Origin of the sequence: Mesorhizobium sp. ORS 3428 (genome assembly GCF_001854785.1) — a bacterium.
Lineage (GTDB): Bacteria > Pseudomonadota > Alphaproteobacteria > Rhizobiales > Rhizobiaceae > Mesorhizobium.
Window position 1 is genome coordinate 1 of sequence record NZ_MDFL01000104.1, and the last position, 115343, is coordinate 115343.

The 115343-nt window shown below is 63.6% G+C and carries 102 protein-coding genes, 4 tRNA genes, 4 pseudogenes and 1 riboswitch (1 of these 111 running past the window's edge); of the genes and pseudogenes, 62 read left to right on the plus strand and 48 right to left on the minus strand.

Features of this window, described 5'->3' with window-relative positions; genetic code table 11:
* The 3 genes and pseudogenes from ORS3428_RS08940 to ORS3428_RS08950 all read right to left on the minus strand — a co-directional run.
* Positions 1-1298: pseudogene (locus tag ORS3428_RS08940) on the minus strand (hypothetical protein); the annotation flags it as partial.
* 510 nt (positions 1299-1808) lie between these two features.
* Entirely contained in the window at positions 1809-2264 is a 456-nt protein-coding gene (locus ORS3428_RS08945) for a class I SAM-dependent methyltransferase (protein WP_131802869.1), read from the minus strand.
* A gap of 415 nt (positions 2265-2679) precedes the next feature.
* Positions 2680-2754: transfer RNA gene (locus ORS3428_RS08950), tRNA-Asn, on the minus strand.
* 215 nt (positions 2755-2969) lie between these two features.
* On the opposite strand from ORS3428_RS08950, the gene ORS3428_RS08955 reads away from it, so the two are divergent.
* From ORS3428_RS08955 to ORS3428_RS08995, 9 genes and pseudogenes are all read left to right on the plus strand, one after another.
* Positions 2970-3230 carry a hypothetical protein gene (locus ORS3428_RS08955; RefSeq protein WP_071096576.1) on the plus strand — a complete coding sequence of 87 codons (261 nt, stop codon included), beginning with the start codon at positions 2970-2972 and terminating at the stop codon, positions 3228-3230.
* A gap of 175 nt (positions 3231-3405) precedes the next feature.
* Positions 3406-3479, plus strand: a tRNA-Cys gene (locus ORS3428_RS08960).
* A gap of 89 nt (positions 3480-3568) precedes the next feature.
* Positions 3569-4243, plus strand: a complete 675-nt coding sequence (locus ORS3428_RS08965) for a protein-L-isoaspartate O-methyltransferase family protein (RefSeq protein WP_071096578.1) — start codon at positions 3569-3571, stop codon at positions 4241-4243.
* A 185-nt stretch (positions 4244-4428) separates the two neighbouring features.
* Positions 4429-5823, plus strand: a complete 1395-nt coding sequence (locus tag ORS3428_RS08970) for a TolC family outer membrane protein (protein ID WP_071096580.1) — start codon at positions 4429-4431, stop codon at positions 5821-5823.
* A gap of 237 nt (positions 5824-6060) precedes the next feature.
* The gene (locus tag ORS3428_RS08975) at positions 6061-6867 is read left to right on the plus strand and encodes a PopZ family protein (protein WP_071096582.1); all 807 of its coding nucleotides are present in this window, start codon (positions 6061-6063) and stop codon (positions 6865-6867) included.
* Between the two features lie 218 nt (positions 6868-7085).
* Complete coding sequence (locus tag ORS3428_RS08980) at positions 7086-9869, plus strand: valine--tRNA ligase (RefSeq protein ID WP_071096584.1); 2784 nt, start codon at positions 7086-7088, stop codon at positions 9867-9869.
* A 360-nt stretch (positions 9870-10229) separates the two neighbouring features.
* On the plus strand, positions 10230-11468 hold the full coding sequence (locus tag ORS3428_RS08985; RefSeq protein ID WP_071096586.1) for an OmpP1/FadL family transporter: 1239 nt from the start codon (positions 10230-10232) through the stop codon (positions 11466-11468).
* 372 nt (positions 11469-11840) lie between these two features.
* A pseudogene (locus ORS3428_RS08990) lies at positions 11841-12161 on the plus strand (dihydroxy-acid dehydratase); the annotation flags it as partial.
* A gap of 31 nt (positions 12162-12192) precedes the next feature.
* Complete coding sequence (locus tag ORS3428_RS08995) at positions 12193-13020, plus strand: tetratricopeptide repeat protein (RefSeq protein WP_071096590.1); 828 nt, start codon at positions 12193-12195, stop codon at positions 13018-13020.
* A gap of 15 nt (positions 13021-13035) precedes the next feature.
* Here ORS3428_RS08995 and ORS3428_RS09000 read toward each other — a convergent pair whose 3' ends face one another.
* From ORS3428_RS09000 to erpA, 4 genes and pseudogenes are all read right to left on the minus strand, one after another.
* Positions 13036-13329, minus strand: a complete 294-nt coding sequence (locus ORS3428_RS09000; RefSeq protein ID WP_108723024.1) for a hypothetical protein — start codon at positions 13327-13329, stop codon at positions 13036-13038.
* Positions 13330-13401: 72 nt separating this feature from the next.
* Positions 13402-14196, minus strand: a complete 795-nt coding sequence (xth, locus tag ORS3428_RS09005) for an exodeoxyribonuclease III (RefSeq protein ID WP_071096595.1) — start codon at positions 14194-14196, stop codon at positions 13402-13404.
* A gap of 7 nt (positions 14197-14203) precedes the next feature.
* A pseudogene (locus tag ORS3428_RS31390) lies at positions 14204-14418 on the minus strand (VOC family protein).
* Between the two features lie 10 nt (positions 14419-14428).
* Complete coding sequence (erpA, locus tag ORS3428_RS09010) at positions 14429-14776, minus strand: iron-sulfur cluster insertion protein ErpA (RefSeq protein ID WP_071096597.1); 348 nt, start codon at positions 14774-14776, stop codon at positions 14429-14431.
* Between the two features lie 69 nt (positions 14777-14845).
* Between erpA and ORS3428_RS09015 the strand changes: the two genes are divergently transcribed.
* From ORS3428_RS09015 to ORS3428_RS09075, 13 genes are all read left to right on the plus strand, one after another.
* Positions 14846-16063, plus strand: a complete 1218-nt coding sequence (locus tag ORS3428_RS09015) for a deoxyguanosinetriphosphate triphosphohydrolase (protein WP_071096600.1) — start codon at positions 14846-14848, stop codon at positions 16061-16063.
* Positions 16064-16125: 62 nt separating this feature from the next.
* Positions 16126-17883 (plus strand): arginine--tRNA ligase, encoded by a 1758-nt coding sequence (argS, locus tag ORS3428_RS09020; RefSeq protein ID WP_071096602.1) that lies wholly within the window; start codon positions 16126-16128, stop codon positions 17881-17883.
* A gap of 103 nt (positions 17884-17986) precedes the next feature.
* Positions 17987-21553, plus strand: coding sequence for an SPOR domain-containing protein (locus ORS3428_RS09025; RefSeq protein ID WP_071096604.1), 3567 nt, complete (start codon positions 17987-17989; stop codon positions 21551-21553).
* Positions 21554-21687: 134 nt separating this feature from the next.
* Positions 21688-22707, plus strand: coding sequence for a beta-N-acetylhexosaminidase (gene nagZ, locus ORS3428_RS09030; RefSeq protein WP_071096607.1), 1020 nt, complete (start codon positions 21688-21690; stop codon positions 22705-22707).
* A 63-nt stretch (positions 22708-22770) separates the two neighbouring features.
* A complete protein-coding gene (locus ORS3428_RS09035; protein WP_071096609.1) occupies positions 22771-23571 on the plus strand; it encodes a segregation and condensation protein A in 801 nt (266 codons plus the stop codon).
* On the plus strand, positions 23568-24323 hold the full coding sequence (gene scpB, locus ORS3428_RS09040) for an SMC-Scp complex subunit ScpB (protein WP_071096611.1): 756 nt from the start codon (positions 23568-23570) through the stop codon (positions 24321-24323). The genes ORS3428_RS09035 and scpB overlap by 4 nt, the downstream gene beginning before the upstream one ends.
* Positions 24324-24503: 180 nt before the next feature.
* A complete protein-coding gene (locus ORS3428_RS09045) occupies positions 24504-24722 on the plus strand; it encodes a twin-arginine translocase TatA/TatE family subunit (RefSeq protein WP_071096613.1) in 219 nt (72 codons plus the stop codon).
* A 29-nt stretch (positions 24723-24751) separates the two neighbouring features.
* On the plus strand, positions 24752-25480 hold the full coding sequence (gene tatB, locus ORS3428_RS09050) for a Sec-independent protein translocase protein TatB (protein WP_071096615.1): 729 nt from the start codon (positions 24752-24754) through the stop codon (positions 25478-25480).
* Complete coding sequence (gene tatC / locus ORS3428_RS09055; protein ID WP_071096617.1) at positions 25477-26340, plus strand: twin-arginine translocase subunit TatC; 864 nt, start codon at positions 25477-25479, stop codon at positions 26338-26340. The genes tatB and tatC overlap by 4 nt, the downstream gene beginning before the upstream one ends.
* A gap of 109 nt (positions 26341-26449) precedes the next feature.
* Complete coding sequence (gene serS, locus ORS3428_RS09060) at positions 26450-27754, plus strand: serine--tRNA ligase (RefSeq protein ID WP_071096619.1); 1305 nt, start codon at positions 26450-26452, stop codon at positions 27752-27754.
* A 4-nt stretch (positions 27755-27758) separates the two neighbouring features.
* Positions 27759-28517 (plus strand): 5'/3'-nucleotidase SurE, encoded by a 759-nt coding sequence (surE, locus tag ORS3428_RS09065; protein WP_071096621.1) that lies wholly within the window; start codon positions 27759-27761, stop codon positions 28515-28517.
* Positions 28514-29161, plus strand: a complete 648-nt coding sequence (locus ORS3428_RS09070) for a protein-L-isoaspartate(D-aspartate) O-methyltransferase (protein WP_071096623.1) — start codon at positions 28514-28516, stop codon at positions 29159-29161. The genes surE and ORS3428_RS09070 overlap by 4 nt, the downstream gene beginning before the upstream one ends.
* Positions 29162-29420: 259 nt before the next feature.
* The gene (locus tag ORS3428_RS09075; protein ID WP_071096625.1) at positions 29421-30941 is read left to right on the plus strand and encodes a peptidoglycan DD-metalloendopeptidase family protein; all 1521 of its coding nucleotides are present in this window, start codon (positions 29421-29423) and stop codon (positions 30939-30941) included.
* A gap of 94 nt (positions 30942-31035) precedes the next feature.
* Here the strand turns inward: ORS3428_RS09075 and ORS3428_RS09080 are convergent, their stop codons facing one another.
* Entirely contained in the window at positions 31036-31908 is an 873-nt protein-coding gene (locus ORS3428_RS09080; RefSeq protein WP_071096627.1) for an ATP-binding protein, read from the minus strand.
* Between the two features lie 264 nt (positions 31909-32172).
* On the opposite strand from ORS3428_RS09080, the gene yajC reads away from it, so the two are divergent.
* The 4 genes from yajC (at position 32173) to ORS3428_RS09100 (ending at position 36479) form a co-directional block, all read left to right on the plus strand.
* Positions 32173-32511, plus strand: coding sequence for a preprotein translocase subunit YajC (yajC, locus tag ORS3428_RS09085; protein WP_067000009.1), 339 nt, complete (start codon positions 32173-32175; stop codon positions 32509-32511).
* Positions 32512-32566: 55 nt separating this feature from the next.
* The gene (gene secDF / locus ORS3428_RS09090) at positions 32567-35116 is read left to right on the plus strand and encodes a protein translocase subunit SecDF (protein ID WP_071096629.1); all 2550 of its coding nucleotides are present in this window, start codon (positions 32567-32569) and stop codon (positions 35114-35116) included.
* A 127-nt stretch (positions 35117-35243) separates the two neighbouring features.
* Positions 35244-35633 carry an Mth938-like domain-containing protein gene (locus ORS3428_RS09095; protein ID WP_071096631.1) on the plus strand — a complete coding sequence of 130 codons (390 nt, stop codon included), beginning with the start codon at positions 35244-35246 and terminating at the stop codon, positions 35631-35633.
* Positions 35634-36479 (plus strand): phytoene/squalene synthase family protein, encoded by an 846-nt coding sequence (locus ORS3428_RS09100; RefSeq protein ID WP_071096633.1) that lies wholly within the window; start codon positions 35634-35636, stop codon positions 36477-36479.
* A gap of 128 nt (positions 36480-36607) precedes the next feature.
* Here the strand turns inward: ORS3428_RS09100 and trmFO are convergent, their stop codons facing one another.
* From trmFO to ORS3428_RS09115, 3 genes are all read right to left on the minus strand, one after another.
* A complete protein-coding gene (gene trmFO, locus ORS3428_RS09105; RefSeq protein WP_071096635.1) occupies positions 36608-38017 on the minus strand; it encodes a methylenetetrahydrofolate--tRNA-(uracil(54)-C(5))-methyltransferase (FADH(2)-oxidizing) TrmFO in 1410 nt (469 codons plus the stop codon).
* A gap of 357 nt (positions 38018-38374) precedes the next feature.
* The gene (locus ORS3428_RS09110) at positions 38375-38515 is read right to left on the minus strand and encodes a DUF1127 domain-containing protein (protein ID WP_071096637.1); all 141 of its coding nucleotides are present in this window, start codon (positions 38513-38515) and stop codon (positions 38375-38377) included.
* A gap of 49 nt (positions 38516-38564) precedes the next feature.
* Positions 38565-38705: a DUF1127 domain-containing protein gene (locus ORS3428_RS09115; protein WP_071096639.1), complete on the minus strand. Its 141-nt coding sequence runs from the start codon at positions 38703-38705 to the stop codon at positions 38565-38567.
* Between the two features lie 234 nt (positions 38706-38939).
* Between ORS3428_RS09115 and ORS3428_RS09120 the strand changes: the two genes are divergently transcribed.
* Together ORS3428_RS09120 and ORS3428_RS09125 are read left to right on the plus strand one after the other, a co-directional pair.
* Positions 38940-40055, plus strand: coding sequence for a DUF2157 domain-containing protein (locus tag ORS3428_RS09120; protein ID WP_071096641.1), 1116 nt, complete (start codon positions 38940-38942; stop codon positions 40053-40055).
* On the plus strand, positions 40052-40633 hold the full coding sequence (locus ORS3428_RS09125) for a GDYXXLXY domain-containing protein (RefSeq protein ID WP_071096643.1): 582 nt from the start codon (positions 40052-40054) through the stop codon (positions 40631-40633). The genes ORS3428_RS09120 and ORS3428_RS09125 overlap by 4 nt, the downstream gene beginning before the upstream one ends.
* 53 nt (positions 40634-40686) lie before the next feature.
* Here the strand turns inward: ORS3428_RS09125 and ORS3428_RS09130 are convergent, their stop codons facing one another.
* Together ORS3428_RS09130 and ORS3428_RS09135 are read right to left on the minus strand one after the other, a co-directional pair.
* A complete protein-coding gene (locus ORS3428_RS09130; RefSeq protein ID WP_071096645.1) occupies positions 40687-41619 on the minus strand; it encodes a hypothetical protein in 933 nt (310 codons plus the stop codon).
* 329 nt (positions 41620-41948) lie between these two features.
* A tRNA-Leu gene (locus tag ORS3428_RS09135) sits at positions 41949-42033 on the minus strand.
* A gap of 344 nt (positions 42034-42377) precedes the next feature.
* Between ORS3428_RS09135 and tig the strand changes: the two genes are divergently transcribed.
* The 4 genes from tig (at position 42378) to ORS3428_RS09155 (ending at position 46680) form a co-directional block, all read left to right on the plus strand.
* Entirely contained in the window at positions 42378-43865 is a 1488-nt protein-coding gene (tig, locus tag ORS3428_RS09140) for a trigger factor (protein WP_071096647.1), read from the plus strand.
* A gap of 195 nt (positions 43866-44060) precedes the next feature.
* Positions 44061-44570, plus strand: a complete 510-nt coding sequence (locus tag ORS3428_RS09145; protein ID WP_071096649.1) for a hypothetical protein — start codon at positions 44061-44063, stop codon at positions 44568-44570.
* Between the two features lie 315 nt (positions 44571-44885).
* A complete protein-coding gene (locus ORS3428_RS09150; RefSeq protein ID WP_071096651.1) occupies positions 44886-45266 on the plus strand; it encodes a c-type cytochrome in 381 nt (126 codons plus the stop codon).
* Positions 45267-45861: 595 nt separating this feature from the next.
* Positions 45862-46680 (plus strand): DUF2189 domain-containing protein, encoded by an 819-nt coding sequence (locus ORS3428_RS09155; RefSeq protein ID WP_071096797.1) that lies wholly within the window; start codon positions 45862-45864, stop codon positions 46678-46680.
* A 41-nt stretch (positions 46681-46721) separates the two neighbouring features.
* Here the strand turns inward: ORS3428_RS09155 and ORS3428_RS09160 are convergent, their stop codons facing one another.
* The 8 genes from ORS3428_RS09160 to map form a co-directional block, all read right to left on the minus strand.
* Positions 46722-47195, minus strand: a complete 474-nt coding sequence (locus tag ORS3428_RS09160) for an aminoacyl-tRNA deacylase (RefSeq protein WP_071096653.1) — start codon at positions 47193-47195, stop codon at positions 46722-46724.
* A gap of 121 nt (positions 47196-47316) precedes the next feature.
* Positions 47317-47709 carry a cytochrome C oxidase subunit IV family protein gene (locus tag ORS3428_RS09165; protein WP_071096655.1) on the minus strand — a complete coding sequence of 131 codons (393 nt, stop codon included), beginning with the start codon at positions 47707-47709 and terminating at the stop codon, positions 47317-47319.
* A gap of 9 nt (positions 47710-47718) precedes the next feature.
* Positions 47719-48438, minus strand: a complete 720-nt coding sequence (locus ORS3428_RS09170) for a heme-copper oxidase subunit III family protein (RefSeq protein ID WP_071096657.1) — start codon at positions 48436-48438, stop codon at positions 47719-47721.
* A gap of 10 nt (positions 48439-48448) precedes the next feature.
* Positions 48449-49153: a cytochrome c oxidase subunit 3 gene (locus tag ORS3428_RS09175; protein WP_071096659.1), complete on the minus strand. Its 705-nt coding sequence runs from the start codon at positions 49151-49153 to the stop codon at positions 48449-48451.
* Complete coding sequence (locus ORS3428_RS09180) at positions 49150-50925, minus strand: cbb3-type cytochrome c oxidase subunit I (RefSeq protein WP_071096661.1); 1776 nt, start codon at positions 50923-50925, stop codon at positions 49150-49152. Before ORS3428_RS09180 ends, ORS3428_RS09175 begins: the two co-directional genes overlap by 4 nt.
* Before the next feature lie 21 nt (positions 50926-50946).
* Positions 50947-51831, minus strand: coding sequence for a cytochrome c oxidase subunit II (locus ORS3428_RS09185; protein ID WP_071096663.1), 885 nt, complete (start codon positions 51829-51831; stop codon positions 50947-50949).
* Positions 51832-51980: 149 nt separating this feature from the next.
* Positions 51981-52742, minus strand: a complete 762-nt coding sequence (gene radC / locus ORS3428_RS09190) for a RadC family protein (RefSeq protein WP_071096665.1) — start codon at positions 52740-52742, stop codon at positions 51981-51983.
* Between the two features lie 32 nt (positions 52743-52774).
* The gene (gene map, locus ORS3428_RS09195; protein WP_071096667.1) at positions 52775-53602 is read right to left on the minus strand and encodes a type I methionyl aminopeptidase; all 828 of its coding nucleotides are present in this window, start codon (positions 53600-53602) and stop codon (positions 52775-52777) included.
* A 219-nt stretch (positions 53603-53821) separates the two neighbouring features.
* On the opposite strand from map, the gene ORS3428_RS09200 reads away from it, so the two are divergent.
* From ORS3428_RS09200 to ORS3428_RS09210, 3 genes are all read left to right on the plus strand, one after another.
* Positions 53822-54217 (plus strand): hypothetical protein, encoded by a 396-nt coding sequence (locus tag ORS3428_RS09200; protein ID WP_244507901.1) that lies wholly within the window; start codon positions 53822-53824, stop codon positions 54215-54217.
* Between the two features lie 114 nt (positions 54218-54331).
* On the plus strand, positions 54332-54568 hold the full coding sequence (locus ORS3428_RS09205; protein WP_071096671.1) for a hypothetical protein: 237 nt from the start codon (positions 54332-54334) through the stop codon (positions 54566-54568).
* A gap of 225 nt (positions 54569-54793) precedes the next feature.
* Positions 54794-55099, plus strand: coding sequence for a DUF982 domain-containing protein (locus ORS3428_RS09210; protein WP_071096674.1), 306 nt, complete (start codon positions 54794-54796; stop codon positions 55097-55099).
* Positions 55100-55101: 2 nt separating this feature from the next.
* On the opposite strand, the gene ORS3428_RS09215 is transcribed toward ORS3428_RS09210, so the two are convergent.
* The 8 genes from ORS3428_RS09215 to ORS3428_RS09250 all read right to left on the minus strand — a co-directional run bounded on the left by ORS3428_RS09215 (position 55102) and on the right by ORS3428_RS09250 (position 67090).
* Positions 55102-55788: an aspartyl/asparaginyl beta-hydroxylase domain-containing protein gene (locus ORS3428_RS09215; RefSeq protein ID WP_071096676.1), complete on the minus strand. Its 687-nt coding sequence runs from the start codon at positions 55786-55788 to the stop codon at positions 55102-55104.
* A 98-nt stretch (positions 55789-55886) separates the two neighbouring features.
* On the minus strand, positions 55887-57374 hold the full coding sequence (locus tag ORS3428_RS09220; protein ID WP_071096678.1) for an efflux transporter outer membrane subunit: 1488 nt from the start codon (positions 57372-57374) through the stop codon (positions 55887-55889).
* 11 nt (positions 57375-57385) lie between these two features.
* Positions 57386-60541, minus strand: coding sequence for an efflux RND transporter permease subunit (locus ORS3428_RS09225; RefSeq protein ID WP_071096680.1), 3156 nt, complete (start codon positions 60539-60541; stop codon positions 57386-57388).
* Positions 60542-60545: 4 nt separating this feature from the next.
* Positions 60546-61841 (minus strand): efflux RND transporter periplasmic adaptor subunit, encoded by a 1296-nt coding sequence (locus ORS3428_RS09230; RefSeq protein ID WP_071096682.1) that lies wholly within the window; start codon positions 61839-61841, stop codon positions 60546-60548.
* Positions 61825-64971, minus strand: coding sequence for an efflux RND transporter permease subunit (locus ORS3428_RS09235; protein ID WP_071096684.1), 3147 nt, complete (start codon positions 64969-64971; stop codon positions 61825-61827). Before ORS3428_RS09235 ends, ORS3428_RS09230 begins: the two co-directional genes overlap by 17 nt.
* Positions 64968-66125, minus strand: a complete 1158-nt coding sequence (locus ORS3428_RS09240; RefSeq protein WP_083355070.1) for an efflux RND transporter periplasmic adaptor subunit — start codon at positions 66123-66125, stop codon at positions 64968-64970. The genes ORS3428_RS09235 and ORS3428_RS09240 overlap by 4 nt, the downstream gene beginning before the upstream one ends.
* On the minus strand, positions 66106-66291 hold the full coding sequence (locus ORS3428_RS09245; protein ID WP_244507902.1) for a hypothetical protein: 186 nt from the start codon (positions 66289-66291) through the stop codon (positions 66106-66108). Before ORS3428_RS09245 ends, ORS3428_RS09240 begins: the two co-directional genes overlap by 20 nt.
* 124 nt (positions 66292-66415) lie before the next feature.
* The gene (locus ORS3428_RS09250; protein WP_071096800.1) at positions 66416-67090 is read right to left on the minus strand and encodes a hypothetical protein; all 675 of its coding nucleotides are present in this window, start codon (positions 67088-67090) and stop codon (positions 66416-66418) included.
* A 212-nt stretch (positions 67091-67302) separates the two neighbouring features.
* On the opposite strand from ORS3428_RS09250, the gene ORS3428_RS09255 reads away from it, so the two are divergent.
* The 3 genes from ORS3428_RS09255 (at position 67303) to ORS3428_RS09265 (ending at position 70138) form a co-directional block, all read left to right on the plus strand.
* A complete protein-coding gene (locus ORS3428_RS09255; RefSeq protein WP_071096801.1) occupies positions 67303-68028 on the plus strand; it encodes a response regulator in 726 nt (241 codons plus the stop codon).
* Positions 68025-69272, plus strand: a complete 1248-nt coding sequence (locus tag ORS3428_RS09260) for an ATP-binding protein (RefSeq protein WP_071096689.1) — start codon at positions 68025-68027, stop codon at positions 69270-69272. The genes ORS3428_RS09255 and ORS3428_RS09260 overlap by 4 nt, the downstream gene beginning before the upstream one ends.
* Positions 69273-69478: 206 nt before the next feature.
* Entirely contained in the window at positions 69479-70138 is a 660-nt protein-coding gene (locus ORS3428_RS09265; RefSeq protein WP_071096691.1) for an outer membrane protein, read from the plus strand.
* Positions 70139-70150: 12 nt separating this feature from the next.
* On the opposite strand, the gene ORS3428_RS31395 is transcribed toward ORS3428_RS09265, so the two are convergent.
* From ORS3428_RS31395 to phaC, 4 genes are all read right to left on the minus strand, one after another.
* Entirely contained in the window at positions 70151-70843 is a 693-nt protein-coding gene (locus ORS3428_RS31395) for a GNAT family N-acetyltransferase (RefSeq protein WP_172833673.1), read from the minus strand.
* Positions 70844-71086: 243 nt separating this feature from the next.
* Positions 71087-71161: transfer RNA gene (locus tag ORS3428_RS09275), tRNA-Glu, on the minus strand.
* A 439-nt stretch (positions 71162-71600) separates the two neighbouring features.
* Positions 71601-72893, minus strand: coding sequence for a YcbK family protein (locus tag ORS3428_RS09280; RefSeq protein WP_083355072.1), 1293 nt, complete (start codon positions 72891-72893; stop codon positions 71601-71603).
* A 201-nt stretch (positions 72894-73094) separates the two neighbouring features.
* Positions 73095-74930, minus strand: a complete 1836-nt coding sequence (gene phaC, locus ORS3428_RS09285; RefSeq protein WP_071096695.1) for a class I poly(R)-hydroxyalkanoic acid synthase — start codon at positions 74928-74930, stop codon at positions 73095-73097.
* Between the two features lie 97 nt (positions 74931-75027).
* Between phaC and ORS3428_RS09290 the strand changes: the two genes are divergently transcribed.
* The 5 genes from ORS3428_RS09290 to recJ all read left to right on the plus strand — a co-directional run bounded on the left by ORS3428_RS09290 (position 75028) and on the right by recJ (position 81113).
* Positions 75028-75438: a hypothetical protein gene (locus tag ORS3428_RS09290; protein WP_071096698.1), complete on the plus strand. Its 411-nt coding sequence runs from the start codon at positions 75028-75030 to the stop codon at positions 75436-75438.
* Positions 75439-75481: 43 nt separating this feature from the next.
* Positions 75482-76699: an LL-diaminopimelate aminotransferase gene (locus ORS3428_RS09295; RefSeq protein ID WP_071096700.1), complete on the plus strand. Its 1218-nt coding sequence runs from the start codon at positions 75482-75484 to the stop codon at positions 76697-76699.
* 47 nt (positions 76700-76746) lie between these two features.
* The gene (locus ORS3428_RS09300; protein WP_071096703.1) at positions 76747-78060 is read left to right on the plus strand and encodes a homoserine dehydrogenase; all 1314 of its coding nucleotides are present in this window, start codon (positions 76747-76749) and stop codon (positions 78058-78060) included.
* A gap of 141 nt (positions 78061-78201) precedes the next feature.
* The gene (glpX, locus tag ORS3428_RS09305; protein WP_083355073.1) at positions 78202-79185 is read left to right on the plus strand and encodes a class II fructose-bisphosphatase; all 984 of its coding nucleotides are present in this window, start codon (positions 78202-78204) and stop codon (positions 79183-79185) included.
* Positions 79186-79328: 143 nt separating this feature from the next.
* Positions 79329-81113: a single-stranded-DNA-specific exonuclease RecJ gene (gene recJ / locus ORS3428_RS09310; protein ID WP_071096705.1), complete on the plus strand. Its 1785-nt coding sequence runs from the start codon at positions 79329-79331 to the stop codon at positions 81111-81113.
* A 15-nt stretch (positions 81114-81128) separates the two neighbouring features.
* Here the strand turns inward: recJ and ORS3428_RS09315 are convergent, their stop codons facing one another.
* The 3 genes from ORS3428_RS09315 to folE form a co-directional block, all read right to left on the minus strand.
* Entirely contained in the window at positions 81129-82067 is a 939-nt protein-coding gene (locus tag ORS3428_RS09315) for a patatin family protein (protein ID WP_071096805.1), read from the minus strand.
* Between the two features lie 85 nt (positions 82068-82152).
* The gene (gene hisI / locus ORS3428_RS09320) at positions 82153-82611 is read right to left on the minus strand and encodes a phosphoribosyl-AMP cyclohydrolase (RefSeq protein WP_071096707.1); all 459 of its coding nucleotides are present in this window, start codon (positions 82609-82611) and stop codon (positions 82153-82155) included.
* A gap of 41 nt (positions 82612-82652) precedes the next feature.
* Positions 82653-83279, minus strand: coding sequence for a GTP cyclohydrolase I FolE (gene folE / locus ORS3428_RS09325; protein WP_071096709.1), 627 nt, complete (start codon positions 83277-83279; stop codon positions 82653-82655).
* 236 nt (positions 83280-83515) lie between these two features.
* Here folE and ORS3428_RS09330 point away from each other — a divergent pair, with 236 nt between their 5' ends.
* From ORS3428_RS09330 to ORS3428_RS09350, 5 genes and pseudogenes are all read left to right on the plus strand, one after another.
* Positions 83516-83962 (plus strand): iron-sulfur cluster assembly scaffold protein, encoded by a 447-nt coding sequence (locus ORS3428_RS09330; protein WP_071096711.1) that lies wholly within the window; start codon positions 83516-83518, stop codon positions 83960-83962.
* A gap of 90 nt (positions 83963-84052) precedes the next feature.
* Positions 84053-84427: a membrane protein insertion efficiency factor YidD gene (yidD, locus tag ORS3428_RS09335; protein ID WP_071096713.1), complete on the plus strand. Its 375-nt coding sequence runs from the start codon at positions 84053-84055 to the stop codon at positions 84425-84427.
* A 140-nt stretch (positions 84428-84567) separates the two neighbouring features.
* Positions 84568-85377 (plus strand): annotated as a pseudogene (blaOXA, locus tag ORS3428_RS09340) (class D beta-lactamase).
* A gap of 327 nt (positions 85378-85704) precedes the next feature.
* A complete protein-coding gene (gene thrS / locus ORS3428_RS09345) occupies positions 85705-87678 on the plus strand; it encodes a threonine--tRNA ligase (protein WP_071096715.1) in 1974 nt (657 codons plus the stop codon).
* 173 nt (positions 87679-87851) lie between these two features.
* Positions 87852-88793, plus strand: a complete 942-nt coding sequence (locus ORS3428_RS09350) for a lysophospholipid acyltransferase family protein (protein ID WP_071096717.1) — start codon at positions 87852-87854, stop codon at positions 88791-88793.
* A gap of 9 nt (positions 88794-88802) precedes the next feature.
* Here ORS3428_RS09350 and ORS3428_RS09355 read toward each other — a convergent pair whose 3' ends face one another.
* Positions 88803-89768: a hypothetical protein gene (locus tag ORS3428_RS09355; RefSeq protein ID WP_071096719.1), complete on the minus strand. Its 966-nt coding sequence runs from the start codon at positions 89766-89768 to the stop codon at positions 88803-88805.
* Between the two features lie 164 nt (positions 89769-89932).
* Here ORS3428_RS09355 and ORS3428_RS09360 point away from each other — a divergent pair, with 164 nt between their 5' ends.
* The 3 genes from ORS3428_RS09360 to ORS3428_RS09370 are packed head-to-tail and all read left to right on the plus strand — an operon-like array spanning position 89933 to position 91829.
* Positions 89933-90517, plus strand: a complete 585-nt coding sequence (locus ORS3428_RS09360) for a nitroreductase family protein (protein WP_071096721.1) — start codon at positions 89933-89935, stop codon at positions 90515-90517.
* A gap of 1 nt (position 90518) precedes the next feature.
* Positions 90519-91127, plus strand: coding sequence for a flavin reductase family protein (locus ORS3428_RS09365; protein WP_071096723.1), 609 nt, complete (start codon positions 90519-90521; stop codon positions 91125-91127).
* Positions 91128-91154: 27 nt separating this feature from the next.
* On the plus strand, positions 91155-91829 hold the full coding sequence (locus ORS3428_RS09370) for a methyltransferase family protein (RefSeq protein WP_071096725.1): 675 nt from the start codon (positions 91155-91157) through the stop codon (positions 91827-91829).
* Positions 91830-91833: 4 nt separating this feature from the next.
* Here ORS3428_RS09370 and ORS3428_RS09375 read toward each other — a convergent pair whose 3' ends face one another.
* Positions 91834-92715: an HpcH/HpaI aldolase/citrate lyase family protein gene (locus ORS3428_RS09375; protein ID WP_071096810.1), complete on the minus strand. Its 882-nt coding sequence runs from the start codon at positions 92713-92715 to the stop codon at positions 91834-91836.
* On the minus strand, positions 92715-93167 hold the full coding sequence (locus ORS3428_RS09380; protein ID WP_071096808.1) for a MaoC family dehydratase: 453 nt from the start codon (positions 93165-93167) through the stop codon (positions 92715-92717). Before ORS3428_RS09380 ends, ORS3428_RS09375 begins: the two co-directional genes overlap by 1 nt.
* A gap of 155 nt (positions 93168-93322) precedes the next feature.
* Here ORS3428_RS09380 and ORS3428_RS09385 point away from each other — a divergent pair, with 155 nt between their 5' ends.
* Positions 93323-94444, plus strand: coding sequence for a DUF2336 domain-containing protein (locus ORS3428_RS09385; RefSeq protein WP_071096727.1), 1122 nt, complete (start codon positions 93323-93325; stop codon positions 94442-94444).
* A gap of 3 nt (positions 94445-94447) precedes the next feature.
* Here the strand turns inward: ORS3428_RS09385 and ORS3428_RS09390 are convergent, their stop codons facing one another.
* A complete protein-coding gene (locus ORS3428_RS09390) occupies positions 94448-96514 on the minus strand; it encodes an FUSC family protein (protein ID WP_071096811.1) in 2067 nt (688 codons plus the stop codon).
* 131 nt (positions 96515-96645) lie between these two features.
* Positions 96646-98700 (minus strand): DNA topoisomerase IV subunit B, encoded by a 2055-nt coding sequence (gene parE, locus ORS3428_RS09395; protein WP_071096812.1) that lies wholly within the window; start codon positions 98698-98700, stop codon positions 96646-96648.
* A gap of 257 nt (positions 98701-98957) precedes the next feature.
* Here parE and cpaB point away from each other — a divergent pair, with 257 nt between their 5' ends.
* The 9 genes from cpaB (at position 98958) to ORS3428_RS09440 (ending at position 108385) form a co-directional block, all read left to right on the plus strand.
* Positions 98958-99893, plus strand: a complete 936-nt coding sequence (gene cpaB / locus ORS3428_RS09400; protein ID WP_071096729.1) for a Flp pilus assembly protein CpaB — start codon at positions 98958-98960, stop codon at positions 99891-99893.
* 115 nt (positions 99894-100008) lie between these two features.
* The gene (locus tag ORS3428_RS09405; protein WP_244507908.1) at positions 100009-101370 is read left to right on the plus strand and encodes a type II and III secretion system protein family protein; all 1362 of its coding nucleotides are present in this window, start codon (positions 100009-100011) and stop codon (positions 101368-101370) included.
* Positions 101371-101373: 3 nt separating this feature from the next.
* Positions 101374-101649: a hypothetical protein gene (locus tag ORS3428_RS09410; RefSeq protein WP_071096733.1), complete on the plus strand. Its 276-nt coding sequence runs from the start codon at positions 101374-101376 to the stop codon at positions 101647-101649.
* A 13-nt stretch (positions 101650-101662) separates the two neighbouring features.
* Entirely contained in the window at positions 101663-102877 is a 1215-nt protein-coding gene (locus ORS3428_RS09415) for an AAA family ATPase (protein WP_071096735.1), read from the plus strand.
* On the plus strand, positions 102874-104295 hold the full coding sequence (locus ORS3428_RS09420) for a CpaF family protein (RefSeq protein WP_071096737.1): 1422 nt from the start codon (positions 102874-102876) through the stop codon (positions 104293-104295). Before ORS3428_RS09415 ends, ORS3428_RS09420 begins: the two co-directional genes overlap by 4 nt.
* Before the next feature lie 3 nt (positions 104296-104298).
* Positions 104299-105264: a type II secretion system F family protein gene (locus ORS3428_RS09425; RefSeq protein ID WP_071096739.1), complete on the plus strand. Its 966-nt coding sequence runs from the start codon at positions 104299-104301 to the stop codon at positions 105262-105264.
* A 1-nt stretch (position 105265) separates the two neighbouring features.
* On the plus strand, positions 105266-106231 hold the full coding sequence (locus ORS3428_RS09430; RefSeq protein WP_071096741.1) for a type II secretion system F family protein: 966 nt from the start codon (positions 105266-105268) through the stop codon (positions 106229-106231).
* A 343-nt stretch (positions 106232-106574) separates the two neighbouring features.
* Positions 106575-107045 carry a tetratricopeptide repeat protein gene (locus ORS3428_RS09435; RefSeq protein ID WP_071096742.1) on the plus strand — a complete coding sequence of 157 codons (471 nt, stop codon included), beginning with the start codon at positions 106575-106577 and terminating at the stop codon, positions 107043-107045.
* Between the two features lie 167 nt (positions 107046-107212).
* A complete protein-coding gene (locus ORS3428_RS09440; protein WP_071096743.1) occupies positions 107213-108385 on the plus strand; it encodes a GGDEF domain-containing protein in 1173 nt (390 codons plus the stop codon).
* A 13-nt stretch (positions 108386-108398) separates the two neighbouring features.
* Here ORS3428_RS09440 and gcvP read toward each other — a convergent pair whose 3' ends face one another.
* The 5 genes from gcvP to ORS3428_RS09460 all read right to left on the minus strand — a co-directional run bounded on the left by gcvP (position 108399) and on the right by ORS3428_RS09460 (position 113967).
* Positions 108399-111209, minus strand: coding sequence for an aminomethyl-transferring glycine dehydrogenase (gcvP, locus tag ORS3428_RS09445; protein WP_071096744.1), 2811 nt, complete (start codon positions 111207-111209; stop codon positions 108399-108401).
* Between the two features lie 16 nt (positions 111210-111225).
* Positions 111226-111594, minus strand: a complete 369-nt coding sequence (gcvH, locus tag ORS3428_RS09450; protein WP_071096747.1) for a glycine cleavage system protein GcvH — start codon at positions 111592-111594, stop codon at positions 111226-111228.
* Between the two features lie 7 nt (positions 111595-111601).
* Complete coding sequence (gcvT, locus tag ORS3428_RS09455) at positions 111602-112702, minus strand: glycine cleavage system aminomethyltransferase GcvT (protein WP_071096749.1); 1101 nt, start codon at positions 112700-112702, stop codon at positions 111602-111604.
* A 149-nt stretch (positions 112703-112851) separates the two neighbouring features.
* A riboswitch (glycine riboswitch) is annotated at positions 112852-112938 on the minus strand.
* Between the two features lie 124 nt (positions 112939-113062).
* A complete protein-coding gene (locus ORS3428_RS33245) occupies positions 113063-113224 on the minus strand; it encodes a hypothetical protein (RefSeq protein ID WP_157895943.1) in 162 nt (53 codons plus the stop codon).
* Positions 113221-113967, minus strand: a complete 747-nt coding sequence (locus ORS3428_RS09460; RefSeq protein WP_157895944.1) for a glycosyltransferase family 25 protein — start codon at positions 113965-113967, stop codon at positions 113221-113223. The genes ORS3428_RS33245 and ORS3428_RS09460 overlap by 4 nt, the downstream gene beginning before the upstream one ends.
* Positions 113968-114031: 64 nt before the next feature.
* Between ORS3428_RS09460 and ORS3428_RS33250 the strand changes: the two genes are divergently transcribed.
* The gene (locus ORS3428_RS33250; protein ID WP_157895945.1) at positions 114032-114187 is read left to right on the plus strand and encodes a hypothetical protein; all 156 of its coding nucleotides are present in this window, start codon (positions 114032-114034) and stop codon (positions 114185-114187) included.
* On the opposite strand, the gene ORS3428_RS09465 is transcribed toward ORS3428_RS33250, so the two are convergent.
* Positions 114163-114972 (minus strand): molybdopterin-binding protein, encoded by an 810-nt coding sequence (locus ORS3428_RS09465; protein WP_071096753.1) that lies wholly within the window; start codon positions 114970-114972, stop codon positions 114163-114165. The two genes, ORS3428_RS33250 and ORS3428_RS09465, sit on opposite strands and share 25 nt — an antisense overlap.
* Position 114973: 1 nt before the next feature.
* A protein-coding gene (locus ORS3428_RS09470) for a cytochrome b/b6 domain-containing protein (RefSeq protein WP_071096755.1) crosses the window boundary here: on the minus strand, positions 114974-115343 show its end. The gene runs 503 nt beyond the window's last position; 370 of the gene's 873 nt are visible here — the last part of the coding sequence; its start codon lies beyond the right edge, outside the window; it ends in the stop codon at positions 114974-114976.

The following is a 115343-nucleotide window of genomic DNA, read 5'->3' on the forward strand; positions in this document are numbered from 1 at the left end:
GCGTCGCGTTCGAGCCGGGCTTTGTCGAGGTCCTCTCGGGTCGAAGCTGTAGAAGCGCGTTCTTGTTCCAGTGCCCGCGCCGTCTCGGCTGCGGTCTGTTCCACTCGCTCTCTCGCTGTGGCTGCACCGGTCCGCTCCCGGTCAGCCGTGTCCGCGATCGCGGTCTTGGACATTTCCATTGCAGCGAGGTCGCTACGAAGGCCCTCCGACTTCCGGCGCTCATCGTCAAGCATCGCACTCGCTTGCGCCAGCGAAGCCTTGGCCTTGGCGCGGTCCTCGGCAGCCTCGGCCTCAAGCTGTGCAACCTGCGCCCGCGCCTGGGATAGGTCGCGCGCCATCCGTTCGGTTCGCTGACGCTCCTGATAAGCAGCGGGCATCTGTGTAAAGACATAGTTGACGGTTTCGCCCATCAGCGCGCGGGCGTTTCCTGCAATGCGCCGCAATACGTCGCGCGTGCGGGCGCCCGCGAGTTCATTGCGAAAACGCTCCTCGCGTGCCTTGTCAGCGGCTGCCACGCTTGTCCTCAGCGCGTCGATCTGATTGCGCGACTCTGAGAGCGCGCTCTGCAGAGAGGCGCTCCTGGCGCGCTCCCCTTCCAGTGCTCGATGCTCCTGGCCGACCAATTTCCGCGCATCGGATGCCTGAGCACGAGCTGCCTCAATTTGTGCCTTGGCAGCCGCGAGAGCCGGGCTAAGCAATTCGACACTGTTGCGCGCGTCTCCCTGGGCGGGTGGACGCATATCCAATGCAGCACTCGCCCGAACCTCGAAAGATCGCGAAAGATCGGGATCGCCCTGGACCTGCGAAACGGCGGGGGCGTTTTCGACCCAGTTTTGTTTCGTCATCGCAAGACCGAGCGGCACAGCCAGGCAGATTATGGTGACACCCAAGCGTGTCACGAGGCCGATCGGCCTGCGAACGCGAGGCGATGAGGCCGCAGTTGTGGAAGCAAGGGCACCGGGCGAGCCGCCTCCCGGCGGGCTCTCGGAAGTTTCGGAGATCGCGTCGAAATGCTCTTCCAACAGGCGATAGTTGGCATCCTGAGGCCGGACGTTCGGGTCTGCCGGGTCAGAGGGCATGGCAGTCTGGGAAGAAGCAGGCTCGGTTGCAAGGTCGACCGGGCGTTCCCAAACCCAAGGAACCTCATCGAGCGGTTTAAGCCTGTATTCGCTCAGGTAGGGATTTGGTTTCAGGCGTCGCCGTTGAACTGCGATAAGAATACGCCGGAGCACAAGATAGACGCCCAGCAATACAAGTAACGTCATCCCGCCCAGGATAGCGAGATCTGCGTTGTTCATGTAAATTCCGGCAAGATTTGGCATCGCCGTACCTGTGCGGTCTTCGGTGTATTTTTTAAGCTTGTGAAGCGGTGTCTGACCTTCGCCTTAGTGCCGGCTAATGGCACAGACTGCTCTCTAGGCCGTCACTGCTTCGGGGGCCTCCAGTGTGTGAATTTGTTGTTGCATGGCGAAGCGCCTGCGGTACGCCGACAGGCAAGCCGGCGCCGGTGGTTTTTGCTTGAAACGAAACTCGAAGATGTCATGGCCGCCGGTTGTCGGCCGCCAAAAGCGCGCAGGCTCCGAAAAGCCGGCTCACACCTCTCCATCCTCAACGTCTCAAAAGTCATCCCACGGTGTGTGCCAATCCGCCATTTCGGAGTCTGGACGGTCCATTGTGAGCGTAAGCTAGGTCACGGACCTCCGCGGTCAACCATTTCGGCAGCACTTTGGCCGTGGGAAAGCGGCCATTGCAGTGCCCGCTCTCACATCGGAGCAGATCGACAAGTTCTTCGTGGATTCGTCGGCGCTTCAGTGCTGCCGTTCGTACACGAGCAGCGTACTGCCCCTCGGCGAGTGGTGGGTCGCTCCAAGGCAGAAGCCGGCGCGCTCCAATTCGGTCTGCAGCTTGCCGTCCTCAACATTCGGGACCCTTGCCACGACGGTAGAACAACGGCTGACGATGTGGGCGAGCGCTCCTTTCGCGCGTTCTTCGCCAAGCGACCTGACCATATGATGATACACCGCGAGTAGCAGCGCGATGTCATATTCGGGGGCGAGCAAGGAAGGCAACTTGCGGCTTCCAAGGTTGATGCGATCGAAACGGCTTTCGACCGCTGACCCTTGGAATAGTCGGCGCGCAACAGTGATATGCGGATGCAAGACGTCCAGGCCGTGTATTGATTTTGGACGCAGTTTCGCAATTTCGTATGCAATCACGCCCATATTGCACCCAACGTCTATGATGCGTTTATCGGCGTAATCCACTCCGCAATCGAACAGCCCGTMCAGCCTGTCTTCCCAGGTTCCAGCGAATTTCTTCTTACTCGAGAACCGCAACATTAGTCGCAACTAAAATTCATGATTGCTGTTGGACTGTCGGCATAGACACAAAACAGCACCAACGGCAATCCGGAATCCACAGGGTACCACGACTTACACAGCCCAGAGCTCTGTCCATGGCCGCTTTGAGATTGACCGTCCTCCAGGCTCACAGCTTTGCCCCGCTGCCTCACGGTGGCGGTGGACCTCCATTCTGGCAGGCATCGCCTCGATATGGTGGCCAATTCGGACATACCGTTCGTGCGCGTCGATCTGGCGGGGAAGCATTCAATGTTGCCCCCGGGAGGAGTTTTGGGCAACTTGGCTGCTGTGGAGGAAACTCTCAAAGCCTTGGAAAATTTGGCTCCCCGGGCCGGATTCGAACCAGCGACCAACCGGTTAACAGCCGGTTGCTCTACCACTGAGCTACCGGGGAACAGCTGCTCTGATGTGAGTGGCGCTGCCTATAGCAAACCCGTTTCGGCTTTGCAAAGAAGCAATTCGCAATTTTTCTCCAGTTTTTTGTGCGGCCATTTGTGGCATCGTTCCGCCGTACCCACATATGAGCGGCTTCGCACCTGGTTCGGAACCAAGCGGCTGCTATCGAATTTTGGTACCCTGATGGCTTGGCCGCGCAAATGAGATCTTTGAATGACGGCAACGAATGAGGATGACGCCCCGGCGCGGAAGATCACAGTCTTCGGCCGTGAGTTTACCATGCCGCGCTCGCGGGGAACTCGGATCGCGATCGGCATGCTGCTCACCATCGGCGGCATTCTGGGCTTCCTGCCGATTCTCGGCTTCTGGATGATTCCCCTGGGCTTGCTGGTCCTGTCTTACGAATTCGCGCTGGTCCGGCGCCATAGGCGACGCTTCGTCGTCTGGTGGGAGCGCCGGCGCCGACCGGACTGAGAGCTTGCCGCCAGAGGTCGGGCAAGCCCTGAATGCGCTGCCAGGAAGGGGCCACAGGCGGTTGGCAAGCCGTTTTTGATGACGCATGGGAAAGCGCCAGGAATGATCTGCCGGCGCTTGACGACCTTTCACCGCCAACATAATGAGTTCGYCTGGAACGCCGGGAGCATTACGAGGCCTCGTGGCGGAGTGGTTACGCAGAGGACTGCAAATCCTTGCACCCCGGTTCGATTCCGGGCGAGGCCTCCAACGCCCGGGCTCCAGCGCCACCGCGCCGGAGCGAACGTTCCAGTCGAAGTTTGACCGCGCATCCAGCGCGGCAGCGGATTGGTTGGGACATGAGCGCTGATTTCTCCGAACGCCGCGTGAAGATGGTCGATGGCCAGATCCGCACCACCGACGTGACCAGCGCGCCGCTCATCGAAGCCATGCTGTCGGTGCCGCGCGAAGCCTTTGTCGGAACTGGGCAGCGGGATCTGGCCTATATCGACGAGGACATCCGCATTTCCGGCGGCGTCAATGGCGGCGGCGCCCGCTACCTGATGGAGCCGTCGCCGCTCGCCAAGCTGCTGCAGCTGGCCGAGATCGGCGACAGCGATTCTGTTCTCGATGTCGGCTGCGGCACCGGCTATTCGGCCGCCCTCCTGTCCCGAATCGCTAAATCTGTGGTTGCATTGGAAAGCGACCCGGCCCTGGCGGAGACCGCGAATACGACGCTTTCGGCCCTGGGCTGCCAGAACGTCACGGTGGTGACCGGGCCGCTGCCGCAAGGTCATGCAGCCAAGGCGCCCTACGACGTCATCTTCATTGACGGCAGCGTCGAAGAGGTGCCGGCGGCGTTGCTCGACCAGCTCGCGGAGGAAGGCCGCCTCGTCGCCGTCGAAGGGCAGGGGAATTCGGGCGTTGCCAGATTGTTCTTCAAAGCCGGGGGCGTTGTAACCGGAAGACGCGCGTTTAATGCGGCAATTAAGCCACTACCGGGCTTCGAACGTATCCACGCCTTCGAATTTTAAGCGTTTTTACCTTGCAGCGAAGGCGCTGTCATGATCGCTTGCGCTTGAACAATCGTTGCTGATTTGCTGACCGGGCATTTTCGGGGGCTGTCAGCGGGGGAACGATAAAAAGCGCGGCGTTGGCAGATCCGAGTGGGTGGGCTGGCGCGGCGTGGTTCCCATGCAGAACGAATGAGGGAAATAACGTGCCGTCCGTACGCAAAACTGTTTTAGCAGCTATGCTTGTTTCCGCGACCGCGCTTTCGCCGCTGGCCGCATCGGCAGAAACCATCACCGGCGCACTCGCCAAAGCCTACCAATACAATTCCCAGCTGAACTCCGCCCGGGCCGGCACCCGTGTCACAGACGAGGGAGTGGCCATCGCCAAGTCGGGCTACCGCCCGACGATCAAGGGATCGGCCAGCATCGATTACACGAGCAGCCATAACAACAACCTGGGCAAAACCCTCAACATAACGACAGGCAACTTTGGGGTCGAGATCGACCAGACGCTGTTCGACGGCTTTCAGACCAAGAACAATGTCGCCTCCGCCRAATCAAAGGTGAAGGCTTCGGTCGAGAGCCTGCGCAACACCGAAGAGAATATCCTGTTCAACGCGGTAAGCGCCTATATGGACGTGATTCGCGATCGCCAGATCGCGGCGCTGACCGAACAGAACCTGCAGTTCCTGACCGAGCAGGCGCGCGCTGCACGGTCGCGCTTCGAGGTCGGCGAGGGCACCCGCACCGACGTCGCGCAGGCCGACGCCTCGCGCGCCACGGCGGTGGCGCAACTTGCCTCCGCCCGCGCGACGGCGCTGGCGAGCGCTGCGACCTACCACCAGATCATCGGTGACGAACCGGGCAAGCTCAAGGCAGCCGCGCCGGTTGGCAAGCTGTTGCCGTCAAGCCTGGAATCGGCCTTCACCGTTGCCGCCGCCGAGCATCCGGCCATCCTTGCCACCGAGCATCTGGTCGACGCCGCGGCGTTTTCGGTGAAGTCGGCCGAAGGGGCGCTTTTGCCTCAGCTTTCTGCAAGCGCTGGGATTTCGAGCCAGTACCGCAACACCTCGCCCGGCAGTTTTGCGTCGGCGGGGTCCGAAGGGACGACCAATTCGGCCAATATCGGCGCAACGCTTACTGTGCCGATCTATTCGGGCGGCCGCACCTCGGCGCTGGTTCGCCAATCGAAGGAATCGCTCAGCCAGGCCCGCATCGAGGTCGATGTCAGCCGCGACCAGGTGCGCCAGGCGGTGGCCTCGGCGTGGACGCAATATACCGCGGCCCGCGAAAACGTGGATGCCAACAGGCAGGTGATCGCCGCCGCGCAACTGGCGCTCAACGGCGTCATCGAGGAGCGCAACGTCGGCCAGCGCACCACGCTCGACGTGCTCAACGCGCAGAACGCCGTCATTACCGCCAAGATCAACCAGGCCAGCTCCGAGCGCGATGTCGTCGTGGCGAGCTACGCCATACTGTCGGCTATCGGCCGCCTGTCGGTCGACCGGCTCGGCCTGGCGGTCACGAAATACAGGCCGGAAGAGCACTACAACGCCGTCAAGGACAAGTGGATCGGGCTGCGCACGCCGGACGGCCGCTGATCCCTTTCATGAGGTTCCGAGAGCGCCGCGTGTCCAATGGATGCGCGGCGCTTTTGCGTCGGAAAAACAGCCGATCGACCGCTGGTCTCGGGGCGAGCTAATCTGTTGAAATCCAACGTCATCCCAGAATGGGGATTCTCGGATGACGATCAGTCGGTTACGCTCTCATCATTGATTCGAATTCCGGCCGGACCGGAACAGAATCTGCAACGGGTCACAAGGGCGGCGGATGTGACGATGGCGACGGCAAGCAGCGCGCAGCGCGAACCTTCCATGGAAGAGATTCTGGCTTCCATCCGAAGGATCATCGAAGACAGCGACACCGGCCGCAAGCAGCCGGCCGCCGATGCCGGTGACGTGCGCCAGGACCTGGAGCCGAAGCCTGTGGCTCCGGCAGCCGAAGTCGATGCCTTCCGTTCCGAGCTGAATGAGGAATCCGCCCCGAGGAAGCCGGTGTCGCCGGCCGAGGTACAGGCCCAGCTTGCGGCGTCCGATCCGGCGGTCGCGCGCGCCGAGACGCGTCCCGAACCGGTGAAGACGGCGTCTTCGCCCACCACCTTGGCTGAGGTCGGAGCCCGGGTCGCCGCCGAGCCTGCTGCGGGGACTGTGGCAGGCGCGCCGCAAACCGCCGATACCATCGTCGCCGATTGGCGGCGCGAGATCGCCGCAGCCGGCGGAAGCTCCGTCAAGGCCAAGGCGGCAATGCGCCCGCCGGAGGCGGAGCCCGAAGTCGTGATCGACGAGGACGACCTTGCCCCGCCGGCCGTCGAAACCGCGGCACCCGGTAAGGTTTCGAGGACGCCCTCGGCCGACCTGCCGCCGGCCCGGCCGGCGATCCTGTCCGAGCGTGCGGGCCGTCAGGTCGCGGCGGCGTTCGGCGAGCTCTCCGATGCCTTCGCCAGCCGCAGCAAGAAGAGCTTCGACGAGATGGCCGAGGAGATGCTGCGCCCGATGCTGCAGGACTGGCTCGACAACAACCTGCCGACGCTGGTCGAGCGGCTGGTGCGCGAGGAGATCGAGCGCGTCGCGCGCGGCGCGCAGTGATTTTGCCTGGCCGTCCAAGGTAAATGCGCCGCCAGCGGGGCGGCGCGTCTGTTTCGGGAAATGCAGCGAAGGCTGGTCCGCGACGACGGATGGGATTGCCGTAGCCTTTGGCAAGCCTATCTGGCGGGAAGGCGAGCCTATCCTTCTCGCGATTGACTCGGCCTACAGCTTCCGATTTACACCGGACGCACAAAATCCCGACAGCTCGGACTTCCTCCATGCTTGATAAAACCTACGACGCAAAGACCGTCGAGCCGAAGATCGCCAAAATCTGGGAAGAGGCCGACGCGTTTCGCGCCGGCGCCGGCGCGGAGGAAGGGGCCGAGGCCTTCACCATCGTCATCCCGCCGCCGAACGTCACCGGCTCGCTGCATATGGGCCATGCGCTCAACAACACGCTGCAGGACATCCTGGTGCGGTTTGAGCGCATGCGGGGCAAGAACGTGCTCTGGCAGCCCGGCATGGACCATGCCGGCATCGCCACGCAGATGGTGGTCGAACGCCAGCTGATGGAGAGGCAGATCCATCGCCGCGACCTGACGCGCGAGGAGTTCATCGACAAGGTCTGGGAGTGGAAGGCCGAATCCGGCGGAGCAATCCTCAACCAGCTGAAGCGGCTCGGCGCCTCGGCCGACTGGAGCAGAGAGCGCTTCACCATGGACGAGGGCCTGTCCAAGGCGGTGCTGGAGGTGTTCGTCACCCTTTRCAAGCAAGGGCTGATCTACAAGGACAAGCGCCTTGTGAATTGGGATCCGAAGCTGCTGACGGCCATTTCCGACCTTGAGGTCGAGCAGCATGAGGTCAACGGCAACCTCTGGCACTTCCGCTACCCGGTCGAAGGCGAGGTGTTCGACCCCGAGAATCCGAAGACATTCGTCACCGTCGCCACGACCCGTCCCGAAACGATGCTTGGCGACACGGCGGTAGCGGTGCATCCCGACGATGAGCGGTTCCGCGATCTGGTCGGCAAGAACGTCATCCTGCCGATCGTCGGCCGCAAGATACCTGTGGTGGCGGACGGGTATTCGGACCCGGAGAAGGGCTCCGGCGCGGTCAAGATCACGCCGGCGCATGACTTCAACGACTTCGAGGTCGGCAAGCGCCACAAGCTGCCGGCGATCAACATCCTGACCGTCGAAGCCGCGGTAAAGCTCAAGGACAATGAGGACTTCCTCGCCGGTCTTGAGGTGACGCCGGAGCGTCAGGCCGTCTGGGACGAGCTCGACGGGCTCGACCGCTTCGCCGCGCGCAAGAAGGTCGTGGAACTGATGGAAGCGGGCGGCTTCCTGGAAAAGGTCGAGCCGCATCGCCACACCGTGCCGCATGGCGACCGCGGCGGCGTGCCGATCGAGCCGTTCCTGACCGACCAGTGGTACGTCAACGCTGCCGAACTCGCGAAGCCCGCCATCGCCTCGGTGCGCGAGGGCCGCACGAACTTCGTGCCGAAGAACTGGGAAAAGACCTATTTCGACTGGATGGAAAACATCCAGCCCTGGTGCATCTCACGCCAGCTGTGGTGGGGCCACCAGATTCCGGCCTGGTACGGGCCGGACGGCCGCGTCTTCGTCGAGAAGACCGAGGAGGAGGTGCTCGCCTCGGCGATCGAATACTATCTGGCGCTGGAAGGGCCGTGGAAGGCCTGGGTCGAGGACAAGCTGGAGAATTTCAAGYCGGGCGAGATCCTGACCCGCGACGAGGACGTCCTCGACACCTGGTTCTCCTCGGCGCTGTGGCCGTTCTCGACGCTTGGCTGGCCTGATCAGACACCGGAACTCAAGACCTATTACCAGACCGACGTGYTGGTGACCGGCTTCGACATCATCTTCTTCTGGGYGGCCCGCATGATGATGATGGGCCTGCATTTCATGGATGAGGAGCCGTTCCACACGGTCTATGTCCATGCGCTGGTGCGCGACAAGAACGGGCAGAAGATGTCGAAGTCGAAAGGCAACGTCATCGACCCGCTCAACCTGATCGACGAGTATGGCGCCGACGCGCTGCGTTTCACCTTGGCCGTCATGGCGGCGCAGGGACGCGACGTGAAGCTCGATCCGGCGCGCATTGCCGGCTATCGCAATTTCGGCACCAAGCTCTGGAACGCGACGCGCTTTGCCGAAATGAACGAGGTCGCCAGGAACGACGATTTCTGGCTGAACGATGCCAAGCTTGCGGTCAACCGTTGGATCCTGACCGAACTCACAAGGGCGGCGCGCGCGATCACCGAGGGCATCACCACTTATCGCTTCAACGAGGCGGCGGGGGCCGCCTACCGCTTCGTGTGGAACCTGTTCTGCGACTGGTATCTGGAGCTGTTGAAGCCGGTGTTCATGGGCACGGATGAGGCGRCCAAGGCGGAAAGCCGGGCCTGCGTCGCATTCGTGCTCGACGAGATTTACAAGCTCTTGCATCCGATGATGCCGTTCATGACCGAGGAGCTCTGGGCGCAGACGGCGGGCGAGGGCAAGGAACGCGAGTCGCTGCTTTGCCACGCTGCCTGGCCGTCGCCGGATTTCGAGGATGACGATGCCGCCGCCGACATCAACTGGCTGGTCGAGCTTGTCTCGGGCATTCGTTCGGTGCGCTCGGAGATGAACGTGCCGCCGGCGGCGATCGCGCCGCTGATGGTGATCGGGGCCAACACCCTCACGCAAGAAAGGCTGGAGCGCCACGCCCAGGCCATCAAGCGGCTGGCGCGTGTCGGCGACATCGCGCTGGTCGACTCGCCGCCCAAGGGCTCGGCCCAGATCGTCCTCAACGAGGCGACCGTCAGCCTGCCGCTCGGCAGCCTGATCGATCTTAAGGCCGAAGCCGTGCGGCTGCAGAAGGAATTGGCCAAGGTGACCGAGGAGATCGCCCGCCTGCACAAGAAGCTTTCGAACGAGAAGTTCGTTGCCAACGCCCCGGAAGAGGTGGTCGAGGCCGAGCGCGAAAAGCTTGCCGAATATCGCGAAGCACAAGAAAAGCTTTCGGTCGCTCTGACCAGGGTTCGCGACGCCGGCTGAACGCCAAGATTCGCCCTCGCAGGAGGGCTGCTTTCCGGGTGCGTCAAGCGCCACGAGAAGATGCATGCCGTTGCGTAATTTTGACGTAAACGGAAACTTTGAGCCCCATTGTTGCCATAATGTAACAATGGGGCGATTTCCTGCAAAATGACCCGTTTTTGGGCCTGATTGTAAGGTTTTTGCAGCTTTTTCCTGTCATTCGATGCCTGTTAAGCCGCGATCAGGCTCGATTTCGCGGCCGGGCACCATGGCGAAAATGCGTGCTGTCAAGATGTACGCGTACAACTCTTGATTTCGCGGTTGCGCCGTTAGCCCGAATTGGCTCTAGCTTCGTCCCGCGTATTTCGGGGAGGGATTTCCATGAACATTCTGCGTCTAAAGGCGCTGCTCGGGGCGGGGTGCTTTTCGCTGGCCTTGGTCGGGACGGCGATGCACCCGGCGCATGCAGGCGGCCTGGAGCGCGGCGGCTACGACATCGATCTTCTGTTCGATCCGGCGCCGTTCGCGACGGAGGCGGAAGCCACCTATGTGATGCCGGATCGYAAGTACAAGAATGCCCGCGGTCCGGGAGGGTTCGACCTCGGCTTTGGCACCACGGCCCAGGGCTCTGAGGATTATTGGGTGCCGCGCATCGGCGCCAAGGTTCAAGTTGTTCAAGGCGTCGACTGCATGGTCGACTACTCGCAGCCTTGGGGCGCGCATACTGCGCCGGGCATCTGGAATGGCGCGTTTTCCAACATGGAAACCGACATCAAGAGCGACAACTACGCGGCAACCTGTTCCTATAAGATGGATGCCGGCAAGGGTCAGCTCCGCTTCATCGGCGGTGTTTTCTATCAGAAGGTTTACGGCTTCAAGGAAAGCCTGGTGTCGCCGCTGGTGCCCGATTTCGGAGGGACCGGTCGTGTTGACCTGACCAGCAATGGCTGGGGCTGGCGCGCCGGCGTAGCCTACGAGATCCCCGACATCGCGTTGCGCGCGAGCCTCGTCTACAATTCGAAAGTCAAGCTCGACAACATCTCGGGCACGCTGGATCTGACAAATGTCGGTGGCGTCGTAATCCCGATCTACGGCTCGACGCAGCACATGCCGGATGTGGTGGAATTGAAGCTGCAGTCGGGCATCGCGCCCGGGTGGCTCGCCTTCGGTTCGATCAAGTGGGTCAATTGGAGCGTTCTGCAGAGTGTGCCGATCTGTGCCGTGGGTACTCCTTCCGCGCTATGCATCACGGGGGACGACGCTCACTCAGCTCAGATAACCTCGCTCGACCTGATGTACCGCGACGGTTGGACTGTGTCGGGAGGTATCGGCCACAAATTCAACGACCAGTGGAGCGCCGCTGGTCAGCTTTCCTGGGATCGCGGCACCTCGCACGGTTATGGTGCTCAGACCGACACTTGGACATTGGGCGGCGGCGTCGCTTACACACCGCGGCCAAACATCGAGGTTCGCTTGGCCGGTGCGATCGGTGTGTTAACGAGTGGTCATTCAGGCACAGTGGCTGGAGAGAATGGCTATGTGGCCGGCACCGACGCCAGCTACGACTTCGGCAATGATCTGGTCACCGCGATATCGGGCGGCGTGAAGATCAAGTTCTAAGTTGCCAATATAGCGAATTGGCAAAAAGGCCGGGCACTGCCCGGCCTTTTTTTGTTGCGCAATCAATGGGCTGGCTCGGCTTGTCCACCCGATGTTGCAGATTCGCCGCATAACCGGCGTCCTTCGCGATTGTGACGTTTCGGCAACAGTTTATGAACAACCCCTGCGCTAGAAGTCAGGCCGAGGAAATTGCCCATTTCCCGCCATAAACCCGGCGCACCCCGAATAGGTCTCGGGATGCGTGCCAGGTTGGCCCGGCGATGGGGCGAGCCGCATTGAGGGGCGRCAAGGACGAGTATGGACGCCAGGGTTGTCTCCAAGGCCAAGCTGCCCAGCCGCTACGTGACCGAAGGTCCGGCGCGCGCCCCTTATGGCGATTCAGTGGCGGCGATCGGCCGCACTTTGGCCGGAAATCCGGAGCATATTGCCTGGAATGACAGCAAGGTCCGACCCGTCAGCCAGCCAATCGTCGGGACAGGCAACGTTGTGGGCTTCAAGGGAAACCTTGCCCCCAAAGGTGCGATCGTGAAGGTCGCGGGCATGTCGGAACTGAAACTCATTAGTCCGGCGCGCTGCTTCGATTTGGAAGGCTTCGAAGCGGTCACGCAGCGCAATCAAAGGGAAGGCGAGGTCCTCGTCACCCGCTACCAGGGGCCGCGCAGCGCTCCGGGCTTGCGGGAAATACCATCGACCCAGCCGGGCGGCVCCAAAGAAACACACTGCTATGCGGGCATTTGAAGTGTTCAGGTCATTTGTCTTGCCGGCACTGGTCGCTGTCGCGACCTTGGGTGCCGTCGGGCAGGCCATGGCCTTCGACGACAAGGTGTTCGACGACAAGACAGGGGTGAAGCCGCAGTCGAGCCCTTGGGCGGTGTTCCAGTTCGGCTTTTCCGCTTACAAGAAGGGCCACAAGGACCAGGCGGTCGAGGCCTATAAATATGCCGCCGAGAACGGCCAGATCGGCGCCACCTGGAAGCTTGCGCGCATGTATGCCGAAGGCGACGGCGTGGCGCGCGACGACTATGCGGCCTTCAAGTTCTTCTCGGAGATCGTCGACCAGGATGTCGAGCCCGGCTCGCCCGAGGAAAGCTATGTCTCGGATGCGCTTGTCGCGCTCGGCGACTATCTGCGCAAGGGCATCCCGGGCAGCCCGGTGACGGAAAACGAGGTCGCCGCGCAGGAATATTACATGCGCGCCGCCGCCAACTACCGCAATCCGAACGCCCAGTTCGAGATCGGCCAGATGTTCCTGAAGGGCGAGGGCGGCGTGAAGGCCAGCGTCAAGCAGGCCGGGCGCTGGCTCCAACTGGCGGCCGAGAAGGGCCATGCCGGGGCCCAGGCGACGCTCGGCAATCTGCTGTTCCAGAGCGGCAAGGTCGTGCGCGGCCTGGCGATGATGACGGCCGCGCTTGAGCGTGCTCCGCCGGCTGACCAGCCCTGGATACGCAGCATGCAGGAAGAAGCCTTCGCCGCCGCCGGCGAGGCCGACCGCCGCACGGCGATTTCGCTCGCCGACGACATCCTGACCAAAGGCAACAACGGCGACCAGTAAGCGGCGGCTTCAGCGTCAGTTTTCGGTAGGCTCGGTCGGCACCGAATTTGGCGCCGGCGTCGAGATCGGGTGCAATTTCGGCGCCTGGTTCTCGCCGGGACAGATGTCGCTGACCTTCGTCCAGGACGTGTTGTTGAGAACCATGTCGCAGCGGGCGAGGTGGCTTTGTCCGGCAACAGTCAGGCAGGCCGTCTCACCGACCTTGAACGATTTCCCGTTGGCGAGGCAGGCTTGGTCGGCGAGCACCGGCGCGGGCGCGGCAACAAGCAGCGCAATGCCAATCGAGCAAAGAACAAATCGGTTCGCCATCAACCCACCCCGCAACATTCGCATCAAGCGCGCGATTTGTGGCGATATCAKGGATTGGTGAGAGTTACGCTCTCAGGCAGGCTGCAAGCCGAGCTCGATCGCCACCGGCACATGGTCGGAGGGTTTTTCCCAAGCGCGCACATGCTTCTCGACCGAGGCCGAGGAAAAGCGGTTGGCCGCCTCGGGTGACAGCAATAGGTGATCGATGCGGATGCCGTTGTTCTTCTGCCAGGCGCCGGCCTGATAGTCCCAGAAAGTGTAGACATCGGACGAGTCGGTAACGGCCCGTACGGCTTCCGTGAAGCCGATGTTCTTGAGGCGGCGGAAGGCCTGCCGCGTCTCCGGCTGGAACAGCGCGTCGCCTCGCCAGTTCTCGGGGAACCGGGCGTCGGCCGGCTCGGGGATGACATTGTAGTCGCCGGCCAGCACCAGCGCTTCCTCGAGCCTCAGCCGTTCCTCCGCCCAGCGCTCGAGCCGTTCCATCCATGACAGTTTGTAGGAAAACTTCCGCTCATCGTCGACCGGATTGCCGTTCGGCAAGTAGAGCGAGGCGACGCGCAAGGCCCCTTTGTCGGTCGAGAAGACGCCTTCGATGAAGCGCGCGTGATCGTCGGCGTCGTCGCCCGGCAGGCCGCGATTGACCTCGTCGAAACGCAGCTTCGACAGGATGGCGACGCCGTTGAAGCTCTTCTGGCCGTTGGTCTCGACATTGTAGCCCAGCGCCTCGATCTCGGCGCGCGGGAACTGATCGTCGAGGGTCTTGATCTCCTGCAGGCAGACGATGTCCGGCGCGCTCTCGGTCAGCCAATGGGTGAGGTTGCCGATGCGGGCGCGAACGCCGTTGATGTTCCAGGTGACGATCTTCATGTGGGCCTCAAAGCTGTTCCGGCGCCAGGCGCTCGACGAGACCGATGGTATTGCCTGCGCCGTCCTTTAGAAAGGCCATCCACTCGCTTTCCCCCGCCGGACCGAAACGGCCCTCGGTGTCGCGGATGCCCATGCCGAGCACATCGCGCCAAAAGGCCAGCGCCGCATCGAGATCGCGCCCGGCGACAGCGCGACCTAACGGGCCGCGCTTATCGCAGGCATCGGAATTCGGTCAGATGGAGAAGCTGGTGCCGCAGCCGCAGGAGGCGACGGCGTTCGGGTTCCTGATCTGGAAGGACTGGCCCATCAGGTCGTCGACGAAGTCGATCACCGAGCCGCCCATATAGATCAGGGAGAGGTCGTCGATCAGGATCGTCGCGCCATCTTTCTCGATGGCGACGTCGYCGTCGTTGGCCGCTTCGACCAGATCGAACTTGTAGGAGAAGCCAGAGCAGCCGCCGCCCTCGACGGCAACGCGCAGGGCAATCTTGCCCGGTTCGGCGGACAGGATCTTGGCAATCCGCTTCGCGGCAGCGTCGGTCATCTCGACCTTCATGGCAGTCTTGGCATCCGCGCCCATCGGCGTCACCTTGCTTTCGGTTTCCCATGATAGGTATGAAGCGGGCGGGGCCAAGTCAACTGGTGGTAAATGGGCAAGGATGTTCTTGGCGATATCGGATTCGGCTACCGGCCGCGCGCCATCTATGCAAGCGACCCGGCGCATTCGCGCGGCCGGCTGTTCGATGAGCCCGAGAGCCCGACCCGCACGCCGTTCCAGCGCGACCGCGACCGCATTATCCACTCCACCGCCTTTCGCCGGCTCAAGCATAAGACGCAGGTGTTCGTCGCGCATGAGGGCGATCACTACCGCACCAGGCTAACGCATTCGATCGAGGTGGCGCAGATCGCCCGCGCCCTGGCGCGCGCGCTGCTTGGCGACGAGGATCTGGCGGAGGCGGTCGCCCTGGTGCACGATTTCGGCCACACGCCCTTCGGCCATACCGGCGAGGAGGCGCTGAACGAGAAGATGGCCGCCTGGGGCGGCTTCGACCACAACGCGCAGTCGCTGCGCGTCGTCACGCGGCTCGAGCGGCGCTATGCCGAATTCGACGGATTGAACCTCACCTGGGAGACGCTGGAGGGGCTGGTCAAGCACAATGGGCCGCTGACCGACGCGAGCGGGAAGGGGCTGAAGGGCAGGGTGCCGCAGGCGATCCGCGACTATTCCGAACTGCATGACTTGGAACTCGACCGCTTCGCCGGCATCGAGGCGCAATGCGCTGCGATCGCCGACGACATCGCCTACAACAGCCATGACATCGACGACGGCCTGCGCTCCGGCTTGCTCACGCTGGACATGCTCGAGGACGTCGGCCTGCCGGGCTCGATCCTGAAGAGCGTGCGCGCCCGCTATCGGCATCTCGACGACGTACGCACCGGCCACGAGCTGATGCGCCGGCAGATCACGTTGATGGTCGAGGATGTCATCACATCGACCAAAGCCAACATCGACCGGCTCAAGCCGGACAGCGCCGATGCGGTGAGGGCGGCGGGCGAGACGATGGTGACCTTCTCCGCCGATATGGCCGCTGCCGAGAAGGAATTGAAAGCCTTCCTCTACAAGCATCTCTACCGGCATGCCGAGGTGATGCGCGTGCGCGCGGATGCCGAACAGGTCGTCCGCGAGCTGTTCGATGCCTATTTCGCCGACCCACGCGCCATGCCTGACGGCTGGCGCGAAGGACTGGACAGGGCGCAGGATCGCATCAAGGCGCGCAGCGTCGCGGATTTCCTGGCGGGCATGACCGACACCTATGCGCTCAAGGAGCATAGGCGATTGTTTGACCACACGCCGGATTTGAGCTAGGGCGGGCCACGATCTTGCCGGCCAAGCAGCCGGTCGTCTCTTTAAAGCCCAGAGCATACCCAATGAATATCTTCGCCGATTTCAACGCGCGGATCGTAAAAGCTGTCGAAGCCCTTGACCTGAAAGAGAAGGAAGGCGGCGTGCTGGACCTGTCGCGCATCGCGGTCGAGCCGCCGCGCGACGCCAGCCACGGCGACCTTGCCACGAATGCGGCGATGGTGCTGGCGAAGCCGACCGGCCAGAACCCACGCGCGCTGGCCGAGAAACTGACCGAGGCGCTGCGCGCGGATGCCGATATCGCGTCGGCCACGGTCGCCGGGCCGGGCTTCGTCAATCTCAGGCTGAAGGACGGGTTCTGGCAGGCGCATCTTGCCACGCTGCTCGGCGAGGGTCGCAACTATGGCCGCTCGAAGATCGGCGGCGGGCGCAAGGCCAATGTCGAATATGTCTCGGCCAATCCGACCGGGCCGATGCATGTCGGCCATTGCCGCGGCGCTGTCGTCGGCGACACGCTCGCCAACCTGATGGCCTTCGCCGGCTACGATGTGACCAAGGAATATGTCATCAACGATGCYGGTTCGCAGATCGACGTGCTCGGCCGCTCGGCCATGCTGCGCTATCGCGAGGCGCTTGGCGAAGCCATCGGCGAGATCCCACCCGGCCTCTATCCGGGTGACTATCTGATCCCCGTCGGCCAGGCACTGGCCAAGGAGTTCGGCCGCGGCCTGCTGGAGATGCCGGAAGACGAGTCGCTGGCGATCGTCAAGGATCGCACCGTCGATGCGATGATGGCGATGATCCGCGAGGATCTGGCGCAGCTCAACGTGCATCACGACGTCTTCTTCTCCGAGCGCACGCTGCATGCGGACAACGCCAGGAAGATCCGCTCGGCGATCGCCGACCTGACGCTCAAGGGCCATATCTACAAGGGCAAGCTGCCGCCGCCTAAGGGCGAGAAGCCGGACGATTGGGAAGACCGCGAGCAGACGCTGTTCCGTTCGACCGCGGTCGGCGACGACATGGACCGGCCGCTGGTCAAGTCGGACGGCTCGTTCACTTATTTCGCCGCCGACGTCGCCTATCTCAAGGACAAGGTCGAGCGCGGTTTTGTCGACCTCATCTATGTGCTGGGCGCCGACCATGGCGGCTATGTCAAGCGGCTGGAAGCGCTGGCGCGCGCGGTCGCGGGTGACGAGGTCAAGCTCACTGTCCTGCTCTGCCAGTTGGTGAAGCTGTTCCGAGACGGTGAGCCCGTGCGCATGTCGAAACGGTCGGGCGATTTCGTCACACTGCGCGACGTGGTGGAGGAAGTCGGCCGCGACCCGATCCGGTTCATGATGCTCTACCGGAAGAACGATGCGCCGCTCGATTTCGACTTCGCCAAGGTCACCGAGCAGTCCAAGGACAATCCGGTGTTCTATGTGCAATACGCTTCCGCGCGCTRCCACTCCGTGTTCCGCCAGGCGAGCGAGCAATTGGGCGAGGCRAATTTCGACCGCAACCGCCTGGTGGCCTCCGTCGCCTCGCTGACCGACGAGGGCGAGATCGGCCTGATCCGGAAGCTGGCTGAATATCCACGGTTGATTGAATCCGCGGCACTTGCGCTGGAACCCCACCGGCTGGCATTCTACCTCTACGATTTGGCGTCAGCCTTCCACGCACACTGGAATCGGGGCACCGACAACCCAGACTTACGTTTTGTTAAGGTTAACGACCCACAATTGACGTATGCCAGACTAGGGCTGGTGCAGGCTGTTTTGGATGTTTTGACCTCCGGCCTGACGCTGATAGGGGCTGATGCGCCTACYGAAATGCGTTAGGTTTGACTAAAAAACCTGTCACCTTTTGCCCACATTGCGCTGGTAAGGGCCAACCCTGCGCGACGTCCATGGCGTCCGACTGTGTGCGAGTTCGGGAACAATAATGGCAGACAGAACCCAGCTGAAAGTAGCCGAAAACAACGACATCGCCGCCGACGATCCGTTCGCGGAACTGACCAGGATCATGGGTTTCGACCCGCGTCAGCCGGTGAGGCCGCAGACGCCGGTGGTCGCAAAGGCTGCGCCCACAAACCAGGCCGCGGAAGCGCCCGACTTCGACATCGACCTCGAAAAGGAGTTGATGGGCGACTTCGGCGAGGAGAGCGCGCAGGCCACACAGCAGGCTGCCGCCTACCAGCCGGCTTACCAGGCGACCACCGACGACGAGCTTGCCGCTTCCTTGGAGCAGGATTTCGTCTTTGACGACGCGGCCGATCACGCCCACTTTGCCCCGGTGCAGGCGCCGGAACCGGTCGCCGACGTTGCCTTCGACGACGATTTCGACAAGGCGGTCGCGAATTCCTTGGAAGTCTCGCCCCTGGAGGACGACCTTTCGATCGATCAGGAAATGGCAGCCTCGCTGGATCGAGACTTCCATCCTCGCCATCGCGAGGCCGATACCGGTCATGGCGCCATTGCCGCGGTCGARCCTGCTGTTGCTGAGCCCGCGGCCGAGCCGGCTTTCGATGCCATTCAGGGGGCGATCGAGGACGAACTGGCGTTCGATGACCGTGAGATCGAGCAGAACGAGGCCGCAGACGTTCAGCCGATCGAGGCTCACGTCGCTGCTGCCGACCAGCCGATCGCCGACGAAGATTTCGATGGACAATTCAATCAGGCCCAGTTCGATGAGGCCCAATTCGATGAGGCAATGGCCGATATCGATATGGACCTCGATCACCAGCAGGATCTGACCCTGGAGCAGGAGCTGGCGGTCGATGACGAGCAGCCGCCGGCTGTCGAGGCGCCTGCCGAAGCCGTCCATTTCGCCGCCGATCCCGAGCCGGTTCTCGATTCCGAACCCGCTGCCGATCATGAGGCCGCGGCCGATCAGGTCCTCGAAGACGATTTCGAGCTCAGCTTCCGTGACGCCCTTGCCGAAGAGCCGGAAGCTCCGGCTGTCGATCCTGAACCCGTTGCCGATCACGCGACTGCGGCCGATGAGGTACTCGAAGACGATTTCGAACTCAGCTTCGGTGACGCTCTCTCCGAACCACCGGAAGTTCCAGACGTCGAGCCCGTTGCCGCGGCCGAGCCTTCGTTTGCGGAGCCCGCGCCGGCCGTGACGGTACCGGCTCGACCGGTTGCGGCAGTCGAGCCGGTCAAGCCGGYCGTGGCCGCCGGCGAGCGGAGCCTGGAAGACGAACTCAACGCACTGCTCGGCGCCATGACGGCGCGGCCCGTTCCGGTCGCGCCGGCTCCGGTCATTCCTATTCCGGCCGCTGCCCCCATTCCGGTCGCCGAGGAACCTGCTCCGGCACAGCAACCGGTCGTTCCGCCGGCCAGCCATAGCGACCAGAAGGCTGCCGCGGCCGAGGAACTCGATTGGGATATCGATGAGCGGAGCGAGGAGAACGCCCGGCCAGCCGATGCCGACCTCGACGCGCTGCTCGCCGACGAACTCGAACGGCAGGGCTTTGAAGGCGCGGCTTCCGAGCCGGACGCCGAACCGAGCATCGATTTCGATGACGAGGCTTTCGATGCCGCCTTCGCGAAGGGCATCGAGACGCACGCGCAGGTCGCGCCCGAGCCGTCCCGCTCGTGGAGCCGCGTGACGCCGGTTGCCGCGCCAGCGCAGGCGTCGTTCGCGGCGCAGCCGGCGGCTGCGGCCCCGCAGACGGCGGCATCTGGCTATCGTGTCGAGACGGCGACGGACTATTCCGCCTACGCCAAGCCGGCGCAGCCGATGTCGGCGCCCGCCTATCGTGACGAGCCGGCGAATGACTATTCCGCCTATGTCAAGCCGACCCCCGAGCCGCAGTCTCGCCACGATGAAGAAATGCCGGATGTCGAGACGGTCGATGTGCCGGAGCGCGTGGTGGCGCTGGCCGACGACCTCGATATTCCGGAACTCAGCTTCGAGGAGGATCAGCCGGCGGCTCCCGCCTATGACGATCTCGATACCGAGTTCGCGACCCTGCTTACCGAGATGAACGCGACCGAGATCGCCCAGGCGCCGGTGCAGGGCCGGGGCTATGACGACGATTCCTACAATGCGGGCTTCAAGACCGGCTATGATCGCCGCGAGTTGCGCGCCGAGACGACTGCTGCTCCGAAGGCCGCATCCTACGCCGCGGCGGCCAGCGACTTCGACGCCGACGATTTGCCGGGCAGCCGGCCGGTATCGCTGGCGGACGATCCCGTCGACGAGCTTGATTACGATCCAGAGCTCGACGAGGCGATGACTGTGCCCGGCCTTGCCGAACGCGAGACCGTGAAGCCGCGCAGCCGCGGCCTGCTTGTTGCCGCGCTCGTCGGCGCCGCGGTGATCGCCGGCGGCCTCGGCGCGCTTGCCTTCTCCTTCGGCGGCAAGGGCAGCAGCGAGGCGCCCGTGATCGTCAAGGCCGACAATTCGCCGATCAAGGTCAAGCCGGAAAATCCAGGCGGCGCGGTGGTGCCGAACCAGGACAGCAAGGTCTATGACGCGGTGGCCAAGGGCGGTGCTGCCAAGCCCGCCGAACCGGTGCAGCAGAAGCTGGTGACCAATGTCGAGGAGCCGATCGACATCGTGTCGAAGGAGCCGCCGCAGAGCCGCGTCGTCGACCTTTCGCCTGACGATACCGATGCAACTCCGGGCACCGACGCAGCCGGCAACCCGGGCACGGCAGTGCCTGGCGCGAAAGCAGCGGCTTCGGCTCCGAAGGCGGCGGCGCCGGGTCCGGGCCTAGCGCCGGCTACTGCCCAGGCTGCCGCGCCCRCAAGCACGCAGCCGGCCGCTCCGGCGCCGAAGTCGGAAGACCGCATCGCCCAGGTGCTGCAGGATGCTGACAAGGGGACCAACAATGATGTCGTCGCCGTTGCGCCGCGCAAGGTGAAGACCATGATGGTGAAGCCTGACGGCTCGCTGGTTCCGCGCGAGGATTCCGCCCCCGCGCCGAAAATCGCGGCGACCGAGCCGGCCGATCCGGCGCCGCAGCCGGTCGCCCCCGCCGGGCAGGGCGATGCCCAGCCGACGGGTACAACCACGCCGACCGCCGGCCAGGCTGCCGATCAGGGCGCTGACGACCAAACCGATACCGCCAAGCCGGCTGCGCCAGCAGCGAAACCGGCCGCCGCGCCGAAGGCGGCGGAAGCCAAGGCCCAGTCGGCCAGCACGCCCGCGAAGGTGCCGGTGGCGCCGCCGCGTCCGTCCGATCAGCCGGTCGACATCGTCGGCGAGGTCAAACCGGACCAGGTCGCCTCCATCGATCCTGCCGCGTCAGGCGGCGGCTCGTGGTCGATGCAGATCGCCTCGCAGCCGACGGTTGAGAGCGCCCAGTCGACCTATCAGGATTTGCAGCGCCGTTACGGCAGCGTGCTTGCCGGGCGCACGGCGAACATCGTCAAGGCGGAGATCGCCGGCAAGGGCACTTTCTACCGCGTCCGCGTTCCGACGCAGTCGCGCAACGACGCGGTCAACCTGTGCACCAGCTACAAGGCGGCAGGCGGCACCTGCTTCGTGTCGCGCTGATCGTCTCAAGCGTACCAAAGCCGGCGCTGCCGCAAGGCCGCGCCGGCTTTTCGTTGTGGACGGCTTTCCGGCCTGCCGGTGCCGGTGGGCGGGGGTGATTCCCTTTGCCTTGCCAAAGCCCTAAGGTTTCATTCATGACCGAATCAAAATCCATGATCCTCGGCTGCGCCGGGAAAACGCTCACTCCTGAGGAAATCCGCTTGTATCGTGATGAACGCCCCTGGGGCTTCATCCTGTTCGCGCGCAACGTCGGCGAGACCGAGCAGATCCGCGATCTGGTCGCCTCGATGCGCGACTGCGTCGGACGTCCGGACGCTCCGGTCTTCGTCGACCAGGAGGGCGGCCGGGTGCAGAGGCTGCGGCCGCCGCTGGCGCCGAACTACCCGGCCGGCGGCGCGCTCGGCGCCCTTTGGCGCGACGATCGCGAGGCCGGTCGCCGTGCCGCCTGGCTCTTGGCCCGACTGCATGCCTTCGATCTCCTGCGCCACGGCATCACCGCAGACTGTCTGCCGGTCCTCGATGTTCCGGTCGAAGGCGCGAGCGACGTCATCGGCGCGCGAGCCTATGGCATGGAGCCTAATGCGGTGATCGAGCTCGGCCGGGCTTCGGCCGAGGGCCTGATGTCGGGCGGCGTCCTGCCGGTAATGAAGCATATTCCCGGCCATGGCCGCGCCTTTGCCGATACGCATTTCGCGCTGCCGACGGTCGATGCGCCGCTTGCGGAGCTACGGCGGCATGATTTCGCCCCGTTCAAGGCGCTCAATCATCTGCCGATGGCCATGACGGCGCATGTCGTCTACAGCGCCGTCGACCCGGACAATCCTGCGACGACCTCGGCCAAGGTCGTCAACGAGGTGATCCGCGGCGAGATCGGCTTCGACGGGCTGTTGATGAGCGACGACACGTCGATGAAGGCACTTTCTGGGGATTTCCCGACAAAGGCCGCCGCTATCCTTGCGGCCGGCTGCGATCTCGTCCTTCACTGCAACGGCGTTTTCGAGGAAATGTCCGGCATTGCGTCGCGCACTACGGCGCTTGAAGGCAAGTCCCTGGCGAGAGCGGAGCGGGCGCTGACCTATATCAAGGACCGCGACGCCGCCGACGAAAGTGCGATACGCGCGGAATTCGCTACCTATTTCGAAGCGGTGGCCTGAACCGAAGGGAAAGAAAGGCAAGTGGCGGAGACATTGGACAGCAAGGCCACGAAGGCCGCACCGATGGACCGTCTGTGGGCCGAGAACGACGATTCACGGCTTACCGGCGATCCGTCGCTGGTGGTCGATGTCGCCGGCTTTGAGGGTCCGCTTGACCTTCTGTTGCATCTGGCCCGCAACCAGAAGGTCGATCTGGCGCGCATCTCGATCCTGGCGCTCGCCGAGCAGTATCTGGCGTTCATCGAGAAGGTGAGGGCGCTCAGACTCGAACTCGCGGCCGACTATCTGGTGATGGCGGCATGGCTAGCCTTCCTCAAGTCGAAGCTGCTCATCCCGAAGCAGCCTGGCGAACAGGGCGAGAGCGGCGAGGAATTGGCGGCTGTGCTCCAGTTCCGTCTGAAGCGCCTGGAAGCGATGCGCGATGCCGCGGCGCGGCTGGTCAACCGCAACCGGCTCGGACGCGACGTCTTTGCGCGCGGCATGCCGGAAATGGTCATCGTCGAAAAGCGCAACGCCTATTCGGCCTCGCTCTACGATCTCCTGACCGCTTATGCGCAGCAGCGCCAGCGGCAGGCGATCAGCAACGTGACGATAGCCCGGCGCGCCGTGTGGTCCTTGAAGGACGCGCGCGAGGTGCTGGCGCGGCTGGTCGGGACGGTTGGTGACTGGACGGCGCTCGACAGCTTCCTGATCCAGTATCTGGCGGCGCCGGACGAGAAGCGCACGGCTGTCGCCAGTTCCTTCGCCGCAACACTCGAAATGGTGCGCGAGGGCAAGCTGGAGGTGCGGCAAGATCAGGTTTTCGCGCCGATCTACCTGCGCGGCCGCGCACAAGGGATCAAGGCAGTCGAGGTGGTATCATGAGCGAACGCGCCAATGCTTCGGTCATCCCGTTCAAGGTCGAAGACCAACCGGAAGACGAGATAGCCGAACAGGGCTCCATCGAGAACCCTGCCGAGCGGCTGCAGTTGTCGGAAGCCGTCCGCATGGCAGAGGCGATCATCTTCGCCAGCGCCGAGCCGGTGAGCGAAAGGCAGCTGGCGGCGCGCCTGCCCGAAGGCGTCAACATCGCGGCGGCGATGGCCGACCTGCAGGAAATCTATGCCAAGCGTGGCGTCAACCTCGTGCGGGTAGGCGATGCCTGGGCGTTCCGCACCGCCGGCGATCTTGCCTTCCTGATGAGCCGGGACACCGTTCAGCAGCGCAAGCTCTCGCGCGCGGCGCTCGAAGTGCTGGCGATCATTGCCTATCACCAGCCGGTGAYGCGCGCCGAGATCGAGGACATCAGAGGCGTCGAGACCTCGAAGGGGACGCTGGACATGCTGCTGGAAACGGAGTGGGTGAGGATGCGCGGCCGCCGCCGCACGCCCGGCCGTCCCGTTACCTATGGCACCACCGACGCGTTCCTCGATCACTTTGCGCTGGAGGAAATCCGCGACCTGCCCGGTATGGAAGAACTGAAGGGCGCAGGGCTGCTGTCGACGCGCATGCCGGCCAACTTCTCGATACCGGTGCCGCCGGCCGATCCGGAGGCACTGGCCGAGGACGAGGATGCGCTGACCRATATCGATCTGGAGGAACTGGGGCTGCTCACGCCACGCGTCACGGAAGAGTGACCGCAGATTCCGGAGTGAATGGTCTATGGGGAGAGGCTGCGCGGATTCGTAGCAAGGCGATCACGCCGAAAGTGCGTGACATCGGCGAGCCATTTTATCAACTTCATTGCGGTTCTGTTTGAATCCCCGAGCGAAAACGCATAGATCATCGCCGAGGGAAAACATTCGAGAGAGATTGTTATGGGTTCACTATCGATATGGCACTGGCTGATCGTTCTGGTCATCGTGCTGCTCCTGTTCGGCCGCGGCAAGCTACCGGAACTGATGGGCGACATGGCCAAGGGCATCAAGAGCTTCAAGAAGGGCATGGCTGACGACGACGTCGACGACAAGCGGACCGTCGAGCACCGCGCCGACGAGACCGTTTCGCCGGGCAAGGAAAAGGTCAGCAAGAGCTGAACTGAGCGCTCTCGTTGGAATAGATTGCCATGTTCGAGGTCGGCTGGAGCGAACTGCTGGTGATCGCGGTCGTCATGATCGTGGTCGTCGGACCGAAAGATTTGCCCAACATGCTGCGCACCTTCGGCCGCACCGCGGCCAAATTGCGCGCCATGGCGGGCGACTTCCAGAAGCAGTTCAACGATGCCCTGAAGGAAGCCGAACTCGACGACGTCAAGAGTTCGGTCGATAGCCTTCGGGGCCTGAACCCGATGACCGAAATCCGCAAGCAGCTCAATCCGTTCGAGCAGGCGGCTGCCGATGTGCGAGCCGGCGTCGACACGATGATGAAGCCCAAGCCGGCTTCGGAGCAGGCGCCGTCGGATGCAACGGCGCCGCAAGCGGCCGAACCGCTGAAGAATGGCGCAACCGAGATTCCCGGCATCGGCGGGGCGGAGGCTGCTTCGGCGACCGCGCCGCTTTTCCCTGCGATGACCGATGCTTCGGTGACCGCGCCGGTTCCGGAAGCTGCCGCGCCTGCACAAGCGGCGAAGAAAAAGGCGGCGACGTCGAAGACGAAGGCCGCCGGCGGTGTGGCGAAAGCGGCATCGGCCAAGATTTCGGCGGCAAAAGAACCGGTAAAGTCAGCAACGGCGGCAAAGGCCGCCGCGCCCGCCAAGAAGCCTGCGCCCAAGGCTGAGGCCAAGCCGGCGGCGGCGAGGAAGCCGGCGGTGAAAAAGGCCGCCGATGCCAAGAAGACGGCGGGAGCCGCCAAGTGAGCGTTTCGGACCAGGAAAGAGACGAGATCGAGAAATCGTCGGCGCCGCTGATCGAGCACCTCATCGAACTGCGCAGGCGCCTGATCTGGTCGCTGGTCGGGTTCTTCATCGCGTTCCTGGTCTGCTTCTTCTTCGCCAAGCGCCTGTTCAACCTTTTGGTTGTCCCGTTCAAATGGGCGACGCAATGGGCGGGGCTCGATCCGCATAAGGTCGAGCTGATCTACACCGCGCCGCAGGAGTTCTTCTTCACCCAGGTGAAGCTTGCCATGTTCGGCGGCATGGTGATCGCCTTTCCGCTGATTGCCACGCAGATCTACAAGTTCATCGCGCCGGGCCTCTACAAGAACGAGCGCAAGGCCTTCCTGCCGTTCCTGATCGCGTCGCCGATCCTGTTCCTGATGGGCGCTTCGCTGGTCTATTTCTTCTTCACCCCGATGGTGATGTGGTTCTTCCTCGCCATGCAGCAGGTCGGGACCAATGATCAGGTGCAGATTTCGCTGCTGCCGAAGGTTTCGGAATATCTCAGCCTGATCATGACGCTGATCTTCTCCTTCGGCCTGGTGTTCCAATTGCCGGTGGTGACCAGCCTGCTGACGCGCGTCGGTCTGTTGTCGTCGCAGGCGCTGGCCGAAAAGCGCAAATGGGCGATTGTCATCGCATTCGTCGTCGCGGCGGTGCTGACGCCGCCGGATCCGATGAGCCAGATCRGTCTCGCCCTTCCGACCATCTTGCTCTACGAGGTCGCGATCTGGTCCTCGCGTCTCATCGAGCGCAGCCAGGAACGCGACCGGCTGGCGCGCGAGCGGCGGGAAACGGGCAACGCTGTTGCCGAGAAGGCGCCGGACGCCTCGTCAAGCTAAGGGCGACGGACGCAAAGGCCGGAAAATCGCGGCCTCTTCGGTATGCCCGTCTTGCATCGATGAAGGATGCGGTTTACGCCCTCGGTCCTCACTTTGAGGACGGACAGCCATGCTTGACATCAAATGGATTCGCGACAACCCGAAAGCCTTGGTCGAGGCGCTGGTCAAGCGTTCCTGGTCGGCTAGTGACGCGCAGTCCACGGTTGGTGATCTGATCGCCAGGGATGAAGCGCGGCGCGCGCATCTGAGCGAACTGCAGGTCAAGCAGGAGCGCCGCAACGCCGCCTCGAAGGAGATCGGCAATGCCATGCGTTCGGGCGATTCAGCTCTTGCCGACAAGCTCAAGGGCGAAGTCAGCGAGATCAAGGCGTTCATCCAGAACGGCGAGGCGCGCGAGCGCGAGCTCGACAAGGCACTGAACGACGCGCTTGCGGTGATACCCAATGTGCCGCTCGACGACGTTCCGGTCGGCAAGGACGAGCACGACAATGTCGTCAAGCGCATCGTCGGCGAGGTGCCGGCGAGGCCGAACTGGGTGAAGGAGCATTTCGAGATCGGCGAAGCGCTCGGCATGATGGATTTCGAGCGCGCGGCTAAACTCTCGGGCTCGCGCTTCACGGTGCTGAAGAGCCAGCTTGCACGGATGGAGCGCGCGATCGGTCAGTTCATGATCGACCTGCATACGACGGAGCATGGCTATGAGGAAATCCAGCCGCCGCTGATGGTGCGCGACGAGGTGCTATTCGGCACCAATCAGCTGCCGAAATTCGAACTGGACCTGTTCTTCACGCCGCATGGCGACAGCCGCCTGGGACTGATCCCGACGGCGGAAGTGCCGCTCACCAACCTGGTGCGCGAGGAGATCACGCCGCATGAAAAGCTGCCGTTGCGCTATACTGCGCTGACGCCGTGCTTCCGCTCGGAAGCAGGCTCGGCCGGCCGCGACACGCGCGGCATGCTGCGCCAGCACCAGTTCTACAAGGTCGAGCTGGTCTCGATCACCGACCAGGAGAGCTCGCTTGCCGAGCATGAGCGCATGACTGAGTGCGCCGAAGAAGTGCTGAAGCGGCTCGGCCTGCCGTTCCGTACGGTGACGCTCTGCACCGGCGACATGGGGTTTGGCGCCCGCAAGACCTACGACATCGAGGTGTGGCTGCCGGGACAGAACGCCTATCGCGAAATCTCGTCCTGCTCGGTCTGCGGCGACTTCCAGGCAAGGCGCATGGATGCCCGATATAAGGACAAGGACGGCAAGGGCAACCGCTTCGTCCACACGCTCAACGGCTCGGGCACCGCGGTCGGCCGCGCTCTCATAGCTGTCATGGAAAACTACCAGAATGAGGACGGCAGCGTAACCATTCCTGAAGCGCTGCGGCCTTACATGGGTGGCCTCGCCAAGATCGAATCGAAATGAGTTCATGCGCATCCTGCTGACCAACGATGACGGCATCCATGCCGAGGGGCTGGCGTCGCTCGAACGCATCGCTCGCACGCTCTCGGATGACGTCTGGGTGGTGGCGCCGGAGCAGGACCAGTCGGGCTATGCGCAYTCGCTGTCGATCTCGGAGCCGCTTCGGCTGAGGAAGGTCGGCGAGCGGCATTTCGCCGTGCGCGGCACGCCGACCGACTGCGTCATCATGGGCACGAAAAAGATCCTGCCCGGGCCGCCGGACCTGATCCTGTCCGGCGTCAATTCCGGCGCCAACATCGCCGACGACGTAACCTATTCGGGCACCGTCGCCGGCGCGATGGAAGGTGCGCTGCTCGGCGTCCGCTCGATCGCGGTGAGCCAAGCCTATTCCTATATCGGCGAAGACCGCATCGTCCCCTACGAGACCACGGAAGCGCTGGCGCCGGCGCTGCTGGAAAAGCTAATCGCGACGCCGCTGCCGGAGGGCGTCCTGCTCAACGTCAATTTCCCCAACTGCGCGCCCGACGAAATCGAGGGCACGGTCGTCACCGCGCAGGGCAAGCTCGTGCACAGCCTATGGGTCGACGAGCGCCGCGACGGACGCGGCCTGCCTTACTACTGGCTGCGCTTCGGCCGCGAGCCGGTCGAAGGCAAGAAGGGCACCGACCTCTATGCATTGCGCAACCGGCTGGTGTCAGTGACGCCGCTGCAGCTTGACCTGACCGCCCATGAACTCCGCGACCAACTGACCAAGGCGCTCTCATGAACACTGAAGATCGAGAGGGTTTTGCCGCTTTCCTGCTTCGCCTGCGCGGCCGCGGCACGGCGCCGAAGGCGCTGATCGCCGCCTTCGAGGCGACGCCGCGGCGCGGCTTCCTGTCGGCGCAGTTCCATTCGATGGCCTGGTCGGAGGGCATGCTGCCGATCGAATGCGGCGAGGCGATCGAGGGCGCGGACCTGCAGGCGGCAGTGATCGCGGCGCTTGCCATAGAGCCGGGCAACCGCGTGCTCGAGATCGGCACTGGATCTGGCTACTCCGCTGCCGTGATGTCGCGGCTTGCGGCGCGCGTCGTCACCGTCGACCGCTACAAAACCCTGACTGAACAGGCCAAGCAGCGCTTCGAGGCACTCGGCATCAGCAACGTCATCGCGCGTCAGGCAGATGCCTCCAACGGCCTGCCGAACGAAGGGCCATTCGACCGCATCCTAGCGTGGGCGGCCTTCGACAGCCTGCCGCGCTTCCTGCTCGACCAGCTGTCGAGCGGCGGCATCGTCATCGCGCCGATCGGTCCGGAAGAAGGCGAGCAGGTGCTGGCCAAGCTCACCAAGGTCGGCAGCCGTTTCGAGCGTGAGGATATCGGCATGGTGAGGCTGCAGCCGATCTTGCGCAGCGTCGCCGCGGTCATCTAGCTGGGCTTGGATTCAGGTGAGGCCGGCCTGCAAATGGCGGCTTCCTGCGCTTCCGGTGCTCACGTACTTCAAGTACGCTCCGCTCCGGTTCTCGCAAGCCACCATTTTCGACGCGGCCTGACCTGAATCTAAACCCAGCTTCCGCGCTTTTCGAAATGTTTTAAGAAAATTTTCGACGGATTCTAATGGGTTAACCGCCCAGTAACATTAACGCGCTTTAATCATGACCAGTTGTACCGGGTCTGTGCGGGTTAGTGCGATGCAATTCAATGTGTTGAAGGCAAACGGACGCAATCTGGCGCGTGGCTGCGCCGTCCTCATGATCGCCGGCGCCGCCGCCGGGTGCAGTTCCCAGGCCATGCGCTTCAACGGTGTCGACGATGTCTTCACTTCGTCCACCAACAACCAGCGCGCCATTATCAACAAGCAGAATGTCGATCAGCCCTATCCGGGCGACACGGTCGCGCCCGCACCGGTCGATGGCAGCCGCACCCAGTCGGTGAGCCGCTCCAGCCTCGAGCCGGTGACATCGCAGCAACTGCCGCCGCCCTCGGGTGCGGCCGCCAAGCCGATGCGCACCGCTTCGGCGCCGGCTCTTGCTCCCGCAGCACCGCATGTCGACAAGTCGACGACGGGCACCGTGCCGGYCGCGAAGCCCTTCAAGACCGCCGAGCCCGATGCGGTGCGCAACGCAAGCGCGGCGCCGCACGCGACCGAGATCGTGGTTAGAGAAGGCGAGACGATTTCCGGCCTGGCGCGGCAATATCATGTGCCGGCCGACGCGATCATCAAGGTCAACGGTCTCGATGCCAGCAAGGGCATCCGGACCGGCCAGAAAATCGTCATCCCGGCCTATGCCTATTCAAGCAAGGGCCAGCCGAAGGTTGCCGACAACACCAAGCCCGCCAATACGCCGAAGCCCGTCGGCGCCCCGGAGAAGGTCGCCGTGCTGCCGCAGCAGCCGAAGCTCAAGGACGGCAAGTCCGCCGCTCAGGTCGATGCATCGGCTGCCGCCAGCGGCTCAAAGAACGCCAAGCCCGCGCCGCAGTTGGCCGAGGCCAAGCCGGCCGGCGCCGGCGGCACCTACACGGTCCAGCAGGGCGATTCATTGTCCTCTATCGCCAGGAAGACCGGTGTCGGCGTCGCCGCGCTCAAGCAGGCCAACGGCATGCAGGACGGCCTGCTGAGGATCGGGCAGACGCTCAAAGTTCCGGCCGGCGGCACCGTTGTCGCCGCCGCCAAGCCGGCAGCCGCGACTGCCGCCAAGGCGACCGTCGATCCGGTGACAACGGCGACCACCCCGCCGCCGGCAAAGACCACCCCGTCGGAAACGCTCGCCTCCTACACGCCGCCGAAGAAGGACGCCAAGGTCATTCAGCAGGCCGAGGACGACAAGGCGGAGGCGCCGGACGCGACCGGCATTGGCAAGATGCGCTGGCCGGTGCGCGGCCGTGTCATCTCCGGCTTCGGCGCCGGCAAAGACGGCGTCGACATAGCGGTTCCGGAAGGCACGCCGATCAAGGCGGCCGAGAACGGCGTCGTCATCTACGCCGGCGACGGCCTTAAGGAGTTCGGCAACACCGTGCTGGTGCGCCACGAGAACGGGCTGGTCACCGTCTACGGCCATGCCAGCTCGATCGAGGTGCAGCGCGGCCAGAAGGTCAAGCGCGGCCAGGAGATCGCTCTGTCCGGCATGAGCGGCACGACGGACTCGCCGAAGCTGCACTTCGAGGTGCGCAAGAACTCCGCCCCGGTCGACCCGGCCGGCTATCTCGAATAGAATAAGAACAATTGTGGGCCGCCTGACCTCCAGTCCGGCCCGCCGGCTTCAGCCCGCTCCGCAAGGGGCGGGCTTTTTCAGTTGCGACGGACAATCAGTCCTTGAGCGGCTTGCCGAGGCGCCCGGCAAGGTCCTGGGTAAACTGCCAGGCGACGCGACCGGAGCGGCTGCCGCGCGTCGTCGCCCATTCCAGTGCTTCCGCGCGCAATGTCTCGGGGTCGATGGCGAGGCCGTGATAGCGGACATAGCCGTCGATCATGTCGAGATATTCGTCCTGCGAGCATTTGTGGAAACCGAGCCACAGGCCGAACCGATCGGACAGCGAGACCTTTTCCTCGACCGCCTCCGACGGGTTGATGGCGGTCGAGCGCTCATTGTCGATCATGTCGCGCGGCAACAGATGGCGCCTGTTCGACGTCGCGTAGAAGATGACATTGGCCGGCCGGCCCTCGACGCCGCCTTCAAGCGCCGCCTTCAGCGACTTGTAGGAGGTGTCGTCGTGGTCGAAGGAAAGATCGTCGCAAAATAGGATGAAGTGGTAGGGTGCCGCCTTCAGCAGGCCCATCAGCTTGGGCAGCGTGTCGATATCCTCGCGATGGATCTCGATCAGCTTCAGCGGCCGGTCGAGCTTGTCGGAGGCATTGACCTTGGCGTGCACGGCCTTGACCAGCGACGACTTGCCCATGCCGCGCGCGCCCCAGAGCAGTACGTTGTTGGCGGCAAAACCGGACGCAAAGCGCTCCGTGTTGTCGAGCAGGATGTCGCGGACGCGGTCGACGCCGCGGATCAGGCCTATGWCGACGCGGTTTACCTTGCGCACCGGTTCCAGGAAGCCCGGATCGGCTTGCCAGACGAAGCAGTCGGCCACCGAAAGATCGGTCTCCGGGACCGGCGGCGGAGCGAGGCGGGAGACCGCCTCGATCAGGCGGTCGAGCTTCTTGTTCAGGGCATCGAGGCGATCGGTCATTTCAGATCTTTTTGCTCTGGCATTCAGGATGCGGATAAAGCTTCAAGGCGGCGCTGCAAGAACCAGCCCCAAGCTTTTGTTGGAGCATGATCTTTCGGTAGGCATCGAACCGCCTTCGGCTGCGACGCTCTAGCACGCGCCAAACGGCTGGAAAAGCAACGGATTCGCCGGGGCGCGCAGTTGCATTGGCAACTTTACCGACTATATTCCGCCCAAATTTCGCGAGGCCGCCGTGGCGGTATTTCACCACCCAGGAGTTTCTAGATGTTCGTAACACCGGCATACGCCCAAGGCGTCGGCACCTCGCCCGATATGTTCATCAGCATATTGCCGTTTGTCCTGATTTTCGTGATCATGTATTTTCTGATCATCAGGCCGCAGCGCACTCAGCTGAAGAAGCGCCAGGAAATGCTGGCTGCGGTGCGCCGTGGCGATACGGTGGTGACCGGCGGCGGCTTCGTCGGCAAGGTGACCAAGGTGATCGACGACAATGAGTTGGAGATCGACCTTGGCGGCGGAACCAAGGTCACGGCATTGCGCTCGACGATTTCGGATGTGCGCGTCAAGGGCGAGCCGGTAGCGAACCAGAACGCCAAGAAGTAATCCTCACCTCGATGGCGGAACGCTGCCGCTTGTACGCCTGAACGGATAAGAACGAATGCTCTATTTCTCGCGCCTGAAGATGATCCTGATCTGGCTGGCCGTGGCCGTCACAGTGATCCTCGCCGCGCCCAACCTGTTCCCAGCAAGCATGCTGGCGCAACTGCCGGACTGGGTGCCGAAACGGCAGATGACGCTCGGCCTCGACCTGCAGGGCGGCTCRCACATCCTGCTGCAGATGGATCAGAACGATCTGATCAAAGACCAGCTGCAGACGACGCGCGACGAGATCAGGACCCTGCTGCGGGACGCCAAGATCAACTATACAGGGCTTTCCGGCACCGGTCGCACCGTGYAGGTGCGCATCAACGACCAGAGCCAGGTCGATGCGGCCAAGGCAGCGCTGAAGCCCATTACGAATCCTGTAAATGCCAGTCTTTTCGCCGGTGGCTCGGTTCAGTCGATGACACTGGACGATTCAGAGCCTGGGCTGCTGAAATTTACCGTCACGGACGCCGGCCTCAAGTACCGGACCTCGACGGCGTTGTCGCWGGCAATCGAAGTTGTCGAGCGACGCGTCAACGCGCTTGGCACTACCGAGCCGATCGTGCAGCGACAGGGTGACGATCGCATCCTTGTCCAGGTGCCCGGTCTTCAGAATCCTCAGCGGCTTAAGGACATTATTGGCCAGACCGCCAAGCTGACCTTCCAGATGGTCGATACCTCTATGCCGGTCCAGGATGCCATGAAAGGCCGGCCTCCGCCCGGCGACTCGGTCCTGTATTCTCAGGACGATCCTCCGGTTCCCTATCTGGTCGAGAACCGCGTCATCGTGTCGGGCGAAGATCTGTCGCAGGCGACGCCGACCTATAACTCGCAGACAAACGAGCCGGTGGTTTCGTTTACGTTCAATTCCCGGGGCGCCACGCGGTTCGGCCAGGCGACCCAGCAGAATGTCGGTAAACCTTTCGCCATCGTCCTCGACAATCAGGTCATCTCGGCGCCGGTAATCCGTGAACCTATCCTTGGCGGCACCGGGCAGATTTCCGGCAACTTCACCGCCGAGAGCGCCAACGATCTCGCCGTGCTGCTGCGCGCCGGCGCCTTRCCGGCAAAACTGACCATCATCGAGGAGCGCACTGTCGGTCCGGGCCTCGGCCAGGACTCCATCCATGCCGGCAAGGTCGCGGGCGTGATCGGCTCGATCCTTGTCGTCGCCTTCATGTTCGTGGCCTACGGCTTCCTCGGCTTCCTCGCCAACGTGGCGCTTGCCGTGCACGTGGCCATGATCGTGGGGGCGCTGTCACTGCTTGGCGCCACGCTCACTTTGCCTGGCATCGCGGGTATCGTGCTCACCATCGGCATGGCCGTGGACTCGAACGTTCTGATCTACGAGCGTATCCGCGAAGAGCGACGAAACGGCCGCTCCGTCATCCAGGCGATCGACACCGGTTTCTCCAAGGCGCTGGCAACGATCGTCGACTCCAACGTCACCTCGCTGATCGCGACTGTGGTGCTGTTCTGGCTGGGCACAGGTCCCGTCAAGGGCTTCGCCATCACCTATGCCATCGGCATCCTGACGACAGTCTTCACCGCCTTCACCTTCACCCGGATGCTGGTGGCGATCTGGCTGCGCCGCGCCCGTCCGAAGGAACTGCCGCGCGCGCCTGTCACCTTCATTCCGCCCGGAACCAAGATTCCATTTATGGGCATTCGCCGCTGGACATTWGCTCTGTCCAGCCTGTTGTCGATCCTCTCGGTCGTCGGGTTCCTGACCATCGACATCAATTACGGCATCGACTTCAAGGGCGGGTCGCTGATCGAGGTCCAGTCCAGGCAGGGCGACGCCGATCTGGGCGATATCCGCACCAGGCTGTCGCAGCTCAACATCGGCGAGATCCAGGTGCAGCAGTTCGGCGCGCCGAACGACGTCTTGATCCGCGTCGGCGCGCAGGGCGCCGGCGAAAACGCCGAGCAGACCGTCATCGACAAGGTGAGGGGCGAACTCCAGGATCAATATAACTTCCGTCGCGTGGAAGTGGTGGGTCCGACGGTTTCCGGCGAACTGGCCAAGCAAGGCACGATCGCCATGCTGATCGCGCTGGTCGGCATCCTGCTCTATGTCTGGTTCCGCTTCGAATGGCAGTTTGCGGTCGGCGCCATCGTTGCCACGGTCCACGACGTGGTGATGACCATCGGCTTCTTCGTCATATCGGGGCTGGAGTTCAACCAGTCGTCGCTGGCGGCGATCCTGACGATCATCGGCTATTCGCTGAACGACACCATCGTCGTCTACGACCGCGTCCGCGAGGATCTCAGAAAATACAAGAAGATGCCGCTGCCGCAGCTTCTCAACAATGCCATCAACGAGACGCTGTCGAGGACGACGCTGACGTCGGTCACGACATCGCTGGCGCTCTTGGCGCTGGTGCTGTTCGGCGGCGAGGTGATCCGCTCCTTCACGCTGGCGATGCTGTTCGGCGTGGTCTTTGGCACCTATTCGTCGATCTTCATTGCCGCGCCGCTGCTGATCCTCTTCAAGCTCAGGCCGCAGGCCGCGACCGCCGAAGAGACCAAGGCGGCCAACGGCAAGGCCGTGGCGACCTGACGCCGTCAGAGCCGGATGATTTCAGGTCGAGTCGACCTGAAATCTGAATCCGGCTCTCAATCAAAGAGATAGTGCATGATGTCGTCCGAAAACCGCTCCACACTTTTCGGCATCATGCTCTAGACCCATGGCCAAAGGCATCATCATCCGCGAGGCGCATTTCCCGGGCAAGGCGCCGATCGAGGCCTATGGCAATGGCGGCTTCCGCTTTGCCGACATGTCGCATCGCGGGTCGCTGCTGTGCCTGCCGTCGGGCATTCACGGCTGGGAGCCGGCCGATCCGCAGGCGCTGAAGCGGGAGGACTTCGACAAGCTCTTCGCGGTGGCCGATAGAATAGAGATCCTGCTGGTCGGCACCGRCAAGGATTTGCGGCCGCTGCCGGCCGCGTTGCGCACGGCATTCAAGGAGGCAGGCATAACGGCGGACCCGATGTCGACCGGGGCGGCGGTGCGCACCTACAATGTGCTTCTGGCCGAGGATCGCRCCGTGGCCGCAGCGCTGATAGCCGTCGATTGAATGACCGGCGCCTCAACCATCGTCATGGAGGCGGTGCGCGCCGCCGATCATGACCGCTTTCTCTCGGCGCTCTACGCTCCGTCCGATAGGCGCGATGCATTGCTTGCGCTCTACGGCTTCAACGCCGAGGTCGCCAGCGTGCGCGACCGCATCCATGAGCCGTTGCCGGGCGAGGTCAGGCTGCAATGGTGGCGCGATGTGATCGCCTCCGAAGGCGAGGCGGAAACAGGCCATCCGACCGCTGATGCATTGAGGGCGGCGATTGCCGCCAACCACCTGCCGAAGGCCGCATTCGAGAACATGCTCGAAGCGCGGATCTTCGATCTGTACGACGATCCGATGCCGTCGCGGACCGACCTCGAGGGCTATTGCGGCGAGACGGCGGCAGCCCTCATCCAGCTTGCGGCGATGGTGCTCGACGCGACCGCCGCACCGGGCTTTGCCGAACTGTCGGGCAGGGCGGGCTGCGCGCAGGCGATCACCGGCCTGCTGCTCCTGTTGCCGATGCATCGTCGGCGCGGACAGTGCTATGTGCCGGCGGATATTCTTGCGGCGGCCGGCTCCTCTCCGGAGGAATTCGTCAAAGGCGATGGTGGGGTCGGCGCGGAGCGCGCGGTGGCCGCGATGAGCGCGCTGGCGCGCGAGCATCTCGGTGCCTTCGAGAAGGGCGCGTCGGCTCTTCCCGCGTCACTGCGTCCGGCCTTCCTGCCGCTCGCGCTGACACGGGCCTATCTCGACAAGATGGAGGGAGCGCGATCGCCGCTGAAGGAGGCCGCAACGATCTCGACGTTGCGCCGGCACTGGCTGCTCTTGCGTCATGCCATGCGGGGCTGGGCGGCCCTYTGACATAAACGTCTCGCGTCAACAAGGCGCGAGCCGCCTTCCATGAAACTGCCAGTGCCGGTCAGGGGCCCATCCGCGGAAATCCGCAAGGCGGCAGATCGCCAGCACCAGCCGCCAAGCCGGCGAAAAGCTTATTCCGCAGCCTGCGCTTGTGCAGGCAGGCCCAACCACTCGCGGCAATCAGCCAATGCGCGCGCCGTGATCGCGCGGCGCTTGGCGATCGTCTTGTCCTTGCCGCGCAGGCGCTTGCCTTCGGACTTTGGGGCCTCGACCGGCGGGAACAGGCCGAAATTGACGTTCATCGGCTGGAAGGAGCGTTTGCCCGGCTCGTCGTCCGAGACGATGTGGCCGCCGGTGATGTGGTTGAGCAGCGCGCCGAAGGCGGTGGTCGGCGGCGGCAGCGAGGCCGCTTGGCCGAGCCGCTCGGCGGCAGYGAAACGGCCTGCCAGCAGGCCGATCGCGGCGCTTTCCACATAACCTTCGCAACCGGTGATCTGGCCGGCAAAGCGCAGGCCCGGCCGCGACTTCAGCTGAAGCGACGGGTCGAGCAATGTTGGCGAGTTGATGTAGGTGTTACGGTGCAGGCCGCCGAGGCGGGCGAATTCAGCGTTTTCGAGCCCCGGAATGGTGCGGAAGATGCGCACCTGCTCGGCATGCTTCAGCTTGGTCTGGAAACCGACCATGTTGTAAAGCGTGCCCAGCGCATTGTCCTGGCGAAGCTGCACCACCGCATAGGCCTTGACCGACGGATTGTGGACATTGGTGAGCCCCATCGGCTTCATCGGCCCATAGCGCAGCGTCTCGACGCCGCGTTCGGCCATCACCTCGATCGGCAGGCAGCCGTCGAAATAGGGCGTGCCTTCCCACTGCTTGAACTCGGTTTTTTGCCCCTCCAGCAACGCCGCCACGAAGGCGAGATATTGCTCCTTGTCCATCGGGCAGTTGATGTAGTCCTTGCCGGAACCGCCGGGGCCGACCTTGTCGTAGCGCGACTGGTACCAGCAGACATTCATGTCGATGGTGTCGAAATGCACGATCGGCGCGATGGCGTCGAAGAAGGCGAGCGCATCGGCGCCCGTTGCCTCGGCGATAGACTGAGCAAGCGAAGGGGCGGTCAGCGGGCCGGTGGCGATGATTGCCTGGTCCCATTCCGCCGGCGGCAGGCCCGGCACTTCCTCGCGCTGGATAGTGATCAGCGGATGCGCCTTGATCTTCGCTGTGACGGCTTCTGAAAAGCCGTCGCGGTCGACGGCAAGCGCGCCGCCGGCCGGCACCTGATGCGCGTCGCCTGAGCTCATGATCAGCGAGCCGGCGAGCCGCATTTCGGCATGCAGCAGGCCGACCGCATTGGTTTCGGCGTCGTCCGAGCGGAAGGAGTTGGAGCAGACGAGTTCGGCCAGCCCGTCGGTCTTGTGCGCGTCGGTGCCGCGCACCGGGCGCATTTCATGCAGCACGACCGGAACGCCGGCCTCAGCGATCTGCCAAGCGGCTTCCGAGCCGGCGAGACCGCCGCCAATGACGTGGACGGGATTTTTGCTCATATTCGCCGAAATAGTCGCTTGGCGTGGGGATTGCAATCGCGGCTGAACGGGTGATGCGGGAGGCCTGCCCCAAAAACACAACACCCGCCGGGGGAGGAGGTCCGGCGGGTGTCGTTTTGGTGGTCGATCTCCGGGAGGAGGAGAAGATCGACCCTATTCGTCATCGCCGGGAAGGAGGTCGGCTTTGACGAAATTCCTTCCGCCATTTGAAAAGGGGCGAAGCCTTTGTCGAGAACAACGCCCGCCGGGGGAGGAGGTCCGGCGGGCGCCGTTTCGGTGGTCAACCTTCGGGAGGAGGTAAAGGCTGACCGTATCCGTCAGGGTCGGGGAGGAGGTCGACCCTGGCGAAATTCCTTATCAAACCGCCTTGCGGGCGATCATCTTGATCTCGTCGCGAACGATGCCGAGATCATGGAGCTGGCGGTTCGAAAGCCGACCCAGCTCGGAAACCGTCTCGCGATAAACGCGCCAATTACGGTAGCTGCGGATCAGGTTCATGCTCTTGCTCTTTCAAAACTGGTTCGGACCATTCGCGGTCCGAAGCGGATTAGACCGCCTTGCGGGCGACGTAGTGGATGTCVCTGCGGCTGATGCCGAGGTCGGTCAGTTCACGGTTCGACAGGCGGCTCAGTTCAGCGACGGTCTCGCGATAGCGGCGCCAGTTGCGGTAGTTGCGGATCAGGTTCATGGTAGTGCTCGTTTCGTCTTTAGTTCAGGTCATACCGTTTGTGTACGAACGGAAAATAGGTGCGGTCATATCGGTTTAAAAGTGCCATTGGCGCATGGCAGCAATGCAAACTGTGCAATGCAACATTAACGGCCATTCACGCTTGCGACACAAAGAAGACCGAATCGGAAAATGCCGCTGCGTCAAAGGTTTGAGCCTTGAGGCTAAAAGAATGACGAAGCTCGGGGGAAACGCATGGCGGGCTATGCGACGAAGGTGAGGGCGGATATCGCCCGCTGGCGGGAGGCAGGCCTGATCGATGCGCCGACCGCCGAGGCATTGACGCGCGACGTGGCCGCCAATGAGCGAGCATCGCTAAGCTTCGGCGCCATCCTGGCGATGATGGCAGCGCTTCTGTTCGGCGCCGCGATCCTGATCTTCGTCGCCGCCAACTGGGAAGCCATTCCGCGTCTTGCGCGCGTGGCGGCGCTGTTTGCCGTGATCGTCGGCGGCTATGTCGGYGGCGCTGTCTTGAAGACACGCGACCACGCGGCGATCGGCGAGGCGCTATGGATCATTGCCGCCGCGGCCTTCGGCGGGTCGATCGCGCTGATCGGCCAGATGTATCATCTGTCGGGCGACGAGGCCTCGGCGCTGTTGACCTGGGGCGCCGGCACGGCGCTGGCGGCGGTCGCATTGCGATCCAGTCCGCTCACCGTGGGCGCGGCCGGCATCGCCGACGGCTGGCTGTTCTTCAAGGGGTTCGGCTACTATTGGCATGCCGGATTTCCGCATTTCTTCGTCGTCATGGCGCTCGTTCTGTTCGCCATTTCGTTCTGGACACGCAGCCGGGCGGCACGCCATTTCATCATCCTGTCGCTGATCTTCTATCTTGTCCTCCTGGCTCTCGACCACAACACGCTGCGGGTCGCCATCCCGGTTGTCRCAGGTTCGGCAGCATTGTTTGCCGCTGGCGTCTTCGCCGCGGGATCGGTCKACAGGATCCTGCAGCTCGGCGGTCGACTGCCGCTGCATGCGCTGCTTGGATTCCTGACGGGCCTGGCGATTATCCAATTCGAACTAGCGAATGAAAGTGTCGACAACAGCGGCTTTGCCGTCGCCTCGGTCGTCGCGTTGGCCGGTATTGTCGCGGCGATCATGCTGGCAGGTCGCGAAAGCCGGGGAGTGCGCTGGCTGGCCTATGCCGGCTTCGCCTTCGAACTTGCCATCATCTACAGCGTCACCTTGCAATCGATGCTCGGCACGGCGGGCTTCTTCCTGGCCGCTGCCGTGCTGCTCGGCATCCTGGCGCTGGCCATCATCCGGATCGAGAGGCGCATGAGGACACCTGCCGGAGGGGCAGCGGCATGAGCAGCAAAAGACTGATCATCTCGGCGCTGGTTCTGTCGCTGGTCCAGACCGGCTTCCTCGGTTGGATTATCGCTGGACGGGCGGCGATCCTACGCAACGGCAAGGAAGTTCTGCTCAAGGTCGAGCCCGTCGATCCGCGCGATCTGCTGCGGGGCGACTATATTTCGGTCAACAACAGCATATCGCGGATCCCGGTGAAGCTGATCGCCAACATCCCGCAAGGCAAGCTCTTCAGCGACGACACTTCGATCGTGGTCCGGCTAAAAAAGGGCGCCGACGGCTACTGGCAGCCGACAACCGCGTGGTTCGACCAGGCGCCGGCGCCTGCCGGCTCGGATGAAGCCGATATCGCCGGACATGTCGCCGCGGGCTGGGATCTGCGCTCGCCCGACATGACGTTCACGCCGGAATACGGCGTYGACCGCTTCTATTTGCCGGAAGGCAAGGGGATGGCGATCCAGGATGACATGCGCGTGCGGCCATTCGRCATCAAGCTGGCGCTCTCGGCCAATGGCACGCCGCAGATCAAGGCGCTGATGGATGGCGACAAGACACTGTTCGAGGAGCAGCTTTACTAGAGGGCACAGGGCCGTGGCGTCAGCGCGACGGTCCGCGTTAACGATGGTCCCGGTTACCGCTCAGCACTGCCTGTCTCTGCCACGATTTKGGGAAAGGGACCGATCGAAATCGTATAGCTAAAGTTTGCTACGCCTTTCTCCTGCTTGTGTATCGAGGGGCTGCGCACAACCCAGTCATAGACGCCCGACACCATGCAGCGATCGTTAGCGCAGGTGACCACAATGCTGTCATTGCGGACTTTATATCCGCGTTCAGGCCATCGCTGGTAATAGTTCCTCTTGTCCTGAATAATCGAGCTCAGGTTCGTCAACTTGCCATAATAGTCGACCGTGGGGGCGTAGGACGCCTGAACTTGAGCAAGAGCGAAATCATCGTTGTCGCCATGATGCTCGATGAGATCCCTGACGAAGGCGACCGCAACGCTTTCCGGCTGCTGCCTGGCGTTGGCTTCAGGAGCAGGCACGGGCGCAGGATTTGGCCTCGTTGACAGCTGCGATGTATCTGCAGGCGACTGGTTCGCTGCGGCATTGGTCACACGCAACTCTGCCATTTCGCTGGCCGACAGGTATCTTATGTCATCCTTGTCATAGCTCGAAGCCAATTCCATCAGCTTGGGATCCGCTCCCATCTCGACCACATAGGATCTGATCGCGGCCGTTCCGAGCTGGACACGGGCCTCCGCTTCTTGGATGGACATCCCGTCAGCCGGTTTGAAGGACGCCCGATGAACGCCGATTGAACCTGGTTCGGCAACACGGTGGACGCCACCCAAGAAGGCCAGCGAGCAGGCCGAAGCGCACTGCAATTGGCGAACCTGGAGCGTATCCAACCCTGCCGCGCGGATCATACGCCCCAACCGAATGGCACTGCCGACGTTGCCGCCGGGAGAGTTGAACACGATCACCCTGGCCCCGCTGCTCACAACCGCGTTGCTAAAGGCGTTCAGGGGTTCATTGGCGCCAAATTCACCGGAGACAACAAGCATCGGCTGCCGGCCGGGAGCGGAAGCCGCAGTGTACTCCAATGCCTCAACCTGACATGTCGCTGCCGCGACAACCGACCCAACCCCAAGGACGAGAGAAACTACGCGCACAACCTGACAGAGCCCCAACCCGCCTGTTGCAAGTAAGAACCTGTCAACGGGCTATTTCAAGTGCATCGGATAGGCAAAAGCGGGATTGTCTCGGCGAGCGTAAGGGCCTCGCTTGCGCCGCCAGGAATTGATGGCTCCGGCCCTTCTTTGCCAAGGCTTCGGAGAGGCCCCTCCACTGATCTTCAGGTGGCCTGCCACCCGAAGCTCGCTAGAGCGAAGGGTGGTGCGGATGAAGGGACTCGAACCCCCACGCCTTTCGGCACTGGAACCTAAATCCAGGGCGTCTACCAATTCCGCCACATCCGCGCTCCCCGGCAATCCCATGTAGCCATCATTCTGTCAATGTCGGGGGGCCAAATGGCGATCGTTCGCCTGATCGCGAAGATGGTTGAAAATTAGCCGAGCCTGTGACAAAAGGCGTGTCGAATGTGACGGGACGCGACTATCCGCTTCTGCAAAATGTAAGAAGAAGTAGGAAAAACAAAGACTTCTTCACATTTTGGGAAGTGCAGTTCAGGAGATTTTGAGCCGCTGAGCGGTCAAATCACCGGGTTCCGTACAAAAAGCCACTTCCGGCAGGATTATACCGGCAGGCTGTGAACGGCCAAGGACCGTTTGGCAGCCTCGTTGGTGAAAACAAAGGTTTTAGGATGCAGGTCACCGAAACGCTCAACTCCGGTCTCAAGCGCGAGATCAAGATCACCGTGCCGGCCGGTGACATGGAAGCCAAGCTGATGGCGCGGCTGAACGATGCCCGCGGCAAGGTGCGGATCAACGGCTTCCGCCCCGGCAAGGTGCCGGTGCAGCACCTGCGCAAGATGTACGGCAAATCGTTCATGGCCGAGGTCGTCAACGAGATCCTCAACGACTCGACCCGCTCCATCATCTCGGGCCGCGGCGAAAAGGCCGCCATGCAGCCCGAAGTGATCATGACCGAGGRCGAGAAGGAGGCCGAGAAGATCCTGGCCGGCGGCGCCGACTTCGAATTCCGCCTCAACTACGAGGTCATCCCGGCGATCGAGATCAAGGATTACTCCGACATCAAGGTAACGCGTCAGGTTTACGACGTGCCGGAGTCGGAGGTCGACGATCAGGTAAAGCGCGTTGCCGAATCGGCGCGCAGCTACGAGCCGAAGGACGGCAAGGCCGCCGAGGGCGACCGCGTGACCATCGACTATGTCGGCAAGATCGACGGCGAAGCCTTTGCGGGCGGTGCCGGCATCGACCAGCCGCTGGTGCTCGGCTCGAAGGAGTTCATTCCTGGCTTCGAAGACCAACTGATCGGCACCAAGTCCGGCGACGAAAAGCTGGTCACCGTGACCTTCCCCGAAAACTACCAGGCGGCGCATCTCGCCGGCAAGGAAGCCACCTTCGACGTCACCGTCAAGGAAGTGGCGAAGCCCGGCGAGCTCGAGATCAATGACGAGACCGCCAAGAACCTCGGCCTGGAATCGCTCGAGCGCCTGCGCGATATCGTGCGTGGCCAGATCGAGAACCAGTTCGGCTCGATGACCCGCCAGAAAGTGAAGCGCCAGCTGCTCGACCAGCTCGATGCCGCCTATTCCTTCGAGGCGCCGTCGAAACTCGTCGAGGCTGAATTCAACAACATCTGGGCGCAGGTCAACCGCGACCTCGAAGCCGCCGGCCGCACCTTTGCCGACGAGGAAACGACGGAAGAAGAGGCACGCGCCGAATATATGCGCCTTGCCGAACGCCGCGTGCGTCTCGGCCTGGTCCTCGCCGAGATCGGCGAGAAGGCTGGCGTCACGGTATCGGACGAGGAGCTGCAGCGGGGCCTGTTCGAGCAGGTGCGCCGCTTCCCGGCCAATCAGCAGCAGGAAGCCTTCGAGTTCTATCGCAGCAATCCCGAGGCGATCAATGCGCTGCGCGCGCCGATGTTCGAAGAGAAGGTCGTCGACTACCTGCTCGGCCAGATCTCGGTCAACGACGTCAAGGTCAGCAAGGAAGAGCTGATGGCCGACGACGAGGATGCTGAAACCGCGACCAAGGCGAAGCCGGCCAAGAAGGCTTCCTCGAAGAAAGCCGAGGCCAAGGCAAGCGACGCCGGCGCCGGCGAGGCGGAAGAGCCCAAGAAGAAGGCCGCGCCGAAGAAGAAGGCTGCCAAGGACGCCGAGTAGACGCCCAATAATCTGATTTGCGAAAGGCCGCCCCCATGGGCGGCCTTTGTCGTTGCAGTCTGGTTGTTGCCGCGCGGCAACACAACCGGCTTCTGATGAATGACCTCTGCTGGCGATACCGAACGTTGATGATTATCTGCGCGCTATCGCATTTTGCAGGGTCGTTTGGAGGCACCGGTGAGGCGGGCATTCAGGATGAGGGGCGTGGTTGGTGCCGCGGCGCTCTTGCTTGCTTCGACCATGGGGGCGGCCCGCGCCGGTCCTGACCTCGGCGACTGGCGGGTCGACGCGGCGAGCGACGGCCAGGTCACGGCGTCGCTTTACGCCACCAACAAGCTGATCACCGGTGGCGGCGCGCTGGGCTACAGCCCGGTGCTGACGCTGGCCTGCCGCCCCAACGGCGAACCGCGCTGGAGCGAATGGCTGCAGCTCAACGATTCAGTCTCCGCCAGCCGCAAGATCACCGTGTCGGTCATGGTCGACGGCGGCGGCCAATTCGATGAAAGCTGGTCGGTCGGCCCGCGCGGCAAAATGCTGGTCAGGGAAGGGGCCGACGGCATCAAGCGGCTGGTTTCGGCAAACCGGCTGCTGCTGTCATGGCGCTTCGGCCTACTGTCCGGACGCGGGGAAGCCGACTTCGATCTCGCCGGACTGTCTGAGGTGGTCGGCCAGGTCGCCGCAAGCTGCAACGCCGATCCGCCTTGAACCTCGCCGCTGAGGACAGGCGAGCCGGCTCCGTCATCACACGTGCGAACGCCTTGCCGATGATGACGAGCGTCGAATGGGCAACACTTCTTTCAACCCGCATTGCGTTGTCGATGAAGGCTACCCTGTGGTCAGCACACTGCCTAAAGCGTCGCAAAAGCTGGCCTTTTTCTACCCATTGAGACGATTCTGTGGTATAGAATTGCCGCAATTCCACTGGGAAGACGCGGATATTCCGCTTGACCGTGCAGGGCACGCCAGCGGGCTGGTATGGTGCGGATCGTCCGACGGAAACGACGGTCAGGGAGGAATGCCATGCGCGCCGTAGCGCTTTTCATCGTCTTGTTCGCCACGATCTCCATCACAAGCCCATCGCGGGCGCAGRATGCCGCCGCTGGCGAGAAGGTGTTCGCCAAGTGCAAGGTCTGCCACATTGCCGAGCAGGATCAGAACAAGGTCGGTCCGTCCCTGCACGGCGTCATCGGGCGCACYGCGGGCACGCATCCCAACTTCTCCTATTCCCCTGCCATGATCGCGGCCGGAAAATCCGGCATCAAATGGGACGAGGCTACGCTGACAAAGTATCTTCACGATCCCCGGGCGATGGTCAAAGGGACCAAGATGGCGTTTTCCGGCCTCAAGAACGACCAGGACATAGCCAACGTCATCGCGTACCTGAAACAGTTTTCCAAGTAGGCAGCCCTCCGGGCACCATCGGTATCCCTAAGGCGCATCGCGACGAAACGGATTCAGGCGACGCGCTTCAGGTCTTTGTCGTGAACCATGTCGTTCACCAAAAACCGCTGCACCCTTTTCGGGATTCATGCCCCAGGCATCCCGAAGGAAGACGGCCGGCAATTGCGCTGTCGAGTGTTGCGCCCAGTGCCGTCACGACGGCAGCGCAAAGAACCCCAACAGCAGCAGAATAACGATGCCAAGGCCGAGTATGAGAAGCGTCCGCGTGTCCATCGCGTTCACCTTCGACCGGGCGCATGACCGAAAATCGGGATCGACTTTCGCAAAGGATCACGCGCCAATCAAAGCGGTACAGCGTCCTTTGTGCGCCCCCAAAAAGGGCGCGCGCCGCTGGACGAGAATATCCAAAAATGTGCTTTGGAGCCAGCACACTRCTTCGGCCGGCCATCGCATCCGTCCCCAATGAAACGGCGACAAATCGGGCGCAAAGGCGTATGTTGACCATGGGTGCAGGTCGCGGTTTGCGTGGCCAGCCATGCAGAGCGGTAGCACCGTGGAATCCGCGACCTTGCCGGACCCGATCTGGAGGACGGCCATGGCAAGCTTTCATGTGATTGCAGGTGCCAGCGAAACGCTGGAGCATACCAAAGTCAGAAAGATCGGCCTTTCCGATCTGTTCGATGCGCTCAGGCGCGGTGTCGACGACTTCATGGTCAAACCTTCACACATCGTGTTCCTCTGCCTGATCTATCCGCTTGTCGGTGTGGTGCTTGCCACCTGGACATCGGGAGCAAACGCGCTGCCGCTGCTGTTTCCGCTTGTCTCCGGCTTTGCGTTGATCGGCCCATTCGCGGCGATCGGCCTTTACGAGATCAGCCGCAGACGGGAGGCCGGGATCGATGCTTCGTGGCGCCATGCGTTCGAGGTCAGGCACTCCCCTGCGCTGCCGGCCATCGCCGCGGTCGGAATCATGTTGTTTGCGATCTTCATCGCCTGGCTTTTGACCGCCAAGCTCTTCTACGAGCACCTGTTCGGCCCCGAGCCGCCGGCGTCACTGTCCAGCTTCATCTCGGAGATATTCGCCACCGGGCGCGGCTGGACGCTGATCGTGATGGGTCACGCGATAGGGTTCATATTCGCCGTGGTCGTATTGTGCACCACGGTAGTCGCTTTCCCGCTGCTGCTTGACCGCGACGTCGGCGCCTACGAAGCCATCCACACTTCGGTGCGCGTGGTCCTTGCGAACCCGATTGTGATGGCCGTCTGGGGACTTGTCGTCGCCGTCGGGCTGATCATCGGCTCGCTGCCCGTGTTCGCGGGACTGGCGGTCGTGCTGCCGATCCTCGGACACTCCACCTGGCATGTGTACCGCAAGGTTGTGGAGCCGCCGGYTGCCGCCCGATCGGCAAACTGAGCGAGCCCCGTTRCAACGCGCCGGCGAGCGTGCCGGTGCGCTCACATGGCCGGATGGCTGAAACGGGCCTGACGCGCGCCACTGGTCAGGTTGTGAAAATCCTTGCCGCTGACATGCACAAGCGTCTTGTGGTCGCCGCCCTCGAAATAGATATCCGCGGCGTCGCCCAGGCTTTCGTCCAGAATGACCGGCACATCATAGGCCGCGCCGATCGGCGGTATGGCGCCGATGTCGCAATCATCGAAAAGCGATACCACCTCGTCTTCGGAGGCCAGCCCGACGCGCCTGTCCATGATGTCCTGCAGCTTGCTGAGTTCGATCCTGTGGGTGCTTGGGACCACGGCCAGCGCATAGCCGAGTTCGTGGTGAACAACCACGGACTTCGCCATGATGCTGCCGGGCACGTGCGCAGCAATGGCTGCCTGCCTGCTGGTGGCAGTCCGATGATGTGCGACGGTGTCGTAAGGGACTCCCTTGCCGTCGATAAAATCCCTCAGTCTGTTTGCTATCGTCATTTTTCGCGTCCTTTGCTTGAGTTCACGACGCACATGCCAAACAAAATGAACCAGCGGCCTATTGTTTCAAGGCACCGGCCGTTCCCGGCCCGCTATGCCGCGGATGGATCCGTATCGCGTGTCAGGGGCCGGGTCCRAAAAATGCGATACGGGTCAGCAGCGTATAATCGGCCTCGAAGACCATCATCGTCACGAAGACCAGAACCAGGATCGGYGGCACGATGATCGCATACATCATCGCCAGCCGCTCCCAGGCCATGTGCATGAAGACGGCGACGATCAGTCCTGCCTTGAGCATCATGAAGATCAGGATAAGCGACCACCTGAGATAGCCGTGGAGGCCGAAATAGTCGACCAGATAGGAGCAGGTGCTGAGGATGAACAGCCACGCCCAAACCACCAGATAGAGCTTAATCGGGTGTTCCTGATGCGTATCCGTCTTGCTGACGGCCGCCGCATCATGGGTATGGTGCAGCGCGTGTTGTCCGAGACCGTTTGCGGTTGCTTCAGCCATATCTGCCTCTCACCAAAGATAGAAGAAGGCGAAGATGAATACCCAGACCAGGTCGACGAAGTGCCAGTAGAGTCCCATGATCTCGACATTCTCGTAGCGGCCCCGGCGGCTGGTGAAAAACCCGGGCCGCCCGATGTCGAAGTCTCCGCGCCAGACCTTTCGCGCCACGATAATCAGGAAAATGACCCCAATCGTGACATGAGTGCCGTGGAAGCCGGTGATCATGAAAAAGCATGAGCCGAATTGCGCGGCTCCCCAGGGATTACCCCAGGGCCTTACCCCTTCGGTGATCARCTTAGTCCATTCGAAGGCCTGCATGCCGACGAAGGTCGCGCCGAGCGCAGCGGTCAAAAGCATCAAGATCGCGGTTTTGCGGCGGTCGCGGCGGTAGCCGAAATTGACCGCCATGGCCATGGTGCCGCTGCTCGAGATCAGCACGAAGGTCATGATGGCGATAAGAATAAGCGGGATCTCCGAACCGCCGATGCGAAGCGCAAAGACCTCGCTCGGGTTCGGCCAGGGCACGCGGGTCGACATGCGCGCGGTCATGTAGGAGAGCAGGAAACAGCCGAAGATGAAGGTGTCGCTGAGCAGGAAGATCCACATCATGGCCTTGCCCCAGGACACGTTCTTGAACGCGCGCTGATCCGACGCCCAGTCGGCAACGATGCCGCGCCAACCTCCGGGGCGCTCCAACTGGCCGGTATGCGTCAGTGTCGTCTCAGCCATCGCCTGCCTCCTAGGTCAGCAATTGCCGGCAAATGTCGATGAACGTCGCGGCCCAGCCGGCGAGCAGGGCAAAGATGGCCAGCCAGACGAAAAGCAGGAAATGCCAGTACATGGCGCAGAGCTCGACGCTCAGGCGAAGCCGCTCCGGCCGCGCTCCGTTCCAGGCGCCGAGGCTGGTCCTGCCAAGGCCGACCAGACCGCCCAGTATGTGCAGGCCATGCATTCCGGTGATTAGATAGAAGAAGCTGTTGGCCGGGTTGGAGGCCAGCAGGTAGCCGTCTTCGGTCAATTGCCGCCATGCCATCAGCTGGCCGGCCACAAAGGCGAGGGCGGTCAGCCCGGCCGTCGCAAGACCGAGCCTCACCATGTCCAACTGGCCCCCGCGCGCGGCGATCACGGCGCATTGTAGCGCGACACTGCTCAGGACCAGCACACCGGTGTTCAGCCAGAGCAGGCGCGGCAGCGGCAGCGGCCGCCAGTCCGGCAGGCCCATGCGCATGAAATAGGCGCTGGTGAACAGCGAGAACAGGCAGCCGACGACGGCAAGGAAAACGCCGAGGCCGATCTTGGCGGTGGGCAGCGCCGACCGGTCGAGGCCGACGAAATCCCCGGCCAGGCCCTGCTCAAGCCACGGCTTGGCTGTCAGCCCCTGGTGCGAAAGCCACCAGCCGGCAAAGCCGGCGATTMCCAGCAGAAAGACAATGATAACGCTCATGCCGGCTCCCTGGAGGGGCCGAGGCCGAAGGAGCCCGGCACGTTCTGCGGGATGAAGTCCTCCTTGGCCCYCGGCACGCTGTAGTCATAGGCCCAGCGATAGACGATCGGCAGCTCCTTGCCGAAATTGCCGTGCGCCGGCGGCGTCTGGGGCGTCTGCCACTCGAGCGTCGTTGCCCGCCACGGATTGCCGCCGGCGTCGCGGCCATGACGGATGCTCCAGATCAGATTGAACAGGAACACCATCTGCGCGAAGCCGACCATGAAGGCCATGATGCTGATGAACGAGTTCAGATGGTGGGCCGATTCCGTCATGATGTTCATGTCGGTCAGCTCGGCGTAACGCCGCGGAACGCCCATCAGGCCGAGATAGTGCATGGGGAAGAAGATCAGGTAGGCGCCGAGGAAAGTTACCCAGAAGTGGAACCTGCCGAGCGTCTCATCGAGCATCCGCCCGGTGACCTTCGGATACCAGTGATAGATCGCGCCGAAGATCACCAGGATCGGCGCGACGCCCATGACCATGTGGAAATGGGCGACGACGAACATCGTGTCCGACAGCGGCACGTCGACGACGACGTTGCCGAGGAACAGCCCGGTCAGGCCGCCATTGATGAAGGTGACGATGAAGGCGAGCGCGAAAAGCATCGGTATGGTGAGGTGGATGTCGCCGCGCCACAACGTCAGCACCCAGTTATAGACCTTGATCGCGGTCGGCACGGCAATGATCAAGGTCGTGGTGGCAAAGAAAAATCCGAAATAGGGATTCATGCCACTGACATACATGTGGTGCGCCCAGACCACGAAGCTCAGGGCGCCGATGGCGATGATCGCCCACACCATCATGCGGTAGCCGAAGATGTTCTTGCGCGCATGCGTGCTGATCAGGTCGGATACGATGCCGAAGGCCGGCAGCGCCACGATGTAGACCTCAGGGTGGCCGAAGAACCAGAACAGATGCTGGAAAAGGATCGGGCTGCCGCCATTGTGCTGCGACTGCTCGCCCATCTCGACGATCGCCGGCATGAAGAAGGAGGTGCCGAGCAAGCGGTCAAGCAGCATCATCACACAGGCGACGAACAGCGCCGGGAAGGCGAGCAGCGCCATGACGGTGGCGGTGAAGATGCCCCAGACCGTCAGCGGCAGGCGCATCAAGGTCATGCCGCGCGTGCGAGCCTGCAGCACCGTCACCACATAGTTCAGCCCGCCCATGGTGAAGCCGATGATGAACAGGATGAGCGAAGAGAGCATCAGGATGATGCCCCAGTCCTGGCCGCCGGGCGTTCCGGACGTGATGGCCTGCGGCGGATAGAGCGTCCAGCCGGCGCCGGTCGGTCCGCCGGGCGCAAAGAAGCTCGACACCAGGACGAGCACGGCGAGCAGATAGACCCAGTAGCTCAGCATGTTGACATAGGGAAAGACCATGTCGCGGGCGCCGACCATCAGCGGAATGAGGTAATTGCCGAAGCCGCCGAGGAAGAGCGCGGTGAGCAGGTAGATCACCATGATCATGYCGTGCATGGTGATGAACTGGTAGTAGGCCTCAGGAGTGATGAAGTCGAACGTGCCGGGGAAGCCGAGCTGCAGGCRCATCAGCCATGACAGCACCAGCGCCACAAGGCCGATCGCCGTTGCCGTTGCCGAGTACTGGACCGCGATGACCTTCGCATCCTGCGAGAAGACGTATTTCGTCCACCAGCTGTGCGGATGGTAGAGCTCAACCTCCCCGACTTCGGCGGGTGGAACGGCATCTGCGGGTGTCACGTCGACCATGGGAGCACCTCCGTGCCCTGTTCAGCGGGCCTCGAGCGTTTCGACTTTTGCCGCGACGTCCAAACGKGACGCCATCGTCTTTCCTGGCGATTGGTCTGCCGAGCCTGTTTGCTTGGGCGCCGACATTTGCGCAAAGGTCTGCTGCTGGCCGACCCAGGCCAGGTAGTCCTGCTCGGTGTCGACCACGACCACGCCATGCATCAGCGGGTGTCCCTGGCCGCACAGCTCGGCGCACAAGACCTGGAAGGTTCCGGTCCTGGTTGGGGTGAACCAGAAATAGGTGACCGATCCAGGGATCATGTCCATCTTTGCGCGAAATTCCGGGATGTAGAAATCATGCACGACATCGATCGAACGCAGCAGCACCTTGACCGGCTTGCCGACCTGCAGATGCAGATCGGAGGCCACGACCAAGATGTCGTCCTGGCCGTTGGGGTCTTTGGGGGCAATGCCTAACGGGTTGTCAGCGGTTACGTCGCGGGTATCCGAAGTGCCCAGCTTGCCGTCCTTGCCCGGCAAGCGGAAACTCCACTGCCATTGCTGGGCGACGACCTCGACCTCGGTCGCATCGCTTGGAACGGTGACGAAGCGGCTCCAGACGAACAGGCCGGGGACCAGCAAGGCGGTGACGCCGACCGCGGTGACGACCATCAGCCACCATTCCAGCCGCTTGTTCTCCGGTTCGTATGCCGCGTGATTGCCTTCCCGATGCCGGAAGCGGAAGACGCAATAGGCCATAAAGAGGACGACAGYGGCAAAGACGATGCCGGTGATCCAAAAGCTGATGATGATGGTGTGGTCGATATAGTCCCAGTTCGAGGCAATCGGCGTCCACCACCATGGGCTCAGGAAGTGGAACAACACTGAGCCCACAACGATCAAAACGAGTACAAGCACAATGGCCATGTCCCGTTCCTCCCGGCATTCCAAGGAGCGAAAAGCATTGAGGAATGCCAAGCCTCATCATGCTCGAATTCCAGTTGAAATTCCAGAGCCTACTATCCGGCGGCGAAACGTTGCTCTTCGCGCCCGGATCTTCGGGAGCGGTTAAGGCCTTAGATCAGTAGCAGGCCTTTCATCGAGGCATTGCCCTTGCGGCCGATGATGATGTGATCGTGGACCGCAATGCCGAGGGGCTTGGCCGTATCGATGATTTGCTTGGTCATCTCGATGTCGGCGCGCGAGGGCGTCGGGTCGCCGGACGGGTGGTTGTGGACCAGGATGATGGCGCTGGCGGAGAGTTCCAGCGCGCGTTTCACCACCTCGCGCGGATAGACCGGCGTGTGATCCACGGTGCCGGTCTGCTGCACCTCGTCGGCGATCAGCCCGTTCTTCTTGTCGAGGAACAGGATGCGGAATTGCTCTCGGCTCTCGAAGGCCATGGCCGAGCGACAATAGTCGAGAAGCTGCGTCCAGTTGGATAGAACCTCGCGGCCGCGCACCTCGCCGCGCGCCATGCGCTGGGCTGTGGCGGCGATAACCTTGAGATCGGTCGCCACCGCCGGGCCGATGCCTTTCACTTCCTCCAACAAGGACGCCGGCGCGCCGAGCACCTCGGCGAGCGAGCCGAAGCGGGCGATCAGCGCCTTGGCGATCGGCTTGGTGTCGACGCGCGGGATCAGCCGGAACAGCAGCAGCTCCAGCAGCTCGTAATCGGGCAGGGCGTCCGGGCCGCCAGTAAGGAAGCGCTCGCGCAGGCGATCGCGATGGCCGTGGTAATGCGGCTTCTCCGCTTCCGCGGTCTTTTTCCGTGATTTCTGCGGCGGTTCGATCCAGGCTTCGGAAAAGAACGCCCGTTCGTCCTCGACTTTCCCCATGCCCGCCCCTCCCTCCAGGCCTTGGTCGAAGCCTAGGCTGGCAAGCCGGGGCGGTCGAGCTTTTTCGGCGACAGCGTGAAGATCTCGCAGCCGGTGTCGGTGACGCCGATYGTGTGCTCGTATTGCGCCGAGAGCGAGCGGTCGCGTGTTACCGCCGTCCAGCCGTCCGACAGCACCTTCACATGGGGYCGGCCGAGATTGATCATCGGCTCGACGGTGAAGATCATGCCGGGCCGCATCTCGACGCCTTCGTTGGCAGTGCCGTAGTGCAGAATATTCGGCGCGTCGTGAAAAAGCTGGCCGACGCCGTGGCCGCAGAAGTCGCGTACCACCGAGCAGCGCTCGGCCTCGGCATAGGTCTGGATCGCAGCGCCGATGGCGCCGGTGCGGGCGCCGGGCTTGATGGCGGCAATGCCGCGCATCAGGCATTCGTAAGTCACCTCGAGCAGGCGCTCGGCGGCCCGCTTGATCGTGCCCACCGGATACATGCGCGAGGAATCGCCGTGCCAGCCGTCCAGGATATAGGTGACGTCGATGTTGACGATGTCGCCGTCCTTCAGCGGCTTATTGTCCGGAATGCCGTGGCAGACGACATGGTTGATCGAGGTGCAGGACGACTTGGTGTAGCCGCGATAGTTGAGCGTCGCCGGCAGCGCGCCGTGGTCCATGCCGAACTCGAAGACGAAGCGGTCGATGGCCTCCGTGGTCACACCGGGCTTCACCATCGACACCAGTTCGTCGAGGCAGCGCGCGGTGAGGTCRCAGGCCTTGCGCATGCCCGCAAATCCTTCCTCGCCATAGAGGCGGATCTGGCCGGTGTTTCTCAAAGGGGCAGTGGCGGCGTCGAGATAGGTAACCATTTTGTCCGTTTGCGGGTTGRCTCCTAACGCGAGCCGATGCGGAAATTTTCTCCAGATTTGGCACCGGAAGCCGCAAGGTTCAAGGACGAAGTGCCGTCGGCCGGGCTGCCGCGGGGAATATTCGCTGGCGTACGGTCGGTGCGTCGACGGGTTCACCGCAGAGCTTTCCTTTCGCCAACCCATGGGGTAGGGCGGGTCTGCATAGAGGAGATTGTGCCGTTGACGGCATCGGAACGCCCAAGATCGACGCTGTTGCCAGTGAGGACCGTGTGCTCGGCCCTGATGGCGCTGCTCGTGCTGGCGCTGGCAGGCTACGCCCAGGCAGACGTCTCCGCCTCAACAGCCGCGGTCTCGGGCGGCGCCGGTATCAGCGCAGCGCGGCAGGGTGAAACGCTCGCGCTGCCGAGGATCAGCGGCAAGGCGCAGGCCGTCGAAGTCCGAGCCGGGCGGCCACTGCCCATTAAGCTCGTCAGCGGCAATACCGGCGCGCTCGTGCCGGCTTCCGATGTCCTCATTGTTGGCGAGGGTTTGCCGGCAGGTGCCGGCATCGTGCCGCCCATTGAGGCGGCGCCACTTTCGCATACCAACCAGCCTCGCGCGCCACCGACCGCCTGAGTCCGGCGGTCTCGGACCGCAGCCTTCACAGCCCAAACATTCATACGCGTTCGACCTGGCGACGGCTACCGGCCGTCCGCCGGTCGCTTGGCGCGTCAATTCGGACATTCCTCAATGCAACGCATCAAGACGTTCAAAACGCTCACCCGCGCGGCTGCCGCAGCGCTGTTTCTCGCCGTTCAGGCGATCATCTGCATCGGCACCGTCTACTGGGCAATCGCCGAAACGCTTCGCATCGAAGGTGCGGCGGCAATCGTGCTCGGCGTCATGTTCGCCGGGCCGTCCGCCTATCTGCTGATGGTGGCCTCTCGCATGGCCTACGAGGCGGAGACTGACCCGGCGAACCAGTAGGCGCTACTGCTATGCGGATACTGGTGACAGGGCGTTGCCGGCTGCATCGCCCTGTCGAACGAGCAGCTATTTCCATGCAGCATGCGGCCGAGGGGCGACCCGCCGCTCGCAGGCTCGGTCCGCCTGACCGCACTGAGGTCACATTCCTGAATCAGAAATCCGTCAAGGCAACTTTTCAGAACGAACGGCGTTGCTCTGGCTTTGTCGGGTTCGGGAGACTGGGGAATGGACAGACTGCAATTCGAGGTGCCGGTGCGCATCGCGCCCGCGCCCGGCCTGCCGGTCGAGGAAATTTACAGCGTTGAGCAGGCGCTCGACCTCCTGCAAAACTGGCCGAAGCGCCGCCAGGGCAAGCTCTACGAGATGGCTTTCAATGCCTGCTTCGGCGCGACGGTCGACGTGGCAAGCAGCGAGGACGCCTGCCGCGCGTTCATGGCGTTCTGCCGCGTCAGCGGGCTGCTCGCCAAGGATATGATGTTGCCCGTCAAGCGCGGCGCCAGCGCGAAGGGATTTCGCGAGGCCAGGGTCTAGCCTCAACCCGCGAAAGAGACGCCCCTGTAGTGCATCCCCACCTGCACACCGCGGACGATCAGGCGCGACAGGATTTCCATGTCCAGCGGCATCTGCGGGCGCCACACGTCAAGCAGCAAGGCGATGCGCGCCTGATCGGCGGTGTTCATGACCTCATGCTCGAAAGCATCGTCCCACAGCATGCACTCTCCGTCGGATATCCGCTTTTCCTGATGGTTGATCATCATGATCGTCGCCGGACGGCCATCAGCCTGTTTCGGGATAACCAGGCCGAGATGAAATCTCATGATACCGCGAAAGGGGCCGCGATGGGGCGGGATGTGCTTGCGCGGCGCCAGGAATGAGACCGCCGCCGATTTGACCTCGGGACATTCGGACAACAGCCGGGTGAGTGTCGGCATGCGCGCAAGGTTTTCGCGAACCGGCATGTCATAGGCCTTGAGCACGAACATGCGCCAATCGAGGCCGTCATTGGCCGAAATGCCTACCTGTTCCGGCATGATGTCGTGGAAGCGCGGCACCCTGTTCAACTGCACCGACAAGGCTTCGTCGCGAATACTCTGCCAGGCAGCCGCGAATTTCGTCGCGTTGGGAAAATGGGTGCTGATATCAAGAATCGCTGGTGCATCTATGCGCTTTTCATAGATACGCCGTATCAGATCGGTGCCTAGATCGTAGACGTTCGACATCGCATTGTCCCGATCAAGTTATAGTATAGTGGATGATTGCTTTCAGCTATTGCTCACGGAGATTTGTTCCGCGGGTTCAGGCGTAGTTCGGTTTCGTATCACTGCGTGCTCGAGACCAGCCGCGGACCGGTCCCGGCGTCGATGACTTCGGGCCTGGTGCTGTCGATCGTGCCGTCCCAACCGCCGCCGAGCGCCTTGTTGAGTGCGATGTAATCGGTGGCGATCGACACCCGGCTCTGCAGCAGGGTGTCTTCGGCCGAGTAGAGCGACCGCTCTGCATCCAGCACGTCGAGAAGGCTCGTCTCGCCCGCCTTGTAGAGCGTTCGTTCGAGTCGGGCGGCATCGCYATAGGATTTCGCGGAAGAGGCGAGCTTGCCGTTCCTGATCCGCTCCTGCGACAGAGAGACCGTGGCGTTTTCCACATCTTCCAACGCCGTCAGCACGGCGGCCTTGTAGGCAATGAAATATTGGTCGCGCTGGGCTTTGGCGATGTCGACCGCAGCCCGCAGCTGGCCGCCGTTGAACAGCGGCACGCTGAGCGCCGGTCCAAAGGACCAGCCGATGGTGGAATTCCTGCCGAGATCGCCGAGCTTCAGAGCGGTGGTGCTGATGTCTCCCGTCAGGCTGACGCTCGGGTAGCGCGCCGCGTCTGCCTGGCCGATCTTGGCCGTGGACTGGGCATATTGCCGCTCGGCCATCCGCACGTCGGGGCGGGTAAGCAGGATGTCGGCCGGAATGCCGGTCGGGATCGGCAGGCGCGGCGCCGGGATCGATGTGGGGCGCTTCAGCCGCTCGACCAACRCCGCCGGCGGACGGCCGGTGAGCACCGAAAGGCGGTGCACCGCTTCGGCATAGCTCGCTTCCAGGGTCGGGACGTCGGCTTCCGTGCTGCTTGCCTGTCCCATGGCCTTGGCGACATCGGCAGCGGTCGCCGTGCCGGCCAAGGCCATGGTGCGGGTGAGCTCGGCGGTCTGCCTTTGCGATGCGGCCGAGCGCCGGGCAAGCGCGATGCGCGTCTGGTAGCCGCGTGCCTGGATGTAGTTGGAGGCGACATCGCCGATCAAGGTCAGCAGGGTCGAGCGCAGGCTTTCTTCCGAAGCATCCAATCCGTAGCGGGCGGCCTCGACACTCCTGCGGTTGGCGCCGAAGAGATCGAGCTCCCAGCTTGCGTCAAAGCCGGCCTGGTATTCGCTATAGATGGCGTTCGAGCCCGACGTGGTCGCGGCTGACTTGTTACGGGTGGCCGAGCCGGAGCCGTCCGCCGACGGCAGCAATATGCCTGCGCTTTGTCGGTAGGACGCGCGCGCCTCGCGGATCTTGGCCTTGGCCGTCGCCACGTCCAGATTGCCGGCAACCGCTTCCTCGACCAGCTGGTTGAGATCGGGATCGCGCAGCTTCAGCCACCATTTCGACAATTCGGCCGGCTTGGCCGGCTCCGTCGCCTTCCGGTCGCTCCAGATTGCCGGCACGGCCAACAAGGGCATCCGATAGTCCGGCCCGACGACGCATCCGGAGAGCAGAAAGGCGGTGAAGGCGGGCAAAAGCAGCCCCTTCGCGGTCCGCAGACCGCGTTYGAAACCTGTCATGACTGAAACCCTTATTGCTGAGTGGCTGTGGCTGGCGTCCCGCCCGTATCCTGCCCAGAATCTTGCTTGGCCGCCTTGCCCTTGAAGATGCGGCGCACCGTGACGAAGAGCAGCGGCACGAGGAACACGCCGATCGCCGTCGCCGCGATCATGCCGCCCATCACGCCGATGCCGACGGAGTTCTGCGCGCCAGAGCCGGCGCCGCTGGCGATTGCCAGTGGCGTGACGCCGAGAATGAAGGCCAGCGACGTCATCAGGATCGGCCGCAGCCGCTGCCGCGCCGCTTCCAGCGTCGCCTCGACCAGACCCATTCCCGCCGCCTGCCGCTCAAGGGCGAACTCGACGATGAGGATGGCGTTCTTGGAGGCGAGACCGATCGTGGTCAGCAGCCCGACCTTGAAGTAGACGTCGTTAGTCTGCCCGAACAGGCTCGCCGCCGCGAGCGCGCCGAAGATGCCGATCGGCACCGACAGCATGACTGCGAACGGGATCGACCAGCTCTCGTAAAGCGCGGCGAGGCAAAGGAAAACGACGAGCGCCGAAATCAAATAGAGCGACATCGCTTGGTTGCCGGAAAGCCGCTCCTGATGCGACAGCCCCGTCCACTCATGCGAATATCCGGCGGGCAGTTGCGCAACCAACCTGTCGATCTCGTCCATGGCGGCGCCTGAACTCACGCCGGCCGCCGCTGCACCCTGGATTTCCACAGCCGCCGAGCCGTTGTAGCGCTCGAGCCGTGGAGAGCCGTATGTCCAGTGGCTCGAGGCGAAGGCCGAGAACGGGACCATGGCGCCACCGGAATTGCGGACCTGCCATTTGTCCAGGTCTTCCGGCTGCATGCGGAAGTCCGCATCGGCCTGCAGATAGACGGGCTTGACCCGGCCGCGATCGATGAAGTCGTTGACGAAGTTGCTGCCCCAGGCGGTGGAGAGCGTGTTGTTGATGTCAGAAAGGCCTATCCCGAGGGCGCTTGCCTTTTCCTGATCGACATCGACCGAGAACTGCGGTTGATCTTCCTGACCGTTGGGGCGCGTGTTGGCGAGCACCTTACTCTGCGCGGCAAGGCCGAGAAGCTGGTCGCGCGTCTGGATCAGCGCTTCATGGCCGGCGCCATTGACGTCCTGCAGATAGAAGTCGAAGCCGCTGGTGTTGCCGAACCCCTGGATGGCGGGAGGGGTGAGCGCAAAGACCTGCGCATCCCTGATCTTGGAGAAGGCTCCCATCGCGCGGCCGGCGACCGCCTTGGCCGCCAGCGCCGGCGACGTACGCTTGTCGAAATCCTTCAGCCGCACGAACGCGATGCCGACATTCTGTCCGGCGCCGCCGAAGCCGAAGCCGGAGGCGGTGAAGACGCCTTCGACCGCATCCTTCTCCTCGTTCAAATAGTGGTCGGTTACGGTGGCCAGCACGCGCTCGGTCCGATCCTGCGTCGCGCCGACGGGCAACTGCACGCTGGTGATCAGGATGCCCTGGTCTTCATCCGGCAGGAACGAGCTGGGCAGGCGTACGAACATCCAGCCCATGGCGATAACGATTGCCAGGAAAACGAGGAGGAAGCGCTTGCCCCGCTTGATGATGCCGTATGAGCCGTCGCGATAGGCTGTTGTGCCGCGGTCGAAGGCACGGTTGAACCAGCCGAACGGACCTCTCTGCGTTGCGTGATCCCTGGGCGGCCGCAGGATCGTGGCGCAGAGCGCCGGCGTCAGCACCAGCGCGACGAGAACAGACAGCACCATCGCCGAGGCGATCGTCACCGAGAACTGACGATAGATGATGCCGGTGGAGCCGCCGAAGAAAGCCATCGGCACGAACACCGCCGAAAGCACCGTGGCGATACCGATCAAGGCGCCGGTGATCTCGTGCATCGACTTGCGCGTCGCCTCTCGCGGCGGCAGGCCTTCCTCCTGCATTACGCGTTCGACATTCTCGACCACGACGATGGCGTCGTCGACGAGCAGGCCGATGGCGAGCACCATGGCGAACATCGTCAGCGTGTTGATCGAGTAGCCGAAGAAGGAGAGCACGCCGAAGGTGCCGAGCAGCACCACCGGGACAGCGATCGTCGGGATGAGGGTCGCGCGCAGGTTCTGCAGGAAAAGCAGCATGACCAGGAACACCAGCACGATCGCCTCGGTCAGCGTCTTGACCACTTCCTCGATCGACAGGCGCACGAATGGCGCAGTGTCGTATGGATAGACGACCTCAACCCCTTGCGGGAAAGTCGGGCTCAGGCGGTCGATCGTCGCGCGCACCGCCTCGGCGGTACTGATTGCATTGGCGCCTGTCGCCAGGCTGACGGCGACGCCGGCCGATGGCCTGCCGTTGTAATGGGCGGACGTGGTGTAGCTTTCGGCGCCGATCTCGACCCTGGCCACGTCGTTCAGCCTAACCAGCGAGCCGTCGGTGTTGCTCTTCAGAATGATGCTGCGGAACTGCTCGGGAGTTTGCAGACGGCTCCTGGCCGTCACCGTGGCATTGAGCTGCTGTCCCTTGCGCGCCGGYAGGCCGCCGAGCTGACCGGCCGAAACCTGCGTGTTCTGCGCCTGAATCGCCGCGGCTATATCGCTCGGCATCAGCGCATATTTGGCGAGCTTGTCGGGATCGAGCCAGATGCGCATGGCGTAGCCGGAGCCGAAAAGCTGTGTCGAGCCGACACCTTCGACGCGCTTTAGCGTGTCGTTGATTGTGCTGTCGACATAGTCGGCGAGGTCGGTCGAGTTCATCTTGCCGTCGCCGGAAACGAAGCCGACGACCATCAGGAAGCCGGTCGAGGATTTGGAGACGGTGATGCCGTTGCTCTGGACGACCTGAGGCAGCTGCGACTGCACCAGCTGCAGCTTGTTCTGGGTCTGCACCTGGGCGGTGTCGGGATTGGCGGCGCTGGTGAAGGTCAGCGTGATCGAGGCCTGTCCGGTCGATGTCGAGGTCGCCGTCATGTAGTCGAGATTGTCAATGCCGGTCATGCCCTGCTCGATGACCTTGGTCACCGAGTTCTCCACCGTCTGGGCGTCGGCGCCGGGATAGCTGGCGCTGATGTTCACCGTGGTCGGAGCGATCTGCGGATATTGCGAGATCGGCAACGAGCGGAGCGCGAGCAAGCCGCCCAACATGATCACGATGGCGATCACCCAGGCAAAGATCGGCCGGTTGATGAAGAAAGTCGACATCGCCTCAGTTCCCGGTTGAGCCCGACGCCGGCTGCTTTCCGGCGCCGCCGCCGGAACTGCCACCAGCCGGTGCGGCCGCGGCGGAGGTCTGCTGCCGATCCTTGATCTCGCCGGTCGCCTCGTCGATCGTCACCTCGAGCGGGGTGGCGTCGCCGCCGGCGCGTGCCAGCTGCAGCCCCTCGACGATAACGCGGTCGCCGTCGCCGACGCCGGAATCCACCAGCCAGTTGTTACCGACGCTGTTGCGCACGCTAAGAATGCGCGATTCAACCTTGCCCTGAGCATTCACCACCATTGCCGTCGCTTCGCCCTTGGGATTGCGGCTGACGGCGCGCTGCGGCACCAGGAAGCTGTTCGGTGCGACGCCTTCCTCGACAATGGCACGCACATACATGCCCGGGAGGAGGAGATGGTCGGGATTGGGGAACTGGGCTCTGAGCGCGAATGTGCCGGTTGTCTGGTCGACATTGGCGCCGGCGAATTCCAACTTGCCGGTTCGCGAATAGACGGCGCCGTTGTCGAGCTTCAGCTTGACGCTGATGTTGGGCCCGCTGAACTTCAGCCGCCCTTCGCTGATTGCCTGCCGCAGGTTGAGCAGATTGGTGCTGGACTGCGTGACGTCGACGTTGATCGGGTCGAGCGCGCGAATGGTGGTCAGCACTGCTTGCTGGTTGGCGGTGACAAGCGCTCCGGGCGTCAGCGTCGATTTGTCGATCCGGCCGGCGATCGGCGCGGTGATCGAGGTGCGATCGAGGCTGATGCGCGCGGTCTCGACGCTCGCCTTGGCTGACGCCACATCGGCTTGAGACTGGGCCAGTGTCGCCGCAACATCGTCATAGTCTTGCTTCGAGACCACATGCTGCTTCAGCAATCCGGCATAGCGGTCGAACTTGGCTTGCGCGGTGGAGAGCGCCGCTTCGGCTTTCTGCTGAGCGGCGACGGCGCTGTCATAAGCTGCCTTGTAGCTTGCCGGATCGATAAGGTAGAGCGGCTGTCCGGGCACGACCTCCGCGCCTTCCTGGAACAGTCGCTGCTGGATGATGCCATCGACCTGCGGGCGCACCTCGGCGATGAGGGAGGCTGCGGTTCGGCCGGGCAGTTCGGCAGTGATCGCGACGGACTGCGGATGCAAGGTGACGACGCCGACCTCGGGCCGGCCAACGCCGCCCATGCCCGTGGGAACCTGGCTCTTTTCCTGCGAACAGGCCGCCAGAAGGAGCGCCGCGCACAGCATTCCTGCCCAGGGAGAGAGGCGACGTGGCCTCGTCGGCGAAAGAGAATGACTAGGCTGGATATGCATCGGCTGGATCTTTCCCTGGAGTTGCGGTCGCCGCACGGCCGGTGGCGCCGGGCGCTTCGACCAGCAGCTTGCCGAGATGGCGGGCGAGGAAACGCTGGATATCGTCCATGAAGGTGTAGACCACCGGGACATAGACGAGACTGAGCACGGTCGAGGAGAGCAGTCCGCCGATGACGGCGATCGCCATCGGCGCCCGCGTTTCGGCGTCGGCGCCGATGCCGAGCGCGATCGGCAGCATGCCGGCGCCCATGGCGATCGATGTCATGACGATGGGCCGAGCCCGCTTGCGGGCAGCGTCGAGCAGTGCCTCGAAGCGGCTCATGCCATGCTCCTTCTCGGCGACCAGGGCATATTCGACGAGCAGGATCGAGTTCTTGGCCGCGATGCCCATCAGCATCAGTATGCCGATCAATGGCGAGATGCCAAGCGCCTTGCCGGTGACGAGAAGGAAGCCGAGCGCGCCGCCGACCGAAAGCGGCAGCGCGACCAGAATGGTCACCGGCTGCACGAAGCTGCGGAAGAGCAAGACAAGCGTCAGATACATGAGGATGATGCCGGCGGCGATCGCGGTGGCAAAGCCCGTGAACAGCTCCTGCATGCGCTGGGCATCGCCGCGCGCCAGCTCGTGCACGCCCTGCGGCAGGTCCTTCATGACCGGCAGCGCGCGAATGGCTGTGGTCGCCTGGCCGAGCGTCAGGCCGGAGAGGTCGGCCTCTATCGTCGCACTGCGGCTGCGGTCCACCCGTGTGATGCTGTTCGGTCCGGCATTGAAGCCGATGTCGGCGACGGCGCCGAGCGGCACCGTGCCCTTGCTGCCGGTCAGCGGCAGAACTGCAAGCTTGGCGGGATCGTCGATGGCGCCGTCGGGGAGGGTGACGACGATCGACACCTGACGGTCGCCGAGGTTGAATTTCGCCAGGCTGGTGTCGGTGTCGCCGATGGTGGCGATCTTCACCGTCGCGGCGATCTCGGTCGGCGTGACGCCGAGCTCGGCAGCCTTGGCGCTGTCGGGACGCACGATCAGCTCGGGCTTGGTAGTTGCGGCCGTCGAGGTCGGGTTGATGAGGCCCGGAACCGATTTCATTTGCTCGACCAGCGCGTTGCTCGCCTTCTCGAGCGCCGCGTCGTCGTCGCCGACCAGCGTGATCGACACCTTGGCGCCGGCGAAGCCGTCGGCGCCGAACTGGATGCGGGCGCCTGGAATGTCGTTGAGCTTGGGCGATGCTTCGGCCTCGAACTGCTGCTGGCTCATCCTCCGCTCGGCGCGCGGCTTAAGGTTGACCGTGACGGTCGCGGTGCGCACTTCGGCAGAGCTTGCGCTTTGGTTCGGCCCTCCGCCCGACGAAGCGGCCGTGCCGATGGTGGCGAACACGCTGTCGACGACCGGCTCCTTTTCAAGCCGTCCGGTGATGTCCTGGACCACGGCCGTCGTCTGCTCGATCGTCGAGCCAGGCGGCAGCTCGACGGAAATCATCGAGCGGCCGCGATCGGCTGCCGCCATGAATTCGGTCGGAAGCCGGGTTGCCAGCGCCATGGAGCCGACGAAGAAGGCGATGCCGGCAAGGAGCGTGATCCAGCGATGGCTGAGCGCCTTCCGCAAGAGCCAGAGATAGGTCGGCACCCAGGCCGGCTGGTCGTCCTCGCTGTGGCCGCCGGCGCGCACCAGATAGGCGCCCATCAGCGGGGTGAGCATGCGTGCCACCAGCAGCGAGAACAGTACCGATACGCAGACGGCGACCGCGAAAGAGAAGAAGAATTTGCCGGGAATGCCGGGCATGAAGGCAACCGGCAGGAACACGGCGACGATGGTCGCGGTCGTTGCCACCACGGCAAGCCCGATCTCATCGGCCGCCTCGATCGCCGCCTGGTAGGCGCTGACGCCGGTCTGGCGCATGTGGCGCACGATGTTCTCGATCTCGACGATCGCGTCGTCGACGAGGATGCCGACGACCAGCGACAGCGCCAGCAAGGTGATGTTGTTGAGCGAGATGTCGAAGGCCGCCATCACCGCGAAGGTCGGGATCAGCGACAATGGCATCGCCACCGCCGACACCAGCGTTGCCCTGATGTCGCGCAGGAACAGCCAGACGACACCGACGGCGAGCAAGGCGCCGAGCCAGAGCGCTTCGAGGGCCGCATCGTAGCTCTCCTGGACGAAGCCGGACGAGGAGGTGACCTCGGTGAACTTTGCCTTGGTGGTATTCGCGCCCATTTCGGCGATCGCGGCGCGCGCGGCCTTGACGACATCGATCTCGCTCGAGCCGACCGACCTGTAGACATTGAAGGCGACGACTTGCCTGCCGTCGAGATAGGCGGCCTGGCGCGGCTTTTCCCAGCTGTCGACGACGGTGCCGAGGTCGGAGAGCTTGACGTCGCCGGCGCCGCTGAGCGCGATCCGGGTATCGGCCAGCGCCTCCACCGTCGTGGCGCTGGCGAGCGTGCGCACCGACTGCTCCTGGCCACCGATATTGGCGCGGCCGCCCGGCTGGTTGACGTTGTTCGCGGCAAGCGTCTGGCTGACATCGCCGGCGCTGATGCCGAGCGCGGCCAGGCGGTCGGGGTCGAGCTCGACGCGGATGACGCGGTCGACGCCGCCGGAACGGGTGATCTTGGAGACGCCGTCGACGCCGAGCAGGACCTTGGCGACGTCGTTGTCGATGTACCAGCTCAGCGCATCGGGCGCCATGGTCGGCGCCTCGACGACAAAGGTCAGCACCGAATTGCCCGTGGCGTTGACCTTCGCCACCACCGGTGTCTGCGCGGCCGCCGGCAGGCTGGACTGCACGCYGGAGACCGCGTTGCGGACATCGTTGGTCGCGGTCTCGGGGTCGGTGCCGAGGGTGAATTCGACCGTGGTGACGGACGAACCCTCGCTGATCGAGGTCGAGACGTCGTCGACGCCTTCCAAGGTCGCCGCCGCATTCTCGATGACGCGCGCGACCTGGACTTCCATCTCGCTCGGCGCCGCGCCCGGCTGCGCCACCGTGACGGTGACGGTCGGCAGGTCGATGTCGGGCATGTTGTTGGTGCGAAGATGCATGAAGCCATAGACGCCGGCAATCRCAAGCGAGAGGAACAGCACGATGGTCGGAACCGAATTGCGGATCGACCAGGAGGAGATGGCGTTCATCGCGCCGCCTCCGCCGAGCCCGCTTCATTGCCGGTGTTCGTCTCGTTGGCGGCGACACGCACGAGGTTGCCGTCGCTGAGGAAGCCGGCGCCGGCGACGACGACACGGTCGCCTTCCGACACCCCGCTTTCGATGGCGACACGGCCGTTCTGGYGCGCGCCGGTCACAACGGGTCGCGCGTTGACCTTGCCAGTATCGTCGACGGCGAAGACGGCCGGTTTGCCGTCATGCCAGACCAGGGCCGTCTCGGCGACGCTGAGCTGTTGCGCGGCGCCGGTCTCAATCGACACGCGGGCAAACATGCCGGGCTTCAGGCCCGAGCCTCCGCCGACGGAGACATAGACGGTAGCGAGCCGGGTCGTCGCGTTGACCGTCTGGGCTATCGAGGAGACGCTGCCGGAAAAGGCGCGGCCGGATGCATCGACGATGTTCGCCGGCTGACCGGCCGAGATTGCCGCGAGGTTCTTTTCGGGGACAAGGACACCGACCTCCAGCCTGCCGTCGCGGACGATCTTCATCAGCTCGGTGCCTGCCTGGACGATGGAGCCAGCCACGGCCGGCTTGCTGGAGACGATGCCGTCGAAGGGCGCGCGGATGGTCGTCCGCTCGAGTTGGGCTTGCAGCCGCTCCGTGGCGGCCTCGGCCTGCTCGACCCCGGCCTTGCCGGTCTTGACCGCGGTCGCCTTGTCTTCGGCGGTTTCGGCGCTGACGGCATTGCTGGCAAGCAGCTTGTTGGCGCGGGCCGCGRCCGACAGCGCGGATTCGAGCGTCGCCTGGGCCTGCGCGACGGCTGCCTTCTGCTCGGCAAGCTGGGTTTTGAGCAGCGCACCGTCCAACCGGGCGACGACTTCGCCGGCCTTCACACGGTCGCCTTCCTTCACCAGAACGTCGGTCAGGCGCAGCCCACTTTCCTCCGCGCCGATCGTCGCTTCCTGCCATGCGGCGACGGTGCCCGTTGCGCTGACGGAGGATGTGATCGGGCGGGAGACAACCGTCTCCACGGAAACGGTGAGCGCGGCGGCCTGAGCGGGCGCGGCTTTCGCTACGTCCGGCTCCGGCGTGCCGCGGCCATAGGCCTTGAGCATCGCGACGACGCCGGCCGCGACCAGCACGGCGACGAGGAGAAGATGCCTTTTACGCAATTTTCTGGTCATGATTTTCAGTGCTTGAAGACGGGATCGGAAGCGACAGGCTGTAAGCGGCGAAGCTCAGCCGGATTGCCCCTTTCAGCGCCTGCTTCGACAGGATCTGTTGCCTGGCACTGGCGCCGGAGYGGATCGGCAAGGGCGAGCCCAGCGAGGTAAGCAGCCGCAGCATCATCAGGGCTTCCCACATCATCATGCGCTCCATGCTTGACGGCGGTCGCGCGGACGCGTCCGCCAATTCGCAAAAGAACCGGCCGGTCCGTGAACGGGTGGATCAGCGGACCGGCCGGCGCAGCCGGTCAGGGTTGCTCGCCATTCCCGGGTGGGGGTGGCGGGAGCTGTCCGTGCGGACCTCCGGGTCCGGCCGCATCAACCGGCGGATCGCCCCATGGACCGGGGGGCGGGCCATGCGGCCGATCCGCCGAAGCGAGGATTTCGAGCTGTTCGGGCGTCAGCTTGGTGCGCAGCACCGCAATCGCATCCTTCAGCTTTGCCGCCGAAGCCGCGCGCTTGGTGACCTCGTCGGCCAGCCGCTCCTGGAAGGCGAAGGGATCGCGCCGCGCCTGATCGGGGCCACCTGGGGTCGCCAGACCGCCTGCTTCAGGCCCGGGGCCGCCAGGCGCGCCGGGGCCATGGTCGAAGCGCGGCGGCGCCAGCACCGCCTGCAGGGCGCTGGTGTAGTCGCGCCAGGCGTCGAGCTGCTCGGAGCGGATACCGATGCGCGTCTCGAGCGCCGAAAGCCGAGCGGCGAGCATTTCAGGCGGCGGCGGTCCCATCCGGTGGAAGCCGAAGCCTTCCGGCCCCTGCCGCATCGGCCCATGCAGGCCGGGCCACGGCATCGGGCCCGGATGCGCGTCATCCTGCCGGGTCATCGGGGGCGGCGCGTCGCCCGGCACCCCGTCCGGCTGCCCCGCCAGCACGGGATGGATCGCCGCGGCGGAAAACAGGCCGAGCGCCAAAAGTCTGCTTCGCATGATCTTGTTCCTTTCTCTCATGCTTGCGATAGGCAGGAGGATAGGAAGCGTCTTTTGCCGCTTTGCTTCGGCGCGTTGCTGAAGGTTTCCGGAAAAAGGAGTTTTGTTTCCGAATGTTTCCATGGGCTGCGCGGAAACATTCGGTGCAATTTTCCATGCCGATTGCTGGCGCCGCTCCCTATAATCCGGGCGAAAGGGCAAATCGGGCAGACATGCAGGCACAATCCCACATTCTTGTCGTCGACGACGATCGCGAAATCAGGACGCTGCTCGGGCGTTATCTCGACGGGCARGGCTTTCGCGTGTCGGTGGCAGGCGACCGGCGCGAGTGCGAGCAGAAGCTCGGCTCTGGCCTGTTCGACCTCATCGTGCTCGACGTCATGCTGCCCGACGGCTCCGGGCTCGACATCTGCCGCGCCTTGCGTGACCGCAAGCCGCATATCCCGGTCATCCTGCTCACAGCGCTGAAGGAGGATGTAGACCGCATCATCGGGCTGGAGCTGGGCGCCGACGACTATCTCGGCAAGCCGTTCAATCCGCGCGAGCTTGCCGCCCGCATCCGCGCGGTGCTCAGGCGCGCGGCTCCGGAACAGGCCGCTCCACCGAAGGTTCGCGTCTACCAGTTCGCCGGCTACCGGCTGGAGCCGGACACGCGCAAGGTGACCGATTCCGAGGGCGCGCCGGTCGATCTCACCGGTGCCGAATTCGATCTGCTGCAGGTCTTCCTCGACCGGCCGGGGCGGCTCCTGTCGCGCGACCAGCTGCTCGACCTGACGCAGGGGCGTGAGCGCGATCCGCTCGACCGTTCCGTCGACGTGCTGATGAGCCGGCTGCGCCGGAAATTTGCCGAAGCGGGCGAGGACAACCTGTTCAAGACCGTGCGCAATGGCGGCTACCAGCTCACGGCCCGCGTCGAGACGGCGGAGACCGAGCCATGAGGTCGCTACGCAGGCGGCTGATCGTTCTGCTGGTGGTTTCGATCGTCGGCGTCGTCGGGCTCGCCACCTTCGTAGCAGTCAAGCTGCTCGGCGGACCGTCGCCCGAGGTGATCATGGGCCCGGTCGCTCGCCAGATCCAATACATGGTGCAACTGGTTCCCGGCCGCATGCCGGGCCCGGGCGATGCGCGCGTCACCATCAGCGACCATCCGGCGGACGGCTTCGAGGACCGGAGGCACTCGCGGGTGCTCAACGACATGCTGCGCCGCGAAGGCCTCGACGTCTCCGCCGTCGTCAGCCGCCATGCCGGGCCGGCCGRCATGGTCGCTTCGGTCGCGCTGCCCGACCATCGTTGGATGATCGTCGATATTTCCGATTTCGGCCCGCCGCGGGCTGTGTGGGTCGGGCTTACTGGATGGATGGCGCTGATCGTGCTCGGCGCCACTGCCATCTCGATCTATTTCACCGGCGTGCTGGTGCGGCCGCTGGAAATGCTGGAGACCGCCGTCGGCAAGATCGGCTCGGACGGCGTGCTTGCAACCGTTCCGGAGGAGGGCTCGGCCGAGGTCAGGGCCACCGCGCATGCCCTCAACCAGCTCTCCGCCCGGCTGAAGGCCGCCATGGAAAGCCGCATGCGCCTGGTCGCCGCCGCCGGGCACGACCTCAGGACGCCGATGACCAGGATGCGGCTGCGCGCCGAATTCCTCGAGGACGACCGCGAGAAATGGCTGCGTGACCTCGATGAGCTCGACCGCATCGCCGACAGCGCTATCCGGCTGGTGCGCGAGGAGGTGAATCAGGATGCGGTCGAGCCGGTGGAACTGGACAGGCTGGTGCGCGATATCGAGGCCGAGATGGTGTCGCTCGGCCATGCCGTGTCGATCGACCATCTCGACAAGGTCTCGGTCAAGGCCGGCGGGCTCGGYCTGCGCCGCGCGCTGCGCAACCTGATCGTCAACGCCGCCACGCACGGCAAAAGCTGCACCGTCTCGCTCGCGGCGCAGGGCGGCCGAGCGGTTCTCACCATCGCCGACCGCGGCCCCGGCATCCCGCCGGACCTATTGAACAAGGCCTTCGAGCCATTCTTCCGGGTCGATCCGGCCCGCACGCAGTTCATTCCGGGCGCCGGGCTGGGGCTCGCCATCGCCAAGGAGATCATCGAGCGCTACGGCGGAACGATCAGGCTGGAAAACAGACCGGGGGGTGGGTTGCTGCAGACGGTGGTGTTTGCGGCTCCCCATTGATGCCCTCGATGCACGAAAGGGCGATGCCGATGTCATCCGGGGAATGAACCGCAACGCACGCCCGTCTCCGCCATCCCCGAAACGCGCCTCCAATCTTCTGTGCTTGTGGAAAACGGGCCGCGCGCTCCAAGCCTACTGTGGTACCGCTGCTACAGCATTCCGCCGCCACGTCAGCTATCGATTGGCTTACGGGTGGGGATGATATCATGATCAAGATTTTCTATGCGTCGGTCGCCTTGGCTGCCCTGGCAGCGCCAGCGAACGCTCAGGACGGTCACTGGACGGGGTACTACGCAGGCGCGGAGATCGGGGCTGGGTTTTCGCATCCCGGATTCGATGGTCCTGCGGGCGTCAGCGGTTCGGATTTCGACGACACGGCGTTCATAGGTGGCGTCTATGCCGGCCACGACTGGCAGGCTGGCCAATTCGTCTACGGTGGTGTCGCAAGTTTCGATTTCCTGGGCTTTCACAACCAGAATTCGTCTTGGGTAGATCCGATATTCGGCGGCAAGACCCACTCATACGATTACGATTTGGACTGGGTGGCGTCTGCGCGCGCACGAGCTGGCTTCTTGGCGTCGGATCAGTTCCTGCTGTACGGCACAGCCGGCGTCGCCGTGACGCGCTTTGAGACGTCCTCTTCGACAACCGGGATTTTCGGCGGGGCAGACGAAGTAAACACGACCAAAGTCGGCGGCGCGTTCGGAGCAGGCGTCGAATACGCTTTTGCTCCGCATTGGGCGCTCAAGACGGAGTATGTCCACTATTTGTTCAGTGATATTCATGTTGGGGGCAATGGCGCCGACGAGGTGACATTCAAACCGTCGTTTGGCACGTTGAACTTCGGCGTCTCGTACCGCTTCTAGCGGCTGGACGCTTCAGGAAAGCTTGCGGCCGAATGACTTTGYTGTGTCGCGTACAAACTGGCGCGACAACCCGGGTCCCTCAAAAACCGGAAGGGTCGGAACAACCCGCACGCGTTTCTTGAACTCGTCCAGGGTCAAGGCAAAGACAAGCTGATCCAGGCGTTCGCCCGTTTTTGCATCGAGTCGGTGGGATAGCAGGGTGCCTTCCTGACGCAGCATTCCAAGCCGGCAAGCTGTGACGGCTGCTTGATTTCGAGCCAGCGGCTCGAACATCAGCTTTTCCAATCTGCGTTCGACGAACAAATGCCAGATTGCGAGGCGCGTTGCTTCGATTGAAATCTGAAGCTTCCGTTGTGCTTGGTCCCCAACGATGATGTGCAGCGACCCGATGCGGTGACGTGGATCGATCTCGATCATGATCAAGCCGATCGGTTCGTCATCGAGCAGGCGGATTGCCAGCAAGTTTCGGCGTACATTGTCAAAGCTACTGACGTACGAGCGGAACGATTCGAGCCCCAATGTCGTACCTGGCATGTTCAATCCGGCGGTGACGGCAGGGTCGGCAAGCCAGCGTGTGAAGCTCTCATTCACGTCACCTGGACGCAAGGTACGGATCCGGCAAGTTTCGCCGGATCGGTCAACAAATACCGGCCTTTGAGCGGCGGCTATCGGTGGCAAACCTATGTGTTGGCCGGCCTGAGGCATTTTGGGCATCTGCGGGACTCACATCGAAATCTGGCCGGACAATGTCATCAAAATCCCGCCGAGGGGAAGAAAGCTTCCGCTACGCCTGCAGGGAAATCCGGAACGGGTGCTGGCGGCAGCACGGGTCATAGCAGAGCGTGGTGGGCGAGCCATAACGGTTGGCTCCAGGCGGCAGCCTAAAGCAGCTTTATTTGATGGTTGTTTGACGATTTTTGCGGGCGCGGCGAAAGCCAATGAAAAGTCTGGTACGCCCAAGGGGAATCGAACCCCTGTTACCGCCGTGAAAGGGCGGTGTCCTAACCGCTAGACGATGGGCGCGCTCAGACGAAGCGGCTTATAATTGCGTTGTTCGCAACCGGCAACCCATCCGCAGCCGCCTGCGACAACTTTTTTCACGAGGTGGCAAAAGCCGGTTTTTCGTCGAGCCAAGGCGCGGTTCGAGCCTCACTTGGCCGTGCATCCTTGGAGATTAGCTGGAACGCCCCTCACGGTCGTCATTCTATGGCGGAGCAAGGAGCGAAGCGACGTGGCGCAGACCATAGAATCCATGCCGTGACGCCAGCGTGCTGCGGCGGTACAGAATTTTGCTCCGCTGCATTCCTTGGCCAAGGTCATGGCATGGATCCTTGGGTCCGCTTCGCGTCGCTACGCCCAAGGATGACGAAGTTCGGAAGGCTTCGGCCAATCGCGAACGCTTGTGCGGCAGGGCTCGTTCCAACGAAGGTCGTTGGCCGCCGACCCGTCTTCTAGCGAGATATCAGCCGTCCTCGCCCCCGCCGCCGCGCCGGCGACAGCGCCAGTTCCAGTCGCGCTCGGGGCCGACGTCGACATGGATCGATTCGGTGTGGCAGTAGGTGCCGACGCCGCCGCGGCCGGGCATGGAGCGGACATAGCTCGCCAGTTCCCACTTGGAGACGCCGGGCACCTGGATGTCGGCGGCGGCGCAATACATGTGCAGCGAGTTCTTGGCACCGTTGGCGCGGCGGTTGCGGGCGGGATCGCGATAGCCGGAGGTCACGATCATCTTGCGGCCGAAATGGCCCTCGATCGTCTTCAGCACGCGCACGAGCGATGGTTTCAGACAGGCGACATCGACGGTTTCGTTCTGCTTCAACAGGCCGTTGGGCGCGAGGCGCGCCATGCCGGCAGCAGACGCCACCTGGTAGGAGCCGCCGCCTTCGTCCTCGTTGAGGTCGACGTCGCTCTCGTCGTCGATGCCGGACTTGCGCTTGATCTCGAACAGCGCGGTCTGGCGCACGCCCGGCAAGGCATCGGCGCCGGTGATGTGGCCGCTTTCCTCGCCGAGGGACGCCAGTTGCACCGGCTTGTCGCCCGGCGTCGCCGAGGCGAGGTTGACGATCGGCTTTGCCGGAGGCGGCGCGGTTGTCGTCTTGGCCTGCGCGGCGGGCTGTTCGCCCGACCGTGTGTTGATCATGGGCGTCGGCGCGGCCGAGGCCGGCGTGGTGCTGAACAGCGAAGCAAAGAAGCTCTTCTTCGGCGCCGCGATCTGCGCCTGTTGCGGCTCGCCGGCCGTGACGTAAACGCCTTTGCTCATCGCCTGCACGGTTGCCTGCGCCTGCGACGCGACCGCGGCGGCATCGCCGGCGGCAACTTGGCCGGCGACGGCTTTCGTCTCATCGGCCGTCTGAGCCTGCTGCACCAACGGTTGTGGCGTGTTGCCGGCGATCGTAGCGGCGCCCGTGGGAACGGCGACGGCGGGGAAGGTGGCTCCGGGCCGCGTCTCCGGCACATAGGCGACCTTTTCCGGCAAAGGCGTGTCGCCCTCGCTCATCACGGTCGATGCCGCATCGGGAGCGGCCGCCGCCACCTGCAGCGACGAATCGGTCGCGGTCGCCGGCTTCGCGCCGGTGGAGGCGCTCATCTCGGTGGCGGTTGTATTGTAGGCGGGCGTAGCGACCGACATTGTCGGGTCGCCGGTCGAGGTGCAGGAGGCCAGGAGCACGGAGAAAAGCGCTGCCACAATGCTGCGGCTTTCCCCTCGTCCGAGACGCCAACCTGCTGGTTTCAAAATAAAATTCCCCCTCGACATCCGGTCCGTCCATCATCGCCGCGGCGCTCCAGTGCCCTGGCGATGACCTCCTGTTCCCGAACCGGAAACGGGATCTGTGTCGAATCTGCAAACCTCGGATTTATTCTGAGTCTCAGAGGCGAATTGAGGTTGCGAAAACGATTAACACCACCATTTCGCCCCGTTTTGATGGTCCGTCAACTCACCAGACATTACAGTCCGTTACACACGCACCTTCACATAGGTGCCCGGCGCATCGCCCAAGGTTTTCATGCGCTTGCCGGGTTTGCGGGCGGGTACATGGATATTGTCCTGGCTTTCAATCCAGTGCTGCCAATGCGTCCACCAGGATCCCGGATGCTCGTGCGCAGTCGCGAACCACTGGCCGAAGTCGCCCACCGGCTTGCCACCCGTCCAGTACTGGTACTTATGCGCCGCCGGCGGATTGACGACCCCGGCGATGTGGCCGGAGCCTGCCATCACATATTCGACGTCGCCGCCGAAATAGCGCGAGCCGAGGAACACCGAGAGCGCCGGCGCGATGTGGTCCTCTTTCGTGGCCAGGTTGTAGATCGGGATCGTGATGTCGGCCAGCGAGACGKTGCGGCCGGCAAGCTCCATGGTACCGCGCGAGAGATTGTTCTCGAGATAGCAGTTGCGCAGATAGAAGGAGTGGTTGGCCGCCGCCATGCGCGTCGAGTCGGCATTCCAGTAAAGAAGGTCGAAGGGCAGGGGGTCCTTGCCGCGCATATAGTTGTTGATGACGTAGGGCCAGATCAGGTCGCCCGAGCGCAGCATGTTGAAGGCGGTCGCCATCTTGGTGCCTTCGAGATAGCCCTTCTCGCTCATCGAGCGCTCGACAGCGGCAACCTGCTCCTCGTCGACAAAGACCTTCAGGTCGCCGGCATGAGTGAAGTCGACCTGTGTGGTGAAGAAGGTCGCCGACCTGATGCGGTGGTCGCCTTCCTGCGCCAGCAGGGCGAGTGCTGCCGCCAGCAGCGTGCCGCCGACGCAATAGCCTATCGCGTTGACCTCTTTCTCGCCGGTCGCCTTGTCGACCATGTCGAGGCCATATTGCAGCCCCTCGCGGATATAGGCCTCCCAGCCCTTGGCGCCGTGGCGCTCGTCCGGGTTGATCCACGAGATGACGAAGACCGTGTGGCCCTGCTCGATCGCCCAGCGGATGAAGGATTTCTGCGGGTTGAGGTCGAGGATGTAGTATTTGTTGATCCAGGGCGGGCAGATCAGCAACGGCCGCTTGAGCACCGTCTCGGTCACCGGATCGTACTGGATGATCTCGGCGACGTCGCTGCGGCCTATCACCTTGCCGRGCGTGGTCGCGATGTTCTTGCCGATCTCGAAGGGCGTATAGTCGGCCTGGCGGAGCTTCAGCTCACCCCTGCCGGCGGCGATGTCCTCGGCCAGCATCTTCATGCCGCGCACCAGGTTCTCGCYGTTGGAGGCGACGGTCTCGCGGAACAGCTCCGGATTGGTCAGGATGAAGTTCGAGGGCGCGATCGCGTTGGAGACCTGCTTGACATAGAAACTCGCCTTGTGGCGGGTGTGCTCGTCCAAGCCTTCGGCATGCTCGACGAGGTCCGAGGCCCAGCGAGAGGTCACCAGATAGGCCTGTTTCAGGAAATCGAAGAAGGCGTTACGGCCCCATTCCGGGTCCTGGAAGCGCTTGTCGCCGCGCTCGGGCTTGACCGCGTCCTCGGGCGCTTCGGCGTTGGGGCTGACCTTCTGGATGGCGTTCGCCCAGACCGTCATGTAGCCGACGAAGAGGCGCGTCTGCGCTTCAAGCGCGCGCTGCGGGTCGGCCAGCCAGTATTCGCTGAGCCTGGAGAAGGTCTTGACCATGTCGACCACGGGTTCGGCGACATGGTCGCGCACCTCACCCTTTTCGCGCGGCTCGGCCCAGGCGGAAGCCGCCCTGCCGGCCTGCTCGATCATGCGCGCCATGTTGAGCGCAAAGCGCTCGGGATCTTTCACCAGATATTGCTCGACGGTCGAAGGTCCGCCATTTTCCGCTTTGTCCGAATCGGGTGCTTTGGACATGGTTCGCGGGGTTCCTCCCGGAGCGTTTTGTTGACATATTACCATGGGACATCTGACCGGGTCCAACTTGCTCTAACCCGGCTGCCAGGAAAACAATATGACGATCAATGTTGGCGGGACTCATTTTCGCGGCGCCGGTTCGATTTGCCGCATCGCCGCCGCGACCGCGTTGCTGTGCGCCCCGCTGCTGGCGGGCGGCTGCGCCACCAGCAGCAATACCAGCAATGCGGCACCGACGGCTTTGACCGAAGGACCGAAGGACACCGGCTCCTATCCAAACCTCAACATTCCGCCGAAGGTGGCTGCCAAGCAGGTGAGCAAGGAGGAGACCRCCGCAAAGCTCGGCGAGCTCAAGGCCGACCAGCAGGCGCAGCTTGCCAAGGGCGGCAGCAACAAAACACCTGCCAACCCGGCGGCGCTCAACACGCTCGCCAGAACGCATGGCAAGGACACGCTGAAGCAGATCGAAGGCAAATGCGATCCCGCCCTCGACCCTAACTGCAATTAGGTCTATATCGCGCCCCGAACGCGCCCCATCGTCTGGAACTCCAATGGAAGAATTTCACAAGGTCCGCCKGCTTCCGCCTTACGTGTTCGAGCAGGTGAACCGGCTGAAGGCCAGCGCCCGCTCGCGCGGCGCCGACATCATCGACCTTGGCATGGGCAATCCGGACCTGCCGACACCGAAGGCCATCGTCGACAAATTGTGCGAGGTGGTGCGCGATCCGCGCACGCATCGCTATTCGTCCTCGCGCGGCATTCCGGGCCTGCGCCGCGCCCAGGCGAACTATTATGCCCGCCGCTTCGGCGTGAAGCTCGATCCCGACTCGCAGGTGGTGGCGACGCTCGGCTCGAAGGAGGGCTTCGCCAACATGGCGCAGGCGATCACCGCCCCCGGCGACGTCGTCCTTTGCCCCAATCCGACCTATCCGATCCACGCCTTCGGCTTCATCATGTCGGGCGGCGTCATCCGTTCGCTGCAGGTCGAGCCCGATGATAACTTCATCCCGGCGGTCGAGCGCGGCATCCGCCATTCGATCCCCAAGCCGCTGGCGCTGATCCTCAATTATCCGTCGAACCCGACGGCGCTGGTCGCCTCGCTCGATTTCTACAAGGATGTGGTCGCCTTCGCGAAGAAGAACGACATCATCATCCTGTCCGATCTTGCCTATTCGGAAATCTATTTCGACGGCAATCCGCCGCCCTCGGTGCTGCAGGTGCCGGGCGCGATCGACGTCTGCGTCGAGTTCACCTCGATGTCCAAGACCTTCTCCATGCCCGGCTGGCGCATGGGCTTCGCGGTCGGCAACGAGCGGCTGATCGCGGCGTTGACCAGGGTCAAGTCCTATCTGGATTACGGCGYCTTCACGCCGATCCAGGTGGCGGCGGCGCATGCGCTGAACGGCGACGGCGCCGACATCGCCGAGGTGCGCGAGGTCTACCACAAGCGGCGCGACGTGATGGTCGATTCCTTCGGCCGCGCCGGCTGGACCATTCCGGCGCCGGCGGCTTCGATGTTCGCCTGGGCGCCGATCYCGGAACAGTTCCGCCATCTCGGCTCGCTCGAATTCTCCAAGCTGCTCATCGAGCATGCCGACGTCGCGGTGGCGCCGGGCATCGGCTTCGGCGARCATGGCGACGACTTCGTGCGGGTGGCGCTGGTCGAGAACGAGCACCGGATCCGGCAGGCGGCGCGCAACATCAAGCGCTTCCTGGCCTCGACCGCCAAGCAGCCCAACAATGTCGTTCCGCTTGCGGCCCATCGCTGAGTTCGCCGCACATCACACCGAGCAATCTTTGAGGGGCGTCGCCGGACATGGCTGAAGCGTTGCGTGTTGGAATTGCCGGCCTTGGCACTGTAGGCGCCTCGGTGGCGCGCGTGCTCAACGAAAAGGCTACCGAGCTCACCCGCCAGTGCGGCCGCGACATCGTCGTCGCAGCCGTCTCGGCCCGTGATCCAAAGCGCGATCGAGGCGTCGATCTCGGTGCCGCCACATGGTTCGACGATGCCGTGAAGATGGCCGAAATGGCCGACATCGATGTCTTTGTCGAACTGATCGGCGGCGATGAGGGACCGGCGCGGGCCTCGGTGAAGGCAGCGCTCGAGGCTGGCCGCCATGTGGTCACCGCCAACAAGGCGCTGCTTGCCAAGCACGGCGTGCTACTGGCCGAGATCGCCGAGAAGAAAGGCGTGCTGCTCAACTACGAAGCGGCGGTGGCGGGCGGCATTCCGGTCATCAAGACGATGCGCGAGGCGATGGCCGGCAATCAAGTCAGYCGCGTCTTCGGCATACTCAACGGCACCTGCAACTACATCCTGACCCGCATGGAGGCCGAGGGCATCTCCTTCGACGCCTGTCTCAAGGACGCGCAGCGACTCGGCTATGCCGAGGCCGATCCGACCTTCGACATCGAGGGCCACGACACGGCGCACAAGCTGTCGATCCTGACCAGCCTTGCCTTCGGCACGAGGATCGCCGCCAACGACATCTACATGGAAGGCATCTCCAACATCACCCAGGCCGACATCCGCGCGGCGGCCGATCTCGGTTACCGCATCAAGCTGCTCGGCGTCGCGCAGCGCACCGAAAGCGGCATCGAGCAGCGCGTCCATCCGACCATGGTGCCGACGGCGTCGGTGATCGCGCAAGTGCACGGCGTCACCAATGCGGTGGCGATCGAGACCGACATTCTCGGCGAATTGCTGCTCTCCGGCCCCGGAGCGGGCGGCAATGCGACCGCCTCGGCGGTGGTCGGCGATATCGCCGACATCGCCAAGAGCCGGCCTGGCTTCCAGCATGGACCGGTCTTCGGCTGGCCGGCGAAGGAATTGAAGCCCTACAGAAAGGCGCAGATGCGCAGCCATGCCGGCGGCTATTTTATCCGGCTCACCGTGCATGACCGCATCGGCGTCTTCGCGGCGATCGCCAAGCGCATGGCCGACAACGACATCTCGCTGGAATCGATCGTCCAGCAGACGGCCGGACCGGATGCCCAGGCGCAGAAGACGGTGATCCTGGTCACCCACGAGACGACGGAAGCCGCGGTGCGCAAGGCGGTCGAGGGTGTCACCAAGGACGGCCACCTGACCGACAAGCCGCAGGTGATCCGCATTGAGCGGGCGGAATAATCCCGGTCTTCTTCAATCGATTGATATTGCTGCCATTTCAAAAAGTGACATGGCAAGTCTTGCCGTTGTCACGGAGCTTTGACACAAGAAGCGCGCCTCTGGCGGGAGGTGCGCTATAGTGTCAATGAGGAAAGCCCATTCATGAATATGGCCCAGAACATCGCTGCCGGCCTCGACCGGATTCTCACCATGGAAGTGGTGCGTGTCACCGAGCGGGCGGCGGTCGCTGCGGCCAGGCTGCGCGGGCGCGGCGACGAGAAGGCCGCCGACCAGGTCGCCGTCGACGCCATGCGCCAGGAACTCAACCGGCTCGCCATAAAGGGCACGGTGGTGATCGGCGAGGGCGAGCGTGATGAGGCGCCGATGCTCTATATCGGCGAGGAGGTCGGCACCGGCAAAGGCCCGGCGGTCGACATCGCGCTTGATCCGCTCGAGGGCACGACGATCTGCGCCAAGAACCTGCCCAATGCGCTCGCCGTCATCGCCATCGCGGAAAAAGGCAGCTTGCTGTTCGCGCCGGACGTCTACATGGACAAGATCGCCATCGGGCCCGGTTATCCTGAAGGCCTGATCGACATCGATGCTCCGCCGGCCGAGAACATCGCCAAACTCGCGAAGGCCAAGGGTGTGTCGGTATCCGACATTACCGCCTGCATCCTCGACCGGCCGCGCCATGCCAAGCTGATCGACGCCGTGCGCGCCACCGGTGCCGCCATCCGGCTGATCGGAGACGGCGATGTCGCCGGCGTCATCCACACCACCGATCCGGAAGAGACAGGCATCGACATCTATCTCGGCACCGGCGGCGCGCCGGAAGGGGTGCTCGCCGCGGCAGCGCTCCGCTGCACCGGCGGGCAGATGCAGGGCAGGCTGCTGCTCGACACGCCCGAGAAGGTCGCGCGGGCCGAGAAGATGGGCATTTCCGATCCGAAGCGGATCTATCGCGCGCAGGATATGGCGCGCGGCGACGTGCTGTTTGCCGCCACCGGCGTCACCGACGGCAATCTGCTCGACGGGGTGAAATTCGGCCGCACCTTCATCACCACCCACACCATCGTGCTGCGCTCGTCCTCGCGCACGGTGCGCGAGATCAAGGCGCGCCACCAGGATCTGGAAAAGTTTTGATTTCGCCCCGCTTAGGCTCTTTTGGCGCAGTTCCGGACCGAAAGCCGTTTCACGCTTTTCCTGGAATTACCAACTTTCCCGGAATTGCTACGGCCGTCGCATATTGATATCTGCGAAATGACAATATGCGGGCGGCGCGTCGCATGACGGGCGAAAGACGTTTCTTCCTCGATGTCAGGCAGTCGGCGACCGGTGTCTCCTGGCAGCACCGGCTGACCGAGCGGCAGGACATGGCTGCTTTAGCCATCGCGCAAGGCCATGGGGTGCCGGACATTGTCGCGCGGGTGCTCGCCGGGCGCGGCGTGACGGTGGAGCAGACCGAGCGCTTCCTCGATCCGACCATCCGCGATCTGCTGCCCAATCCGGCTTCGATCACCGACATGGAAAAGGCGGCGGCGCGGCTGGCGGAGGCGATCCTGGCGCGCGAAAAAGTGGCGATCTTCGGCGACTACGACGTCGACGGCGCGGCCTCGTCGGCGTTGCTGAAGCGGTTTCTGGCGCATTTTTCGGTACCGTCCGAGATCTATATCCCGGATCGGATCTTCGAGGGCTACGGCCCCAATCCGGAGGCCATGCGCGAACTCATTTCGCGCGGCGCGAAACTTATCGTCACCGTCGACTGCGGCACCAACAGCGCCGTTTCGATCGAGGCGGCCAGAGAGGCCGGCGCCGACGTCGTGGTGCTCGACCATCACCAGGTCGGCGGCGCGCTGCCCGCGGCGGATGCGGTGGTCAATCCGAACCGGGAGGACGATCTTTCCGGGCAGGGGCATCTCTGTGCCTCCGGCGTCGTCTTCCTTTGCCTGGTGCAGACGGCGAAATTGCTGCGCGAAAGGCTGCCGAACGCCGCGCCGCCGGAGTTGCTCCTGATGCTCGATCTCGTCGCGCTGGCAACGGTTTGCGACGTGGTGCCGCTTACGGGCGTGAACCGGGCCTTCGTGGTCAAAGGACTGCAGGTGGCGCGCCAGCAGAACAATGAGGGGCTGGCAGCGCTTGCCCGGGTGTCGCGCATCGGCGAGCCGATCAACACCTTCCATCTCGCCTATCTGATCGGGCCGCGCATCAATGCCGGCGGGCGCATCGGCGATGCCGCCCTCGGCAGTCGCTTGCTCGCCACCGACGATCCGGTGGAGGCCGCGAGCATCGCCGAGACGCTCGACCGGCTCAACCAGGAGCGGCAGCAGATGGAGATGGAGATGCTGGCTCAGGCGCGCGCCGAGGCCGATGCCGAACTCGCCCGCGGCAGCGGGCCTGCGATTGTCGTCACCGCGAGCAACAGCTGGCATCCCGGCATTGTCGGGCTGCTGGCCTCGCGGCTCAAGGAGCATGCGCGGCGTCCCGCTTTCGCCATCGCCTTCAACGCCAACGGCACGGGCACCGGCTCGGGCCGCTCGGTCTCAGGGTTCGATCTCGGCCGGCTGGTGCGCGAGGCGGCCGATGCCGGGCTGATCGTCAAGGGCGGCGGCCACGGCATGGCGGCCGGCATCACCGTCGAACGGGCCAAGCTCGGCGCGCTGAGAGCCTTCTTCGAGGAGCGCRCCGCGGCGGAGGTGTTCCGGCTGCAGAGCGAGGAAAGCCTGGCGATCGACGGCGCTCTAGCCGCCGAGGGCGCGACGCTCGCGCTGCTCGACGCGCTGGAGAAAGCTGGCCCGTTCGGCGCAGGACATATCGCGCCTGTGTTCGTGCTGCCGCGCCACAGGCTCGCCGATGCGCGGCCGATCGGCACCAACCACATCCGTGTCGACCTCAGGTCGCAAAGCGGCGGCAGCATCCAGGCGATCGCCTTCCGCGCCGTCGACACCGCGCTCGGCGAATTCCTGTTCAAGAATAGGGGCAAGGCCGTGCATGTCGCCGGCTCGCTGTCGGGCAATTACTGGAACGGCAACCGGACAGTGCAATTCCGCATCACGGATGCCGCGATTGCTTGAAACTCGGCCGAGGCTTCAGGCGAGCACCGTCTGCAGCCGCGCCAATTCGCTGATCTGGGACATCGTCGCCTGATAGCCGATGCGGATCGCCTCGTCAGCGCGGTGGAACTCGGTCAGGCCGATATGGCTTAGCTTCGGCTGCAACGACATATCAGGCGGATCGCCGGCGAGCCTTGCGCGCGAAATCCGGTCCTGGATGATGTTGAAGGCCTCGACCATGACGCCGGTGATGCCGAGACGGGTGTGGTGCGGCGGGTCGCTCTCGATGACGAGCTCGCCCGCACTATGCTTTATCACCGCGGCACGCCCGAACAGGTCGTAGTGCAGGTTGACGGCCACGACGAGCGGCTGCTCGTAGGCACGGCAGACCGAGACCGGCACCGGATTGACCAGCGCGCCGTCGACCAGCACGCGGCCGTTGCAGTTCACGGGCTCGAAGACGCCGGRCAGCGCGTAGGACGCGCGCATGGCGGTGATCAGCGAGCCGCTCGACAGCCAGATTTCGTGGCCGGTGCGGATTTCCGATGCGACGGCGACAAACGGTTTCGCCAGGTCCTCGAAACGGATGCCGGCCACGTGCTCGCGCAGCCGCGTGTCGAGCTTCATGCCGCCGAACAGGCCGCTGCCGCGCAGATTGAAATCGAGAAGCCCGAAGATGCGGCGCTTGGTCAGGCTTCTGGCGAATTCCTCCAGTTCATCCAGTTTGCCGGCGAGATAGCAGCCACCGACCAGCGCGCCGATCGAGGTGCCTGCGATCATCGATACCTCGATGCCCGCTTCRTCCAATGCGCGCAGCACACCRATGTGAGCCCAGCCACGGGCGCAGCCGCCRCCGAGCGCCAGCGAAATGCCCGTCTTCCTCGTCGTTTTCGGCTCGGGCACGCCGCCGGACGATGCAGGGCCATTCGCCTCCTGAACGTCAGGTCTGCCGCGCAATGACGCCCATTCGAGCATCATGATCTCCCTTGTCCCGTATCCTTTCTACAGGAAGGATTGTTTGAGAATAGTGAATGTGAGTGATTTGTGAATGTAGAATGGTTCACGCCGGCTTCCGATACGTCTGTTGCGCATCGAACAGCGGCTTGCTGCCGTCATCGGCAAGCGTCACCTTGCCGTCGTTCAGTCCCACCGTCCGATAAAAGCAAGAACGTCTGCCGGTGTGGCAGGTTGCGTCGTGACCCTGTACCTTGACGGTCAACCATATCGCATCCTGGTCACAATCCGTGCGCATCTCGACAACGCGCTGGAAATTGCCGGAGGTCTCGCCCTTCTTCCAGAGCGCATTGCGCGAACGCGACCAATAATGGGCAATGCCGGTTTCCAGCGTCAGCGCCAGCGCCTCGGCGTTCATATGCGCGACCATCAAAAGCATGCCGTCGCCGGCGTCGGTGACGACGACCGTCACGAGGCCAGCGGCATCGAAGCGCGGAGAAAAGACGGTGCTTTCCTCCAGCGCTTTCTTATCCGTTGGAGCGTCAGGAAATTTGAGCGCGGACATGGCCGGTCCTTTTTTGTGTTTTGGGCCGGCACCGCCGGCGGTCAGCCGCGCACCATGGTGACGAAGCGCACCTGTTCCTCCGGCGTGTCCTTGAAGACGCCGGTGAAGGTCGAGGTGAGCGTCGTCGAGCCCTGTTTGCGGATGCCGYGCATGGCCATGCACATATGCTCGGCCTCGATCATGACGGCGACGCCGCGCGGGTTGAGCACATCCTGGATGACGCCGGCGATCTGCGCGGTCATCGCCTCCTGGGTCTGCAGGCGATGCGCGAAGATGTCGACGACGCGCGCGATCTTCGACAAGCCGACGACCTTGCCGTCCGGCAAGTAGCCGACATGCGCCTTGCCGATGATCGGCACCATGTGATGCTCGCAATGGGAATGGAACTTTATATCCCTGACGATCACCAGGTCGTCATAGCCGGCCACTTCCTCGAAAGTGCGGCCGAGCTCTTCGGCCGGGCACATGTCGTAGCCGTTGAACATCTCGCGGAAGGCCTTGGTGACGCGCTTCGGCGTGTCGACAAGGCCTTCGCGATCAGGGTTGTCCCCCGTCCAGCGCAAAAGCGTGCGCACGGCGGCTTCCACCTCGGCCTCGCTCGGCCGGTCGGTAACCGGCTTCTCCATGTAGGAGGAAGGGGGCATGAGTTTCTTGATGACGGCATCCATAAAGGCGTCTCCCGTAGTCCCACTCAAAGGTGGGACGAGTTGAACGGACCACGACCTTTCGGGTGAAACTCGCCCGGTTTCCAGCCCGTAAGCGGCGTGAACAGATGAGCAATGACAATGGCTTGAGGCTGCCTTGTCGATGCCCGACTGCCAGCATTATATATGGTCGTGCAGAGCGAAAGGAAGACACAACAGCGGCAAAGGCTGTTCGCTCGGCGGCGACGGATTGGAAAAATATGATTGACGACGTCTACAATACGAAAATTCTGGGCTTCGCTGGAAACATAGCCCGGATCGGCCGTCTCGATCACCCCGACGCGACCGCCAGGGCGCATTCGAAATTGTGCGGCTCGACCGTCACCGTCGACCTCAAGATGGACGGCGATGTGGTGACCGACTTCGCCCATGACGTGAAGGCCTGCGCGCTCGGCCAGGCTTCCTCCTCGATCATGGCCCAGCATGTGATCGGCGCGAATGCCGACGAATTGCGCGCCGTGCGCGAGACAATGCTGAAGATGCTGAAAGAAAACGGCGCGCCGCCGGAAGGCCGCTTCGCCGACTTGAAATATCTGGAGCCGGTGCGCGACTACAAGGCGCGCCACGCTTCGACCATGCTGACCTTCGACGCTGTGGTCGACGCGATTGGCCAGATCGAGAAGAAGCGCGCCGGACAGGCCGCCTGAGAGCCACGATCTGAAAAGCTCGTTGCGTTCCCGGTTCAAAGCCCACATTTAACACATTAAACAAGCAGGAAACTGCATGGAGAAGTGCGGATGGGCGACCATCCTCGGCATGCGCATAGCGTCCGGAGGCTTCCGCGCGGACGCAACTGGCAGGGACCTTGGCGCAAGACGCCGGGGCGGGTCCTCGGCACGTCACTGGTGCGGCTCTACCAACTGACGCTTTCCGGCTTTGTCGGCAACAGCTGCCGGCATCTGCCGACCTGCTCCGAATACGCGCATGAGGCGATTGCGCGTCATGGCCTTTGGGCCGGCGGATGGATGGCGCTGTTCCGGGTCTCGCGTTGCGGACCCTTCGGAACGCATGGCATCGACCGCGTGCCGGAGACACTTGCCCAGCGCTATGTCTGGTTCATGCCTTGGCGGTACTGGCAGATCGGCAAGAAACGCGACGAGACTGACGGCTGATCGCACCGACATTCGCAGGCCTGTTTACGATCCGGTAGGGTTAACACCAAGCTGCACAAACGCTGCGAATTTGAGACAAAATCGGGACAAGACGCCTCGCTAAGCCGCCCCTCGTTATCCCTTTCAGGAGTGAGCTTCGCATGCGCCAGATGGACCGCTATCCCTTCATAATTGCCATTGTCCTCTTCCTTCTGGCCTGGATGCTCGRCCTGCCGATCCGGGCGCAATCGGCGCCGCTCGAGGACATCCACTGCACGCTGATCCAGGACTCGGAAAGCGGCGCGACGCTTTACCAGGACGGTGTCTGCGACCGGCGCGCCAGCCCGGCGTCAACCTTCAAGGTGCCCTTGGCATTGATCGGCYACGATGCCGGAATCCTGAGCGATCCGCATACGCCGAGCTGGGACTACAAGCCCGAGTTCAACGCCGTGAAGCGCGACCGCAAGACCGTCGATCCGACGATCTGAGAGCGCGATTCCATCATCTGGTATTCGCGCGAGATCACGCGGCGGTTGGGAGAGGACCGTTTCGCCGGCTATGTATCGAAATTCGGCTACGGCAATGCGGATGTCTCGGGTACCGCCGGCAAGAAGGACGGCCTGACCAATTCCTGGGTGGATTCCTCGCTTGAAATCTCGCCTGTCGAGCAGACAGCCTTCCTGTGCCGGCTGCTTGCCGGAAAGATGCCGGTCTCGGCGAAGGCGCATGAGATGACGAGAGCGATCATCCCGAGCTTCAAGGCAGGGGACTGGACCGTGCAGGGCAAGACCGGCAGCACCGCGCTCGACAAGAACATGCGGTCGCTCGGCTGGTTCGTCGGCTGGGCCGAGAAGGACGGCCGCAGGATCATCTTCGCCCGGCTGGTTGTCGACGGCACGCGCGGCGACAAGCCGAAGGGACTGGCGACGCGGGCAGCATTCCTGAAGGATTTGCCGCATCTGGTGAAGTGAGGCTCGTCGGATTTCGGTAGAAGCAATGCGTGGCGGACCTCCCACGCGCGATGCCAAGGGCCCAGAAAACGCTATGGCGTCCGCAGCGGGCGACGATATTGCTGCTTCCGACCCTTCATCTCATCCAAACCGAGGTGGGCGAGGGCTTTACGACGACAATTCCCGGCAGCGGCTCTTTACCTGACGCGACACTGCCTCTAAAACCGCGCCCGCCGGCCGTCGTCCATGTGATTGGCGCCTCCGGCTAACCTCTGCATGCCATAGCGCAATATTGCGACATGCGTTCACCACCCGCGCTCGTTTGCGGGACTGGATAGGAGAACTCTGATGCTGAATTCCGTTTCCCTGACATTTCCCGATGGCTCCGTCCGCGACTACGACGCGGCGATGACCGGCGCCGGCCTTGCCGAATCGATCTCCAAGTCGCTGGCCAAGAAGGCCGTGGCCTACGCGATGGACGGCACCGTTCGCGACCTTTCCGATCCGCTGGGCAAGTCGGGCAAGGTCGAGATCATCACCCGCGACGATCCGCGCGCGCTGGAACTCATCCGTCACGATGCAGCGCATGTGCTGGCCGAGGCCGTGCAGGAGCTCTGGCCGGGAACGCAGGTGACCATCGGGCCGGTGATCGAGAACGGGTTCTACTACGACTTCGCGCGGAACGAGCCGTTCACGCCGGAGGATTTCCCGGCGATCGAGAAGAAGATGCGCGAGATCATCCAGCGCAACAAGCCGTTCACCAAGGAAGTCTGGTCGCGCGACAAGGCGAAGAGGGTCTTCGCCGAAAAGGGCGAGCGCTACAAGGTCGAGCTGATCGACGCCATTCCCGAAGATCAGGACATCAAGATCTACGCGCAGGGCGACTGGTTCGACCTTTGCCGCGGTCCGCACATGGTTTCGACGGGGCAGGTCGGCAACGCCTTCAAGCTGATGAAGGTGGCGGGTGCCTACTGGCGCGGCGATTCCAATAACCCGATGCTGACGCGCATCTACGGCACCGCCTGGGCCGACCAAGCGCAGCTCGATGCCTATCAGACGCTGCTGGAGGAGGCCGAGAAGCGCGACCACCGCAAGCTCGGCCGCGAGATGGACCTGTTCCATTTCCAGGAAGAGGGGCCGGGCGTCGTCTTTTGGCACGCCAAGGGCTGGAAGATGTTCCAGAACCTGGTCAACTACATGCGTCGCCGCCTCGACGAGCACGGCTACCAGGAGGTCAACGCGCCGCAGGTGCTGGACAAGAGCCTGTGGGAGACCTCCGGCCACTGGGGCTGGTATCGCGACGCGATGTTCAAGGTGACGGTTGCCGGCGACGATACCGACGACGACCGCATCTTCGCGCTGAAGCCGATGAACTGCCCGGGCCATGTGCAGATCTTCAAGCACGGGTTGAAGTCTTACCGCGAACTGCCCGTGAAGCTTGCCGAGTTCGGCAATGTGCACCGCTACGAGCCATYGGGCGCGCTGCACGGCTTGATGCGCGTGCGCGGCTTCACGCAGGACGATGCGCATATCTTCTGCACCGAGGAGCAACTGGCCGCGGAATGCCTGCGCATCAACGATCTGATCCTGTCGACCTATGCCGATTTCGGCTTCGACGAGGTCGCCGTGAAGCTGTCGACGCGGCCGGACAAGCGCGTCGGCACCGACGAGGCGTGGGACCATGCCGAGGCTATCATGAGCAATGTGCTGGAGACGATCCGCACACGCTCCGGCAACCGCATCAAGATCTCGATCAATCCGGGCGAGGGTGCTTTCTACGGTCCGAAGTTCGAATATGTGCTCAAGGATGCCATCGGCCGCGAATGGCAGTGCGGCACCACGCAGGTCGACTTCAACCTGCCGGAACGGTTCGGCGCCTTCTATATCGGTTCGGATTCGGAGAAGAAGCAGCCGGTCATGGTGCACCGCGCGGTGTGCGGCTCGATGGAACGCTTTCTCGGCATCCTGATCGAGAACTATTCCGGACACTTCCCGCTGTGGTTCGCGCCGCTGCAGGTGGTGGTGGCGACGATCACGTCCGATGCCGACGAATATGCGATCAAGGTCGTCGAGCGGCTCAAGGCGGCGGGCCTGCTCGCCGAGTCCGACCTGCGCAACGAGAAGATCAACTACAAGGTGCGCGAGCATTCGCTTGCCAAGGTTCCGGTCATCCTCGTCTGCGGCAAGCGCGAGGCGGAAGAGGAAACCGTCAATGTCCGCCGGCTGGGCTCGCGCGACCAGGAATCGCTGAAACTGGCCGAAGCCGTGAAACTGTTGGCCGACGAGGCGATCTCGCCGGACCGCAAGCGCCGCGCGGCCTGAATTGCTCAACCTCTCTTGAAGCGCGTCGCGCTGCGACGCGCTTCAAGTCTTTCGTTTTGATGCATATCGCCCAAAACCGCTGCATAGTTTTGGGCGGACATTATCGGAATGGCGGTCGCATGGTCCACCGCCATTTTCACACGCCTGTCACGCCAACCCTGTAACGAGCCGACATGCTCAAGCTGAAACTGCGGGAAAGGCCGTTTCCCGAGCTCTCCTACGCCAACCAGCATCAGCCGATGCTGACCCGGTGGTTCATCCATTCCGTCGAGGGTCTGTCAGGCCGCGACCGCTTTGCCGTGCTCTATGACTTCTGGCGCCGCCAGGTGGCACCGACCGGCGAGCGCGTGTTCAGCCGTATGCTGGAACTGATCGACGTCAGGGTGCGCAATGCCGGCCATTGGCCGCCGCCGGCGTTGCCGGACACGCCGCTGGTGATCGTCGCCAACCATCCCTTCGGCATCGGCGACGGCATCGCCGTCCTGTCGCTGGCCGAACAGCTCGGCCGTCCGTTCCGGGTCATGATCCACAAGGATCTGCTCAAGATCCGTGAGATGGAGGCCTATTCGCTCCCGATCGATTTTTCCGAGACCAAGGAAGCGCTTAAGAACAACATGGCGGTGCGCCACGAGGCGGTGCGGCTGTTGAAGGAAGGCGTCACCATCGTGGTCTTCCCGGCAGGCGGCGTCGCCACGGCGCCGAAAGGCTTTGGCCGGGCGATCGACCTGCCGTGGAAAATGTTCCCTGCCAAGCTGATCCAGGAGGCCAGGGCGTCCGTGATCCCGATGCATTTCTCCGGCCAGAACGGCCGTCTCTTCCATCTGGTCAGCGGGCCGATGAACATGGCCGAGCGCGACAACCGCGTGGCGAAATTCGTCGGCAAGGCCTCGCTGACGCTGCGCACCTCCTTGCTCATCCGCGAATTCGCGCGCCTGTCCGGCAAGGCGATCGAGGTGCGCATCGGCGATGTACTCAGATGGAGCGATCTGGAGCCCCTGCGCGACCGCAAGGCCTTGCTCGACCGGCTCTATCGAGCGGTCTTCGATCTTGCTCCCGCGGCCGCGCCGCGCGGACGCGTGCCGTTCCTGCCCAAGCGGATGCGCAAGGCTGCCTGACGGGAGCGATCAGTCCGCGCCTTCCTCTGGATCGATGGCGGACGATTCGTTGGCCACAACCTCGATTTCCTGGTTCTGGCCGGCCACCACAGTGAAGTCCTTCTGGTAGATGCGGTCGCGGTTCTTGGCGATGATGGTGTACTGGCCTTCGGCCAGCACCATCGAGGCGAAGGCACCGACGGCCTCCTTGATCGGATCGCCGGATTCGTTGAGCAGCGACCACGAGGTGTCGGCGATGRCCTCGCCGCCGGGGTCTCGCACCAGCTTCATCGTCATCTCGGCCGCGCGGTGCTCGACGGTCGCCTCGGTCAGCTTGCCGGCCTCGACACGGATGTCGGACCGGATCACGGCGTTCACCGCGCCATAGGTGGAGACGACGTGGTAGGTGCCGGCATTCAGACGCACCACAGAGTTGGGCGCGACATCGGGAGCGATCAGCGCGCGGTCCCCGTTCGGCTCGACCCGCCCCTCATAGATTGCGAAACGAAGTTTCTTCGGCGGGATATGCGCGCCGCCGGATGTCACGGYGTCGAGCTTCAAGCCGCCGGCGTCGAGGACGAGGTTCTCGCGCTTGGCGTCCTTGCCGACGGTGATGCGCTTGGTGGCGCCCGCCCGCCCGTAGGAAGCATGAACAAGGTAGCTGCCGGGATCGAGCTGGAACACCGCCGTGCCGCCATGCGCGGACGCCACCATCGGCAGCTTGCCGTCGCTGGAGGGTTCCGGCTTGAACACCCGCCAGACGATGCCGCGGGTGATGTCCGCGCCCTTGTCGGTCAATTGCGCTGAAAGGGTGATCGCGCCGCCACTGCCGAGCGCCTGCGATCTCTCGCTCTTCGGCGTGGCATAGTTCGAAATGCCGGGCAGCTTCAGTTTGTCGACGTCGTTGGCGTTCTGGGCCAGCGCGAAGGTAGCCTGCACCGCGAACAGCGCAGCGACCAGCCAGATCACGACAAGGCGCAGGATCCCCTCAAACATGCCTTGCGTTGAAGCCCAAGGCGGTGGCAATTTCAAGRCTCAAGAGCCCACTGCATTCCGGCATGGCCCTTTATCCGGCGCAAATGCGTCACCRCCAGAGCCGCCCGACCTCCCGATGGCGCGCTTCAGCTCAAAATTTGAATGTTTCAGGAGAACTTGCGCCCATGGCGTCGCCGATCATCGACTTCCTGCTGACCCGCAATTCCGCGCCGATTCCCGATCTCAAGGCACCGGCGCCGAGCGATGCGGAGATCGCCACCATGATCACGGCCGCCTCGCGCGTTCCCGATCACGGCCGGCTCGAGCCCTGGCGGTTCATTCTCTACCGTGGCGAGGCGCGGGTCGAGATCGGCAAGAAGCTCGCCGCGCTTGCCGAGCAGCGCGAGGGGCCGCTGCCCGAGGGACGGCGCAACCAGGAGCTGGCGCGCTTCTCGCGCGCGCCGCTGGTGATCGGCGTGGTGTCGGTGCCGAGGGAGAATCCCAAGATCCCGCAATGGGAGATGTTCCTGTCGGGCGGAATGGCGGCTATGAATCTGATGATCGCGGCCAACGCGCTGGGCTATGGCACCAACATGATCAGCAACTGGTATTCCGACGTTCCGGAGGGCAGGGCGATCCTCGGGCTGTCGCCGCAGGAGCGCGTCGTCGGCTTCGTCCATATCGGCTCCTATCAGGGGCCGGCGCCGGAGCGGCCGCGGCCCGATCCGGCGAAGCTCTATGCCGACTACAGCGGGCCATGGGCCGGCTGACATGTTCTACGAGCCTTCGAAGGGACATGGCCTGCCGCACGATCCGTCGAAGGCGATCGTCGCACCCCGCCCCATCGGATGGATCTCGACGATCGACAGGGAAGGCAAGCTCAATCTCGCTCCCTATTCCTTCTTCAACGCTTTTTCGACGCGCCCTTTCATCGTCTGGTTCTCATCCGAAGGCCAGAAGGACAGTGCAACGGTCGCGGCCGAGACGGGCGAATTCGTCGCCAATCTCGTCAGCCGCGAGCTCGCCCAGAAGATGAACCGCACGGCCGTCGATGCGCCGCGCGGCGTCAGCGAATTCGGTTACGCCGACCTCGCCATGGCGCCCTCGCGTCTCGTTGCGCCGCCGCGCGTGGCCGAGGCGCCCGCGGCGCTCGAATGCCGGGTGACAGAGATATTCCGGCCACGGGCGCTGGACGGCACAGAGACCAGCGCCATTGTCGTTGCCGGCGAGGTCATTGGCGTCCACATCGACGACGCCTATCTCAAGGAGGGCGTGTTCGACGTCGTCAGGGCCGGCAATGTCGCCCGGCTCGGCTACATGGACTATGCCAGCGTCAATGAGATCTTTTCGATGCGGCGACCGCGCTGGGCGAAGGAATGACCGGAGGGCATTCGCGAAAGGCAAATCATGGTCGCGAAACTGGTTGTCCAGACATTCCTGTGGTTCGGCTTCATGGGCGCGCTGCTCTTCCTGTCGGCCGGAACGCTCCATTGGCCGGGAGCCTGGGTCTATCTGGCGCTGATGGTGGGGCTCAGCCTGACACTGGGCGTGGCGCTGGTCAGGCGCGATCCCGGGCTGATGAATGAGCGGCTGAGCCCGCCGATCCAGAAGAACCAGGCGGCGGCCGACAAGATCCTGCTCTCGATACTGCTTATTGGCATCTTTGCATGGCAAATCCTGATGGGCCTCGACTTCCGCTTTGCATGGTCGGCCGTTCCGATATGGCTGCAGGCGATCGGCGCGATCGTCCTGCTGGTCAGCATCTGGATCTGCTACCTGACGATGCTGGAAAACAGCTTCGCCGCGCCGGTTGTGAAGATCCAGGGTGAACGCGGCCAGAAGGTGATCACCACCGGCCCTTACAGCTATGTCCGCCACCCGATGTATGCCGGCACCATCCTGTTCTTCGCCGGCACGGCGCTGCTGCTCGGCTCCTGGTGGGGGCTGGCATCGGTGCCCGTCTTCACCGCGCTTCTCGCCATCCGTACCTTCATCGAAGAAAAGGCGCTGCGAACCGGCCTGCGCGGCTATGACGACTATGCGGCGAATGTCCGCTACCGGCTGATCCCGATGGTCTGGTAGCGGGTCAGGCAGAAATCCCAGCGGCTTTGGCGCGGGCGAGCAGCCGTTCGGCAAGCCGCAGATGCGGCCGGTCATACATCTTGCCGTCGAGGCCGACCACGCCCGGATTTCCGGCCGCCGCAAAGGCGTCGACGATCGCTCGCGACCGCTCGACGGCCTCGGCCGACGGCGTGAAGGCGGCATTGATGACCGGCACCTGCGCCGGATGGATCGCCATCTTGCCGGTAAAGCCGTCGCGCTCGGCCTCCCGGCACTCCGCCTCAAAGGCGGYCATGTCGCGGAAATCCGGAAACACGGTGTCGATCGCAGCGATTTCCGCCGCGCCGGCCGCCAGGATGGTCATGGTGCGTGCCAGGCGAAAGACGTCGGTGTAGCGGCCATTCTCGTCGCGTGCCGTACGCGCGCCGATCGCCGCCGACAGGTCCTCGGCGCCCCAGGTCAGGCCCGCAAGACGCGCGCTTGCTCCGGCATAGCTTGCTGCCGCCAGCGCTCCGGCTGCTGTCTCGGTAATGATCGGCAGGATCTTTATGCCGCCGTCAGGCAAGCCATTTTCGGCTTCGTGAACCCGAAGCTTCGCCGCCAACTGCTGGACGTCCTGGCCGTTGTTCGACTTCGGCAGCATGATTCCATCGGGTTTTGCCGGGACAAGTGCCGCGAGGTCGTCGTCGGTCAGGCCGGTCGACAGGTCGTTGACGCGCACATAGATGGCGGAGCCCGTCTGCTGCCTTTGGCTTGCGATGAAGCGCGCCGCGACTTCGCGCGCCGCCGCCTTGTTGGCGGCGGCCACGGAATCCTCCAGATCGACGATGACAACGTCGGCGCCGGCGCCAAAGCCCTTTTCGAGCTTGCGCTCGGAATCGCCGGGCACGAAAAGCAGCGAGCGCATCAGGCTGYCTTCTTCATCATCATCGCCTGCCTTGTGCATTTGGCGACGAGCACATCGTTCTGATTGTAGGCGCGATGCTCGAACTCGACGATGCCGCGATCCGGCTTCGACTTGGACTCGCGCACCGAAACGACCGTGGTCTCAACCCGGATGGTGTCGCCATGGAAAACTGGATGCGGAAACACCGTTTCCTTCATGCCGAGATTGGCGACGGTGGTGCCGACGGTGATGTCGTTCACCGAGATGCCGATCATCAAGCCGAGCGTAAAGAGCGAATTGACCAGCGGCTTGCCCCATTCGCTTTTGGCGGCGAAGTCGAAATCGATATGCAGGGGCTGCGGGTTCAGCGTCATAACCGAAAAAAGCATGTTGTCGCTTTCGGTGACGGTCTTGCRCATCGTGTGCCGGAAGACGTGACCGACGACGAACTCCTCGAGATAAAGCCCGGCCATGCTCGATTTTCCTCCGCTTGCGGCCGGTTGATAGGCGCTGCGCTTCCCGCCCGCAAGCCAGTTAATAAACATGGTGAACCGTTCGTAAACCATTTCCAGCCTAACCTTTTCAACGGGGCCGGGGGAACGTTCCGGCAAGGGCGCGGCTGGTCGGCATGGTTGTTTCGCATTTTCTGAAATGGATCGATACGGCAAGGGTTTCCGAGCGCGCCGCGGCGGCCAGCGCGCTGGCCCGCGCCTACATCAATTCCCACCTGCCGTTTGAGGATCGCTGCGCCGCCGAGGCAGCGCTCACATTCCTGCTCGACGACGTCTCCGCCAAGGTCCGGCAGGCGCTTGCCGAAGCGCTGTCGATGAGTCACCACGCGCCGCCGCAGGTGATCAGCGCGCTGGCCTCGGACCAACCGGAAGTGGCGGCTCTGGTGCTGGCGCGTTCGCCCTTACTTACCGATGCCGATCTCATCGACCGCGTCGCCTGCGGCCAGAAGGCGACGCAGAAGCTCATCGCCAACCGTCCGGTCGTCTCGATGTCGCTTGCCGCCGCGATCGCCGAGATCGGCGAGCCGGAAGCCTGCGCCACGCTGGTCGCCAACAGCGGCGCCGACATTGCTTCGCTGAGCTTCCGCCGCATGGCCGAAAGGCACGGTCACCTGCCGCTGGTGCGCGAGGCGCTGATCGCCGACGCACGGCTTCCCGCCGACTGCCGGCATATGCTGTTGGTCAAGCTTGGCGAGACGCTGAAAGGTTCGCCGCTGGTTCTGGCGCTGATGGGGGCAGCACGTGCCGATCGGGTGATGCGCGACGCTTGCGTGAAGGCTTCCGTGACACTAATCGAGGGCACGCGGGCCGAGGAACATGCCGCGCTTATCGAGCATCTGCGGCTGCGGGGGGATCTCACCGCAAGCTTCCTTATCCGCACCATCGCGCATGGCAAGGTCGACTTCTTCGGCTCGGCGTTGGTGGCGCTGGCCCAGCAGTCCGAGCAGCGGGTGAGGGCGCTGCTGGCCGGCGGGCACGACGTGGCGCTGCAGGCGCTGTTCCGCAGCGCCGGTCTCGCCGCTGCTACCCACGGCATCATCCTGCGCGCGCTGAAGGTCTGGCGCGAGGTCGCCAACGGCAAGCGCGTCGCCGGCGTGCAGGAGGTGAGCTGGCTGATGCTGAAGGAACTCGGAGGGCAGTCGGCCGAGGGTGATCTCGCCGGGCTGGTGAAGTCCATCCATCTCGACGCGCTGCGCGAAAATGCGCGCGGCCATGCGCTGGCGATCGCTGCAGCGTAGCCCTCAGGCGCGGCCCCTGGCGAAGAAATCCGGATAATCCTCCATCGCCGCGGCGATGATGCGCAGCGAGGCCGCGACCTGCAGCATCCCGGGCCGGTCGCTGCGCTCGGCGATGCTGGCCGCATATTGCCTCGCTACGGCCACGGTCGATGTCTGCGGCTCGCCATGTCTCCTGAACAGCAATTCCCGCGCCAGGCCGCGCAAGAAATTGCCGATGGATTCCACAGTCTCGCGCGGAACGCCGGAATTCTGCGGCGCATTGCGCAACCGCAGCACTTCGAGGCCGACGGTGACGGCGGYGATGCTGCCGCCCAGAATGGGATCGCCCTTCCTGCCTGTACGCTGCAACTGCGGCATCAACTGGTTGATCCGGTCATAGGCCAGGCTTTCGAAGGCCGAACGCCGGGGAACGCGCTCATGCAGGCAAAGGCGCGCCAAATCCTCCCGCATCGATTGCGCGATGCGCTCGACGGTTACCCAGGGGTTGGCCGGCAGCACGACGATGAAGACGCCAATGGCAATCAGGATGCCGACCAGGATTGACGCCGACCCGGCAAAGAACGGCCCGGGATCGTAGATCATCAGCTGGTGCGGACTGAGGAAGGCTAGGAAGTTGATTGCGAAGGCGGTGGCGACGCCGACATGGCGCGGATTGGCCATGCCGAGCGCCGCCGGCACCATGATCGGCACGACAAAGAGCGTGAACCAGCCGAAGCCCGGCAGCGCGGGCAGCGCGATCTGGCCGACGAGAAAGGCGAAGGGCAGCGCCAGCAGCGTTCCAGTAAAGAAGCCCCAGGCGGACTGGACCGGATCGGGACGCGCCGCGAACAGGCTGGAGACGACGGCAACGAGGATGACGGTGCCGGCGGTCTCTGACCATTTGGTCGCCAGCCAGAAGGCTGCCACCAGGAGCGTGGCGAGTGCGGCGCGAACGGCATTGCGCCAGGCGGCATGGTAGTCGCGATGGACCACCAGCGCCGGCTGCCGCCGCTCGCGGGAAGGTCTTGAAGCCGGCGAGCGAAGCGCATCAAGGCCACGCATCACCTGGCTCAGCGCCTCCGCGAAATCGGCGGCGATGGTGAGGCGGGTGATGGTGCCGACCCTGTCTTCGCCAGGTTCGGCGGGCGCTGCCGGCGTCTCCCGCGCCTTGGTTGCGATCGCATCAAGCCGCGCCAGCCAGGGGGTGGTGTCGTCGAGCGCGCTGGGYGTCGCCGCCAGCTCGCCGACCAAGGTTTTCAACTCGGCGCGCACGGGAATGAGCGATGCGTTCTTCGGGGCGGCGTGGGTATGCAGCGCGCGCGCCGCGGACAGCGCCCACAACAGCTGTCCGATCGTGCGCCGGACCGGATGGGCGCGCGTGGCGAAGCTCGGCGCCTCCAGCCGCGCATAGGTGCGCATCTCGGCGAGCGTCTGGGCATCGGTGATCAGCTTGCGCTGCAGGGCGGCAAGGCTTGCCGGATCGCCGCCGGAAAAGGCGCCTCCGGCATAGTCGGCGAGATCGAAGATGCTGCGCTTCAATCTCGAAATGATGGCGTCCGCCGCGAGCTTCGGCAGGATCAGCCGGCTGGTGACGCCGGCGCAGACGATGCCGAGCACGATCTCGGCACAGCGCGCGATGGCGAGATCGACGACGAGATGCGGCTGTCCGAAGGCCGGCAGGCTGATGATCATCGCCGTATAGCCGGCAAGAGCAGCGCCATAGGCTTCCGGATTGCGCAGCAGCGATGAGACCAGCGTACAGATGCCGATCCATAGTGCCAGCGCGGTGACCAGCAGCCAGGGATTGGTGCCGAAGAGCGAAGTGATGCCGATCGCTGCGAGGCCGCCGGCCAACGTGCCGAGCAGCCGGTAGAAACCTTTCGCCAGCACCATGCCGGCCACCGGCTGCGCAACGATGAACACCGTCATCATCGCCCACTGYGGATGGTCGAGCTTGAGGGCGTAGGCGRCAAGCAGCGCGATCAGCCCCGCCGAAACCGTGCGCAGGGCGAAGATCCAGTCCGAGCGCGTGGGCTGCGTCAGGCCAGTCAACGGGATCTCGACAAGCTCTTTCAGACGCGTCCAGGTCACATCCAAGTCTCCCTAAAGCGCGTCGCGCTGAAACGGATTCAGGCGGCGCGCTCTAAGTCCTTGTTTTGCCGCATATCGGAACACTTCCGGGCGACATGCATTGGCGGAGCCTGTAATGGGTCAGGCGGTGTTCAGATATCCAGCACGTCGGTCTCGGCGAACTCGGCGCGCTCCTGGATGAAGCGGAAGCGCGCCTCGGGCTTGGTGCCCATCAGCGCATCGACGGCATCCTTGGTGGCGTCCTCGGCCTCGATCACGTCGACCCTGAGCAGCGTGCGCTTCTTCGGGTCCATCGTGGTTTCCTTGAGTTGCGAGGCCATCATCTCGCCCAAGCCCTTGAAGYGGCCGATCTCGACTTTGCCGCGCCCGGTGAATTCCGTTCTCAGAAGCTCGTCCTTGTGGGCGTCGTCGCGCGCATATGCGACCTTGCCGCCCTGCCGGATCGAGTAGAGCGGCGGAACCGCCATGTAGAGATGGCCGCCGCGGATCAGGTTCGGCATCTCCTGATAGAAGAAGGTGATCAGGAGCGAGGCGATATGCGCGCCGTCGACGTCGGCGTCTGTCATGATGATCACGCGGTCGTAGCGCAGGTCCTCGTCGCGGTATTTCGAGCGCGTGCCGCAGCCGAGCGCCTGGATCAGGTCGGAGATCTGCTGGTTGGCGGCAAGCTTGTCGTTGCCGGCGCTGGCGACGTTGAGAATCTTGCCGCGCAGCGGCAACACCGCTTGGCTGGCGCGGTCGCGCGCCTGTTTGGCGGAGCCTCCGGCCGAGTCGCCCTCGACGATGAAGATCTCGGCGCCGGCGGCAGCATTCTGCGTGCAGTCGGCAAGCTTGCCGGGTAGGCGCAGCTTGCGCACGGCGCTCTTTCGCGAGACTTCCTTTTCCTGGCGGCGACGCACGCGCTCGTCGGCGCGCGCGATCACCCAGTCGAGGAGCTTGGAGGCTTCCTGCGGATTGTCGGCAAGCCAGTGATCGAACGGATCGCGGATCGCGCTTTCGACGATGCGCATGGCTTCGATGGTCGCCAGCCTGTCCTTGGTCTGGCCGACGAATTCGGGCTCGCGGATGAACACCGACAACATGCCGGCGGCCGAGATCATGACGTCTTCCGTGGTGATGATCGAGGCACGCTTGTTGCCGATCAGGTCGGCATAGCCGCGAAGCCCTCGCGTCAGCACGTTGCGGAAGCCGGCTTCATGCGTACCGCCCTCGGCCGTGGGAATGGTGTTGCAGTAGGAATTGAGGAAGCCGTCGCCGCCGAACCAGGTCACCGCCCATTCCAGCGAACCGTGGCCGCCTTGCCGGTCGCTTTTCCCCGCAAAGACCTCGCGCGTGACCTGGAACTCGTCGCCGAGCGTGGCCTTCAGGTAATCCTTCAGGCCGCCGGGGAAATGGAACTCGGCCTTGGCCGGGGTCTGGTCCTTCTCCTTGATCAGCGACGGATCGCAGGTCCAGCGGATTTCGACGCCGCCGAACAAATAGGCCTTCGAGCGCGTCATGCGGTAGAGCCGCGCCGGCTCGAAGGCGGCGCCCTTGCCGAAAATCTGCTCGTCGGGATGGAAGCGGATTTTTGTGCCGCGCCGGTTGTGCACCTCGCCCAGCTGCTCCAGCCCGCTTACAGGAATGCCGCGCGAAAAGCGCTGGCGATAGAGCTGGCGTCCGCGCGCGACCTCGACCTCGAGATGGTCCGACAGCGCATTGACGACCGAAACGCCGACGCCGTGCAGACCGCCGGAGGTCTCGTAGACCTTGGAGTCGAACTTGCCGCCCGAATGCAGCGTCGTCATGATGACTTCGAGCGCCGGCTTCTTGAATTTGGGATGCGGATCGATCGGGATGCCGCGGCCATTGTCGGTCACCGTCAGGAACCCATCGGCCGAAAGCTCGACGTCAATGAAAGTGGCATGGCCGGCGACCGCCTCGTCCATCGAGTTGTCGATGACCTCGGCGAACAGGTGATGCATCGCCTTGTCGTCGGTGCCGCCGATATACATGCCTGGGCGCCGCCGCACCGGCTCCAGACCCTCCAGCACCTCGATGTCGGCGGCGCTGTAGCTGTCGCTGGCATCACGGGCGGCGGTGGAACGCTTCGCGGCCTGCACCAGCGGATCGACCGGGCGCGACGGCGCGCGCACCGGCTGCGGCTGTTTTTCCAGATTGCCGAAAAGATCGCTGTTGTCGTCCATGCTGGCCATTAAGTCCGGTAATGCGAATCACTGCTCGATACTGCCACGCTTTTGGCGGGCGAACGAGGTTCCTGTTCCGTTCAGGGATTCAAAGTCTCCCTTATTCTAAAACCATTCGATAACCAAGCCGCCGGAAATAGGGCGGTCCCCGTACCCCGGGATTCCTGATTCTTTAACAATGACGCCTAGCGTGGGCGGCAACAAACAAAAGACCACGTGGCATCGGGGGTTTCGGCGTGAGAGGCAGGGCCATAACCATGATCGGCATTGCGGCCGTTTTCGGCGCGATCTCGATCTTTGCCGCGGACTTCTGGGTCAAAAGCCAAGCGAAAGCCGAGTCCGAGCAGAAAGTGGCATCGGTGACGCCACAGCAGCCCAAGGTCGAGTTCAAGACAATCGTTGTGGCGAGCGCGCCGCTGCGCTACGGCATGCAGCTTGACAAGTCTCAACTCACCGAAATTCCGTGGCCGCAGGATTCCCTGCCGCAAGGCGCCTTCCCGACCATCGAAAAGCTGCTTGCCGAAGGCAGCAGGGTGGTGCTGTCACCGATCGAAGTCAACGAGCCGGTGCTGCTCACCAAGCTGTCGGGGCCGAACGGCCGCGCGACGCTCTCCAACGTGCTCTCGCCAGGCATGCGGGCCGTCACCATCCGCACCGACGAGATCGCGGGTGTCGGCGGCTTCATCACGCCGGGCGACCGGGTCGACGTCGTTCTCACGCGCGATGCGGGCGAAATCCAGGAAGTGGCCAAGAACGCGCAAGGGGCATCCGGCTCGACCGTCACGTCCGAGATCRTCGTTTCCGACGCCAAGGTGCTGTCGGTCGGGCAGGGCGCGGACGAGCGCAAGACCGCGCCGCAGGTGGYCAATTCGGTGACCATCGAAGTGACGAATGAGGGGGCGCAGAAAGTCGCGCTTGCCCGCACCGTCGGCACCCTGTCGCTGTCYTTGYGTTCCGCGGCAGATGCCAGCACCTCCAATTCGGGGCTCACCACCATCTCCTCCTTCGGCGGTTCGGTTGCCGCCAGCGCGCAGGCAAGCGCAGCCTCGCTGGTCAACGCGGTGGTGAAGGAGCCGGAAGAGCCAAAATTCAAGACCGTGATCGTGACGCGCGGCACGCAGGCCGAGGAATACAAAGTTCCTTCCAAGCAAGCCGAGGAATCCGAAGTTCCTTCCAAGGAACAGCTACAGTAGCCGGTGGGGACCGGTCGGGGACGGGACAATGCCTGTGTTGAACAAGAAACGGACGGCGATAGGCCTGCGCCTTCTGCGTGCAGTGGCGGCGGGCGCCTTTCTGGCGACCGCCGGAATGCTTGCCTTTGGGGCGCCGGCCCACGCCAATAACGACGTCGTCTATGTCTCGGCCAGCAAGAACGCTTCGATCAAGGTCGCCAAGGGCAAGCCGAGGACGATCATGACGAGCGCGGCCTTCTACCAGATCGTCGTCGGCGATCCGGAGATCGCCAACGTCAATCCGCTGACCGACAAGTCCTTCTATGTTCTGGGCAACAATCTCGGCACCACAGGGATCGCGCTGTTCGACCAGAACAAGCAGCTCGTCGGCACAATCGACATCGAGGTGACGCTGGACACCGACCAACTCGCCAACACCATCCGCGCCAGCGTGCCGGACGCCAAGATCAGGGTCGGTTCGGCCAACGGTCGCGTGGTGCTGTCGGGCGAGGCCGAGGATGCAGTCGCAGCCGAGAAGGCGAGCAAGATCGCCTCGCGCTTCTCCGGCAACGAGGAAGTGATCAACTCGGTCAACATCTCGTCCTCGCAGCAGGTCCAGCTCAATGTCCGCTTCGTCGAGATCAACCGCCAGGCAAGCCAGGACCTTGGCGTCAAATATGCCGCCAATTTCGCCTATGGCATCAGCGGCCGCAACGTCATCATCGATCCCGGCACCGTGACCGGGGCAGGCACAGGCGAGATCATCGGCCGACTGCTCTCCAACGGCGTTTCGATCGACATCGCCATCAAGGCGCTGGAAGAACGCGGCCTTGCTCGACGGCTGGCCGAGCCGAACCTGATCGCCCGTTCCGGGCAGACGGCGAGCTTCCTTGCCGGCGGCGAATTCCCGATCCCGGTTTCGGAGGACAACGGCAAGATCAGCGTCACCTACAAGAAATACGGCGTCGGCCTCGATTTCACGCCGACCGTGCTCAAGGATGGGCTGGTCAGCCTCGACATCGCGCCGGAGGTCTCCTCGATCGACCCGTCCGCCTCCATCGAAGTCAGCAGCGGCATTTCCATTCCTGCTTTCATCGTGCGCCGTGCCAAGACATCGGTCGACCTGAAGAACGGCCAGAGCTTCATGATCGCCGGCCTTTTGCAGTCACAGAACGACGTCACCACCTCGCGCCTGCCGGGTCTCGGCAAGCTGCCGGTGCTGGGGCCGCTGTTCTCCTCGAAATCCTATCAGCGGCGCGAGACCGACCTGGTGATCATCGTCACGCCTTATCTGGTCAAGCCGGTCGACCCGTCGAAGAAGATGGTCGAGCCGACCGACGGAACGCGACCGCCGAGCAATGCCGATTATTTCCTGAACAATACCGAGGAAGTGAGCGCTACGGCGCCGAAGCGCCCCCTGGCGCTGGCCGACGGCAGTGCCGCGCGCCCGGTCGCCGCGACGACGTCCGGCCACTTCCTCGACCTGCCGAAGGACTGACCCATGCGCGTGGCTCCTTGCATCGCTCTGCTGCTGGCCGGTGCCCTCGCCGGATGCACCAGCGACGACTATGTGCGCACCGAAGGCGTGACGCCGGCGGCCGGCAACGCGCAGGCATCCAACACGGTCATGCAGATGGTCGATCCCTGGCAATACGGCGTCCAGAACACCAGGCTTCTGGTGCCGGCTCAGGCGACGAGCTCCACGGTCAGCACCGTTGCCGCGAAAGCCGGCCCGGCGCCGGCATCATCGACATCGGCATCAACGACTTCCGAGTGATGGGCTGACGACCATGGCATCCGGAACAAAGACCAAGAAGATCCTGCTCGTTTCCACCGACAGGGCGTTTTTGCAGGATACGCGGACGGCCTTCGCAGCCTCCGAGGTGATCGAGATTTCGACGGTCGAGAAGAGCGTCAACGAACTCCGCGGCGAGGCTCTGGAAGCCGATTTCGGCACCGTCATCGTCGATATGGATGCGGCCAAGCTCGAGGAGATCGAATCGCTGCAGCGCATCATGCGCCGGCTCGAAGRCCGTGTTCCTGTCGTCGTCGTCACGCAGGAATTCAATGCGGCGGCCGTGCGCATCCTGGTGCAGCTCAAGGTCGCCGATTTCCTGGTGAAGCCGATCACCACCGCCGATCTGGTGYGCTCGGTCATCCGCGCGCTGCAAGGGCCGGGGCGGGAGGAAAATTCCGAGTCGCAGATCTACACTTTCATGCCGGCCGCAGGCGGCGTCGGCACCACAACGCTTGCCCTGCAGACTGCCTTCCAGCTGCATCATTCGGTGACGCGCGGCGCATCGACCTGCGTGGTCGACCTCAACTTCCAGCAGGGCGCCTGCGCCGAATATCTCGACCTCGAGCCGCGCTTCGACATCACCGAAATCGAGAACCAGCCCGAACGACTCGACCGGCAGCTGCTGGACGTGATGCTTTCCAAGCATGCGAGCGGGCTTTGCGTGCTTGCAGCACCGACGCGCCCGTCCGAAATGCGCTCGTTCAAGACCGATGTCGTGGTGCGCATGCTCGATCTCGTGGCGGCCTATTTCGACAATGTCGTCATCGACATGCCGCGCACCTGGTTCCCATGGACCGAGACGGTGCTGCTCGGCTCCAACAAGCTCTATATCGTGACCGAGATGACCGTACCCTGCCTGCGTCACACGCAGCGCCTCATCCAGGCCATCTACGAGACGGTTGGCAAGGAAGTGAAACCCAACGTCATCGTCAACCGCTTCGAGCAGAAGATGTTCGACAGCGGCATCAAGCAGGCCGACGTCCAGGAAATACTCGGCGAGCATTTCGTCGGCGGCATCTCCAACAATTACCGGCTCGTGCGCGAGGCCGTCGACCGCGGCGTGCCGCTGCACGACATCGATCCCAACGCCAATGTCGTCAACGACTTGAAGAAGATCATCCTGCCTGAGGAGGCGGTCGCTACGACCGCCAAGTCGAAATCACTTTTCGGCCTCGGCAAAGGCTTCCTGAAGAGGAAAGCAGGATGAGCAGCCGCTTCTCCAACCTGCAGAATCGTGACGTTCGCCCACAGCGGCCGCCCGAGCCTGCGCCCGTTCAGCACCATGCCGTGGTCATTCCGACGACCCGCAAGCCCGCTGCGCCGAAGGCGGAAGCGGCGCCCGCCAAGAGCGCCAACAAGGTGCTCGACGCGCGCGTTCGCATCCACCGCATGCTGCTGGAGGAGATCAACCTCGTCGCGCTCGAGCGCCTGCCGAAGGATGAGATGCGCCGGCAGGTCCACGACTTCGTGTCCGAAAAGACGCGCGAGGAGCGGATGGCGATCAACACCGCCGAACTCGACGCTTTGGTCGACGACATCGTCGACGAGATGGTCGGGCTCGGCCCTTTGGAGCCGCTGCTCAAGGATCCGGAGATCAACGACATCCTGATCAACGGCCACCAGAACTGCTTCGTGGAAAAACGCGGCAAGCTGCAGCAGGTCCACATCCCGTTCAAGGACGAGGCGCATCTGCTTCGAATCATTAACAAAATCGTCGCCGCCGTCGGACGCCGCGTCGATGAATCGCAGCCGATGGTCGACGCCCGCATGCTCGACGGCTCGCGCTTCAACGCCGCCATCCGGCCGGTCGGCGTCGACGGGCCGCTGGTGTCGATCCGCAAATTCTCCAAGAACAAGCTCGGCCTGCACAAGCTGGTCGAATTCGGCGCCATCACCCAGAACATGGCCGAGGTGCTGGCGGCGGCCGTGCATGCCCGCAAGACCACGATCATCTCGGGCGGGACCGGCACCGGCAAGACGACGATGCTCAACGCATTGTCGGCCTTCATTCCCGAGGACGAGCGCCTGATCACCATCGAGGACGCCGCCGAGCTGCAATTGCAGCAGCCGCATGTCGCGCGCATGGAAACGCGCCCGGCCAACATCGAAGGCCATGGCGAGCTCAAACAGCGCGACCTGGTCAAGAACGCGCTGCGCATGCGGCCCGACCGCGTCATCCTCGGCGAGTGCCGCGGCGAGGAGGCCTTCGACATGCTGCAGGCGATGAACACCGGCCATGAAGGCTCGATGGCGACCATCCACGCCAACACGCCGCGCGATGCCATCTCGCGCCTCGAACAGATGCTCGGCATGACCGGCATGYCGATGACCGTGCAGTCGATCCGCAGCCAGATCGCCAGCGCCATCGACWTCATCGTGCAACTGACGCGCCTTTCCGACGGCAAGCGCAAGGTGACCAGCGTCGCCGAGGTGACGGGCATGGAGGGCGACGTCATMCAGATGCAGGAGATCTTCCGCTTCGTCCGCACCGGCATGGAAGCGGACGGCAAGATCGTCGGCCATTTCGAGGCCACGGGCATCCGCCCGCGCTTCCTCGAGGACCTGCGCAACATGGGCATCGAATTTCCGGGCAAATATTTCGAACCCGGCCGGCCGCAGGAGTAGCCGGTGTTCGAGGGGTTCAGCCCGATCTATGCCGTCTACGCCGCGGCGGCGCTCACCGGCATCATGATCGCCGAAGGCTGCTACCTGCTCTATGCCGGCCGCAGCGACAAGCGCACGGCGATCAACCGCCGCATGAAGCTGGCGGAAAACAAGATCAGCCAGGAGCAGGTGCTGATCCAGCTGCGCAAGGAGCGCGGCCTCGAAGGCCGCAGGTCCGTGTTTTCCCTGGACGCCTTTCGCGCTCTGCGCACGCAGTCCGGCATGATCATGCCGCTGCCGAAGTTTCTCATGATCACCTCGGGCGCGGCTTTCGCGCTGGCGCTTGTCGCCGTCTGGTACGGCTTGCCTTTGCTGATGGGCCTCATCCTTTCTCTGGTGCTGTTGCCGATCTTGCCGGTGATGGCGATGCGCACGCTTCGCAAGCGCCGCCACAAAAGGTTCGGCGTGCAGTTGCCGGAAGCGCTGGAGCTGATCACGCGCGGGCTCAAGGCCGGCCATCCGGTGCCGGTGGCGATCGCGATGGTGGCGCGCGAAATGGCCGATCCGATCGGCACCGAATTTGGCGTCGTCGCCGACGAGGTGACCTATGGCTCGGATCTGGTTTCGGCGCTGAACAACCTGTTCGACCGGGTGGGCCATGAGGACCTGCCGCTGTTCGTCACCGCCGTGTCGATCCAGAGCGGCTCGGGCGGCAATCTGCGCGAAATCCTGGACGGGCTGTCGTCGACCATCCGTGAGCGCGGCAAATTGCGGCGCAAGGTGCGCGCCATTTCGACCGAAGGCCGCATGTCGGCCTACATCCTGACCGCTGTGCCAGTGCTTTTGTTCACCGCCATCATGGTCCTCATGCCGCAGTTCTACCGGGACGTCTGGGGCGTGCCGAAGACCTGGTACATGCTGGGCGGCTCGATCGCCTGGCTGCTGCTCGGCAACGCCATCATGTTCAAGATGTCGAATTTCAGGTTCTGAGATGGAAGACGTGATCCGCTTCCTCGCCTCGCTCGCGCCGACATCGCTGATGCCGGTGGCGATGCTGCTGCTGATATCGGGCGCGGGCGCGGTGGCCTGGCCGCTGGTCGTCGCCAAGGGCGACCGCAACGAGGTCAAGCGACGGCTGAAGCTCGAGGCAGGCCAGCCGGCCGAGCAGGCGGAGCCGGCACCCAGGAAGAATACCAGCGCCGTGCGCGAGAAGGCGGTGAGGCGGGCGCAAGAATTCTATGCCAAGAGCGATCCGGAAAACGTCGCGCGGCTGCGCTTGAAGCTCATCCAGGCGGGCTACATGGAGCCGCGCGCCGTCGGCATGTTCTTCCTGATCCGTTTTGCCGCGCTGGTGGGGGCAGCGCTCGCCGCATTCCTGATCAATCATTGGGCGGCCAGCGCCGAGTCGACCATGACCAGCCGCTGGACCTTCGTCATCCTGTCGGGAGCCGCCGGCTATTTCCTGCCGGGCCTGATACTGACGCAGAAGGTGCGGGAAAAGATGCGCGAATACCGCAACGGCTTTCCCGACTTCATGGACCTGATGATCGTCTGCTCCGATGCCGGCATGAGCATGGAGGCCGGCATCGAGCGCGTCTCGAAGGAGCTGGCCAGGACCTATCCGTCGCTCAGCCTGAACCTGCAGATGGTGTCGCTGGAACTGAGAGCCGGCCGCAGCCTCGACGACGCGCTGAAGGCGCTTGCCGACCGTCTCAGCCTCGACGAGGTGCGATCCTTCGCAACGCTGTTGCAGCAGTCCAAGGAGCTCGGCACCAGCCTGTCGGGCGCGCTGCGCGTCTTTTCCGACGAGATGCGCCACAAGCGCATGTCGCTGGCCGAGGAGAAGGCGCACGCCTTGCCGGCCAAGATGTCGGTGCCGGTCACGGTCTGCATCCTGCCTGTGGTGCTGATGGTCGCCATTATTCCGATCGTCGTTAAGATGACGGCTGGCCCGTAAGCGGCAGTTTTCTGCACGTCCGGCCTTCGCCGGCCGAAGCACTCATGAGTGGCGTGGCAATCAAATTATGGCTACGGCCGGCGTCRGCCGGTGCCCACGTACCTAAAGTACGCTCCGCTCCGGGTTCTGGGAAACCACCGCTTTGGTCGCTTCGTGCCCGCGTTCTACTCCGGCTCGGCCTGACCTCAATCTCAACATGCCTCTAGGTCCGATCTTGGCGCTGGTTAACGCACGCTTTCAGTGCAAGAAAAATTTAGCTGCATTTCGGCACCGAAGGTTAATCGCTGTGCGTTATGGTCATTGCCGAAGAACGACCCGGCAAATCGGGCGATGGGGCAGGGGCATGCGTCACGGACTTCCCACGGCAGCGGCGTTGGCGGCCGTTTTGATGATTAYCGGCTGCACGACGAACAACAACGTCGACGCGACCAAGACCACCGCGATCCAGCCGAGGGCCAAGGATGTCAGCGCCGCCGACCTGGCGGAGGGCAAGGCGCAGTTCCGTGAAGCGAATTTCGGCCTTGCCGAACAGCATTTCCGCAAGGCTGTGGAGCTCAAGGCCGACAATGCGGAAGCCTGGATGGGGCTCGCCGCTTCCTATGACGAGCTCGGCCGCTTCGACTTCGCTGACCGCGCCTATGACCAGTTGCTGCGGGTGGCCGGGCGCAGGCCGCAGATCCTCAACAATATGGGCTATTCGCAGCTCCTGCGCGGCAACAAGAAGAAGGCAAGGGCGCTGCTGCTGGAAGCCAAGGCCGGCCTGGCCGACCAGACGGTGGTCAATGCCAATCTCGCCCTGCTCGACAAGGGTTGATCAAGTTTCTGTGAGTTTGTTCCTGACTGCAGTTTCTCGTGAAAGTCGACGTTTTGTAAACCTTGTATCGAAGTGAAGTCGAGGCTGCAGTCGAAAATGGTTTTCGGCAAGCCTTGGCGACTTACAATACATCCAGCGGCGGCCTTCCGAGGGACGGTTCTTTACCGATGTTGGATTTCAGTTCGCTTCTGCTTGCGGCGGCGCTGTCGGGTGYATGCCTCAGCGTCACCTTGTTTGCGATCTGGTTCACGGCGCCGCGGGCGCGTTTTCTCCTGACCGTTGCCTGCGGCATGCTCGTGCTGGTCGCGCATGTCGTCCTGTTCTGGCGTTACACGAAGGACGCCGACCCCTGGCTCTGCCAGGTCGTGCTGGCGCTGCTCACTTCAGGATTCCTCCTCATCTGCCTTTCAGCCATGCAGTATCTTGGCTTTGGCAACTACCGCCGCGCCGTCGTGCCGACGCTTGCGGCGATGGCTGCCTGCGCTATCGTCACTTATCTCGGCTTCGACGGCATCGGCTTCGAGATCAGCTATCTGGCGGTGACGATACTGCTCGCCGCAATCGGAACAATGTTCTGGATGAAGGGCGACCACGACCGCCGGATCCTGCTCGTCGTTTCGTTCCTGAGCGGCGCCTGCGGCGTGTCCTTCGCGCTGTGCTGCCTGGCGCTGCTCATCCACGGGCAATGGGTTCTTGGCGCTGCGCCGGACAACTGGGCCGAGCGATTGAATTCCGTCGTCGCGGTCGCTTGCATGACCGGCCTCGGGGCACTGACGCTTTCGCTGCACCATCTGCAGGCGCAGATCGAGCTCAAGGCAGAGACGATGACCGATCCGTTGACCGGCCTGATGAACCGCAGAGCGCTCAACGAGCTTTATGGCGATCGCAGCTTCGGTCCATTCATGGCGATCGCCATGTTCGACCTCGACCATTTCAAGACGACCAACGACGTTTTCGGCCATCCTGTCGGCGATCAGGTGCTTTGCCGGTTCGCGGCGGTGATCAAGAAATACGGCAGGACCGGGGTCGACGCTTTCCGGCTGGGCGGCGAGGAATTCGCGATCGTCATGTCGCGCATGACACCGGAAAAGGCGCACGACATGGCAAGCAGGATCGGCGTCGCGTTCGGCACCGAGGTCGTGCGAACCCATCGCGGCCAGTTGCGCAGCAGCGTCAGCGGCGGCATGGGCTTCGGCTCGGCCGAGGGCCGGATCCTGGACGAGGTCCTGGCTGAGGCCGATGCCGCGCTCTATGCGGCCAAGCGCTCCGGGCGGAACTGCGTGATAAACCAGCGCAAAGCAGGCCAGCCCGATAGCGGGCCGGCCCTGCGCTCGGCTTGACCTTGCTTGCCCGCTACTCGGCGGCGCCGAGATATTCCGTGAGCGGCGGGCACGAGCAGACCAGGTTGCGGTCGCCGGCGACATTGTCGATGCGCGATACCGGCGGCCAGTATTTTGCCGACAGATCGGCGTCGCCTGCCGGATAGGCTGCCTCGAGCCGTGAGTAGGGATGCTTCCACTCGCCCGCGAGTGCCTCGGCGGCGGTGTGCGGGGCATTGACCAGCGGATTGTCGGCCAACGGCCATTCGCCCTTGGCAACCTTCGCCGCCTCGCCGGCGATCGCGATCATCGCCTCGCAGAAGCGGTCGAGCTCTCGCTTGGGTTCGGACTCCGTCGGCTCGACCATCAGCGTGCCCGCAACCGGGAACGACATGGTCGGCGCGTGGAAGCCATAGTCGATCAGGCGCTTGGCGATGTCGTCGACACTGATGCCGGCGCTGTCCTTGAGTACGCGGGTGTCGAGGATGCACTCATGGGCGACGCGATCGCTTCTGCCCTTGTAGAGGACCGGAAAATGCGGCGCGAGCCGCGTCGCCACGTAGTTGGCGGAAACGATTGCCGTCTCGGTCGCCTGCTTCAACCCGGACGCGCCCATCATACGGATGTACATCCAGGTGATCGGCAGGATGGATGCGCTGCCGAAGGGGGCCGCTGCCACCGCATGCGCCGAGCCTTCCGTCACATGGCCCGGCAGATAGGGCTTCAGATGCGCCCTGACGCCGATCGGGCCGACGCCCGGGCCGCCGCCGCCATGCGGGATGCAGAAGGTCTTGTGCAGGTTCATGTGGCAGACATCGGCGCCGATGTCGCCCGGGCGGGCGAGGCCTACGAGGGCGTTGAGGTTGGCGCCGTCGAAATAAACCTGGCCGCCATGCTCGTGGATGAGGGCGCAGAGATGGCGCGCGCCTTCCTCGTAGACGCCATGCGTCGAGGGGTAGGTGAACATCAACGCCGCGAGATCCTTGGAATGCTCGTTGGCCTTGGCCCTCAGATCGTCCATGTCGATACTGCCGTCGTCGGTGCAGCGGACGACGACGACGCTCATTCCCGCCATTGCAGCACTCGCCGGATTGGTGCCGTGCGCGGAGGAGGGAATCAGGCAGACGGTGCGGTGGCCTTCGCCGCGCGCGCGGTGGTAGGCGCGGATGGCGAGAAGCCCGGCATATTCACCCTGGCTGCCGGCATTGGGCTGCAGGCTCACCRCGTCGAAGCCGGTGATCTCCGAAAGCCAGGCTTCGACGTCGCCGATCATGGCGTGGTAACCGGCCGAATGGGCGGCCGGCGCGAAGGGATGCAGGTTGGCGATGCTCGGCCAGCTCACCGGCATCATCTCGGCGGCGGCGTTGAGCTTCATCGTGCAGGAGCCGAGGGGAATCATCGCGCGGTCAAGCGCGAGATCCTTGTCGGCCAGCCGGCGCAGGAAGCGCATCATGTCGGTCTCGGAGCGGTTCTCGTGGAAGACCGGCTGAGTGAGGAACTCCTTGCCGCGCGGCTTGCCTGGCATCGATGCAGCTTCCGCGGGGCCCGGCTTGGCGCCGAAGAGACCTGCGATCGCCTCCAGATCGGCTTCCGTCGAGGTCTCGTCGAAAGCGATGCTGACGCGGTCGGCATCGATGACGCGCARCAGCCTGCCGGTTTTTTCGGCGGCCGCGGCAATTGCCGCGGCCTTGCCGTTCACTTCGGCCGTCACTGTGTCGAAGCGGTGTGTGCCGGCCACTGAGACACCCGCTGCCTTGAGGCCCGCCGCGAGGCGGCTGGCGAGGGCGTGGACGCGCTCGGCGATCGCCTGCAGTCCGGCGGGGCCGTGCCAGATCGCATAAGCCGTCGCCATGTTGGCGAGCAGCGCCTGCGCGGTGCAGATGTTGGAAGTCGCCTTGTCGCGGCGGATGTGCTGCTCACGCGTCTGCAGCGCCAGCCTGTAACCCGGGCGGCCCTTCGTGTCGGTCGACTGGCCGACAAGGCGGCCGGGCATCAGACGGGTGAGCCTGTCGGAGACGGCGCAATAGGCGGCGTGTGGGCCGCCAAAGCCCATCGGCACGCCGAAGCGCTGCATCGTGCCGACGGCGATGTCGGCGCCGAGCTTCGCCGGAGCGTCCGTCAGAGTAAGCGCAAGCGGATCGGCGATGAAGACCACCAGCGCGCCGACGGCGCGAGCCTTCTCGATCGCCGCCTTGTGGTCGCCATAGACACCAAAGGTGTCCGGCCAGGAGACGAGAAGCGCGGCGGTATTGTCGTCGATCGTCTCACCGTCGACTTCGGTGCCGAGCGGTTCGGCACGGGTTCGCACGACATCCAGGGTCTGCGGATGCGGCGTGCCGGCGAGCGCCACCTTGGTGCGCTTGTCGCGGTGATGGCGCAGCGCAATCCCCACGGCTTCGGCGACGGCGGTCGCCTCATCGAGAAGCGAGGCCGACGCCACAGGAAGGCCGGTCAATTCAGTGACCAGGGTCTGGAAATTGAACAGCATTTCCAGCCGCCCCTGGCTTATCTCGGCCTGGTAGGGCGTGTAGGCCGTGTACCAGGCCGGATTCTCGAACATGTTGCGCTGGATGACCGGCGGCACATGGACGCCATGATAGCCGGCGCCGATGAAGCTCTTCAGCACCGTGTTCTTCGCCATGATCGCCGACAATTCGGCCAACGCCTGCGCTTCGCTCGCCGGCGCCGGCAAGTCCAGCGGCTGATCGAGGCGGATCGATCTCGGCACGGCCTGGCTGATCAGCGTCTCGACGGACGGAACGCCGATGGCCGCCARCATGGCTCTGACATCGTTGAGGCCGGGGCCGATGTGGCGGGCCGAGAAGGGGATGGGTGCTGCGGTCATTTTCCTGGTCCTGGTATCAGCCGATATGGGCCTTGTAGGCGGCCTCATCCATGAGGCTGTCGAGCTGGCTCGTGTTGGAGAGCTTCATCTTCCAGAGCCAGCCGTCGCCGGTCGCCGCCGAATTGACCAGCGAAGGGTCGGCCGACAGTGATGTGTTGGCTTCGATGATCTCGCCGTCGACCGGCGCGTAAACATCCGACGCCGCCTTGACGGATTCCACGACCACGGCAGTGTCGCCCTTGGCGAGCTTGCGGCCGATTTCCGGCAGTTCGACGAAGACGAGGTCGCCGAGCTGCTCCTGCGCGTAGTCGGTGATGCCGACGGTGGCGATGCCGCCTTCGACGCGCAGCCATTCATGGTCTTCTGTGAAATAGGTGTTTGCCATCGGAAAATCATCCTTTGCGGTAGCGATGTTTCGTGAAGGGGAGCGGAGCGACGTCGATCGGGATTTTCGTCCCGCGGACGTCGGCGAAGAGTCGGGTGCCGGGCTTCGCCAATGCGGTGTTGATATAGCCCATGGCGACCGGGTGGCCCGTCGAGGGGCCGAAGCCGCCCGAGGTGACGTGGCCGGCCGGATTGCCGTCGGCGTCGACCAGCGCCGCGCCGGCGCGCACCGGCTGACGGCCATCCGGCTTCAGGCCGACGCGCTTCTGCGCCGGCCCGCGCTCCAGGATCGAGCGCAGCGCGTCGGCGCCGATGAAGGTGCCGGAAGCGCGGACGTCCTGGGGGATGGCCCACATCAGCCCGGCGCTCGCCGGATCGATCTCCGGGGTCAGGTCCTGGCCATGCAGGCAAAGCCCGGCCTCCAGCCTGAGGCTGTCGCGGGCAGCAAGGCCGATCCACTGAACGCGCTCGTCCTGCAGCAGCTTCGCGACGAGATCGCGCGCGTCCGCCTCCGGCAGGCCGATCTCAAAACCGTCCTCGCCGGTGTAGCCGGAACGGCTCATGAACCAGTTCTGCCTGGGTTCGACACCATGCATGAACAGCAGCGAGCCGGTCTCGATGCCGGCGCGCGAAAGCGCCGCCCAGGCATCCGGACCCTGGATCGCCAGGAAGACGCGATCGAGCGGTTCGACTTTGGCATCGAAATCGCCGGCGAGCGTACCCAGGTGCTTTTCGTCTTCAACCGCGTTGCCGGCATTGGCAACCACCATGAAGCGCTGGTCGCCGAGGCGGGTGACGATCAGGTCATCGATGATTCCAGCCGCCTCGTTGAGGAGGAAGGTGTATTTGGACTGGGAGATTTCCAGCGCGCCTGCATCGAGCGGGCAGGCGCGGTTGAGAAGCCCCGTGGCGCCCGGGCCGCTGACGTCGAACAGCTGCATATGCGAGATGTCGAATAGGCCGGCATGCTCGCGTGTGTGAAGGTGCTCCTTCATCACGCCCGCCGGATAGGTCAGCGGCATCGACCAACCGGCGAAGGCGCCAAAGCGGGCGCTTGCGGCGTTATGCAAATCCTCGAGGGGTAGGTGTTTGGTGTCTTCGCCGGTCATGTCTTCTCCAGAGTCGCACGCGATCGACCGCCATTGGCGGCCTAGTCCGTGCCCCTCTGTCTGAAGCCTGAGAGACTCGCGCCCCGTAACTCTGTCGGCAGCGCTTACACCTTCGGCGCGGGAAGATTCCCGACTTTCCRGAGTTGTCTTTCCCGTCCACGGTTCTTTTGCCTGAGAGATTTCGGGCGATTTCCCCTTCGGCGACAGCTCGCGCTGTTCTCTCCCGCAAACAGGTAGGACTCAGTCGCCTGAATCCTCGACGCGCCATCCATAGCCCGTCGACGACACCTTGTCACCTCCCAGCGACATCTAAAGCGTCGCAGAGGACGGGTTCAGCGATGCCGGTATCCTCGGAGGCTATCATTCGCCCGGCGGCATCGATGCTGAGTGGGAGGCCAAGAATCGGGCGGCCGAAACGCGCCGAGACACCGGCGAGGCCAGGCGCTGGCCGAGCGCGTGGGCGACGGCCAGCGCACGCTGCGCGACAACAAGCGTGCGCGCCAACTGGCGGGTGATCTTCAAGGCTTGGGCCTGATGGACGTTCTGTACTCCTGAAAAGCCACGTTGATTTTCTTGGTGCCGAAGAACGACCGACTGCGGAAATGCGCATAGGTTCGGGAGAATTGCCCCAGGATTTTGTTGTGCAGCCAGCCTCTAGCTATAGGCCCTGCTTGGACCATGGTCGGGAATGCGTCATGCTCGGAAATCAGATCGGTCTGAACGCAAAGGGCAGGGCTCAGTTGGTAGATAGTGTGCCTGGAACACGTCATCCGGTTAGGGTTGAACAAGGCAGCATCGATCGGCGTCCTTAGACGCTTGGTTTGTTGGAGTAGTCGCTGAGCGGTTTGCTTCGAAACAAGGTAGCCCGCAGCACCAAGGTGCTGCCCGACCAATCGGAAGACCGAATGACCGCCGCCAACGGGGATTTCCCGGGGCTTTATCCGTATTGGGCTCAGGAACGTTTCAAGCTTGACGATGTCGGCGTCGCTCGGAACCCAACTAGCGCGCGCGAGCATCCGGCCAGCGTCCTTGCTGAATTTGATGTCATCTTCGAAGACGGCACCAAATTGATCGGCGCCGTCAACGATGACCTGCCAGCATTTGCGATGGCTGAGGAAGCATGCAGTCTCTGCGGCGGTCAGATTCGGATTGCGGGTTACTTCCGCAGCATCAACAGCCCGTACACGCTCGAACGGTACGCCGATTCTGGCAAATTCGGCGGTCATATGAGCCAGCCGGTCCAGTGACCGGTCGAGGTTGATCACCAAGCATCTCATGGAACTCCGCCGTCCTCTTCCAGAGCGGCCTGTAAAGCACAAGGACTACAGCATGACCAGATAYTTCGTTGACAGTGCTGGTGCCAATCTCGGCGGGCTTCGACGGCTCGGAGCCGCCGGCCGGCGCGATGATCTTGAGCTCGGCTGGCGGAAGATCATGCTCGGCCTGCAGGCGAGGGGGTATCAGATCCCACCATACCAGTCGTAGCCATTGTCCTCCCAGTAGCCGCCGCGGCCGCCTCCGATATGYGCGAAGCTGTCGACCAACTCGATCTTGTGTATGTATTTCGGCATCTTGTAGCCGAGCTGGCGCTCGACCCGCACGCGCAGCGGCGCGCCGTTCTCCACAGGCAGCGGCTTGCCGTTCAGTCCGTAGGCCAGAATCGTCTGCGGGTGGCGGGCATCGATCAGGTCGATGGTGCCGTAATATTTGATGTCGCCCGACAGGCTTTGCTCGATCGTGTCGAGGCAGTGGAACATGACGTAGCGCGCCTCGGGCTTGACCACCGCCTGGTCGAGCACCAGCGAGAGCGGCGTGCCGGTCCATTTGGCGATGCAACTCCAGCCTTCGACACAGTCGTGCCGCGTGATCTGGGTGCGGCTCGGCATGTTCTGAAGCTGCTCGCGGGTGAGCGAGAGCGGCTTTTCGACAAGACCGGAGACCTCCAGCCGCCAGTCGGCGAAATTGTTGGCGAGAAGGCCCTTGTAGGTGTCGTCGTCGGGCGCGGTGACGCCGTTCGGGCGCTGCGGCTGGCGGATGTCGGCCTCGGTGAATTCCGGCGCCAGAGCATCCCTGCCGGCGAGCAGGCGCTGCGCTCGCCAGGTCAGGCCGTTGGCGTTCTCGAGGAAGCTGCGCAGCCCGCCGCCGACGCCAAGCCCGCTGTCGAAGGCATCGCAGCCCGACAGCATGATGCCGGAGAGGCCGAGGCCGGCGGAGGTAAGGAACTTTCTTCGGCTGATCTGGAACTCGGGGCTGATCTGGAACTTGGGCATGTCAGACGCTCCTTCCGGCCGGCTGGTCGTGCTTCGCTGGCGGATCGGTGCGGTACCAGCCGGTGATGATCGAGCGCAGCTCGTTGATCGGGCCGGCTGCAACGATCATCRGCATGTGGATGATGAAGAAGAGGACGAGCAGCACCATGACGGTGAAGTGGATGGTGCGCGCCGTCTGCCGGCCGCCGAGGATTTCGTTGAGCCACGGCAGCACCGAATTCATGCTTGGCGACATGGCAAGGCCGGTGATGATCATCAGGGGCAACAGTACGAACAGCACCCCGCCATAGGCCAGCTTCTGCAGCGTGTTGTATTCGCGCGTGTGGTGGAACTTCAGCTTCGCGTGGTCGACGATATCCCGCGGCAGCTTG

Coding starts and splice junctions, on each gene's coding strand:
- ORS3428_RS09015 (WP_071096600.1), top strand. CDS start 14,846: ATGGGCAAGGATGTTCTTGGCGATATCGGATTCGGCTACCGGCCGCGC.
- glpX (WP_083355073.1), top strand. CDS start 78,202: ATGAATATGGCCCAGAACATCGCTGCCGGCCTCGACCGGATTCTCACC.
- ORS3428_RS09110 (WP_071096637.1), bottom strand. CDS start 38,515: ATGAACCTGATCCGCAGCTACCGTAATTGGCGCGTTTATCGCGAGACG.
- hisI (WP_071096707.1), bottom strand. CDS start 82,611: ATGTCCGCGCTCAAATTTCCTGACGCTCCAACGGATAAGAAAGCGCTG.
- ORS3428_RS09430 (WP_071096741.1), top strand. CDS start 105,266: ATGGAAGACGTGATCCGCTTCCTCGCCTCGCTCGCGCCGACATCGCTG.
- ORS3428_RS09350 (WP_071096717.1), top strand. CDS start 87,852: ATGCTCAAGCTGAAACTGCGGGAAAGGCCGTTTCCCGAGCTCTCCTAC.
- ORS3428_RS08955 (WP_071096576.1), top strand. CDS start 2,970: ATGACGGCAACGAATGAGGATGACGCCCCGGCGCGGAAGATCACAGTC.
- nagZ (WP_071096607.1), top strand. CDS start 21,688: ATGACCGAATCAAAATCCATGATCCTCGGCTGCGCCGGGAAAACGCTC.
- ORS3428_RS09385 (WP_071096727.1), top strand. CDS start 93,323: ATGGTTGTTTCGCATTTTCTGAAATGGATCGATACGGCAAGGGTTTCC.
- xth (WP_071096595.1), bottom strand. CDS start 14,196: ATGAAGATCGTCACCTGGAACATCAACGGCGTTCGCGCCCGCATCGGC.
- ORS3428_RS09070 (WP_071096623.1), top strand. CDS start 28,514: ATGAACACTGAAGATCGAGAGGGTTTTGCCGCTTTCCTGCTTCGCCTG.
- tatB (WP_071096615.1), top strand. CDS start 24,752: ATGTTCGAGGTCGGCTGGAGCGAACTGCTGGTGATCGCGGTCGTCATG.
- ORS3428_RS09410 (WP_071096733.1), top strand. CDS start 101,374: ATGCGCGTGGCTCCTTGCATCGCTCTGCTGCTGGCCGGTGCCCTCGCC.
- ORS3428_RS09330 (WP_071096711.1), top strand. CDS start 83,516: ATGATTGACGACGTCTACAATACGAAAATTCTGGGCTTCGCTGGAAAC.
- ORS3428_RS08965 (WP_071096578.1), top strand. CDS start 3,569: ATGAGCGCTGATTTCTCCGAACGCCGCGTGAAGATGGTCGATGGCCAG.
- ORS3428_RS09210 (WP_071096674.1), top strand. CDS start 54,794: ATGGACAGACTGCAATTCGAGGTGCCGGTGCGCATCGCGCCCGCGCCC.
- yidD (WP_071096713.1), top strand. CDS start 84,053: ATGGGCGACCATCCTCGGCATGCGCATAGCGTCCGGAGGCTTCCGCGC.
- ORS3428_RS09035 (WP_071096609.1), top strand. CDS start 22,771: ATGGACCGTCTGTGGGCCGAGAACGACGATTCACGGCTTACCGGCGAT.
- ORS3428_RS09045 (WP_071096613.1), top strand. CDS start 24,504: ATGGGTTCACTATCGATATGGCACTGGCTGATCGTTCTGGTCATCGTG.
- ORS3428_RS08975 (WP_071096582.1), top strand. CDS start 6,061: ATGGCGACGGCAAGCAGCGCGCAGCGCGAACCTTCCATGGAAGAGATT.
- ORS3428_RS09265 (WP_071096691.1), top strand. CDS start 69,479: ATGATCAAGATTTTCTATGCGTCGGTCGCCTTGGCTGCCCTGGCAGCG.
- ORS3428_RS09230 (WP_071096682.1), bottom strand. CDS start 61,841: ATGCATATCCAGCCTAGTCATTCTCTTTCGCCGACGAGGCCACGTCGC.
- gcvT (WP_071096749.1), bottom strand. CDS start 112,702: ATGACCGGCGAAGACACCAAACACCTACCCCTCGAGGATTTGCATAAC.
- ORS3428_RS09000 (WP_108723024.1), bottom strand. CDS start 13,329: ATGGCGAACCGATTTGTTCTTTGCTCGATTGGCATTGCGCTGCTTGTT.
- ORS3428_RS09205 (WP_071096671.1), top strand. CDS start 54,332: ATGCAACGCATCAAGACGTTCAAAACGCTCACCCGCGCGGCTGCCGCA.
- gcvH (WP_071096747.1), bottom strand. CDS start 111,594: ATGGCAAACACCTATTTCACAGAAGACCATGAATGGCTGCGCGTCGAA.
- radC (WP_071096665.1), bottom strand. CDS start 52,742: ATGGGGAAAGTCGAGGACGAACGGGCGTTCTTTTCCGAAGCCTGGATC.
- ORS3428_RS09360 (WP_071096721.1), top strand. CDS start 89,933: ATGGCGTCGCCGATCATCGACTTCCTGCTGACCCGCAATTCCGCGCCG.
- yajC (WP_067000009.1), top strand. CDS start 32,173: ATGTTCGTAACACCGGCATACGCCCAAGGCGTCGGCACCTCGCCCGAT.
- serS (WP_071096619.1), top strand. CDS start 26,450: ATGCTTGACATCAAATGGATTCGCGACAACCCGAAAGCCTTGGTCGAG.
- ORS3428_RS09160 (WP_071096653.1), bottom strand. CDS start 47,195: ATGACGATAGCAAACAGACTGAGGGATTTTATCGACGGCAAGGGAGTC.
- ORS3428_RS09145 (WP_071096649.1), top strand. CDS start 44,061: ATGAGGGGCGTGGTTGGTGCCGCGGCGCTCTTGCTTGCTTCGACCATG.
- ORS3428_RS09250 (WP_071096800.1), bottom strand. CDS start 67,090: ATGCGAAGCAGACTTTTGGCGCTCGGCCTGTTTTCCGCCGCGGCGATC.
- ORS3428_RS09370 (WP_071096725.1), top strand. CDS start 91,155: ATGGTCGCGAAACTGGTTGTCCAGACATTCCTGTGGTTCGGCTTCATG.
- ORS3428_RS09215 (WP_071096676.1), bottom strand. CDS start 55,788: ATGTCGAACGTCTACGATCTAGGCACCGATCTGATACGGCGTATCTAT.
- ORS3428_RS09405 (WP_244507908.1), top strand. CDS start 100,009: ATGCTTGCCTTTGGGGCGCCGGCCCACGCCAATAACGACGTCGTCTAT.
- ORS3428_RS09280 (WP_083355072.1), bottom strand. CDS start 72,893: ATGTCGAGGGGGAATTTTATTTTGAAACCAGCAGGTTGGCGTCTCGGA.
- ORS3428_RS08995 (WP_071096590.1), top strand. CDS start 12,193: ATGCGGGCATTTGAAGTGTTCAGGTCATTTGTCTTGCCGGCACTGGTC.
- ORS3428_RS09365 (WP_071096723.1), top strand. CDS start 90,519: ATGTTCTACGAGCCTTCGAAGGGACATGGCCTGCCGCACGATCCGTCG.